This window comes from Rubellimicrobium aerolatum (assembly GCF_017872975.1).
In the GTDB taxonomy this organism is placed as follows: Bacteria; Pseudomonadota; Alphaproteobacteria; order Rhodobacterales; family Rhodobacteraceae; genus Rubellimicrobium; species Rubellimicrobium aerolatum.
The window spans coordinates 164,113-274,227 of record NZ_JAGGJP010000004.1 but is presented as its reverse complement, the minus strand read 5'-3'; the positions used below and the strand labels follow the sequence as shown (position 1 = coordinate 274,227).

Sequence of the window (110,115 nt, the reverse complement as noted above, 5' to 3'; positions counted from 1 at the left end):
AGGAAGTTCGACGCCAGGATGATCTGCCACGTCCCCAGCGTCACGATGAAGGGCGGCAGCTTCATCACCGCCACCAGCCAGCCGTTCAGCGTCCCCAGCGCCGTCCCCAGCGCCAGCCCGCACAGGATCGCGATGGGCACCGGAATGCCGTAGCGGAACGCGAACTGCCCCATGATGACCGAGCAGAGCACCGTGATCGCGCCCACCGACAGGTCGATGCCCGCCGTCATGATGACCAGCGTCTGCGCCGCCGCGACGATCCCCACGAGCTGCACCTGCTGGAGAATCAGCGTGAGCGTCCCCGCCGAGAAGAAGCGGTTCCCGATCAGCAGCCCGAACAGCACGATCGACGCGATCAGCACGATCATCGGCACCAGCGCCGGCGTCGTGTGCAGCGCGTGCTGGAACCGCTTGATGAGGGTCTTGTCCTCGTGGAACTCGGCCACCGCCTCGGTGCGGCGTTCCTGGACCACGGCTTCGAAGTTGTCGGTGCCGCTCATGCGGGGCTCTCCTCCCGTGGGGTCGAGGGGTTCACTCCCCTCAGGATGGGGCGGACCGAAGCCCGCCCCGTTTGGTCCCAGTCTGGGCCCCTCAGGCCCCGTCGATCAAGTCCGAAGCGGGACTCAGCCCCAGCAGAGGGCCTTGCCCTCTTCCGAGGTGATCGACTCGACGCCTTCGACCGGCGCATCGGTGATGAGCGTCACGCCGGTGTCGAAGAAGTCCTTGCCCTCGGTCGGCTGGGGCAGGGTGCCGTCGGCGGCGTATTGGGCGATCGCCTCGATCCCCAGGGCGGCCATCTGCAGCGGGTATTGCTGCGAGGTGGCGCCGATCACGCCGTCCGCCACGTTCTGCACGCCGGGGCAGCCGCCATCGACCGACACGATCAGCACGTCCGCCTCGCGGCCCACGGCCTTCAGCGCCTCGTAGGCACCGGCGGCGGCGGGCTCGTTGATCGTGTAGACGACGTTGATGTCCGGGTTCACCGCGAGAAGGTTCTCCATCGCGCGGCGGCCGCCTTCCTCGTTGCCCGAGGTGATGTCGTTGCCGACGATGCGCGGGTCCTCCTCGTCGCCGATGACGTTCACGTCCCCGGTGTCGATGCCGAAGCCGGTCAGGAAGCCCTGGTCGCGCAGCACGTCCACCGACGGCTGGGCCACCGACAGGTCGAGCATGGCGATCCTGGCGTCGGCGGCGGCGTCGCCGAGCGTGGCGGCGGCCCATTGGCCGATCAGCAGCCCGGCCTGGAAGTTGTCGGTCGCGAAGGTCGCGTCGGCGGCGTCGATCGGGTCGAGCGGCGTGTCGAGCGCGATCACCAGCAGCCCCGCGTCACGCGCGGCCTGCACCGAATCGACGATGGCGGCGGTGTCCGAGGCGGCGATCAGGATGCCCGAGGCGCCCGAGGCGATGCAGGTCTCGATGGCCTGAACCTGCGATTCGTGGTCGCCGTCCACCTTGCCGGCATAGGAGCTGAGCGTGATGCCCAGTTCGGCCGCCTTGGCTTCGGCGCCTTCCTTCATCTTCACGAAGAAGGGGTTGGTGTCGGTCTTGGTGATGAGGCACGCCGCGGTGCCCTCCTGCGCGACGGCCGCGCCGGACATGGTGATGAGGGCCAGCGCGGAGCCGGCGAGAAGCGTCTTCATGTGTCCTGTCCTCCCAGACATTCGGGGCAGGCGCCCGGCCCGCCACCGTCCCCGAGCCTCCCTGGCAGGGGGAACGGCCCCAAGAGATACCCAACCCGGGCCGCAGGTCAATATGTATGTAAGCTTGATTTATTAATCCCGATCGGTTTCTCCTCGTATCCGGGAGGACGCCCGATGGAGACCGGCGCGGTCCGTGGCCTGAGCGCTGGGGTCAACCAGCAGGGGCTGCGGGACCACAACGAACGACTGATTCTCTCGACGCTCCAGCGGCACGGGCCGTTGCCGGGCAGCGACCTCGCCCGCGTGGCGGGTCTCTCGGCGCAGACCGTTTCGGTGATCCTGCGCGAGCTGGAAGGGGAGGGGCTGATCCGCCGGGGCGCGCCGCAGCGGGGCCGCGTCGGCAAGCCCCGCATCCCCATGGGCCTCTCGCCCGAGGGGGCGTTCTCCGTCGGGCTCAAGATCGGGCGGCGCAGCGCCGACCTCCTCCTGTCCGACCTCGCGGGCGGCGTCCGGGGCCAGCTCCAGGCCACCTACCGCTGGCCGGTCCCCGAGGAGGTCTTCGCCTTCCTGCGCCGGGGTCTCGAGTCCTTCACCGCCGCGATGCGCCCCGAGGAGGCCGCGCGCATCGCCGGCATCGGCATCGCCAAGCCCTACGAGATCTGGGACTGGCACGCCGCCCTCGGCGCCCCCGACGGCGCGCTCGACGCCTGGCGGACGGTGGACTACGCCGCCGCCGCCGCCGCCTTCTCGCCCCTCCCGGTGTTCCTGGAGAACGACGGCACCGCCGCCTGCCGGGCCGAGCAGGTCCATGGCCGGGGGCGGGAGTTCCGGGACTTCGCCTATTTCTTCGTGGGCAGCTTCATCGGCGGCGGCGTGGTGCTGAACCACGGCGTATTGGAAGGGGCCTTCGGCAACGCCGGAGCCTTCGGCTCGCTCCCCGTCCGCGACGACGGCGGGCGGGACCGGCAACTCATCGACGTGGCCTCGCTGTTCCTTCTCGAGGAGGCGCTGATCCGCGAGGGGGTGCCGACCGCCCGGCTCTGGACCCAGCCGCAGGACTGGTCCGCCTTCCGCGCGCCTCTCGACGCATGGATCGCCGGGACGGCGCGGCAGTTGGCCCGCGCTGCGGTGACGGTCTGCGCGGTGATCGACTTCGAGGCGGTGCTCATCGACGGGGCCTTCCCTCCCGACGTGCGCGCCCGGCTGGTCGAGGCCGCGCGGGCCGAGCTCGCCCATCTCGACCGCCGGGGCCTCTCGCCCATCCGCATCGAGGAGGGGCAGGTCGGCGGCAACGCCCGCGCGCTGGGGGCTGCCAGCGCGCCCCTCTTCGCGCGCTACCTGCTCAACACCCACGGCGCGGGCACGGCGGCCTAGTCGTCCGGGAGCAGCCGCGCCGCCTCCTTGCGGGCGAAGCCCCTGAGCCCCGCCCCATGCGCCCCGAGCCAGGCCCGCACCCGCTCCGGGTCGCGCTTGGACAGGTCGCGCAGCCACCAGGCCACCGCCTTCTGGAGGAACCAGTCGCGGTCCGGGGCCAGCCGCTCGCACCAGCCCAGCACCCGCTCCCGCACCGCCAGATCCTCGGGCTTCGGAAAGCGGTCCTTGGTCCAGGGCAGCGTCATCACCAGCGCCGCCCGCCGGCTCCACATATGCTCGGAGCCCACCCAGCCTTCGACCTCGTCGAGCCGCCGGGGGTCGGCCACCAGCCGCCGCTCGCCCGCCTTGGAGGCGTGGTCCGCCACGGCCCAGGCGTCGAACGTCGGCACCCAGGACGCGACCAGCCGCCACGCCGGCTCGTCGTCGGGCCGGATGCGCGCCTGCGTCAGCAGCTTCGCCGCCGCGATCCGCGCCTCGTGCACGTCGCTGTCCCAGAGCGCCGCCGCCAGCGCCACCCGCTCCTCGACCGTCGCGCCCGCGCGCCACCCGTCCGCCAGCTCCCCGATCCGTGGCACCGGCACGCCCAGGTAGCGCCGGGGCGCCTTGTGATACGCCGCCTCCTGCGCCGCCCGCACCGGATCGCCCTCGGCCTCCAGCGCCGCGAGCGCCTCGGCCCCGGTCACTCGACCGTCACCGACTTGGCGAGGTTGCGCGGCTGGTCCACGTCCGTCCCCTTGGCGATGGCCGTGTGATAGGCCAGGAGCTGCGCGGGCACCGCGTAGAGGATCGGCGCCCAGACCGGCGCCACGTCGGGCAGCACCAGCGTCTCCCAGACCCCCTGGGCGGCGGATTGCGACCCCGCCCGGTCGGTGACCAGCAGGACGCGCCCGCCCCGTGCCATGACCTCCTGCATGTTCGACACCGTCTTGTCGAACAGCTCGTCGTGCGGGGCCATGACGATCACCGGCACGGTCTTGTCCACCAGCGCGATCGGCCCGTGCTTCAGCTCGCCCGACGCATAGGCCTCGGCGTGGATGTAGCTGATCTCCTTGAGCTTCAGCGCCCCTTCCAGCGCCAGCGGAAACATCCGGCCCCGCCCCAGGAACAGGATGTCGCGCGCCTCGGCCAGCTTGGCCGCGATCCGCCCGGCGTCCTCCGTCAGCGACAGCGCGTGGTTCACGAGGCCCGGCACCGCCCGCAGGTCGTCGATCCGCGCCCGCACCGTCGCCTCATCCAGCCGCCCCCTCTGCCGCCCCGCCTCCAGCGCCAGCAGCCCCAGCACCAGGAGCTGGCACGAGAAGGCCTTGGTCGAGGCCACGCCGATCTCCGGCCCGGCGAGGATCGGCAGCGCGAGGTCCGATTCCCGCGCGATGGAGCTTTCGGCGACGTTGACCACCGACAGGATGCGCTCGGCCTTGTCGCGGCAGTAGCGCAGCGCCGCCAGCGTGTCCGCCGTCTCGCCCGACTGGCTGACGAACAGCGCCAGGGTGCGCGCCGGGATGGGGGGCTCGCGGTAGCGGAACTCCGACGCCACGTCGAGGTCCACGGGCAGGCCGGCGATCTGCTCGAACCAGTATTTCGCGACGTGGCAGGCGTAGGAGGCCGTGCCGCAGGCCACCATGCTGATCCGGTCCACGCCGGCAAAGTCGATCCCCGGCGCGGGCAGGCGGATGCTCCCGTCCTCGGACAGGTAGTGCTCCAGCGCCGCCGTCAGCCGCGACGGCTGCTCGGCGATCTCCTTGGCCATGAAGTGCCGGTGCCCGGCCTTGTCCACCTGCGCGGCGTCGATCTGGATGGTCCGCGCCGCCCGGTTGGCCAGCCGGCCCGCGCCGTCGCGGATCGTCGCCCCCGCCCGCGTCACCACCGCCCAGTCGCCTTCCTCCAGGTAGGTGACGCGCGAGGTCAGCGACGCGAGCGCGATGGCGTCGCTGCCCACGTACATCTCGCCGTCGCCATGCCCGATGGCCAGGGGCGAGCCCTTCCGGGCCGCGATCATCAGGTCCTCCTCGCCCTCGAACAGGAACAGGAGCGCGTAGGCCCCCTGAAGCCGGGCCAGCGTCATCTCCGCCGCCTCGACCGGAGTCGCCCCGTCGGACAGGTAGTGGTCGGCCAGCAGGGCGACGGTCTCGGTGTCGGTGTCGGATTCGTGCGCCAGCCCCCGCTCGGACAGCCAGGCCCGCAGCTCGCGGAAGTTCTCGATGATGCCGTTGTGCACGACCGCGACCCGCCCCGCCCGGTGCGGGTGGGCGTTGCGGACCGAGGGCGCGCCATGCGTGGCCCAGCGCGTGTGGCCGATCCCGGCCTTGCCCGCCAGGGGCTCGTGCACCAGCAGGTCGGACAGGTTGACGAGCTTGCCGACCGCCCGCCGCCGGTCCAGCCGCCCCCCATCGACCGTGGCGATCCCCGCGCTGTCGTAGCCGCGATATTCGAGCCGCTTCAGCGACTCGACCAGCAGGGGGGCGACCTCGTGGCTCCCCAGGATTCCGACGATGCCGCACATGGGTTCAGGCTCCGGTCTTGGCGGCCTTGAGGGCGCGCAGCTTCTCGAACAATCGCGTGGCGAAGCCCGGCTTCTCCACCTGCGGCGCGCGGGACAGCGCCAGCGCCCCCGGCGCCACGTCCCTGGTGATGACCGAGCCCGAGCCGGTCATGGCCCCGTCCCCGATCCGAACGGGGGCCACCAGCATCGTGTCCGACCCGATGAAGGCGTTCCGCCCGATCACCGTCCGGTGCTTGAAGACGCCATCGTAGTTGCAGGTGATCGTCCCCGCGCCGATGTTCGCCCCTTCGCCCACCTCGGCGTCGCCGATGTAGCTCAGGTGGTTGATCTTGGCCCCCTCGCCGACCTGGGCGGCCTTGATCTCCACGAAGTTGCCGACATGGACATCCTCGGCCAGCTCCGCGCCGGGCCGCAGCCGGGCGAAGGGTCCCACCGTCGCCCCACGCGACACATGGCACCCCTCCAGGTGCGAGAAGGCGCGGATGCGCGCCTCGGATTCGACCGTCACGCCGGGGCCGAAGACGACATGGGGCTCGATCACCGTGTCGCGGCCCACGAAGGTGTCGTAGGCGAAGACCACCGTCTCGGGCGCCGGCATCGACACCCCGTCCTCGGCCGCCTGCGCCCGCGCCCGCGCCTGGAACGCCCGCTCGGCCGCCATGAGCTCGGCGCGCGAGTTGATGCCCAGCGTCTCGGCCTCGTCGCAGCGCACCACCGTCGCGCTCAGGCCCCGCGCGCGGGCCAGCCCCACGATGTCGGTGAGGTAGTATTCCCCGGCGGCGTTCCGGTTGCCCACCTCGCGCAGCAGGTCGAACAGGAAGGTCCCCTCGGCGCAGACCACGCCCGAGTTGCACAGCCGGATCGCCCGCGTCGCGGCGTCGGCGTCCTTCCACTCGACGATGCGCGCCAGCCCGTCGCCCTCGACGACAAGGCGTCCATACCGCGCCTCCGAGTCGGCGGTCTCGAAGCCCAGCACCACCACGTCGGCGCGGGCGCGGGCCTCCAGCATCCGGTCCAGAGTCTCGGGCGCGACGAAGGGCGTGTCGCCATAGAGCACGATCACGTCGCCGTCGTGGTCCCCCAGCACCTCCCGCGCCTGGAGCACGGCATGGGCGGTTCCCAGCCGCTCCTCCTGTCGCACGGTCGCCACCTCGGGGTCGAAGGCGCGGGCCGCCTTCTCCACCTCCGGGGCGCCCACGCCGGTCACGACGACCATCCGCTCGGGCCCCAGCGCGGCGGCGGACCGCATCGCGTGGTGCAAAAGCGGCGCGCCGCCCAGCTCGTGCAGCACCTTGGGCCGCTCGGAGTTCATCCGCGTGCCCGCGCCCGCCGCCAGGATGACGACGCCCACGCCTCCGGTCCCGCCCATGTCCGCCTCGTGTGCTTTGGTTCGTTGGGCGGCCTTCTAGGCAACAAGCCCGTCCTTTCCAAGCCTCGGGCCACCGGGGGGCTTCACATCGTCCTTCGCTCGGTTACAGCCGGCGGCGGAGGTGGCTTGCATGACCCAAAGCCCGCGCACGGTGATCTTCGACCTCGACGGCACCCTTGCCGACACCAGCGGCGACCTCCTGGCCGCCGCGAACGCCTGCTTCCGCGACCTCGGACTCGGCGAGATCCTGCACGCCGGCGACGCGGGCGTGGCGCTGCGGGGCGGGCGGGCGATGCTGACCCTCGGCTTCGAACGGGCGGGCGCCGGCCACGGCACCGAGGAGGTGGACCGCCAGTATCCTCGCCTCCTGACCCACTACGAGGCCGCCATCTGCGACCAAACCCTGCTCTATCCCGGCGCGGCCGAGGCCGTGCTGGCGTTGCGCGCCACCGGCTACCGCACCGGCATCTGCACCAACAAGCCCGAGCGGCTGGCCCGGCTCCTGCTTGCCAGGCTGGACGTGACGGACCTCTTCGACAGCCTGATCGGCGCGGACACGCTCCCCGTCCGCAAGCCCGACCCCCGCCCCTTGGCCGAGGCGGTCCACCGGGCCGGGGGCCACCCGGCGCGCGCCTGCCTCGTCGGCGACACCGACACCGACCACCTCACGGCCCGCGCCGCCGGGGTCCCCTCGATCCTCGTCACCTTCGGTCCTTTGGGCGAAGCCGCCGCCGCCGCCCTCGGACCGGAGGTGCTGCTGCACTCCTTCGCCGACCTGCCCGACGCCGTGGACGCCCTGTCGCTCTGACCGCCCCGGATCAGCCGGAGGCGCCCCAGTCGATCCCGGCTTCCCCGCGCGCCGCCAGCCATCCGTTCACCTTGCTGAACGGTCGCGAGCCGAAGAACCCCCGCGACGCCGACAGCGGCGAGGGATGCGCGCTCTCGTGGATCAGGTGGTCGCCGGGCCGGATGTGCCGCGCCTGCGCCTGCGCCGGCCGCCCCCAGAGCACGAAGGCCGTCGCCCTCTCGGACACGCGGGCGAGGACCTGCCCGGTCAGCGCCTCCCAGCCCAGCTTCGCGTGCCCCCCGATCACGCCGGCCGGCACCGACAGGTGCGTGTTGAGCAGCAGGACCCCCTGCCGCGCCCATCCCGACAGGTCGCCGTTGGGCAGAGAATCCCCCGTGTCCTCCTTCATCTCGCGAAAGACGTTGGCCAGCGACTTCGGCAGGGGCCGCACGTCCGGGTTGACCGAGAAGGCGAGGCCCATGGCATGGCCGGGCGTGGGGTAGGGATCCTGCCCCAGGATCACCACCCGCACCGCCTCGGGCGGGGTGAGCGCGAGGGCCTGGAACCGCCGCTCGTGCGGGGGCAGGATCGCGCGCGGGTCGCGGGCCAGCGCCTCGGCGATCCGGGGCCAGTCCTCGGCGAAGAAGGGCAGGTCGGCCCAGGCCTCGGGGATCGGCGTGGCCTCTGCGACCGGGGACACCGAAGGGGCGAAGAGGTCGGGCTGACTGGCCATGAGGGGGCTCCGCTGGGGGACGCAGGCCAACGCGCGCCGACGCCCTCCGGTGCCGATCAGACGAGGGGGCTCAGTGCCGCCAGCCGCTCCACCCGCCGCCGCGCCGCGCCGCTGTCCAGGCTCTCCCGCGCGATCTCCACCCCTTCGGGCAGCGACGCCGCCCGCCCCGCCACCAGCAGCGCCGCCGCCGAATTGAGCAGCACCGCGTCCCGGTAGGCCCCCGCCGCCCCGTCAAGCAACGCCCGAAGCGCCTGCGCGTTGTGCTCGGGCGTGCCGCCGAGGATCGCCTCGAAGGGATGCACCGGCAGGCCCGCCTCCTCCGGGTGGACCTCCCGCTCGCTCACCTGCCCGCCGTGCAGCTCGGCCACGCGGGACGGCCCGGCGATGGACAGCTCGTCGGTGCCGTCGCCGCCATGGACCAGCCAGGCCCGCTCGGACCCGAGCCGCCCCAGCGTCTCGGCCATGGGCCGCAGCAGGTGGGCCGCATAGGCCCCGGTCAACTGCCGCTTCACCCCGGCGGGGTTGGTCAGCGGCCCCAGCACGTTGAAGATCGTCCGGGTCCCCAGCTCCGTCCGCGCTGGCATGACGTGCTTCATGGCGGGGTGGTGCATCGGCGCCATCATGAAGCCGATCCCGGCCTCCTCCAGCGCCCGCTCCACCACGGCGGGACCGACCATGACGTTGATGCCGAGCTGCGTCAGCGCGTCCGCCGCGCCCGACTTGGACGACAGGTTGCGGTTCCCGTGCTTCGCCACCGGCACGCCCGCCCCCGCCACCACGAAGGCCGTCGCGGTCGAGATGTTGAGCGTCCCCTTGCCGTCGCCCCCGGTGCCCACGATGTCGATCGCCCCCTCGGGCGCCGTGACCCGGTGGCAGCGCGCCCGCATCTGGCCGGCGGCGGCGGCGAACTCCTCGACCGTCTCGCCGCGCACCCGCAGCGCCATCAGGAAGCCGCCGATCTGCGCCGGCGTCGCGTCGCCCTCGAACAGGATGCCGAAGGCGCGCTCGGCCTCCTCCGAGGTCAGCTGCCGCTCGACGGCGGCGGCGATCAGCGGCTTCAGCGCCTCGCTCATGCCGCCACCGGCAGCGTGTCCAGGAAGTTCCGCAGCAGCGCGTGGCCGTGCTCGCTTGCGATGCTCTCGGGGTGGAACTGCACGCCCTCGATGGGCAGGGCCTTGTGGCGCAGCCCCATGATGGTGCCGTCCTCCAGCCAAGCCGTCACCTCCAGGCAGTCCGGCAGGGTCTCCCGCTCCACGATCAGGGAATGATACCGCGTCGCCTGGAAGGGCGAGGGCAGGCCCCGGAACACGCCCGTCCCGCCGTGGTGGATCGTCCCCATCTTGCCGTGCACGATCTCGTGGCAGCGCACCACGCGCCCGCCCATGGCCTCGCCGATGGCCTGATGGCCCAGGCAGACGCCCAGCAGCGGCGTCCGAGTCTCGGCGGCGGCGTGGATCAGCGGAAGGCAGATGCCCGCCTGCGCCGGGTCGCAGGGGCCGGGCGACAGCACGATCCCGTCGGGGCGCAGCCCCATCGCCTCCTGCACGTCCAGCGCGTCGTTCCGGCGCACCACCACCTCGGCCCCGAGCTCGCCCAGGTAGTGCACGAGGTTGTAGGTGAAGCTGTCGTAGTTGTCGATCAGCAGGAGCATCGGCACGCCTCCATCCAAGGCCCTGGGGGGAGAAGGGGGGTTACAGCCCTCGCGTAGCCTGCGCTAAGGACGGGCGCAAGCCTGCGGCCCGGTCGGTCCGGGCGACCGAAGGGGGGAGGGCAGACGGTGCCGAGGTTCGTGTCCGGGTTCCTGTCGGGGGTGGCGCTGGGGCTCCTGGCGCTCGCCGCGCTCTCGCCCGCGCTGCCGCGCCCTGTGGCCGGGCTGGCGGCGGACCGGCCAGCGCCCGAGGAGCCGCCCACCGCCGCCCGGACGACCCCGCCCGGCCCATCCATGGCGCGGATCCCGCCCGGCGGCGCGCTCGGCGACTGACCCCGCTCAGGCCTCCACGCGGGCCGCGTGGCCGCCGCGCCGCCGGACCAGCCGCTTCGCCCGGCCGGGAAGCTCCAGCATCAGGCTCTCCCGCGCGTCGGGCGTCATCAGCGACCAGTCCGCGATCTCGTCGCGGGTCCGCAGGCAGCCGACGCAGAGCCCGGAGTCGGGGTGGATCACACAGACCTTCCGGCAGGGGCTCTGCGGCTCCTCGCGGCTCCAGACGTCATCCGTCATCGCGGCTCCCCAGATAACCCAGCCGGTCCAGCATCCCCTGAAGGATGAACCCGGCCGCCACGCTGTCGATGATCTCGGCGCGACGCTTTCGCGACGTATCCGCCTCCAGCAGCATCCGCTCGGCCGCGACCGTGCTCAGCCGCTCGTCCCAGAAGGCGATGGGCAGGTCGGTCAGCCGCTCCAGGTTGCGGGCGAAGGCGCGGGTGCTCTGGGCGCGCGGACCCTCGCTCCCGTCCATGTTGATGGGCAAGCCGAGAACGAGGCCCTTCAGGTCCCGCGCCTGGGCGAGGTCGAGGAGGTGCTGGGCGTCCAGCGTGAACTTCCGCCGCCGGACCGTCTCCAGCGGCGTCGCCACCTGGCGGCGGAGGTCCGACAGGGCGACGCCGATGGTCACGGTCCCGAGGTCGAGCCCGGCGACCGCGCCGCTGCGGGGCAGGGCGGCGGCAAAGCTGTCCGCGTCGGCGCAGATCATTCGGTCAGGCCCGCCTGCTGCGCGGTGCCGTCGAGGATCACCTGCGCCTGCGCGTCGCCGGCATGGGCGGCCTTGCCCTGCGCCAGCGCCTCCCGCGCGCCTGCCTCGTCGCCCAGGATCGACAGCGAGGTCACGAGCCGCGCCCAGTCCTGCGCCGGGCCGCCCTCGGCCGTCAGCCGCCCGCGCAGCCCGTCCACCATGCCCCGGATCATCTCCCGGCGCTCCTCCTCGGTCATCTCCTGCGCGGCGGCGACCTCGGCCTCCGATGGCCCCGGCGCGGCGGCCGGCGGCTCGTAGTCCACCCCCGCGAGCCAGGCCAGCCGCTCGATCTCCGAGGCGGCCATGCTGCGGTGCAGGTCGTCCGCCGGCGCGGCCTCCATCAGCCTCCGCCAGAAGGGGAAGGCGAGGTCCGGCCGTCCGGTCTGGGCCTGCATGAGCCCGAGATAATAGAGAAGGCCGAAGTTGCCGGGCTGCATCCGGTCGATGCGCGCCATCACGGCCTCGGCCTCGGGCGTCACCACCCCACCGGCGGCGGCGACCATCCGGTCCACGAGCGCCACATGGTCGTCGGCCGTGGCCCGGTCGCCCTTGATCGCGATCACCCGCTCCTGCGCCGCGCGCGCCTCGGCGTAGCGGCCAAGCTGCGCCTCGTGCTGCGCCAGCAGCTCCCAGCCCTGGAGGTCGTCGGGCCGGGTCGGCACAACCTCCCGCAGCCGCTCGACCATCTCGAGATACTCCTCCGGCACGTCCGGCTGCTGCGCGGGAAAGACCTGCGCGGCCTGCGTCTCGGCGTCGGCCTGCGACGGCCTTTCGTCGCGCAGGCGCTGCGCCTCGGCCAGCCGGGCGGCGCGCGGGTCGTCGGGGGCGCCGGGCCGGCCGATCGTCGCGTAAAGCACGAGGCTCCCCATCACCACGACCACGGCGGCCAGGGACGCCGCCACCAGCCCCGCCCGCCGGGGCGCCGCGCGCAGCACTGTCGCCCCGGCCCGGTCGGCGGCCAGCAGGCGGCGCGCGATCTCGGTCCGGGCGCGCTCGGCCTCCTCGGGGGCGAGGACGCCGCGCGCGAGGTCGCGCTCCACCTCGGCGAGCTGGTCGCGGTAGATCGCCTGGTCCGGCACCGCCTCGGCCCCCGCCGCCGAGGGCGCGAGAAGCGGCCGCGCGATCAGCACGGCCACGACGCTGGCCAGCAGACCCGCGACGATCCAGAACAGCATGGCATCGGTCCCCCGCGCCCCGTGGCGCCCCGCCTATCTAGAGGGGACGCCGCCGACACGGAAGGTCGCCCCGCGAGGCGTTGTGCCGCATCGGGGTCGGCCCCGCTGTGGCCCGGATGACACGCTTTTCCGCCTCGGCAAGTTGACAGCTGTCAACTCCGGGGGCCGACCCGACTGTGGCCCAGGCGACACGCCGTCCCGCTCCGGCGAGGCGACGCCCGTCACCTCCGGCCCGCGCCAGCCGCTTCCCACGACCGCGCCGGTCGGGTAGGACGCAGACCGGGCCGCCCCGGCCCCCAAGGGGGATCGAGTCACCTCATGCGCCGCTATTCCGTCTTCGCCCTCGCCCGCGAGGGGGTCCGCCACCACACCGGCTGGGACCGGGCCTGGGCCTCGCCCCTGCCGAAATCCCGCTACGACGTGGTCATCGTCGGCGCCGGCGGGCACGGGCTCGCGACGGCCTACTACCTCGGCAGGACCCACGGCATCCGCAACGTCGCGGTGATCGAGAAGGGCTGGCTCGGCGGCGGCAACACGGGGCGCAACACCACCATCATCCGCTCCAACTACCTCCAGGACCCCTCGGCCGCGATCTACGAGAAGGCGCGCAGCCTCTACGAGGACCTGAGCCAGGAGCTGAACTACAACGTCATGTTCAGCCCGCGCGGCGTGATGATGCTGGCGCAGACCCTCCACGAGGTGCGCGGCTACAAGCGCACCGCCGAGGCCAACGCGCTCCAGGGCGTCGAGACCGAGTTCATCCCGCCCGGCCGCGTCAAGGAGCTGTGCCCGATCATCCACATCGACGGGCCGCGCTATCCGGTGCTGGGCGCGCTCTGGCAGCCGCGGGGCGGCACGGCGCGGCACGACGCGGTGGCCTGGGGCTACGCCCGCGCCTGCGCCGACATGGGCATGGACATCATCGAGCAATGCGAGGTGAAGGGCGTCACTTCGGCGAACGGCGTCGTGACCGGCGTGGAGACCACCAAGGGCACGATCGCCTGCGGCAAGCTCGCCCTCGTCGTCGCCGGGCATTCCTCGGTGCTGGCCGAGATGGCGGGCTTCCGGCTCCCCATCGAATCGATGCCGCTCCAGGCGCTGGTCTCCGAACCGATCAAGCCCTGCATGGACGTGGTGGTGATGGCCAACACCGTCCACGGCTACATGAGCCAGTCTGACAAGGGCGAGATGGTGATCGGCGGCGGGACCGACGGCTACAACGCCTACACCCAGCGCGGCAGCTTCCACCACATCGAGGAGACGGTGCGCGCCCTGGTCGAGACCTTCCCGATGATCTCGCGGCTCAAGATGCTGCGGCAATGGGGTGGGATCGTGGACATGACGGGCGACCGCTCGCCCATCCTGTCGCGGACGCCGCTGGGGAACTGCTTCGTCAACTGCGGCTGGGGCACGGGCGGGTTCAAGGCGATCCCCGGCTCGGGCTGGGCCATGGCCGAGCTGGTCGCCACCGGCCAGCCGGGGCCGTTGGCCGCGCCCTTCGGGCTCGACCGCTTCCGCGAGGGGCGCTTCATCGACGAGAGCGTGGCGGCCGGGGTGGCGCATTGACGCCTATTCTTCACGCACTTGGGAACCGGGCCGGAGGAGGCCTCGTTGCCGTGTCGCACGACACAGCCACGGAGCACCCCTCATGTCCGACCCCAACTACACCCCGCCCCCGGCGCGGAGCTCGGGCAGCTCCATCGCCTTCATCATCGGGGCGATCGTCGTCGTCCTGCTGCTGCTGTGGTGGTTCATGTCGGCAGGCAACAACGACGTCGCCACGGCGACGGATGACGCCGCCACCGCGACCGAGGAAGCCGCCGACACCGCGGGCGACGCGGCGACCGGCGCCGCGACCGGCGCCGCCGGCACGGCGGCTGGCGCGGCCGATGCCGCCGCCGATACGGCGACCGACGCGGCTGACGCCGCCGCGGACACGGCCACTGGCGCCGCCGACGCGGCCACTGACACGGCGGCTGGCGCTGCGGATGCCGTCACCGACACGGCGACCGGGGCCGCAGGTGCGGCCACCGACGCCGCCGATGCCGTCGCGGACACCGCCGCCGATGCCGCCACGGGCTCGGACGAGACCTCCGACACCGGCGGCATCACCGAGACTCCGGCGACCGAAGCCTCCCCGACCGAGGGCGAGGCCGCTCCTCCCACGACCGGCACCGAGCCGGCCGACCAGTGACGTCGGACTGATCCCGATCCGGGGCGGCGCGCGGCGTCGCCCCGTTCCTGCGCCATCCCTTCGGGGATGGTTCGGCCGCCTCCCTTCCGGGACGCGGCCCTTCGTCGTTTCCGCCCAGCCCGAGGACCTGCCGTGCTGACCCTCACCTGCCCCCATTGCGGCGTTCAAGCCGACGAGACCGAGCTGTCGCCCGGCGGCGAGGCGCATCTGAAGCGCCACGGCCCCGGCTCCTCCGAGGAGGAGTTCGAGGGCTACCTGTTCCAGCGCCAGAACCCCAAGGGACCGCATTACGAGCGGTGGCGGCACAGCTATGGCTGCGGCAGGTGGTTCCTCGCCGCCCGCGACACCGCGACGAACCGGGTCTTCGGCACCTATCCCGCCTCGCTGGCCGCGCCGTCGGACGGGCTCCGCTCCCTGATCTCCACCGCCGGGGCCGGACGGGGCTTCGAGCCCGGCGCCCCCAGCCCCGCCCCGGAGGCCGCCCAATGAGCACCCGCCTGAGCCGGGGCGGCCGGCTGATCGACCGCTCGCGTCCCCTGCGCTTCACCTTCGACGGGCACCACTATCAAGGGTTCGCCGGCGACACGCTGGCCTCGGCGCTGCTTGCCAACGGGCAGGTGCTGGTGGGCCGCAGCTTCAAGTATCACCGCCCGCGCGGGCTGGTCGCCTCGGGGCACGAGGAGCCGAACGGACTCGTCAACCTCGGCACCGGCGCGCGGATGGAGCCCAACCAGCGCGCCACGGTCACGCCGCTGCGCGACGGGATGACGGCGCTGAGCCAGAACCGGTTCCCAAGCCTCGACTTCGACGTGGGCGCGGTGAACGACGCCTTCGGGCGGTTCCTGCCGGCGGGCTTCTACTACAAGACCTTCATGTGGCCGCGCGCCTTCTGGAAGCACGTCTACGAGCCGGTCATCCGCAGGTCGGCGGGCCTGGGCCGGGTGCCGGAGGGGCGCGACCCCGACAGCTACGAGCACTTCTTCGCCCATGTGGACGTGCTGGTTGCGGGCGGCGGCGTCGCGGGCCTGTCGGCGGCGCTGGAGGCCGGGCGGTCCGGCCAGCGCGTCCTCGTGCTGGAGCAGAACCCCTGGTGGGGCGGCCGGGCCGTGATCGACGAGCCCGAGATCGACGGCGTCCCCGCCGCCCAGTGGGTCGAGCGGACGATGCGCGAGCTGGGGGCCATGCCCAACGTCCGCCTGCACCTGAACACGCAGGTGAGCGGCATCCACGATCACGGCTATGTCCTAGCCTGCGAGCAACTGGGCGAGGAGGGCGGCGGGCCGCGCCAGCGGCTCTGGCGCATCCGGGCGGGGCGGATCGTCGCGGCGAACGGCGCGATCGAGCGGCCGCTGGCCTTCGCCGGAAACGACCTGCCGGGGGTGATGCTGGCCTCGGCGATGCGGGACTACCTCGTGAACTGGGGCGTCAGCGTCGGCGACCGCGTGGTGGTCGTCACCAACAACGACGACGCTTATCGCACCGCGCTGGCGCTGCATCGCGCCGGGCTGATCGTGCCGGTCATCGTGGACGCCCGCACCCGCCCCGAGGGCGAGCTGGTGCGGATGGCGCGGGACCTCGGGCTCCGGGTCGAGGCCGGGCGCGGCATCGCCAAGGTCATGGGCCGCCGCCGGGTGACGGGCGTGAAGCTCTGCGCGCTGGCCGGCGAGGGCGCCCCCATCGAGGAGATCGCCTGCGACGCCGTGGCGATGTCGGGCGGCTGGACGCCCTCGGTCCATCTCTGGTCCCATGTCGGCGGCGGCCTGTCGTGGGACGACGCGAGGGCGATGTTCCGGCCCGACCCCAACCGGCCGCCGCGCGGCCAGGACGGGCAGGCGATGGTTCTTCCGGCGGGCGCGGCCGAGGGGGAGTTGCGGACGGCGGCGGTGATCGCCTCCGGCGCGCGGGCCGGGGCCGCCGCGTCGGGCAGCGAGGCGCCGTCCCCCGTCGCCGCGCGGGACGCCGAGGAAGGGCCGATCCTGCCGGTCTGGGTCATGCCGCAAGGCGCGACCCCCGCGCTCCGGCGCAAGATGTGGCTGGACTACCAGAACGACGTGAAGGTGTCGGACGTGGAGCTGGCCGCCCGCGAGGGCTTCCAGTCGGTCGAGCACGCGAAGCGCTACACTACGCTGGGCATGGCGACGGATCAGGGGAAGCTGTCGAATCTCAACGGGCTCGCGGTGCTGTCCTCGGCGCTGCACGTGCCGATCCCGCAGGTCGGCACCACGACGTTCCGCCCGCCCTACACGCCGATCACGATGGGCACGCTGGCGGGCGTCGCCAAGGAGGCGCTGTTCCAGCCGGTCCGCACAACGCCGATCCACGACTGGCACCAGCGCCACGGCGCCACCTGGGAGCCGGTGGGCCTCTGGCGGCGGCCCTTCGCCTATCTCCGCCCCGGCGAGAACGTCCACGCCGCCGTCGCCCGCGAGGTGCTGGCGGTGCGGAACGGGGTCGGGCTTCTCGACGCCTCGACGCTGGGCAAGATCGTAGTTAAGGGGCCGGACGCGGGGCGGTTCCTCGACATGATGTACACCGGCGTGATGAGCACGCTGGCCGTGGGGAAATGCCGCTACGGGATCATGTGCAGCGAGAACGGCTTCCTCATCGACGACGGCGTGGTGATCCGGCTGTCCGAGGACGCCTGGCTTTGCCACACGACCACGGGCGGCGCGGACCGCATCCACGCCCACATGGAGGACTGGCTCCAGACCGAGTGGCATGATTGGCGCGTCTTCACCGCCAACCTGACGGAGCAATGGGCGCAGGTCGCCGTCGCGGGGCCGCGCGCGCGGGAGGTGCTGGCCAAGCTGGGCGGGATGGACCTGTCGCGGGAGGCGCTGCCGTTCATGACCTTCCGGGAGGGAAGGCTCGGCCCCTTCGACGCGCGGGTGCACCGGATCAGCTTCTCCGGGGAGCTGTCCTTCGAGGTCGCGGTGCCGGCGGACCAGGGCCTCGCGCTCTGGGAGGCGCTGGTGGAGGCGGGCGCGGAATGGGGCGTCACCCCCTACGGCACCGAGGCGATGCACGTCCTTCGCGCCGAGAAGGGCTACATCATGATCGGCGAGGAGACCGACGGGACGGTGATCCCGCAGGACCTCGGCCTCGGCTGGGCGATCAGCAGGAAGAAGCCCGACTACTTGGGCAAGCGCGCGCAGGAGCGGACGCACATGGCCTCGGGCCAGCGGTGGCGGCTGGTGGGGCTGGAAAGCCTCGACCGGTCGGTGCTGCCCGAGGGGGCCTATGTGCTGGGGCAGGGCACGAACGCCAACGGCCAGCGCAACACCCAAGGGCGCGTGACCTCCACCTACCATTCGCCCACCTTCGACCGGGGCATCGCCATGGCGATCGTCGAGCGGGGGCCCGAGCGGATGGGCGAGACGGTGCAGGTGTCGAACCGGGCCGGCGAGCCGGTCGCGGCGCGGATCGTCGATCCGGTGCTCTACGACAAGGCGGGGGAGAAGCTGAATGGCTGAGGTCGTGACCAGGATGGGGCCGCTCGGCATGGTGTCGCTGCGCGGCGACCTGGGCGAGGAACGGCTGCGCGTCACCGTCTCGGCGCTGACCGGCACCGCCATGCCCGGCCGGCTGCGGATCGAGGGCACCTCGGGGCGGGGCGCGGCCTGGATGTCGCCGGACGAGCTGCTGATCTTCCTGCCGCCCGAGGAGGCCCCCGCCGCCGTCCGCCGGCTGTCGGAGGAGCTGGAGGGCCTGCACCATCTGGTCGCCGACGTGTCCGCGATGCGGGTCGGCCTGCGGCTCGACGGCCCCGGCGCGCGGGAGGTGCTGGCGAAGCTGTCGCCCGCCGACCTCCACCCGGACGCCTTCGGGCCGGGCGTGGTCCGCCGCAGCCGCCTGGGGCAGGTGGCGGCGGCCTTCTGGCTGGAGGGCGACGGGGCGCGGGTGATCTGCTTCCGCTCGATGGGCGACTACGCCCTTGCGCTGCTGCGGCAGTCGGCCAAGGACGGGGCGGTGGGGTATTTCGGCGCCTAGCCTCGCAGCAGGCCCGACAACCGGTGGACGATCCGCTCGAGGCGCAGGACATGGGGGCTGGGTCGCCGGACCGCCTGCCCCGATCGGGCGGCGCGGGGGCCGGGCCGAAGGGACACGCCCTTGATCGTCTCGATCTGGCGGATCTGCCGCTCGATCAGCGAGGCCGGAAGCTCGGGCCATGAGGACCGGGCGGAGATCATCCCCGCCTCGCGGAGGCTGGCGCAAAGGGCGGGGAAATCGGCCTCGCCCCAGGTGCGCGGATTGCCGTCGCGCGACACGCTGACCTGCCACTGCCGGCGCAGGTGGTAGTGGTCCTGGGCCTCCGCGCCGAGGAAGGACCGGATCTGCGTCACGAAGTCGAGATCGCGGTGCCCTTCGCGGCGCGCGATGACGGCGACCTTCTGCCCCGCGTGGCCGACCAGCGCCAAGAGGTGCAGGGGCGATCCGTCCAGGGCGATGACATGGGTCGCGGCCTTGTAGGCAGCGATCTGGTCCTCGATCGGATGCTCCTGCGGATGGTAGATGTCGTAGCCCTCGGCCCGGAGCAGGCCTTCGAGGACCTCCTCGCCGAGGATGCTCTGGTAGTCGGGACCGAGCCGGCTTCGCGAGATGTAGATCCGGGGAGCACCCCTGGCCGCGATGGTCCGGCCAGCCTGGGCGCGGACGAAGCGCCGAAGCTCGGGCGAGCCGGCGATCATGGGGCCGAGCCCGAGGCCCTGGGGCGGGATCAGAAGGGTTTCGACTTGGGTGGGCTTGGCCAGGTTGAGGACGCGATGACGCACGCCCAAGAGGCGAAGGACGGGCTCGTAGCGCGCCAGCGCCTGCCCGGACCGGGTGTTGTGGCGCGGGATGAAGACGAGGCCGTCGATTTGCCGGTCCAGGAGATCGAGGGCGCCGAGGCGCGCGATGCTCTCGACGATGAAATGGCCGAAATGCGGGATGAGCGGCCCCATGAACATCCAGATCCCAGGGAGCCGCGCGAGGTCGCCGTCCGGCCGTGGCGGGCGGCGGTTCAAGGCCGTGCGGTGCTGCCATGTGACGCTTTCGTGGACGAAGCGCCCGTCGGGGCGCAGGATGCCCGCAGGCATGGTCGCGTGGCGCGGCGCGGCTGGCGGCGGCGGGACGACGAGAGCGGCCTCGACCACGGCGGCGGGTCCCGCGCCCTGGGACAGATCGGGCGTCCTCAGCCTTTTCCAGTTCATCGTCGCGACTTGCACCCAGACCCAGCCGTTCCGCTGTGACAGACGCGCCCCGCCCTTGGCAAGACGCTCCTGGAGCGTGCCATGGCCGGTGAGTCCGAGCCGCGTCCTCGCCCCGAGTAGGTCCGCATCGGCCATTTCCGGCCGAGTCGGCCGAGGCCGTCCTTGCGTGATTCGGGCAGGCCTGCTATATGTTTCCCATACGGAAAGCATCGAACCCGGCCGGTGGCGAACCGGCCCTTCAGGCCCGGCTTGGACCGGGCCGGCCCTCGCCGTCCGCTGGCAAGCGGCCGCGAGGGCCACCCCGTTTCCGCCCATCGGCGCACAGGAGCCCGCGCATCCCCCGCCCTTGACCTCACGGGCCCGTGCGCCTTGTTATGTCGCGCGCCGACCCGGCGCCCGAACAACAAGGAGCCGCGACATGGCCTTCAGCCTTCCCGATCTGCCCTATCCCCACGATGCGCTTGAATCGAAGGGCATGTCCCGCGAAACGCTCGAGTTCCACCATGACCTCCACCACAAGGCCTACGTGGACAACGGCAACAAGCTGATCGCCGGCACCGAGTGGGAGGCCAAGTCGCTGGAGGAGATCGTCACGGGCACCTACCAGCCCGGCGCGGTGGCGCAGAACGGCATCTTCAACAACATCAGCCAGCTCTGGAACCACAACCAGTTCTGGGAGATGATGACCCCCGGCGAGAGCCGCATCCCCGGCGAGGTGGAGCGCGCGCTGACCGAGTCCTTCGGGTCCGTGCAGGACTTCAAGACGCAGTTCAACGCGGCGGGCGTGGGCCAGTTCGGGTCGGGCTGGGTCTGGCTGGTCAAGGACGCGGATGGCGGGCTCAAGATCACCAAGACCGAGAACGGGGTGAACCCGCTCTGCTTCGGGCAGACGGCGCTGCTGGGCTGCGACGTGTGGGAGCATTCCTACTACATCGACTTCCGCAACAAGCGGCCGGCCTACCTGACCAACTTCCTCGACAACCTCGTGAACTGGGAGAACGTCGCCTCGCGGATGTGAGGTCGGCGGAGGCCCAGCGCGACGCCGGGCCTCGCCCGTCGCGGAACCGGTCGCTGGCCGGACCGGTTCTTCCTGCGCCATACGGAGGGAACGCGATGCAGCTTGAGAACGGCACCTGGGTCCTGGTCCTCGACGGGACGAAGGCCCTGATCTTCGAGAACATCACCGACGGGCAGGACCCCAACCTCCGCATCCTCCGCAAGGAGGAGAATGCCGAGACGCCCGACGAGGAAGTGGCGCGCGGCGTGAAGCGGACCGAGCCCGCCACGGGCTCCACCTCGGACACGCACCGGTCCGACGAGCACCGCTTCGTGGAGGATCTGGCGGAGCAGCTCTACACGTCGGCGCATCAGGGGAAGTTCGACCGGCTGGTGGTCGTCGCCGGGCCGAACCATCTCGGCACGCTGCGGGCCAAGCTCCACAAGGAGGTGGCGGACCGCATCGTGGGCGAGGTCCACAAGACGCTGACCGGGCATCCCGTGGACCAGATCGAGCGGATCGTGGCGCAGGAACTGGCGAGCGCCTAGGGGAGCGCCTCGCGCAGGGCGGATTCCAGCGCCGCCACGTCGGGGACGAAGCGGATGAAGCCGCGCAGAGAGTCGTCCGCGAAGCCGCTGCTCACCACGTGGTCGAGGAGGGCGCGGAGCGGCTGCCAGTAGCCGGCCACGTCCAGGAGGAGGATCGGCTTGGCGTGCAGGCCGATCTGCCGCCAGGTCAGGACCTCGAAGAACTCGTCGAGCGAGCCGGCCCCGCCCGGCAGGACCACGATCGCGTCGGCGTTCATGAACATGACCTTCTTGCGCTCGTGCATCGTTTCCGTGACCACGAGGCGGTCGAGGTCCTGCTTGGCCACCTCGCGCGGGAAGAGGTGGCCGGGGATGACGCCGAGCGCCCGCCCGCCCGCCGCCTGATGCGCCCGCGCGACCCGGCCCATGAGGCCTACGTCGCCCGCCCCGTAGACGAGGCCCCAGCCATTGGCGGCGAGCATGTGGCCGGTGGCCTCGGCCGCCTGTCCGTGGAGGGGGTCGCGGCCGTCCCGCGCGCCGCAGTAGATGCAGATGGAGGCGCTCACGCCCGTGCTCCCGATCATGGATTTTGACGGGATGTAAACGGAAGCTATGGTGGTCTCCAGACGGGTCCGAACCGGAATCAGGAGGAGGACCGTGCTGGACAGCCGCAACCTGCGCGCGTTGGCCCTGGCCCTGGCCGGAGCGGGCCTCCTGTCGGGCGTCGTCGTGCTGGGCCTGCCGCGCCTCCTTCCCGCCGAACGATCGGCCGCGCTCCTGGCGCCGGACGCCTCGGCGCCTGCCGCGACAGCCCCGGCGCTTCTTGAAGCGCCGGCCTTCGACGCGGTGCGCGTGGCCCCGGACGGCGGCGGGCTCGTGGCGGGCCGGGCCGCGCCCGGGGCCAGGGTCTCCGTCCTGTCCGGAGAGGACGTGGTGGCCCAGGCCACCGCCGACGAGGATGGCCGCTTCGTGGCGTTCCTCGACCTCCCGCCCAGCGACCGGCCGCGGGAGCTCGCGCTCCGCGACGGCGGGGGACGCGAGGGCGAGGGGTCCGTCCTCCTCGCCCCCGCCGCGCCGCCGGCGGAGGTCGCCCCGACGGCCGTCGGCCCCGAGGCCCCGAGGCCGGACCTGGGGCGAGACCCAAAGCGGGGCCCGGAGCCTGGGGCGGCCGCCATCGCATCGGGCGACCCATCGGGGCCGGATGGCGTCGGCGTCCCGGCGTCGGGGGCCGGCCCGCCCGGCGATCCCGGCCAGAGCCCGGTCCTCCTGTCGGACGCCGGGGGCGTCCGCGTGCTGGAGCCGGCGCTGCCACCGGGCGCCGAGCCCCTGTCCTCCATCGCTCTCGACGCCATCGCCTACGGCGCCGGAGGGGAGGTCACGCTGTCGGGCCGCGCCTCGGGCGAGGGAGTGGTGCGCCTCTACCTCGACAACCGCCCCGCCGGGGAGGTCCCCATCACCCCGGACGGAGGCTGGCGGGCCGACTTCGGCGGGACCGCGCCCGGCGTCTACACGCTCCGGGTGGACGAGATCGGCCCTGACGGCGCGGTCGCCAGCCGGATCGAGACCCCCTTCCAGCGCGAGGAGCGGGAGCAGGTCGCGGCGGCGCTCGCGCCCGGCGGAGGATCGACCGTCGCCGTCCGCACGGTCCAGCCCGGCAACACGCTCTGGGCCATCGCGCGGGAGCGGTATGGCGAGCCGCTGATGTATGTCCGGGTCTTCGAGCGGAACCGCGACCGAATCCGCGACCCCGACCTGATCTATCCGGGGCAGGTCTTCGTGCTGCCGGAGGAGGCGGGGCCCTGACGCCACGCCGCGCAGGCCACCCCCTCGCCAAGGCGGGGGCCGCGCGCTAGGCTCCGCCGCCGCACAGCCAGGACCCGAGCCATGCGTAGCCTGTCCCCGACCGATGCCGCCCCGCGCGCCGACCGTTCCGCCAGCTGGCGGACGGTCCGGCGCACCGCGCCCTATCTCTGGCCCCGGGACCAGCCCTGGGTGCGGCGGCGGGTGGCGGTCGCGGTGGGCCTCCTGGTCGTCGCCAAGATCATCACCGTCCTGACGCCCGTGCTCTTCGGCTGGGCGGCCGACACGCTGACCGACCCCGGGCGGGTGCCCGGCGGGGCGCTCGCGCTCGGGGCGCTGGGGCTGACCCTGGCCTACGGCCTGTCGCGCATCCTCACCATCGCCTTCCAGCAGCTCCGCGACGTGGTCTTCTCGCGCGTGGGGCAGCGGGCGCTGCGGATGATCGCCCTGGAGACGTTCCGGCACATCCACGCGCTGTCCCTGCGCTACCACATCACCCGCAAGACCGGCGGCCTCAGCCGCGTCATCGAGCGGGGGGTGAAGGGCGTGGACTACGTGCTCCGCATCCTGCTGTTCTCGCTCGGGCCGCTGGTGCTGGAGCTGCTGCTCACCGCCGGGATGCTGTGGTTCCTGTTCGACGCCTGGTATCTGGCGGTCGTCGCCGTCACGGTCGCCGCCTACGTGGTCTACACCTTCGTCGTCACCGAATGGCGCGTGCGGATCCGCAGGGAGATGAACGACCAGGACACCCGCGCCAACCAGAGGGCGGTCGATTCGCTCCTCAACTACGAGACGGTGAAATACTTCGGCGCCGAGGACCGCGAGGCCCGGCGCTACGACGAGGCTATGGCCGCCTACGCCGAGGCGGCGGTCCGCACCAACAACTCGCTGGCCGCCCTCAACTTCGGGCAGGGGCTCCTCATCAACCTCGGGCTGATCGCCGTCATGCTGATGGCGGCGCGGGGGGTGCAGGCCGGCGCGCTGACCGTGGGCGAGTTCGTGATGGTCAACACCTACATGATCCAGATCACGTCGCCGCTGAACTTCCTCGGCTCCATGTATCGGGACATCCGGCAGGCGCTGGTGGACATGGACGACATGTTCGACCTGCTGGAGCAGCCCGCCGAGGTGCGGGACCGTCCCGGCGCGGAGCCCCTGGAGGTGACGGGCGGCGAGATCGTCTTCGACCGCGTGGAGTTCGGCTACGACCCGGAGCGGCCCATCCTCAAGGGGCTGAGCTTCCGCGTCGCCCCGGGGCAGACCGTGGCCATCGTCGGCTCGACCGGCGCGGGCAAGAGCACCATCGGCCGGCTGATCTTCCGCTTCTACGACGTCACCGGGGGCGCGATCCGCATCGACGGGCAGGACCTCCGCGACGTGGCGCAGGAGTCGCTCCACGCCCGCATCGGCGTGGTGCCGCAGGACACGGTGCTGTTCAACGACACCATCGGCTACAACATCGGCTACGGGCGCGACGGGGCCACGCAGGCCGAGATCGAGGGCGCCGCCCGCGCCGCGCGCATTCACGACTTCATCGCCTCGCTGCCGCAGGGCTACGACACCCAGGTCGGCGAACGGGGGCTCAAGCTCTCGGGCGGGGAGAAGCAGCGCGTCGGCATCGCCCGCACGCTGCTCAAGGATCCGCCGATCCTGCTGCTCGACGAGGCGACATCGGCGCTCGACACCGCGACCGAGGCCTCGATCCAGGAGGAGCTGCGGGCGATGGGCCGGGGCCGCAGCGTCATCGTCATCGCCCACCGGCTGAGCACGGTCGCCGACGCCGACCGCATCGTCGTGCTGGAGGACGGGCGGCTGGTGGAGGAGGGGAGCCACGACGCGCTCCTCGCGCGCGGCGGGCGCTATGCCGAGCTGTGGTCGCGGCAGAGCCTCGACGAGGAGCTCGCGGCCTGACGCGGGCCGGCCATCGCTCGGCTGGAACCGGCCGGCAGGGGTGGAAGGCCGCTTGCCATTTCCGCCCCAGGCAATTAACCCAGCGTCAACAGTTCCCATAATGTTCTTATTCTTGCCAGAGGGGCTCCCATGCATTCCTCCCTGTTCCGCACGGCCCTCGTGCTGGGGCTGCTGTCGGCGATCGGCCCCTTCTCCATCGACATGTACCTGCCCGCGCTCCCGCAGATCGGCGCGGACCTCGGCGCCGCCGAAACGCAGGTGCAGATGACGATCACGCTCTATTTCCTGGCCTTCGGGGTCAGCCAGTTCCTTTGGGGGCCGATGGCCGACGCTTGGGGGCGCAAGCCGCCGCTGGTGCTGGGCATCTGCCTCTTCGCGCTGGGCTCGGTCGGCTGCGCCTTCGCGCCGTCGCTGGGCTGGCTGCTCGCCGCCCGCTTCGTGCAGGGGATCGGCGGGGCGGCGGTGGGCGTGGTGCCGCGCGCGGTGATCCGCGACCGCCACACCGGCGTCGAGGCCACGCGGCTGATGGCGCTGGTCATGCTGGTGATCGCCGTCTCGCCGATGCTGGCCCCTCTCGCCGGGTCGGCGGTGCTGGCCTTCGGCGGCTGGCGGCTGATCTTCGGCACGCTGGTCGCGGTGGCGGCCATGAGCCTCCTCGTCACGCTGTTCGCCCTGCCCGAGACGCTGGCGCGCGAGGACCGGGTGCCGGTCAACCTCCGCTCCATGGCGCGGGGCTGCCGGGTGCTGCTGGGCGATCCGGCCTTCCTGGGCCTGACCTTCGTGGGGGCCTTCGGCTTCGGCAGCTTCTTCGTGTTCATCGCCTCGGCGTCCTTCGTCTACACCGAGCATTTCGGCCTGTCGCCCACCGGCTTCTCGCTGGCCTTCGCCTTCAACGCCCTGGGCTTCTTCGCGGCGAGCCAGGCCGCCGCCCCGCTGGCGCAGCGGTTCGGGCTGGTGCGGGTCATGCGGCTCGCGCTCGGGGGCTTCGCGGGCGCGGCGCTGCTGCTCCTCGGCCTGGCCTGGGCCGGCTTCGGAACGCTGGCCGTGCTGATGGGCGTGCTGTTCGTCGCCAACGCCTTCCTCGGGCTGGTGATGCCGGCGACCTTCGTTCTGGCGCTGGAGGAGCACGGCGACATCGCCGGGCTCGCATCCTCGCTAGGCGGCACGCTCCAGATGGTGACGGGCGGGCTGCTGGTCACGCTGCTCGGGCCGTTCTTCGACGGCACGCCGCTGCCGATGGTGGCCGGCATCGCGCTCTGCGCCGTGCTGGCGCTGGGCATCGGCCTCCTGGTGCTGCGCCGGCCGCTGGCCTCGCTGGCGACGGGACATTGACCGCAGGGCGCGCGCGGGCCGGGGGTCTTGGCAGCCGCCGCGATTGCGGGCTATGACGGGCGCGACTTCAGGACCGCCCACGGCGCCTGACGCGCGGGGGCCAGAGGGAGGTCCGTCATGACCAACGCCAACGAGAGCTTCATCGACGAGGTGACCGAGGCCGTCCGCCGCGACCGGCTGAACCGCTGGTTCCGCCGCTGGGGCTGGCTGGTGGCCGTGCTGGTGCTCGCCATCGTGGGCGGCGCCGCCACTTACGAATGGAGCCGCTCGCGCGGCGAGGCGGCGGCGGAGCTGCGGGGCGACGCCATCCTGGACGCCCTGGAGACCGAGGACGCCGGGGCTCGCCTCGCCGCCCTGTCCGGGCTGCCCCGGGGCGGCGACGAGGGCGCGGTGGTCGCGCTCCTCCTGGCGGCCGAGCAGCAGGCGGCGGGCCAGGCCGAGGAGGCCGTCGCCACCCTGCGGGCCATGGCCGCCGACGGCGCGGTGCCGCCGCTCTACCGCGACCTTGCCTCGCTCAAGGCGCTGATGGCCGAGGGGGCGGGAGCCGACCGCGCCGCCCTGGAGGCCTTGGCGGCGCCCGGCGGGACCTTCCGTCTCCTGGCGCTGGAGCAGGTCGCCCTTCTCGACCTGTCGGCCGGACGGCGGGAGGACGCGGTCGCGACGCTGCGGACCATCCGCGAGGACGCCGGCGTGACGGCGGCGCAGCGGGGCCGGGTCGAGGCGCTGCTCGCCGCGCTGGGCGTGCCGCCCGAGGCGGCGCCCGAGCTGAATCAGGCTCCGGCCCAAGGCACGGAATAGGCGATGACGACGAGACTTCTGGCCCTCCCCCTCCTCGCGGCGGCGCTCCTGGCCGGATGCGGACGCGCGCCGGAGGAGATCCTTCCCGGCGAGCGGCTGCCGTTGCGGGCGGGGACCTTCGCCAACGAGGTGCCGGTCGCGGCCCCGCGCGGGATCGCCTTGCCGCCCGCCACCGCGAACGCCGACTGGACCCACCGCAACGGCGGGCCGGACCACGCGCCCGGCCATCCGGCGCTGGGCCGCGCCCTCGCGCCGCTCTTCTCGGTCGCCATCGGCGAGGGCGACAGCCGCCGCGCCCGCATCACCGCCGAGCCAGTGGTGGCGGGGGGCCGCGTGTTCACGCTCGATGCCCGCGCGACGGTCAGCGCCTTCTCGACCGGCGGGCAGCTCCTCTGGAGCCGCGCCGTGCCGTCCTCGCAGGCGGACCGTGGCGACGCCTCGGGCGGCGGCCTCGCGACCGACGGGGCGACGGTCTTTGTCAGCACCGGGCACGGGGAGCTGGTCGCGCTCGACGCCGCGACGGGAGCCCCGCGCTGGCGTCAGGAGCTGGGCGCGCCCGGCGCCTCGGCGCCGACCGTGCTGGGCGACCTCGTGGTGGTCGTCGCGCGGGACAGCCGGGCTTGGGCGCTCGACTCCGCGACGGGGCGGCTGCGCTGGCAGGACACGGGGCTGCCCTCCACCGCCACCTGGGCGGGGGGCGCGGGGGCGGCGGCGCGCGGCGGCATCCTCGTGCTGCCGCATCCCTCGGGCGAGGTGCGGGGCGTCTTCCCCGAGACCGGGCTCGTGCGCTGGACGGGGATCGTCGCCGGGGTGCGGCAGGGCTCGGCCGCCGCCTTCGCCGCGACCGACATCGGCGGCGACCCGGTGATCGTCGGATCGACCGCCTATGTCGGCAGCTACTCGGGCCGGCTCGCGGCGCTGGACGTGGCGAGCGGCCTCACGCTCTGGGCCATCCCGGAAGGGGCGGCCTCGCCGGTCGCGCCGGGGGGCGATTCGCTGTTCCTCGTCAACGACCGGGGCGAGCTGCTGCGGATCGAGGCCGCGACGGGCGGCGTGATCTGGCGCGTGGCCCTGCCCCGGGGCGAGCATCGGCGCGGCGTCACCGCGCAGTTCGGCCCCGTCCTCGCGGGCGGGCGCCTCATCGTCGCGGATTCGGACGGCGCGCTGCGCCAGTTCGATCCCGCCACCGGCTCCGCCCTGGGCGATGTCGCGTTGCCCTCCGGCGCGGCCTCGGCCCCTGTCGTGGCGGGCTCGACGCTCTACATCGTGACCGAGGACGGCCGGCTCAACGCTTTCCGCTAAGGACCCCGCATGAGCTTCACCCTTGCCATCGTCGGGCGGCCCAACGTGGGCAAGTCCACCCTGTTCAACCGTCTGGTGGGCCGCAAGCTCGCGCTGGTCGATGACCAGCCGGGCGTTACGCGCGACCTGCGCGAGGGGCAGGCGCGGCTGGGGCCGCTGAAGTTCACCGTCATCGACAGCGCCGGGCTGGAGGAGGCCACCGACGATTCGCTGCAAGGGCGGATGCGGCGGCTGACCGAGCGGGCGGTGGAGCAGGCGGACGTCTGCCTGTTCGTCATCGACGCGCGGCAGGGGGTGACGGCGACCGACGAGGTCTTCGCCGACATCCTGCGCAAGAAGAACGCCCATGTCATCGTCGCCGCCAACAAGGCCGAGGGCCGGGCGGGCGAGGGGGGGTATCTGGAGGCCTTCTCGCTGGGGCTCGGGGAGCCGATCCGGCTGTCGGCCGAGCATGGCGAGGGGATGGAGGACCTGCTGTCCGCCCTCCTGCCCATCGTGGACGAGTTCGAGGCGCGCGCCGCCCTGGCCGCCGAGGAGGCCCCGGCGACGGACGTGGACCTCGGCTGGTCCGGCGAGGAGACCGAGGAGGACGCCGAAGCCCCGGAGGACTGGCGGCCGAGCGAGGCGCGGCCGTTGCAGATCGCCGTGGTCGGACGGCCCAACGCCGGCAAGAGCACCCTCATCAACGCCATCCTCGGCGAGGAGCGGCTGCTGACGGGGCCGGAGGCCGGGATCACGCGCGACGCCATCTCGGTGCCGACGACCTGGGGCGGCACGCCCGTCCGCGTCTTCGACACGGCGGGGATGCGCAAGCGCGCCAAGATCAGCGACAAGCTGGAGAAGCTGTCGGTCTCGGACGGGTTGCGCGCCGTGCGCTTCGCCGAGGTGGTGGTGATATTGCTCGACGTGGAGATCCCGTTCGAGCAGCAGGACCTGCGGATCGCCGACCTCGCGGAGCGCGAGGGGCGGGCGGTGGTGATCGCCGTCAACAAATGGGACCTCGCCACCGAGCGGGAGGCGCGGTTGCAGGCTCTCAAGGAGCAGTTCGAGCGGCTCTTGCCGCAGTTGCGGGGCGCTCCGCTGATCACGGTCAGCGCGCGGACGGGGCGGGGGCTCGACCGGCTGCACGACGCCATCGTGAAGGCGCACGAGGTCTGGAACCGGCGCGTGCCGACGGCGCAGCTCAACCGCTGGCTGCTGGGGATGACCGAGGCGCATCCGCCGCCGGCGCCGGGCGGGCGACGCATCCGGATGCGCTACATGACGCAGGTGAAGGCGCGGCCCCCGGCCTTCGTCGTGATGACCACGCACCCGCAGGACGTGCCCGCCAGCTACGAGCGGTATCTGGTCAACGGGCTGCGCGGGGCCTTCGACCTGGAGGGCACGCCGATCCGGCTGATCCTTCGCGATGCGGGGGCGAAGAACCCCTACAAGGGGAAGAAGGGCCTGGGCGGGCCCTCGGCGCTGCGGAAGCATCTGGGTTAGGCTGCGAATCATCGGCGGGCTCCGGGCATGGGGAATCATCATGCCCGCGAGTGTCGCAGAGGCCGGTTAACGGGGTCCGACAGCAACGAACGGTGGGCTTAAGGACGGATTAACGAACCGTCGGGCCGCGGGCGCTCGGTGGGGTGGAGCCCCAGCCTGTGGTCATTGCCGGTTCCCGTGGGGCCGTGGCAGGGTGAGCCCGGCCCTATGTGCCAGGAAAGGCGTGAGATTCCCCCGACCGGCGGGGTGGGGGCGACGGGCCGGAGCCCGTCCCAAGGACGCGCGCGGGGTCAGGCGAAGGTGCCTTCGGGGGTGATCCGCGTCGCGCCGCGCAGGTAGGGACGCAACACCTCCGGCAGCGTCACCGAGCCGTCCTCCTCCTGGCCGTTCTCCAGCACGGCGATCAGCGTCCGGCCCACGGCGAGGCCGGAGCCGTTCAGCGTGTGGACGAAGCGGGGCTTGCCGCCGTCGGCGGGCTTGTAGCGGGCGTTCATGCGCCGGGCCTGGAAGTCGCCGCAGGTGGAGACGCTGCTGATCTCGCGATAGGTGCCCTGGCCGGGGAGCCAGACCTCCAGATCGTGCGTCCGGCGCGCGCCCGCGCCCATGTCGCCGGCGCAGAGGACGACCGTGCGGTAGGGGAGGCCCAGGCGTTCGAGCACCGTCTCGGCGTGGCGGGTCATGGCGCGGTGCTCCTCGTCCGAGTCCTCGGGGCGGGTGATCGACACCATCTCCACCTTCTCGAACTGGTGCTGGCGGAGCATCCCGGAGGTGTCGCGGCCCGCGCTTCCCGCCTCGGAGCGGAAGCATTGGGTGTGGGCGACGTGGCGGCGGGGCAGGGTGGCGTCGTCCAGCACGTCGCCGTTGACGAAGTTGGTGAGCGTCACCTCGGCGGTCGGCACCAGCCACCAGCCGTTGGTGGTCTGGTAGGAATCCTCGCCGAACTTGGGGAGCTGGCCGGTGCCCATCATCATCTCGGGCTTGACGAGGACGGGGGTCCAGGCCTCGGAAAGCCCGTGCTCCTCCACGTGCAGGTCGAGCATGAACTGGGCGAGCGCGCGCTGGAGGCGGGCCATCGCGCCGGTGAGCACGACGAAGCGGGTGCCGGACAGCTTGCCCGCCGTGGCGAAGTCCATGCCGACGCGGGCGGCGGGGATGTCGTAGTGCTCCAGCGGCTGGAAGCCGAACTCGCGCGGGGTGCCCCAGCGGCGGATCTCGACGTTGGCGGATTCGTCCTGGCCGTCGGGCACGTCGTCGGCGGGAAGGTTGGGGAGGCCGATCAGCACGTCGAACAGCTCGGCGTCGCGGAGCTTGGCCTCCTCGGTCAGGCGGGCGACCTCGGCCTTCTTGTCGGCGACCAGGGCGCGGAGACGCTCGAACTCCGCGTCGTCGCCGCGCGCCTTGGCGGCCCCGACCTCCCTGGAGGCGCGGTTCTGGTCGGCCTGCGCCGTCTCGGCGGCGAGGATGCAGGCGCGGCGAGATTCGTCGAGGGCGAGGATCGCGGGGGCGACCGGGGACAGGCCGCGCCGGGACAGCGCGGCGTCGAAGGCGGCCGGGTTCTCTCGGATGGCGCGGATGTCGTGCATGGGCGTGCCCCTGGGGTTGAGATCGGGTGGACGAGGTGCCTATGCCGGAAGGTGGAGCGGGGGGGAAGGTGGTGCGCGGACGGCGCACCCGACGACGTGTCCCATGTGTTCCGTAGGGTGCGCTTCGGCGCACCGGCCCCGCACCGGCCCCGCGCCACCGGTGCCACGGATGGGCCGCGCGGAAGGGCCGCAGCCGCTCCCGGGGGCCTCACGCCGTGGTGCGGTGGACAAGCGGGGGGGCCGCCCCTATGTTGCCGCGACTTTTCGGGGGGCCTCCCTCCCGTCCGCAATCCAAAGGACCGCCATGGAAGGCATCACCTCCCTCGTCCCGCTGCTGCTCGTCTTCCTCATCATGTACTTCCTGCTGATCCGGCCCCAGCAGAAGAAGCTCAAGGACCATCAGGCCCTGGTCTCGGCGCTGCGCCGGGGCGACCAGGTGGTGACCTCGGGCGGCATCGTCGGCCGCGTCACCAAGGTCAAGGACGGCGAGAACGAGGTCGAGGTCGAGATCGCCCCCGGCGTCAACGTCCGCGTCGTCCGTTCCACCATCCAGAGCGTCGTCTCCAAGACCGAGCCGGCCAAGGCCTGACATGATCCTCGTTCCCCTCTGGCAGAGGCTGTTCGTCGCGGCGGCCACCGTCGCGGCGATCCTGCTGGCGCTGCCGAACCTGTTCTATTCCCAAGTCGAGCAGGCCAACGACGCCCGCGCCTCGATCGAGGCGGGCCTGGCCTCGGACGAGCTGGAGGCGCAGGCGGCGCAATGGCCGGCCTGGCTGCCCTCGGGGCTCATCAACCTCGGGCTCGACCTGCGGGGCGGCGCGCATCTGCTGGCCGAGGTGCAGGTCGCCGACGTCTACGCGAGCCGCATGGATTCGCTCTGGCCCACGATCCGCGACGTGCTGGCGGCCGAGCGGGACACGGTGGGATTCGTGACGCGCGAGGAGGGGGGCGACCCGTCCGAGCTCCGCATCCGCATCTCGGAGCCATCGGGCGCGGCGCGGGCGCTGGAGATCGTGCGCGGGCTGGCGCAGCCGGTGGCGACGCTGGCGGGCGGCGCGGCCTCGGACATCGAGGCCAGCGCGCAGAACGACATCCTGACCGTGCGGCTGTCCGAGGCCGAGCGGGCGGCGACGGACGACCGCACCGTGCAGCAGGCCCTGGAGATCGTCCGCCGCCGCATCGACGAGGTCGGCACGCGCGAGCCGACGATTCTGCGGCAGGGCGCCGACCGTATCCTCGTGCAGGTGCCGGGCGTGGGGTCCGCGCAGGAGGTCAAGGACATCATCGGCACGACGGCGCAGCTCACCTTCCAGCCGGTGGTGCAGGTGACCTCGGACGCCGAGGCGAACCCGGGCGCGGGCAACGTGCTGGTGCCGTCGGTGGACGAGCCCGGCGTGCTCTACGTGCTCGACCGCGCGGCGGTGGTGACGGGCGAGGACCTGACCGACGCGCAGCCGACCTTCGACCAGAACGGCCGGCCCGCCGTCAGCTTCCGCTTCGACGCGCAGGGGGCGCGTGCCTTCGGCGAATACACCGCCGCCCATATCGGCGAGCCCTTCGCCATCGTGCTCGACGACCAGGTGATCTCGGCCCCCGTCATCCAGAGCGCGATTCCCGGCGGGCAAGGCATCATCACCGGGCAGTTCACCCCCGAGGAATCGACCGAGCTGGCGGTGCTGCTGCGCGCCGGGGCGCTGCCGGCCGAGCTGACCTTCCTGGAGGAGCGGACCATCGGGCCCGAGCTGGGCGCCGATTCGATCCGGGCGGGCCAGACGGCCGCCTACGCGGCGGCGGTGCTGGTGGTGCTGTTCATGGTGGCGTCCTACGGCTTCTTCGGGGCCATCGCCTGCGTGGCGCTGGCCATCAACATCGTGATGATCCTCGCCGCGCTGTCGCTGCTGGGCGCGACGCTGACGCTGCCGGGGATCGCCGGGATCGTGCTGACCATGGGGCAGGCGGTGGACGCCAACGTGCTGATCTACGAGCGGATGCGCGAGGAGATCCGGCGCGGCGCCTCGCCCATCCGGGCGGTGGAGGAGGGGTTCGGCAAGGCCTTCTCGGCCATCCTCGACGCCAACGTGACGACCTTCATCATCGCCGCCATCATGTTCTTCGTCGGCACCGGCACGGTGCGCGGCTTCGCCGTCACGCTCGCCCTGGGCGTGCTGACCACCCTGGTCACGGGCGTCTACGTGTCGCGCGTGCTGATCGCGCTGTGGTTCGCCCGGACCCGGCCCAAGACCATCGTCGTGTGAGGTAGGCCCAATGGCATGGCGACTGCGGCTCGCGCCGGAAAAGACCAACATCGACTTCTTCCGCCTCCAGTGGATCACGCTGGGGTTCTCGGCGCTGCTGGTGCTGGGGTCGCTGCTGAGCATGGCGACGCTGGGCTTCAACTTCGGCATCGACTTCAAGGGCGGAACCACCATCCGCACCGAATCGACGCAGGCGGTGGACGTGGCGGCCTACCGCGACGCCCTGAGCGGGCTGGGCCTGGGCGACGTGACCATCACCGAGGTCTTCGACCCGACCTTCCGCGCCGACCAGCACGTGGCGCAGGTCCGCATCGCCGCGCAGGAGGGGCAGGAGGCCGTCTCGCCCGAGACGATCGCCGTGGTCGAGGAGGCGCTGCGGGCCATCGACCCGGCCATCGCCTTCCCGTCCGTCGAATCGGTCGGCCCCAAGGTCTCGGGCGAGCTGGTGCGGACGGCGTTCCTGTCCATCCTGGGCGCCTGCCTGGGCATCGGGCTCTATATCTGGATGCGGTTCGAGTGGCAGTATTCGCTGGGGACCATCGTCGCGCTGCTGCACGACGTGATCGTGACGGCGGGGGTCTTCTCGCTGTTCCAGCTTCGATTCGACCTGACCATCGTGGCGGCGCTGCTGACGATCCTGGGCTATTCGGTCAACGACACGGTGGTGGTCTTCGACCGGCTGCGGGAGAACCTGCTGAAGTACAAGACGATGCCGCTCCGGGACGTGATGAACCTGTCGGTGAACGAGACGCTGTCGCGCACCCTGGTGACCGCCGGGACGACGCTGCTGGCGCTGATCCCGCTGCTGATCTTCGGCGGCGACGTGATCCGGGGGTTCATCTTCGCGATGACCATGGGCGTGTTCATCGGCACCTATTCGTCGGTCTACGTGGCCAAGAACATCGTGCTCTGGATCGGCCTGCCGCGCGGCGACAAGGCCAAGAAGGCCTCGGCGAACCAGTTCGCCGACATCGACGCCTGATCCGATGCCGATCGAGGAGATGCGCTTCCCCGACGCCCTGCCGGTGGACAGCTACGGGCCGGGCTTCTTCCGCGTCGGCGGGCGGGTGATCGCCGGGCCGCTCCTGATCCTGCCCGATTCGGGCGTGCGCGCCTGGGGCGGCTGGGAGGACACGGGCCTGATCCTGGCCGAGGGCGCGCGGCTCGACGTGCTCTTCGTGGGCACCGGGGCGGACATGGCCTACCTGCCCACGGGCTTCCGCGCCGTGACCGACGACGCCGGGATCGGCGTCGAGGCGATGCCGACGCCTGCCGCCTGCCGCACCTACAACGTGCTCCTGTCCGAGGGGCGGCGCGTCGGCATCGCGCTGTGGCCGGTGTGACCGGGAGGACGGGCCTGCGGGTCGAGGGGCTGGCGGTCGCGCGCGGCGGGGTGCCGGTGCTGACGGGCCTGAGCTTCGCGGTCGCGCCCGGCGAGGCGCTGATCCTGCGCGGGCCGAACGGGGCGGGCAAGACCACGCTCCTGCGAGTGCTCGCGGGCCTCGCGCCGCCGTTCGCCGGCCGGGTGGAGGCGCCGCCCGAGAGCGTGGCCTTCGCCAGCCACGCCGACGGCATCAAGGCCGCGCTGACGGTCACGGAGAACCTGCGCTTCTGGGCCGACCTCTACGGGCGGGGCTTCGACGCGGCGATCCTGGACGACTTCGACCTGCGGAGCCTGCGCGACCGCCCGGCCGGCACGCTGTCGGCGGGGCAGTCGCGGCGGCTGGGCCTCGCCCGGCTCGGGGTGATCGGACGGACGATCCTTCTCCTCGACGAGCCGACGGTCTCGCTCGACGTCGCGTCCGTGGCACGATTCGCGGACTGGCTGCGCGACCGGCACCTCGCGGCGGGCGGGATCGCGGTGATCGCGACGCACGTGCCGCTGGGTCTCGACTCCCCGGTTCTCGACCTCGGCCCCTTCCGCGCCGACCCGCGCGCCGCCGCCCACCAGGGCACCGACGCGGCCTTCCTGTGATGCGGCCTTCTTTGGCCTCAAGTATCCCGGGGGGGGCGAAGCGGGGGGCAGCGCCCCCCTCGACCCCGGCCGGCGGGCGCGACGCATGAAGGCCCTGCTCCTCCGCGACCTCCGCCTCGCCGTGCGCGCCGGGGGCGGCTTCGGCCTGTCGCTCGCCTTCTTCCTGATCGTCATCGTGCTGATCCCCTTCGGCGTCGGCCCCGAATCGGCGATCCTGGCGCGGATCGGCCCCGGCATCCTCTGGGTGGCGGCGCTGCTTGCCACGCTGCTGTCGCTGGACCGCCAGTTCGCGCTCGACCACGAGGACGGGGCCTTGCCGCTGATCGCCACCTCGCCGCTGCCGCTGGAGGGCGTGGCGCTGGCCAAGGCGCTGGCGCATTGGCTGACGACGGGGCTGCCGCTGACGCTCGCCGCCGCGCCCCTGGGGGTGCTCCTGAACCTGCAAGGGCCCGCCTATGGCTGGCTGGTGCTGACGCTGGCCTTGGGAACGCCGGCGCTGTCGGTGATCGGCACCTTCGGCGCGGCGCTGACGGTGGGGCTGCGGCGCGGCGGGCTGCTGCTGTCGCTCCTCGTGCTGCCGCTTTACGTGCCGACGCTGATCTTCGGGGCCGAGGCCGCGCGGCGGGGGGCCGAGGGGCTGGCCGCCACCACGCCCCTCCTCATGCTTTCGGGCATCACGGCGGGGAGCCTCGCCCTGCTGCCCTTCGCCGCAGGGGCGGTGCTTCGCATCAACCTGCGCTGAATGGGGCATTGAGGCGGACGGGCGCAGGGCTTATTCAGCGCCCATGTCGATCTGGGAATACGCCAACCCCAAGAAGTTCATCGCCACGACGACCCCGGTGATCCCCTGGGCCTTCGGCGGCGCGGGCGTCTGCATCCTGGGCGGCCTCGCCTGGGGCTTCTTCCTCACGCCCGAGGCCGACAAGTTCGGCTCCTCGGTCAAGATCATCTTCGTCCACGTCCCCTCGGCGATGATGGCGATCAACGCCTGGGCGATGATGCTGGTCGCCTCGCTGGTCTGGCTGATCCGCCGCCACCACGTGAGCGCGCTCGCCGCCAAGGCCGCCGCGCCCGTGGGACTGACGATGACGCTGATCGCGCTCTTCACCGGGGCGGTCTGGGGGCAGCCGATGTGGGGAACCTGGTGGGCCTGGGACCCGCGCCTCACGTCCTTCCTGATCCTGGGCCTGTTCTACCTGGGCTACATCGCGCTGTGGGAGGCGATCGCCGACCCGGATCAGGCGGCGGACCTGACATCCGTGCTCTGCCTCGTGGGGTCGGTCTTCGCGATCCTGTCGCGCTACGCGGTCAACTTCTGGAACCAGGGGCTGCACCAGGGCGCCACCCTGTCGATGGACGCCGAGGAGAACATCGCGGATGTCTACTGGCTGCCGCTCCTCGTCTGCATCGCGGGTTTCATCCTGCTGTTCCTGGCACTTGTGCTGATGCGGACGGGGACCGAGATCCGCGTCCGTCGCCTCCGCGCGCTGGAGCGGCAGGCGCAGAGGGCGGTGGCGTGATGCCGGACCTCGGGACCTACGCCGTCGAGGTGCTGGCCTCCTACGCGGTGACGCTGGCGCTGCTGGGGGGCCTTGCAGGCCTCAGTTGGCGGCGCTGGCGGCGGCTCCGGGCCGAGATGGAGCGGGTGGAGCGCGGGCGCGATGGCTAAGGTGTCGCCCCTGGTCCTCATCCCGCCCCTCGCCTTCGCGGCGCTGGCAGGGCTCTTCGCCGGTGGGATGCTGACGGGGGCCGGGCAGCAGGAGCTGCCCTCGGCCCTGGTGGGGCAGGTGGCGCCGGGGCTCCCGAGCGACGCGATCCCCGGCTATCCGACGCTCGACCCCGCCGTGCTCACCGACGAGCGGCCCAAGCTCGTCAACTTCTTCGCCTCCTGGTGCGCGCCCTGCCGGCTGGAGCACCCCGTCCTTGTGGACCTCGCGGCCGAGGGCATCCCCATCTACGGCATCGCCGCCCGCGACGAGCCCGCGCGCTCGGCCGCCTTCCTCGACGAACTGGGCAATCCCTACGCCGCTGTCGGCGCGGACCTCCAGAACCGGCTGGGTGTGGATTGGGGCACCTACGGCGTGCCCGAGACCTTCGTGCTGGCGGGCGACGGCACCATCATCGACCGGCTCCCGTTTCCGCTCACCCCCGAGCTCGTGGACAGCCGACTGCGCCCGGCGCTGGCCAGGGCGGAAAGGACCGAATGACCCGCCTCTCCTGCTTCAAGAGCTACGACGTCCGGGGCCGCCTGGGCGAGGAGCTGGACGAGGCGCTGATGCATCGCATCGGCCGCGCCTTCGCGCAGGTGACGCGGGCCGAGCGGGTGGTGACGGGCCGCGACGTGCGCCCCACCAGCCCGGCGTTGCAGGCCGCGCTGGTCGAGGGGCTGCGGGACGAGGGGACGGACGTGCTCGACCTCGGGCTCTGCGGCACCGAGGAGGTGTATTTCGCCACCGCCCACACCGGCGCGGGCGGCGGGCTGATGGTGACGGCCTCGCACAACCCCATCGACTATAACGGCCTGAAGATCGTGCGCGAGGGCGCGCGGCCCATCGCCTGGGATACCGGGCTGAAGGACATCCACGACCTCGTGGTGGCCGACCGCTTCGGGACGTCCTCGGGGCGAGGCACTTGGGCGGGCCTGGACCTGCGGCCGGCCTATGCGGCGCACGTCGCCTCCTACCTCGATCCCGCCGGGCTGCGACCCCTGCGCGTGCTGGTCAACGCCGGGCACGGCGCGGCGGGGCCGACCTTCGACGCCATTGCCGCCGAACTGGCCCGGCGTGGCGTGCCCTTCGACTTCGTGCGCCTCGACCACGAGCCCGACCCGACCTTCCCGCAGGGCATCCCTAACCCGCTGCTGCCCGAGAACCGGGCACGCTCCGAACGGGCGGTGCGCGAGGCGGGGGCCGACATGGGCGTGGTCTGGGACGGCGACTTCGACCGCTGCTTCCTGTTCGACGAGAGGGGGGGCTTCATCGACGGCGAATACGTGGTGGCGCTGCTGGCCCGCGCCTTCCTCGCCAAGGAGCCCGGAGCCCCCATCGTCCACGAGCCGCGCGTGATCTGGGCCACGCAGGCGATGATCGAGGAGGCGGGCGGTCGGTCGGTGATCTGCCGCACCGGTCACGCCCACCTCAAGGCCGCCCTGCGCGAGCAGGACGCCCCTTACGGCGGCGAGATGTCGGCGCACCACTACTTCCGCGACTTCGCCTATTGCGATTCGGGGATGATCCCCTGGCTGCTGGTCGCCGGGTTGCTGGCGCGGCAGGAGCAACCTCTCTCGGCGCTGGTGGACGACCTGCGGACGCGCTTCCCGTCCTCGGGCGAGATCAACTTCGCGCTGGCCGACCCCGCCGGGGCCATCGCCCGGTTCGAGGCCGCCTATGGCGCGGCGGCGAGGTCGGCGGACCGGCTCGACGGGCTGTCGCTCGACATGGGCGACTGGCGGGCCAACGTGCGGATGTCGAACACCGAGTCGCTCCTGCGGCTCAACATCGAGGCGCGGGGCGACCGGCGGCTGCTGGAGGCGAAGGTCGCCGAGGTGAGCGCGCTGCTGGCGGGGTAGCCGGCCCTTGAGGACAATCCGCAAGGCGGCGCCCCCTGGGGCGCCGTTCGCGTTTCCGGGACCCGCATCGGCGGCATGGAAAAGGCGGGACCTTGGGGATCCCGCCGCAAAAGCATTCACAAAGGTTTTGCAAATCCCCTCTCAAGGGATTTGCTTCGCTCTCACGCCGCCTTGGCGAGGTTCCGCAGCACGTAGTGCAGCACGCCGCCGTTCTCGACGTATTCGATCTCCACCGCCGTATCGATCCGGCAGCGCAGCGTCAGGTCCTTGCGCGTTCCGTCGGCGTATTCGACGATCGCCGGGACCAGCATCCGCGGCGTCACCGTGTCGAGCCCGCCGATGGACACCTTCTCGTCGCCCTTGAGGTTCAGGTCGCGCCGCGTCACGCCGTCGGTGAACTCGAAGGGGATCACCCCCATGCCGACGAGGTTGGAGCGGTGGATGCGCTCGAACGATTCGGCGATCACGGCCTTGACGCCGAGCAGCGCCGTTCCCTTCGCCGCCCAGTCGCGCGAGGAGCCCGCGCCGTATTCCTGGCCCGCGACGATCACCAGCGGCGTGCCCGTCTCCTGATAGGCCATGGCCGCATCGTAGATCGCCGTCTGCTGGCCGTCCGGCCCGAGGGTGTAGCCGCCCTCCACGCCGTCGAGCAGTTCGTTGCGGATGCGGATGTTGGCGAAGGTGCCCCGCATCATCACCTCGTGGTTGCCCCGGCGCGAGCCGTAGGAGTTGAACTCCCGCACGGGCACCTGCCGCTCGGTCAGGTATTTCCCGGCCGGGGTCGTCTCCTTGAACGAGCCGGCGGGCGAGATGTGGTCGGTCGTCACCATGTCGCCCAGCACCGCCAGGACGCGGGCCTGGAGGAGGTTGCCGATGGTCCCCTTCTCCCGGCCCATGCCGGTGAAGTAGGGCGGGTTCTGGATGTAGGTCGAGGTCGGCGGCCAGTCGTAGGTCTCGCCGCCCGACACCTCCACCGCCTGCCAGCGGTGGTCGCCTTTGAACACGTCGGCGTATTTGGACTGGAACGCCTCGCGCGTCACGGTCCGCTCCACCAACTCGGCGATCTCCGCCTGGCTCGGCCAGAGGTCGGCGAGGAACACGTCGCGGCCGTCCGGCGTCTGGGCGATCGGGTCCTTGGTGATGTCGCAGTCCATGTCGCCCGCGAGCGCGTAGATCACCACGAGCGGCGGCGAGGCGAGGTAGTTCGCCCGCACGTCCGGCGAGATGCGCCCCTCGAAGTTGCGGTTGCCCGACAGCACCGACACCGCCACGAGGTCGTTCGACTGGATCGCCTCGGAGATCTCGGGCTGCAAGGGCCCAGAGTTGCCGATGCAGGTCGTGCAGCCATAGCCCACGAGGTTGAAGCCGATGGCGTCCAGATCCTCCTGAAGCCCCGCCGCTTCCAGATAGGCGCTCACCACCTGCGAACCGGGCGCGAGCGAGGTCTTGACCCAGGGCTTGCGGGTGAGGCCGAGCGCGCGCGCCTTGCGCGCCACCAGACCCGCGCCGATCATCACGTAGGGGTTCGAGGTGTTGGTGCAGGACGTGATCGACGCGATCACCACCGAGCCGTCGCCGATGGTGTAATCCTCGCCCGCGACGGTGACCTGCTGCTTGGCCTCCGCGCCCTTTCGGTAGTCGGCCACCACCTTGAAGAAGCTCTCGGACGCCTCGTCCAGCGGGGTGTGGTCCTGCGGGCGCTTGGGCCCGGAGATCGCGGGCACCACTTCGCCCATGTCGAGGTGCAGGGTCGAGCTGTAGATGGGCTCGTAGTCCGGGCCGCGCCAGAAGCCGTTCTCCTTGGCGTAGGCCTCGACCAGCGCGATCCGCGATTCGTCGCGGCCGGTCATGTGCAGGTAGCGCAGCGTTTCCTGGTCGATGGGGAAGAAGCCGCAGGTCGCCCCATACTCGGGGGCCATGTTGCCGATGGTCGCCCGATCCGCGAGCGGCAGGTGGTCGAGCCCCTCGCCGTAGAACTCCACGAACTTGCCGACGACGCCGTGCTTGCGGAGCATCTGCACGACCTTGAGCACGAGGTCGGTGGCCGTGGTGCCTTCCTTCATCCGGCCCGTCAGCTTGAAGCCCACGACCTCGGGGATCAGCATGGACACCGGCTGGCCCAGCATCGCCGCCTCGGCCTCGATGCCGCCGACGCCCCAGCCCAGCACGGCGGCGCCGTTCACCATCGTCGTGTGCGAATCGGTGCCGACCAGCGTGTCGGGATAGGCCACCGTCTCGCCGTGCTGGTCGGTGTCGGTCCAGACCACCTGCGCGAGGTATTCGAGGTTGACCTGGTGACAGATGCCGGTGCCCGGCGGCACCACGCGGAAGTTGTTGAAGGCGGTCTGGCCCCACTTCAGGAACTGATACCGCTCCAGGTTCCGCTCGTATTCGCGGTCCACGTTCATCTGGAAGGCGCGGGGGTTGCCGAACTCGTCGATCATGACCGAATGGTCGATCACGAGGTCCACGGGGTTCAGCGGATTGATCTTCTGCGCGTCGCCGCCCAGGCCCTTGATGCCGTCGCGCATTGCCGCGAGGTCCACCACCGCCGGAACGCCGGTGAAGTCCTGCATCAGCACGCGGGCGGGGGTGTAGTTGATCTCGCGGTTGGTCCGGCCGCCGTTCGCCACCCAGTCGCCAAAGGCCTTGATGTCGTCCAAGGAGACCGAGAATCCCCCGTCCTCGAACCGCAGCAGGTTCTCCAGCACGACCTTGAGCGAGGCGGGCAGGCGGGCGAACTGGCCCAGGCCCGCGGCCTCGGCCGCCGGGATGGAGTAGTAGGCAAAGCTCTCTCCGCCGACGGTCAGGGTGCGGCGGACGCCGGCGCTGTCGTGGCCTGCGGTGATCGGCATGGGGCGAATCCTTCTGGGCTGGCGGATGTCATATAGGCATCGCTGACGCGGGTTTGTATACCATTGCACACCGGCGGGGGAAAGCCCCCGGCCGTGGCGCGGGGGCCGCACCCCGGAGCGCAAGGTGCACCGGGCCGCGCCCTCTCGCAATTCCTTGATTGGCGCGGGGGCGGGGGGTCCCGTAAGCCCGAGGAACAATCCCACGGGCAGGCGGACCCCCGATGCGACTTCTCCCGGCGACGTGCCTCGCCCTCCTCTCGACCTTGGCACCGAGCCTTTCCGCCGCTGAATCCCGCCTTCCGGTGGTGGTGGAGCTGTTCACCTCGCAGGGTTGCTCCTCCTGCCCGCCGGCGGACGCGATGCTCGCGGACATCGCGCGGATGGACGGGGTGATCGCCCTGTCGCTCCATGTCGATTACTGGGACTACATCGGCTGGCCGGACAGCTTCGCCTCGCCGGACCATTCCGCCCGGCAGGAGGCCTATGCCCGCGCCGCCGGGGAGCGGATGGTCTACACGCCGCAGATCGTCGTGGGCGGGCAGGACCGGGTGGTGGGCGGCGACGCCATGGCGGTGATGGAGAAGCTCCACGCCCATGCCGGGGCCGTGACGCCGGTGGACCTGCGGGCGAGGTGCCACGGGGGCGAGCTGCGGATCGAGGCCCCGCCCGCGCCGCTGCCCGGCCCGCTCGACGTGCAGGTGGTCCGCTACCGGCCCGAGGACCGGGTGGACATCACCGGCGGCGAGAACGCGGGCCTGTCGGTGGCCTACCACAACATCGTCACCTCCTGGCGCAAGGCCGGCACCTGGACGGGCGAGGAGCCGCTGGCGATGACCGTTCCCTGCGAGGGGTCCGACCGCGCCGTGATCCTTCTGCAGGAGCCGGGGCCGGGTCGCATCCGCGCGGCGGCCAAGGCCGGACGCTAGGCGCCCCGCACCCGCTTCCAGCGGCGATGCACCCAGAACCACTGGCCGGGATGCGCGGCGATCCGCGCCTCCAGCCGCCGCGTCGCCTCCTCCATCATGGCGCGGGGCGTGGCATGGGGGATCGGCTCCTCCAGCATCACGTCGAAGCCCAGGCCGTCCGCGCGCCGCAGGCCCCAGTAGGGCAGCAGCAGCGCGTCGTAGCGGAGCGCCAGGTCGGCCGCCGTGGTCGCCGTCATGGCCGGGCGACCGAGGAAGGGGATCGGCACCCCGTCGTAGGCGTGGAGGTCGAACAGGATCGTCGCCATCCCGCCCCCCGCGAGGTGGCGCACGAAGCCCAGCGTTCCCCGCCGCCCCTTGGGGAACACCGGACCCGAGACCTCGGCCATGGTGGCGGCGTAGTGGGCGTTCACCAGAGGGTTGTCCATCTCGCGGTAGAGACCGCCGATCGAGTAGCCCAGCCGCGTCAGCACGTGGCGCGGCGCCTCGTGGTTGCCCAGGTGCCCGGTCACGAAGATCACCGGCCGCCCCGCCGCCCGCGCCTCCTCCAGGTGCGGCAGGCCGCCGCCCGCCACCGGCTCCACCGCCAGTTGCGCCCCCAACTCGCGCCAGGAGTAGTTCTCGATCAGCGTGCGGCCCCAGTTGTCCAGCACCTCGGCCGCCACGGCGCGGCGGCGGGGCAGGGGCCAGTCGGGATGGATCAGCGCGAGGTTCGCCAGCGCCCGGCCCCGGTAGCCCGCGAGCGGCCCCACGACCCCGCGGGTGAGCGCCCCCATGAAGGCCACCCGGCGCGCGTAGGGCATCGCCATGGCCGTGCCGATCACGACGCGGAGGGCGCGGTCCAGGGTCCGCTCGGAGGCGGTGCCCGGCGGGGGCGGCTCGTCGGCGGGAAGGGGCATCGTCGCGGGAACCCTCGGCTGCGCGCGTCCCATAGGCCGCCGCCCGACCCCTGCCAAGGCCCGCCGCCCGCCAGTCGCCCGGGCGGGTCGGCCCGGCCCGGCCCCCGCAGCGCCGTGCGGGGACGGTTCCCGGCACGATCGGCCCGACCCCTGGACGCACCTCGGGGCGCCGGGGCGGGGAGCCCCCGGCCGACCGCGCGGCACCCTCGCCGGGGGCCGCCGACGGGACGCCGGTCATCCTTCCCCGGCCTCGTCGGGCTCGATCAGCTCGATCTCGCCCATGGCGGCGCGCTCCTTGACGGTGGTGACCACGGCGCCCTGCGCCGCGTCGGCGTCGGCGGGCTTGATGCGCGTGATCCCCTCCATCTCCTCGCGGATCGAATCGGCGAGGCGCTGCGGCAGGTTGCCCAGGATGAAATCGACCGTGGCCGCGTCCTCCGCCTTGCCCTTCCGCCCGGCGGCGAGCGCCAGCGCCACGACCTTGGGCTCCAGCTCGCGCAGGATGCGCGGCACGTCGGGGCCGCGCAGGCGGAACGGGATCTGGGCGAAGGTGAAGATCGACTTGCGGACCTCGGCGGCGAAGCCGCTATCCCGCACCTCCAGCCCGTCGAGCACGTCCTCGCGCGTGACGGGGGGCGAGGAGTTGAGGATGGCGCCCACGCGCTCCCCCGCAGGCTGCGGGAAGGCCGAGGGCGGAGCCATGCAGTACTCCTCGGCCAGGGCGCGGCCGATCCGCAGCACGGCGTCCGGAGCGATGCCGCTGGTGCGCGAGACGGCGTAGGTGATGCGCCGCGCCTGCTCTCCGGGCAGCTTGCCCAGGACCTCGGCGGCGCGGGCGACCGGCAGCTTGGACAGGGCGACCGCCGCGACCTCGATGCTCTCGCGCGACAGGAGGGCCGCCAGCTCGGGCGTGCCGAGCGCCGCCACGGCGGACCAGGGGTCGTTGCCGGTCTGCACGGCCTTGGCCTTGAGCCGGGCGACGGCGGTCGGGCTGATATGGCCCGACAGGGCCTTGATCGCCTCCTCCTCCCCGCCCTTGACGGCGAAGCCCACCCCTTCCAGCTCGTCGGCGAACTCGGAGATCACGGCGTCGAGGGTGCCCCGATCGACCACGTTGAGCCGGGCCATCGCGCGCGTCAGCTCCACCTGCGAATCCTCGGTGAGCTGGGACAGCGGCGGCTTGAGCCCGTCCGTCAGGAGGAAGCGGACGACGATGGCGGCCTTGCGCCGTCGGTCGAGCCGCGCGGCGTCGTGGGCGAGGGTCATGTGAGGCATCCTGGCGCGTTCATGCCGCCAGGATGACCCGGATCCGTTAGGATTCGGTTGACGGCGCGGGACCGATCAGGCCCGCGTCGTCAGCCGGTGACGGGGACGCAGGTGGCGCTTTCCCGGTCCCAGGTGGTGCCCTGGGCGCAGGTCATGGCCTGCTGGTCCGAATGGCCCGAGCAGGCCGCGCGGGCCGAGAGGGGAAGGACGAGAAGGGCTGCGGCGAGGAGAAGGCGAGTCATGGGAGGCTCCCTTGATGGACCGTGGCCCGAAGCTAGCACGTCCTGCCCCTGCGGCAACGCGCTCCGTCGCGCAAAGGCGCGAAGCGGCGCGGATCGAGAGGCCGTTTCCGGCAAGTGCATAAACTTATACGGATTTGGTCGTTGCCGCGCCCATCCCCGCGCGCCTATGGTCCCGCCGATCAGCGGGGCACGACGGATGTATGCGGGACGGGATGGGGTTCGGGGATTCGCCGAGGACGGGCCCCCGATGGCCGTCCCGGCGGTCGATTCGCTGACGCTCGATCTCGGCCTCCTGGCCCCGGCCGGACACTACCTCGCGCTCCGCGTCGGCTTCGCCTTCCCGCTGGAGGAGGAGAACCGCTTCCCCCGCCCCTGGGTGGAGGACTACGCCCGCCACGGCCACCTGCCCTGGGACCCGCTGATCCGCTGGATCTACGGCGCGGAGGGCAGCATCCGCTGGAGCGAGGTGGCGCTGCCCGACCCGCGCGGCGTCCTGGACCTCGCGCGCCGCCACGGCCTGGCCTTCGGCGCGGCGGTCTCGGTCCTCGACGGGGAGGAGGGGGGGCCGCGCAGCTACGGCCTCTTCGCCCGCCCCGACCGGGAGTTCCTGGCCGAGGAGATCGCCCTCCTCGCCGCCCATGTGGAGGCTCGGCACCGGGCGCTCTCGCCGCCCCGCAACCTTACCCTGGCCGAGTTGGAGGCCCTGCGGCTGGTCAAGGACGGCCAGCGGCTCAAGCAGATCGCGCACCGGCTCGGCGTGACCGAGGGGGCGATCAAGCAGCGCCTCAAGAACGCCCGCCACAAGCTCCGGGCCAAGACCGGGGCCGAGGCGATCTCGCGCGCGGTGGGGTTCGGGCTGATCTGAGGGGGGCTCAGGCCCCCCCGAACACCCGCGCGAAGATCGTGTCCACGTGCTTGAGGTGATAGCCCAGGTCGAACTTCTCCTCGATCTCGGCGGGAGACAGCGCCGCCGTCACCTCCGGGTCGGCCAGCAGCTCCTCGCGGAAGTCGGCCCCCTGCTCCCAGACCTTCATGGCGTTGCGCTGCACGAGGCGGTAGGCGTCCTCGCGGCTCACCCCCGCCTGCGTCAGCGCCAGCAGCACGCGCTGGCTCATCACCAGGCCCCGGAACTTGTTCATGTTCCGCAGCATCGCCTCGGGGTAGACGACCAGCCTCTCGACCACGCCCGCCAGCCGGTGCAGCGCGAAGTCGAGCGTCACCGTGGCGTCCGGCGCGATGGCGCGCTCGACGCTCGAATGGCTGATGTCCCGCTCGTGCCAGAGCGCGACGTTCTCCAGCGCCGGCGTCACCGCCGACCGCACGAGCCGCGCGAGGCCGGTCAGGTTCTCGGTCAGAACCGGGTTCCTCTTGTGGGGCATCGCGGACGATCCCTTCTGGCCGGGCGAGAAGTATTCCTCCGCCTCCAGCACCTCGGTCCGCTGCATGTGCCGGATCTCGGTGGCGACGTTCTCGATGCCGGAGGCGATCACGCCCAGGGTGGCGAAGAACATCGCGTGGCGGTCGCGGGGGATCACCTGCGTGGAGATCGGCTCGGGCCGCAGGCCCATCATTCGGCAGACGTGCTCCTCCACGAAGGGGTCGATGTTGGCGAAGGTGCCGACCGCGCCCGAGATGGCCCCGGTCGCCACCTCGTCGCGCGCGCGGGCGAGGCGCTCGCGGTTGCGGTCCATCTCGGCGTAGAAGCGGGCGAAGGTGAGGCCCATGGTCGTCGGCTCGGCGTGGATGCCGTGGCTGCGGCCGATGCGGGGGGTGTCCTTGTGCTCGAAGGCGCGGGCCTTGAGCGCGGCGCAGACGCGATCCAGCCCCTGCGACAGCAGGTCGGCGGCGCGGCAGAGCTGCACGTTCAGGCAGGTGTCGAGCACGTCCGAGGAGGTCATGCCCTGGTGGACGAAGCGCGCCTCGTCCGGGCCGACGATCTCGCCCAGATGGGTCAGGAAGGCGATGACGTCGTGCTTGGTCACGGCCTCGATCTCGTCGATCCGGGCCACGTCGAAGCTCGCGTCCTTCGCGCGCCAGACGGCTTGCGCGTTCGCCCTGGGGATCACGCCCAGCTCGGCCTGGGCGTCGCAGGCGTGCGCCTCGATCTCGAACCAGATGCGGAAGCGGGTCTCGGGCGACCAGATGGCGACCATCTCGGGGCGGGAGTAGCGGGGGATCATGGCGGGCCTCGGCGGACTGGGATAAGGGGCTCCGTAGGGCGGGCGTCAGCCCGCCACAAGGGCGGAACGGAGGGATGGCGGGCAGACGGCCCGCCCTGTGATGCTGCATCTTCGCGACTTCCTCGGCCAATGGCGCATCGCGCGCATCATCGACGACCGGCTCGGCCCGCCTGGCCGCTTCGACGGCGCCGCCCGGTTCACGCCCGACGGCGAAGGGCTGCGCTACCGCGAGGAGGGGACGCTCCGCCTCGGGGGCCTGACGCTCGCCGCGCATCGCGACTACCTCTGGCGCGCGGACGAGGGCGGCATCGCCGTCCTGTTCCCCGACGGCCGTCCCTTCCACCGATTCCGCCCCGAGGGCCGCGCGGCGGGCACCGACCACCCCTGCGGGCGCGACCTCTACCGAGTCGCCTACGACCTCACGTCCTGGCCCGACTGGGCGGCGGAATGGACCGTCACCGGCCCGGCCAAGGACTACACCATGGTCTCACGCTACCGCCCCGATTGAGACAACTTGCGCGGATCGGGGCCTTGCGCCACAAGTTCCCCGACAGAACCAAGGAGGAGGCCCCCGCATGGCCCAAGGGATGACGCAAACGGCCTGGCCCGTCCTCGCGGAGCTCGGCACCCGCGAGGACGGCCCGGCCCGCCTCGCGCGGCAGGCGATGCTCGTGGCGCTGGGGATCGCGGGGCTGACGCTCGCGGCGCAGGCGCAGGTGCCGGTGCCGCCCTCGCCGGTGCCCGTCAACCTCGGCACCTTCGCGGTGCTGGGCCTGGGCGCGGCCTACGGGCCCCGGCTCGGCCTCGCCACCATCCTGGGCTACATGGGCCTGGGGGCGCTCGGCGCCGACATCTTCGCCAGCTCCTCGGCCGGGAACAACGGCCTCGGCTACATGATGGGCGCCTCGGGCGGCTACCTGCTGGGCTACGTGCTGGCGACCGTGCTGCTGGGCGCGCTCGCCCGGCGCGGCTGGGACCGCTCGGTGGGCCGGATGGCCTTCGCCATGCTGCTGGGCAACGTCGCGATCTACGTCCCCGGCCTTCTCTGGCTCCAGCACGTCGTCGGCTCGGGCGCCTTCGACCCGGCGACCTACGCCTCCGTCTGGGACCAGACGCTCGCCTGGGGCCTCACCCCCTACCTGATCGGCGACGCGCTCAAGCTCGGCCTCGCCGCGCTGCTGCTGCCCGTCGCCTGGAAGCTCGTGGGCTCCGCCCGCGCCTGAGCCCGCCCGCCGGGATCACGAAGGGCCGGAGCCTCCCGGGGCTCCGGCCCTTCCGTTTCGCGGCCCGGCCTCAGAACGCCGAGGTCAGCAGGAACTGGAGCCCGCCCAGCCCCACGAAGTGGTCGGCCATCCCCAGCGTCACGCCCGAAACCGCCATGACCCGCCCGCTGGTGTTGATGTTGGCGCCGCGCGTCAGGCTGTAGGTCAGCATCGCCGCGCCCACCGGCAGCGCCACCAGCATCAGCGTGACGTCCATGAGATACGCCAAGAACCGCAGCCGCAACGGCGACCGGCCCCGCCGCGCCTCCTCGGCGCAGGCCCGCGCCGCCGCCGGGCCGTCCGGCACGGGCTGCCCCGCGCGCCGCGCCGCCAGCGTCATCTCCAGCCGGGCCATGAGGCGGGGCAGGTCGGCCGGCTCCAGGAAAGGCCGGGGGGCGGGGTCGCGGGCGGGCCGCGCCCTCTGCTCGGCCTTCACGGCCCGCGCCGCGCCCAGCCGCGCGGCGAGCCCGGCGGTGTAGGCGTCGATCAGCGCCGGCGACACCACCTCCTCGCAGGTGGTCCAGATCGTCTCCTGCGGGGTCCATCGGCCCAGCAGCCGCTCGGCGATCAGCCGCGCCAGGAGGCCCCGCCGCTCCGCGAGCCGCATGTCGCGCCCCTCGACGGGCCGGTGGCTCACCGCGACGGTGATGACGGCCGTGCCCGCCCGGTCCACGTCGCGCGCCAGCGCCAGCGCGACCCGCGCCGGGCCCATGTCGATCAGCGCCGTCTCCTCGCCGGCCCAGGACAGCCGCCGCTCCTCGGCCCCATGCGCCGAGAGCGCGGCGTCCAGATCCTCCATCAGCCCCCCGAATTCCAGGTCGGGCGTCCGGCCATAGACGAGCTGGCCGATGGTCGTCCGGGCGGGGGGCGGGGTCATCGCGGATCGCTCCTGCGGGTCGGGGACGGGGCCCGTTCGGTATGGCCACCGGCCGCGCCGGCGGCCGACGAGCAAGGCTTGCCGCGTGCGCGGCACGAACGCAACCGCCCAATTGCAACTGCGACGAGAAGTCCGTTGCCTGTGCGGCGAGGGCTCCCCGGGTCGCGCGCGCGCCATGCGAAGAAGGGGCACCCCTCGCGGGACGCCCCTTCCTGATCCTCGCGGACTCGCCCAGGGGGCGAATCAGCAGGAGTAGTACATCTTGTATTCGACCGGGTGCGGCGTGTGCTCGAAGGCGTAGACCTCCTCCCACTTCAGCGCCATGTAGCCCTCGAGCTGGTCGCGGGTGAACACGTCGCCCTGGAGCAGGAACTCGTGGTCCTTCTCCAGCTCTTGGAGCGCCTCCCGCAGGGAGCCGCAGACGGTCGGGATCGCCGCCAGCTCCTCGGGGGGCAGGTCGTAGAGATCCTTGTCCGAGGACGGGCCGGGATCGATGCGGTTCTTGATGCCGTCGATGCCGGCCATCAGCAGCGCCGCGAAGGCGAGGTAGGGGTTCGCCGACGGGTCGGGGAAGCGGGCCTCGACGCGCTTGGCCTTGGGCGATTCCGCCCACGGGATGCGGATGCAGCCCGACCGGTTGCGGGCCGAGTAGGCGCGCAGCACCGGGGCCTCGAAGCCGGGGATCAGCCGCTTGTAGCTGTTCGTGCCGGGGTTGGTGATCGCGTTCAGCGCCTTGGCGTGCTTGAGGATGCCGCCGATGAAGTAGAGCGCCTCCTGCGACAGGTCCGCATACTTGTCGCCGGCGAACAGGGGCTTCCCGTCCTTCCAGATCGACATGTTGACGTGCATCCCCGACCCGTTGTCGCCCGCGATGGGCTTGGGCATGAAGGTCGCCGTCTTGCCGTAGGCCTGCGCCACGTTGTGGATGACGTACTTGTACTTGAGGATCTCGTCGGCCTGCTTGGTCAGCGTGCCGAAGATGATGCCCAGCTCGTGCTGCGTGGAGGCCACCTCGTGGTGGTGCTTGTCCACCTTCATGCCCATCCGCTTCATGGTGGACAGCATCTCGGAGCGCAGGTCCTGCGCGTCGTCGATCGGGGGCACGGGGAAGTAGCCGCCCTTGATGCCCGGACGGTGGCCCATGTTCCCGGCCTCGAACTCGGCGTCCGAGTTCCAGGCGGCGTCCACGCCGTCCACCTCGAACGACACCTTGTGCATGGCGACCGAGAAGCGGACGTTGTCGAAGATGAAGAACTCGGCTTCCGGGCCCATGAAGGCCGTGTCGCCGATGCCCGTCGCCTTCAGGTAGGCCTCGGCCTTGACGGCGGTGCCGCGCGGGTCGCGCGAATAGGGCTCGCCGGTGTCGGGCTCCACCACGTTGCAGTGCACGCAGATGGTCTTCTCCGCGAAGAACGGATCGACATAGGCGCTGTCCGCATCGGGCATCAGCTTCATGTCCGATTGGTCGATGGACTTCCAGCCGGCGATGGAGGAGCCGTCGAACATGAAGCCTTCCTCAAGGAAGTCGGCATCCACGAGGTCGGCGACCACGGTGACGTGCTGGAGCTTGCCGCGCGGGTCGGTGAAGCGGATATCGACGTATTCCGCCTCCTCCTGCGCGATGAGGTCGAGAAGCTTGTTGGCCATGTCCCCTGTGCTTTCTCTTGGGTTGTCCTTGTAGGCGTCACCGCCCGCGATGGTCAGAGCGCGTCGTCCCCGGATTCCCCGGTGCGGATGCGGATCGCCTGCTCGATCGAGGAGACGAAGATCTTGCCGTCGCCGATCTTGTCGGTGCGGGCGGCCCCGATGATCGCCTGGACGGCGGCCTCGGCCTGCTCGTCCGGCAGGACGACCTCGATCTTCACCTTGGGAAGGAAGTCCACGACGTATTCCGCGCCGCGATACAGCTCGGTGTGGCCCTTCTGGCGGCCGAAGCCCTTGACCTCCACGACCGACAGGCCCTGCACGCCGACGTCCTGGAGCGCCTCCTTGACCTCGTCGAGCTTGAACGGCTTGATGATCGCCTCGATCTTTTTCATGGCGGCGCCACGCTCCCCTTGTCCCGAGGGGCGGTATGGCCGGGGCGGCGGAGGGCTTCAATCCGGCCCGGCGGCCGGGCGGAGGCGACGTCGGCGGAAGCGCGCAGGTTGCGCGCTGGTTGTGCGGGATGGCGCGAAATAAGGCAGTTTGGAAACTGCCGGAGGAGGAAGCGATGGCGGCGATCCTGACGGCGGCGGAGATGCGGGCGCTGGAGCAGGCGGCCATCGCCAGGGGCGAGGTCACGGGCCTGGAGCTGATGGAGCGGGCGGGCCGGGGCGTGGTCGAGGCGATCCTGGCCGAGTGGCCCGAGATCGAGCAGGGCGCCCGCCGCGCCGTGGTGCTCTGCGGTCCGGGCAACAACGGCGGCGACGGATTCGTGGTGGCGCGGCTGCTGAAGGAACGGGGTTGGGACGTGGAGGCGTTCCTCTATGGGGACCCGGAGAAGCTGCCGCCGGATGCGAGCACGGCGTTCAGACGCTGGACGGCATCCGCACCGGCGCGACCGCTCGACACCTTGGTCGTGCCGGATGTGGAGCGCGACGGCGACGACGCGCTTCCGGACCTTTGGATCGACGCGCTGTTCGGGACAGGACTCGTGCGCCCTGTCCCGATCGACCTCGGGGCGCTGATCGACCACATCGAACTCGCGCGCGCCGAGGCGGGCGACAACCACCGGAGCAGGATCGTCGCCATCGACGTGCCAAGCGGCCTTGACAGCGACAGCGGCATGGAACGCTTCGAGCCGGCGCCGCCACCCTCGCAGGAGGTGGTGGATGACCTTGCGAGGCGCGGACTGGGACGGCTGGTCGCGCCGATCTACAGCCCGCTGTATTGCGACCTCACCGTGACCTTTCACAGCCTGAAGCCAGGACACTTGCTGGCGCACGGCCCGGATTGCTGCGGCAAGGTGGTCGTCGCCGACATCGGCCTCGGTCCGCAGTGGCAACCCCACAGGATCAAGCAAGTCGCCTGTCCCGCCGGGGATGGCTTGTCCAAGCGCACCGGCCACAAATACGCCCACGGCCACGCCCTCCTCCTTTCCGGCGGCTGCGGCCGGGGCGGCGCGGCCCGCCTCGCCGCCCGTGGCGCGCTCCGCATCGGCGCGGGCCTCGTCACCCTCGCCGTGCCCCCCGCCGCCCTCCAGGAGAACGCCGCCCGCCTCGACGCGATCATGCTGCGTTCCGTCCGCGACGCCGAGGTCCTGACCGACCTGCTCCAAGACTCCCGCCTCAACGCTCTCGCTGCCGGCCCCGGCCTCGGCACCTCCGACCGCGAGGCCGCGCTCCTGTCCGCCCTCCTCGACGCCTCCCGACCCGACGCCGGCAATCACCCCGCGCGGAAGGGCAGGGCGCTCGTCCTCGACGCCGACGCCCTCACGCTCCTCGCCCATCACCCCGCGCTGCGCGCCAAGCTCCATGCCCGCTGCGTCCTCACCCCCCACGACGGCGAGTTCGCCCGCCTGTTCCCCGCCATCGCCGAGAGGTGGCGCGCCCCAGCCACCACCGGCCCCGCCTACTCCAAGCTCGACGCCGCCCGCGACGCCGCCCGCGAATGCGGCGCGGTCGTCCTCCTCAAGGGCCCCGACACCGTGATCGCCGAGCCGAACGGGACGGCCGCCATCCACGCCGCCGTCCACGACCGCGCCGCCCCCTGGCTCGCCACGGCGGGCTCCGGCGACGTGCTGGCGGGCTTCATCACGGGCCTCCTCGCCCGCGGCCTCGCCCCCTTCGAGGCCGCCTGCGCCGCCGCCTGGCTCCACGTCGAGGCCGCGCGCTCCTTCGGCCCCGGCCTCATCGCCGAGGACCTCCCCGAGGAGCTGCCGAAGGTCTTCCGCGCCCTCGGCCTGTAGGGCGCCCCAGGGCCGGACCCGCTCCCCCGTCCTTCTTTGGCTCCAAATATCCCGGGGGGAGCGAAGCGGGGGGCGGCGCCCCCCTCCGGCCCCGCCGCAAGCCCGCGATTTTCCCCCTCGCGCGCCCCGTCCCCCTCTGCTAGGAGCCGCGCCAGCCAGAGGGGGGAGGGCTCGCCCGCCCTCCGTGGGACGTTGCGGGTGTGGCGGAACTGGCAGACGCACCGGATTTAGGTTCCGGCGCCGCAAGGCGTGGGGGTTCGAGTCCCTTCACCCGCACCACAAACGACGCGGCGCCGCGCGCCAGACGAGAGGATGAGGTTTATGCAAGTCACCGAGACGCTGAACGAGGGCCTGAAGCGCGGCTACACCGTCACCGTCACCGCCGCCGAACTGGACCAGCAGGTGCAGGCCAAGCTGGCCGAGATCCAGCCGCAGGTCGCCATGAAGGGCTTCCGCCAGGGCAAGGTGCCGATGGCGCTCCTTCGCAAGCAGCACGGCCCCCGCCTGCTGGGCGAGGCCATGCAGGAGGCCATCGACGGCGCGGTGTCCTCGCACCTCGAATCGACCGGCGACCGCCCGGCCACCCAGCCCGCCATCAAGATGACCAACGAGGGCTGGAAGGAAGGCGACGACGTGACCGTCGATGTCTCCTACGAGAAGCTCCCCGAGGTTCCCGCGCTCGACCTGTCCGACCTCGCGCTCACCCGCCTGACCGTCAAGGCCGACGACGCCGCCGTCGATGAGGCGCTGTCGAACCTCGCCGACACCGCCAAGTCCTACGAGGATAAGGACGGCCCCGCCGAATCCGGCGACCAGGTCACCATCGACTTCCTCGGCAAGGTGGACGACGAGCCCTTCGAGGGCGGCGCGGCCCAGGACTACCCGCTCGTGCTCGGCTCCAACTCCTTCATCCCCGGCTTCGAGGACGGCCTCGTCGGCGTCTCGACCGGCGACGTGAAGGACGTGGACGTGGCCTTCCCCGCCGACTACGGCGCCAAGCACCTTGCCGGCAAGGCGGCGGTCTTCACCTGCACCGTCAAGGCGGTGAAGGCCCCCAAGGCCGCCGCGCTGGACGACGACCTCGCCAAGCGCTTCGGCGCCGACGACCTCGACGCCCTGAAGGCCCAGGTCCGCGAGCGTCTGGAATCCGAATACCAGGGCGCCGCCCGCGCCGTCGCCAAGCGCGCGCTGCTCGACGAGCTCGACCGCCGCGTGGACTTCGAGCTGCCGCAGTCCCTGGTGGAAGCCGAGGCCGGCCAGATCGCCCACCAGCTCTGGCACGAGGACAACCCCGACCACCACGGCCACGACCACGACACCGTGGAGCCGACCGAGGACCACCAGCGCCTTGCCCGCCGCCGGGTGAAGCTGGGCCTCCTGCTGGCCGAGCTGGGCCAGAAGGCCGAGGTCAAGGTCACGGACGCCGAGCTGACCCAGGCCGTGCTCCAGCAGGCCCGCCAGTATCGCGGCCAGGAGCGGCAGTTCTTCGAGTTCATCCAGAACAACCCCGCCGCCCGCCAGCAGATCCAGGCCCCGATCTTCGAGGACAAGGTGATCGACCACATCTTCGCCCAGGCCAAGGTGGAGGAGCGCGAGGTCTCCAAGGACGAGCTGCAACAGGCCGTCGAGGCGCTCGACGAGGAATGAGGCGCGTCGGAAACGGTCCGGGGGGCCGTTTCCAGCGCCGAACGGCGGCCCCCGGGGGCCGCCGGCCACCACGCCCGAAGGACGATCAGGCCAAAGGCGCCCCCGGTGGGTGCCTTTTCCCATTCATGGCCTGCCGATCCCGCAGGGTGCGCGGTTCCCGGTCCTACAGCCCCGGAACCGCGCACCCTGTGACTTACGCCCCCAGATCCGACCACCTCAGCCCGTGCCCCTTCATTCGTGGCTTTCCAGCCTGATCGAGCAGACGGCGCGCCCTTGGGGCCCAATCTCCCAAGCGGAACTTTCGCGCGCTTGGGTGGTAGAACTTGCCAAAGATCGCGCGCCCGTCATCATGGACGTCCGTTTGGTATGCCGGTCCGGAATATCCCTCCAGATTTGGCGCGAAATAATCCCACAGACGGATTCCGCACGCGATCACGACCTCTGGTTCCAATTCGTCCAGCAGGCTCTGGACCGTCTCGGTCCCGGCCTTGAACATCCACTGATCGGGAACACGGTTCTCGCCCACGATCACGGGAACGAAATTGCAGAATGCCACCGACTGCCAGAACTCGGCAGTTCGGTCCCGCGTGATCCGGCCATCCGCATCGGCCGCCACCAGCCGCGCGATCTTGTCGAAGAATGGATACGGCCTTTCCGCCAACGCCAGTTTTTCCACGACCGTTCGCGTGAAACCCGGGGGCGTGGTGCCGACCATGCCTCTTTCGTTTTCGTCAACGTAATGCGACTCTCCCAGCACCAGCAACCGACGTCCCGCCGTGATCCCGGTCGGTGTGCGGTAATGCTCTCCCATCCAAGGACGAAAGGTCGGCAAGCCTCTGGCTCGCCAATCCTGTTCCAGCGTCGAGGGAGCGTCGCCCAGCGTATGCATTGTCATGAAGACCCGGTCCTGATTGATCGTTTTCAGCGGATTCCGTCTACCGCCGTCCGATCATCGGCGAACGAGCCGAGGTCAATCCGGTCCGCTCCATCCGATCTCAATCGGTGGCCCGAGTAAGAAACGGCCCGTTCGCGGAAACAACGGGATCGTCATCCGCCTCCCCAACGGAAAAGGGCCGCCCCGGTCTCCCGGAACGGCCCCCCAAGACGCCGGCGCGAAGGATCACTCCTCCTGCGCCGCGCCCCCGATGTCGTCGAACAGCTCGGCGATCTCGAACTCGGCGGCGGCCTCGGCCTCGGCCGCGAGCTCCTGGATCGACTTGCCCGAGGCCTGCAACTCGGCTTCCTCGGGCGAGCGGGCGACGTTCACGCGGATCGCCGTGTCCACCTCGGGGTGCAGCCGCACGGTGACCGTGTGGATGCCCAGGTCCTTGATCGGCGCGTTCAGGATCACCTGCCGCTTGTCCACCGAGAAGCCGCCGGCGGTCGCGGCATCAGCCACGTCGCGCGTCGTCACCGACCCATAGAGCGCGCCGCCGTCCGAGGCGGAGCGGATGACCACGAAGGTCTGCCCGTCGAGGGTCGCGGCGACGGCCTCGGCCTCCTTGCGGGTCTCCAGGTTCTGCGCCTCGAGCTGGACCTTGGTCTGCTCGAACTTGGCGACGTTGGTCTCGCTCGCGCGCATGGCCTTGCCCTGCGGCAGCAGGAAGTTGCGGGCGAAGCCGGGCTTGACGTTCACGACGTCGCCCATCTGGCCCAGCTTGGCCACGCGTTCCAGAAGGATCACTTGCATGGGGCGGTCCTCACTTCACGGCGTAGGGGAGGAGCGCCAGGAACCGCGCGCGCTTGATCGCCGTGGCGAGCTTGCGCTGGTTCTTGGCGCCGACGGCGGTGATCCGCGAGGGGACGATCTTGCCCCGCTCGGAGATGTAGCGTTGCAGCAGGCGCGTGTCCTTGTAGTCGATCGCGGGCGCGTCCTTGCCCTCGAACGGATCGGACTTGCGGCGGCGGAAGAAGGGTTTCGTTGCCATCTGTCAGGCCTCCAAGATCAACGACGGTCGCGGGAGAACCCGCCACGATCACCACGGTCCTCGCGGGGGCCGCGATCTTCGCGCGGGGGGCGGTCGCCCCGGTCGCCGCGATCGCCCCGGCCGTCGCGGTCGCGCTCGTCGCGCTTCTGCATCTGGACCGAGGGGCCGTCCTCGTGCTTGTCCACCTTGATGGTCAGCACGCGCATCACGTCGTCATGGAGCCGCATCAGCCGCTCCATCTCCTGCACGGCCGCGGCGGACGCGTCCGAGCGCAGGAGGGCGTAGTGGCCCTTGCGGTTCTTGTTGATCTTGTAGGACATCGTCTTGACGCCCCAGTATTCGTTCGTGACCACCTGGCCGCCGTTGTCGGCGAGGACGGTCCCGAAATGCTCGATCAGCGCCTCGGCCTGCGCGTTCGACAGGTCCTGACGGGCGATGAAGACATGCTCGTAGAGAGGCATGGTCGCTCCTGGCTGCGCATTTCAAAGGGAGGGGGTTTCCTTGCCGCGCCCCGTCCCACGAGAGGATGCGCCGGTTTCATGGGCTCCGCGGAAGGATGGGGCCTTATACAGATGCGCCCGCCCGGCGCAAGGCCTGGCGCAAGGCCCGGACGGCCCGCGCAAGCCCCGCGCTTGCCCCATCCCCGGCCGCCCCCTATGACGGCGCCGGATTTCGTGAGGGAGGATCATCCATGCGCGCCTTCGTGTTCCCCGGCCAGGGGGCCCAGACGATCGGCATGGGCCGCGCCCTCGCCGAGGCCTACCCCGCCGCCCGCGCCGTCTTCGACGAGGTGGACGCGGCCCTGGGCGAATCCCTGTCGTCCCTGATCTGGGAGGGCGACGCCGAGACCCTCCAGCTCACCCGCAACGCCCAGCCCGCGCTGATGGCGACCTCGCTCGCCGCCCTCCGCGCGCTCGAATCCGAGGGCGTCGCCCTCACCGCCGCCGCCTACGTCGCCGGCCATTCTCTGGGCGAATACTCCGCCCTCTGCGCCGCCGGATCGCTGACGCTCGCCGACACCGCCCGCCTCCTGCGCCTGCGCGGCGAGGCGATGCAGGCCGCCGTGCCGGTGGGGCAGGGGGCCATGGCCGCCCTCCTCGGCCTCGACTTCGAGCAGGCGGCGGAGGTCGCCCGCGAGGCGCGCGCCGAGGGTGGCGTCTGCCAGGCCGCCAACGACAACGACCCCGCGCAGGTCGTCGTCTCCGGCACCCGCGAGGCGGTGGAGCGCGCGGTGGAGATCGCCAAGGCCAAGGGGGCCAAGCGCGCCCTCCTCCTTCCCGTCTCCGCCCCCTTCCATTCCGCCCTGATGCAGCCCGCCGCCGAGGCCATGGCCGAGGCACTGGCGGGCGTCACGCTCCGCGACCCCGCCGTGCCGCTGGTGGCGAACGTCACCGCCGCCCCCGTCACCGACGGCGCGGCGATCCGCGACCTCCTCGTGCGGCAGGTGACCGGCTCCGTCCGCTGGCGCGAATCCGTCCAATGGCTGGCCGCCAACGGCGTCACCGAGGCGTGGGAGATCGGCGCGGGCAAGGCGCTTTCCGGCATGATCCGCCGCACCGCGCCGGGCGTGGCCACCCGCGCGGTCGGCACCCCCGAGGAGGCGCGCGCCGCCAGCGCCGCCCTAACCAACCAAGGAGCCGCCTGATGTTCGACCTCCACGGCAAGACCGCCCTCGTCACCGGCGCCTCGGGCGGCATCGGCGCCGCCATCGCCCGCGCGCTCCACGGCGCGGGGGCCACCGTCGGCCTCCACGGCACCCGGCTCCCGCCCCTGGAGGCGCTGAAGGCCGAACTCGGCGACCGCGCCCATGTCCTCCCCGCCGACCTGTCCGACCCGCAGGCGCTCGCCGCCCTGCCCAAGCAGGCGGAGGAGGCGATGGGCCGCCTCGACATCCTGGTGAACAACGCCGGCATCACCCGCGACAACCTGTTCATCCGGATGTCCGACGACGACTGGGACGACGTGCTCGCCGTCAACCTCACGGCGGTCGCGCGGCTGACCAAGGGCGCGATCCGGGGCATGATGAAGGCCCGCTGGGGCCGCGTCGTCAACGTGGGCTCGGTGGTGGGCGCGACCGGCAACGCCGGCCAGGCCAATTACGCCGCCGCCAAGGCCGGCCTCGTCGGCCTGTCCAAGGCGCTCGCGGCGGAACTCGCCGGCCGGGGGATCACCGTCAACGTGGTGGCTCCCGGCTTCATCGCCACCGCCATGACCGACAAGCTGAACGACGACCAGAAGGCCGCGATCCTGACCCAGATTCCCGCCGCCCGCATGGGCGACCCTTCGGAGATCGCGGCCGCCGTCCTCTACCTCGCCTCCCCCGAGGCCGCCTACGTCACCGGCGCGACGCTGCACGTCAACGGCGGCATGGCGATGCTCTAGGGGCGGCGCGGGGGCGGGGGCGAAAGCGTTTGCCACCGTTCAAATCTCTGCTATGACCCGCGCCGACACGGGACGGCGCGGCCTGCGACGAACCCCGTGGCCTTGCGTGGAACAAGGGGCCCCGCCCCGCGCTTCCCAGGGCTCAGGACTTTGACAGACGGGCCGCGGCCCAGGACAAGAGGACTTTCCATGAGCGACGTCGCCGATCGCGTGCGCAAGATCGTTGTCGAACACCTTGGCGTCGAGGAGGAGAAGGTGACCGAGAGCGCCTCCTTCATCGACGACCTGGGCGCGGACTCGCTCGACACCGTCGAGCTGGTCATGGCCTTCGAGGAGGAGTTCGGGATCGAGATCCCCGACGACGCCGCCGAGACCATCCAGACCTTCGGCGACGCGGTCAAGTTCATCTCCGAAGCCCAGTAAGCGGCCCCTTCGGGCGGACATTCAAGGGCGGCGCCCCCCGGGGGCGCCGCCCTTTTTCGTTGCGGCCGCCCTTGCCGCCCAAAGCATGCCATGGTTCCGCCCTATGCCCGATTAACGAATTGTTAAACATTTCCTTGCCCGCCGGGCCGGCGGGCGCAGGGTGGGCCGGACGCCCGACCCGTCGCAGTCGAAGACAAAGGCTAAGGACGATTCCCCGTGACGCGCATGGACCCGAGCCTTGCTTCCGCTCCCTTCTGGACCTTCCCCCTCGGTCGCGACGACCGGCCGGCGCTGATCGACCCCGCCGGGCGCGCCGTCACCTACGGCGAGCTCGCCGCCCAGGCCGACGTCTGGTCCGAGCGCCTGAGCGTCGCCGCGCCCGGCCCCTCGGCCCTGGTCGCGCTGGAGTTCGAGACCTCCGTCCCCGCCATCGCCGCCTATCTCGGCGCGCTCCGCGCCGGCCTGCCCGTCCTGGTGCTGGAGCCCGGCCAGCTCGGCCCGGAGAGCGCCATCGCCCGCGCCTGGCGGCCCGACCTCGCCATCGCGCCCCGGGACGGCGGGCTCGACCTCCGCGCCGCCGCGCCCGGCCCGGCCGACGGGCCCGCGCCCCACCCCGACCTGCGGCTCCTCCTGTCGACCTCCGGCAGCACCGGCGACCCCAAGCTCGTGCGGCTCTCGGGCCGCAACATCGACTCCAACGCCCGCGCCATCGCCGAATACCTCGGCCTCGGGACGGACGACCGCGCCGCCACCACCCTGCCGCTGTTCTACTCCTACGGGCTCTCGGTCCTCCATTCCTACCTCGCCGCCGGCGCGTCGCTGGCGCTCATCCCCGATTCCGTCACCGCGCCCGCGTTCTGGGACCGGGCCCGCGCCGCCCGCGTCACCAGCCTCGCCCTCGTCCCCCACCAGTTCGAGGTGCTGGACGCCGCCGGCTTCGCCGCGCTCGACCTGCCGTCGCTGCGCTACGTGACCCAGGCCGGCGGCCGCCTCTCGCCCGAGATCGTGCGCCGCGCCCACGCCAAGGGCCAGGCCCAGGGCTGGGACCTCGTGCTGATGTATGGCCAGACCGAGGCCGCCCCGCGCATCTCCTATGTCCCGCCCGAGACGCTGCCCGAGGCCTGCGACACCATCGGCCGCGCCATCCCCGGCGGCCGCCTCCGCCTGCTGGCCGAGGACGGCGGCGAGATCGCGACCCCCGGCCGCGAGGGGGAGCTGGTCTACGACGGCCCCAACGTGATGATGGGCTACGCCACGGCCCGCGCCGATCTCGCGCGCGGGCCCGAGGTCGTCGAGCTCCGCACCGGCGACATCGCCGAGATCACGCCCGAGGGCCTCTTCCGCATCACCGGCCGCTCCAAGCGCTTCGTCAAGCTCTACGGCCTCCGGCTCGGCCTCGACCGCATCGAATCCATGCTGGCCGGGCAGGGCCTCGCCGCCCGCGCCATGGCGGCGGGCGACCGCCTCGTGCTCCTCCACGACGACCCCGCGCGGGGCGAGGCCGTGCGCGAGGCGGTGGCCCGCGCCTACGACCTGCCCGGGGCGCGCATCCACGCCGCGCCGCTGGGCGGGGTGCCGCTCCTGCCCTCGGGCAAGGTGGACCAGCGCGCGCTCGCCGCCCGCGCCGCCGCCGTGGTGGCCCGCGACGAGGAGGCCAGCGCCCGGCGCGGCCGCCTCGACCTGCGCGAGGCGCTGCGTCAGGCCACCCGCGCCCCCGAGGTGGGGCCCGGCGACAGCTTCGTGTCGCTGGGCGGCGACTCGCTCAGCTACCTCCAGATGCAGATGACCCTGGAGGAGCATCTCGGGACCACCCCCGAAGGCTGGGAGCGCATGACGCTGGCCGAGCTCGAATCCCTCGCCACGCGCCGGCCCGCCGCCCGCCCGGTCGCGTCCCGGCTCGGCATCGACGTGCCGCTGCGGCTCCTGGCGATCACCCTGGTCATCGGGCAGCACGCCACCACCTTTCCGCTCTACGGCGGCACCTGGGCGCTGATCCTGCTCATGGGCTTCGGACTCGGCCGCTTCCAGACCGACCTGCTGGCGACGGGGCAGGCGGGCCGCTTCGCCCTGCGGATGCTGTTCCCGATCGTGCCGCTCTACGCCGGGCTGACCGTGCTCTACGGCCTGCTCAAGGGCGGCGGCGTGCCGGGCAGCTACGCGCTCCTCCTCGGCAACTACCACATCTGGACCGAGTCCTCGGCGCTCGAGCCCTACTGGTTCGTCAGCCTCTACGTCCAGCTCGTCCTCGTCGTGGCGCTCGCCGCCCAGGTTCCCGCCGCGCGGCGTGGCCTCGCCGCGCGGCCCTGGGCGGTCGCCTCGGGCGGCCTCGCGGCCTCGCTGGCGCTGCTCGGCGGCACGCTCCTGGCCTTCGGCCCCGACGCGCTCGCGCGGCTGCCGGTGCCGCACCACCCGCCCCGCGACATCCTCGAATGCCTGCCGGTCCTGATGCTCGGCTGGATGCTCCAGGCCGCCGCGACCCGCCGGGAACGAACCGCGACCCTCCTCGCCGGGGCCGTCGCCTGGGCCGCCATCGCCGCGCTCAACCCGGCGCTCGGCCCGCGCCTCGTCCTCGGCGCCGCGATCGTGCTCCTGCTCTGGAACCCGCGCCTGTCGGTGCCGCGCACCCTGGGCCTGATCCTCCAGCGCCTCGCCGGGGCCACGCTCTTCGTCTACCTCCTGCACGGCCTTCGGCCCCGACGCGCTCGCGCGGCTGCCGGTGCCGCACCATCCGCCCCGCGACATCCTCGAATGCCTGCCGGTCCTGATGCTCGGCTGGATGCTCCAGGCCGCCGCGACCCGCCGGGAACGAACCGCGACCCTCCTCGCCGGGGCCGTCGCCTGGGCCGCCATCGCCGCGCTCAACCCGGCGCTCGGCCCGCGCCTCGTCCTCGGCGCCGCGATCGTGCTCCTGCTCTGGAACCCGCGCCTGTCGGTGCCGCGCACCCTGGGCCTGATCCTCCAGCGCCTCGCCGGGGCCACGCTCTTCGTCTACCTCCTGCACGTCATCGTCATCGTCGGCGTCGCCCGCCTGCCGCTGCCCGAGGCCGCGCGCCTCGCCGTCGCGCTGGCCCTGTCCTTCCCGCTGGCCCTCGCCGTCAAGGCCGCCTTCGACCGGCTCGACCGCACCGGCCTGCCGCCGATGGGCCGCCGCCCCGCCCGCCGCCCCGCCTGACGCCCGGCCCGACGCCCCGCCTGACGCCCTCGCGCCCCGCGGGCCGCCTCCCCGGCGGGGGGCGGCCCCGGTTGCGGAGCCCGCCCCCCCTCTGTATGACCGGCCCCGCGCAACCCCCAACGGGAGGATTTCGGATGCGTCGTGTCGTCGTGACGGGCCTCGGCCTCGTGACCCCCCTCGCCGACGGGGTGGAGGAGACCTGGACCCGGCTTCTCGCCGGCCAGTCCGGCGCGCGCACCATCCAGGCCTTCGACGCCTCCGCCCTCGCGACCGACTACGCCTGCGAGGTCCGGCGCGGCGACGGCACCGACGGCACCTTCGACGCCGACCGCTACCTGGAGCCCAAGGACCAGCGCAAGATCGACGACTTCATCCTCTACGGCATCGCCGCCGCCCAGCAGGCGGTCGAGGATTCGGGCTGGGTGCCCGCCACGGAGGAGGAGCGCGCCCGCACCGGCGTCCTGATCGGCTCCGGCATCGGCGGCCTGAAGTCCATCGAGGCCACGACCCTCCTCCTCAGGGAGAAGGGCCCGCGCCGCGTCTCGCCCTTCTTCATCCCCGGCTCGCTCATCAACCTCGTCTCGGGCCAGGTCTCCATCAAGTATGGCTTCAAGGGCCCCAACCACGCCGTCGTCACCGCCTGCTCCACCGGCGCGCACGCGCTGGGCGACGCCGCCCGCCTCATCAAGTATGGCAACGCCGACGTCATGGTGGCGGGCGGGGCCGAGGCCGCCATCTGCGAGATCGGCATGGCCGGCTTCAACGCCTGCAAGGCGCTCTCCACCCGGCACGGGGCCGACCCGACCAAGGCCAGCCGCCCCTACGACGCCGACCGCGACGGCTTCGTGATGGGCGAGGGGGCCGGCATGGTGGTGCTGGAGGAGCTGGAGCACGCCCGCGCCCGCGGCGCCAGGATCTACGCCGAGATCCTGGGCTACGGCCTGTCCGGCGACGCCTACCACATCACCGCCCCCAACGAGGACGGCGAGGGCGCGGAGCGCGCCATGCGCATGGCGCTGGCCGACGCCGGCCTCCAGCCCGCCGCCATCGACTACATCAACGCCCACGGCACCAGCACCATGGCCGACGTGATCGAGCTGGCGGCGGTCGAGCGTCTCATGGGCGACGCCGCCGCGTCGGTCACCATGTCCTCCACCAAGTCGATGACCGGCCACCTCCTCGGCGCGGCCGGAGCGATCGAGTCGATCTTCTGCATCCTCGCCCTGCGGGACCAGATCTGCCCGCCGACGATCAACCTCGACACCCCGGCGGTCGAGACGCCCGTGGACCTCGCCCCCAACCAGGCCCGCCGCCGCGAGGTCAGGATCGCGGTGAACAACAGCTTCGGCTTCGGCGGCACCAACGCCTGCCTCGTCCTCGGGGCCGCGCCGTGACGGGCGCCGCGTCGGCCCGCCGCCCGCCGCGCCCCTTCGCCCGGACTCCCGCCTGATGTGGCGCCACGTCGCCGCCAACGCGCTGACCTTCCTGACGGTGGCGCTGTTCCTGCTCGCCGGCCTCGTCACCTGGGGCGTCTCGCAGTATTCCGCCCCCGGCCCGCTCGCGCAGGCGATCTGCCTCCGCGTCGCCCCCGGCGCCAACTTCCGCGAGGTGTCCGAGGATCTCGGCCAGAAGGGCGCCGTCGCCCACCCGACCATCCTCCGCCTCGGCGCCGACTACGCCGACCGCACCGCCGACCTCAAGCAGGGCAGCTTCCTGATCCCCGAGGCGGCGTCGATGCAGGAGATCACCGACATCGTCACCGGCGACGGCGCCTCCACCTGCGGCACCGAGATCGTCTACCGCATCGGCGTCGCCCGCACGCTGGCCCAGGTCCGCGAGCTCGACCCCGCCACGGGGGACTACGACGAACGCGCCGAGTTCGAGCCCCTTTCCGACGCCCCCGTCCCCGCCGCCTACGAGCAGGTCAAGGCCCAGCCCGACACCACCTTCCGCGTCGTCGTGGCCGAGGGCGTCACGAGCTGGCAGGTCGCCCAGTCCCTCGACGCCATCGACGTGCTCGACGGCGACGGCACCCCCATCCCGCCCGAGGGCCGCCTCGCCCCCGACAGCTACGCGATCCGCCCCGGCGACTCCGTGGCCGACCTCCTCGCCCGGATGCAGGCCGCCCAGGACGCCGCGCTCGCCGAAGCCTGGGAGGCCCGCGCCCAAGACCTCCCCTTCGACACGCCCGAGCAGGCCCTGGCGCTGGCCTCCATCGTCGAGAAGGAGACCGCGATCCCCGAGGAGCGCGCGGTCGTCGCCTCCGTCCTCGTCAACCGCCTCCGCCAGGGGATGCGGCTCCAGTTCGACCCGACGATCATCTACGGCATCACGCGGGGGCAGGGGCTCCTCGACCGCCCGATCCGCCAGTCCGACATCGACGGCGTCACGGAGCGGCGGCTCCACGGCGAGGTGGCCTACAACACCTATGTCCTGGACGGCCTCCCCGCCGGCCCCATCGCCAACCCCGGCCGCGCGGCGATCCAGGCGGCCGTGAACCCGGCGGCGACCGACTACCGATACTTCGTCGCTGACGGCACCGGCGGCCACGCCTTCGCCGCCACCCTCGAGGAGCACCAGCGCAACGTCGCCCGCTGGCGCGAGATCGAGGCCCGGCAGGCCGAGGAGGCGGAGGCGGCGGACCCCGAGCCGGCGGACGGCTCGAACTAGCGCCCGCGCGCCAGGCGACCCGACCCCGAACCCTGCAAGGCGCCCGTCCCTCCCCCGCGCCCCGCAGGGCGGGTTCCTCCCGATCAGACCCCCGATCAGACCCCCGACCAGACCCCCGACCAGACCCCCGACCAGACCCCCGACCAGACCCCCGACCAGACCCCCGACGGGCCCGCGCCCGTGAGGCCGCCATCGCGCGCCGCGCGATCCCCCCCGGGACATCTGCGGTCAGAAGAAAGGGCCGCGAGACGGCGCGCGCCATCCCGCCGAGCCGCCGCCCGCTCCCCACCTCCCGCCGCACATCGCCCCGGCCATTCCGGCAGGGACCGTCGCCGCCCCGCGAATCATCCCGCGCCGGAGCCCCGCCGCAACCCGGCGAATCCCCGCCCCGTCCCGCTTCATCCCGCCTCCCGGCCGAAAACATCGCCCGCGCCCGCCCGGCCCCCGGCCCGGAGGCGTTGCGCGCCGCCGTCCCGCGCGCCCGCGCCGGCCCCCCCGCCGCCGCCCGCGCCCGCCCCCGCACGGCGACCAACCTCTTGACGCATCGTCACTTTCCCCATCCGCGCCCCCGGCCCCGCCGCCCGCCGGCCCGTTAACCCGGCGTTAAACCCACCGCCCGGTGCTCCAACGCTTCGTCAGTCCTTTTCCGCGATCCTCCTCGTGCCGGCCCCCCAAACGCCCGGCGCAACAACAAGAGCAGGAAAGGCCACAGCATCATGACCCGCAGACCCATCGCCCTCACCGGCCCCGAGATCGAGCAGACCTTCCGCGACGCGCTGCAACTCCTCCGCTCCGTGCGGCGCACGCTCGCGGAGCTGCTCGACCGCGTGGAGGCCGAGCAGGACCCCCGCCTCCTCAAGGACATCGGCCTCAAGCAGTCCGAGCTGGAATCCGCCCTCAAGCGCGCCTTCGAGGCCGAGGACCGCTACAACGCCTGGCACGAGAGGAACTCCGGCCTTCGCAACGCCTGCGAGATCGACTTCGCGGCGCTCCGCGAGGAGATGGCCTGCCGCCTCCAGCGGCTCCACGACTGCGGCGACGAGAGCGCCGCCGCCGCTCGCCCCTCCACGTGCGGCGGGGAGGGCTGACCCATGCAACGCCTGTCCCCCGCGACCTGCTTCCGCGACCGCGCCGACGAGGCTTGGCTCGCCTCCCGCCGACCCGACGCCGCCAAGGGGCAGGGGGCCGCCATGGCCCCTGACGCCCCGCGTCCCGGCTTCGCCGCCCCGGTCGAGCGATTCGCCCCCGCCGAAACCCGGCAGGAGGGGAGGATCGACGGGCCGCCCGCGAGCGCCCCGACGACTCCCGAGGCGACCGGGTCCAGCCCCGCCACCGAAGCGACGGAGGAGACCCGGCAGGCCGAGACGACGCGCGGCGGACCTGCAAGCGCCCCGCCGCAATGTCCCGAGGCGACCGGGCCGGAGCGGGCGCCCGCTCCGGCCCCCACCGAAGCCCCCACCGAACCCCCGCGTCAGCCCCTCACCGCCCGCTGGCTCGCCCGGCAGGGCCGCGAGACCGTGCGCGCCACCCTCGCCGCCCTGACCGACCACGAGGTGCAGGGCCTCCCCTACCTCTTCGAGTTCTGGGCGCATCCCCACCAGCTCCCGCCCCAGGGCGACTGGCGCACCTGGGTCATCCTCGGCGGGCGCGGCGCCGGCAAGACGCGGGCCGGGGCCGAATGGGTCCGCGCCCAGGTCGAAGGCCCGCGCCCGCGCGACCCCGGCCGCGCCCGCCGCGTGGCGCTGCTGGCCGAGACGCTGGACCAGGCGCGCGAGGTGATGATCTTCGGCGCTTCGGGCCTCATGGCCTGCTCCCCGCCCGACCGGCGGCCCACCTGGCACGCCACCCGGCGGCTGCTCGAATGGCCGAACGGCGCTGTCGCGCAGATCTTCTCGGCCCACGAGCCCGAATCGCTGCGCGGGCCGCAGTTCGACGCCGCCTGGGCCGACGAGCTGGCCAAGTGGAAGAAGGCGGAGGCCGCCTGGGACCAGCTCCAGTTCGCGCTGCGCCTCGGCGACGACCCCCGCTGCGTCGTCACCACCACGCCGCGCGACGCCCCCGCCCTGACCGCCCTCCTGGGCCGCGAGGGGACGGCCCAAACCCACGCGCCCACCACGGCGAACCGCGCCTTCCTCGCGCGCGGCTTCATGGAGGAGATGCAGGCCCGCTTCGCCAACACCCGCCTCGGCCGGCAGGAGCTGGAGGGGCTGCTGCTCGACGCCGCCGACGGCGCGCTCTGGACGGCCCGGACGCTCGACCATGCGCGGGCGCGCTGGCTGCCCCGGCTCGACCGGATCGTGGTGGCGGTCGATCCCGCCGTCTCGACGGGCAAGGCGTCGGACGCCACCGGCATCGTCGTCGTCGGCGCGACCACCCAGGGCCCGCGCGGCGACTGGATGGCCTACGTCATCGAGGACGCCACCGTGCAGGGCGCGAGCCCCGATTCGTGGGGCCGCGCCGTGATCGAGGCCGCGCGCCGCCACGGCGCCTCGCGAATCATCGCCGAGGTCAACCAGGGCGGCGCGATGGTCGGGACGATCCTCCGCAGCATCGACCCGAACCTCGCCGTGACCTGCGTCCACGCCCGCGAGGGCAAGGTGATTCGCGCCGAGCCGGTGGCCGCGCTCTACGAACAGGGGCGGGTGCGCCACCTGCACGGCGCGGACCTGAGAAAGCTGGAGGATCAGATGCTTAGGATGTCCGTGACCGGCTATCGGGGCCGGGGCTCGCCCGACCGGCTCGATGCGCTGGTCTGGGCCGTCCACGACCTGATCCTGGCCCCTCCGGCCCCCCCGGCCGAGCCGCGATTCCGGCTCGTCTGACCCGTTGCGCGAATCGCGCCTGACCGTTCGTTGCTGTCGGACGCCGTTAACGAATCGCTGGCAAATTCCATCGCACGGACCGCGAACCAGGCCCAAGGAGATAGAAAGACGATGTTCGACTTCCTGAGACGAAAGGAGACGGGCGCCCCCGACCGGACCCTCCCGGTCCACGCCCACGCCACCGGATCGGCCCCCGTGCCGGCCGCCGTCACGACCGCCCCGACCGAGGCCAAGGCCTCGGCGGCGGGCAACCTCATCGCCTGGCCCGGTTCCTCGGGCCGGGCCGCCCTGCAACCGCGCGACGCGGCCCAGCTCACCCAGGCCGGGTTCGCCCGCAACCCGGTGGGCTTCCGCGCCGTGCGCCTGATCGCCGAGGCCGCCGCCGCGCTGCCGCTCGTCCTCCAGGACGCGCAGAGCCGTTACGAGGCCCACCCGGTCCTCGACCTCATCGCCCGGCCCAACCCCTCGCAGGGCCGGGCCGAGCTGCTCGAGTCGCTCTACGGCCAGCTCCTCCTCACCGGCAACGGCTTCGTCGAGGCCGTGGCGGCCGAGGAGGGGCTCCCGCACGAACTCCACGTCCTGCGCTCCGACCGCATGGCGGTGGTGCCGGGCGACGACGGCTGGCCCGTCGCCTACGACTACACCGTGGGCGCGCGCCGCCACCGCTTCCCGGCCCGCGCCGTCTGCCACGTCAAAAGCTTCCACCCTCAGGACGACCATTACGGCCTGTCGGCGCTCCAGGCCGCCGCCCAGGCCATCGAGGTCCACAACGGCGCGTCGCGCTGGAGCCTCGCGCTCCTCCAGAACGCCGCCCGTCCCTCGGGCGCGATCGTCTACGCCGGCCCCAACGGCGGGACCATGTCGCAGGACCAGTTCGACCGGCTGGTCTCCGAGATGGAATCCCAGCACCAAGGCGCCCGCAACGCCGGGCGGCCGATGCTGCTCGAAGGCGGCCTCGACTGGAAGCCCATGGGCTTCAGCCCCTCGGACATGGAGTTCCAGCAGACCAAGGAGCAGGCCGCGCGCGAGATCGCCATCGCCTTCGGGGTGCCGCCGATGATCCTCGGCCTGCCCGGCGACGCGACCTACGCCAACTACCAGGAGGCCAACCGCGCCTTCTACCGGCTGACCGTCCTGCCGCTCGCCACCCGCGTCGCCTCCGCGATCAGCGACTGGCTGTCGGACTTCACCGGCGAGCGCATCACGCTCGCGCCGGACCTCGACCAGATCCCGGCCCTGGCCACCGAGCGCGAGGCCCAGTGGCGTCGCGTCGCCCAGGCCTCCTTCCTGTCCCAGGCCGAGAAGCGCCGCCTCCTGGGCCTGCCTCCGATGGAGGCCGCCGATGGCACATGAGCCGCGCCCGTTCCTCTGCGCCCCCGGCCTCAAGATCGAGAGCCAGGAGCGGATGAGCGAGCTGAAGTTCGCCCAACTCCACCAGTCGCTCGCCAAGATCGAATCCATGATGGAGCGCCTCGAAAAACGTCTCTGGCTCACCGTCTACGGGGTGGTGGCCGTCATCCTCGCCCAGTTCGTCCAGTCGATGCTGGACCATCTTCCCTGAAGGAGCAGTTCAACATGGAGACCAAGTTCACCCGACCCCTCGCCGACGTGGCCGTCACCCCCGACGGCACCGCGATCGAAGGCTATGCCTCGCTGTTCGGCCTCCCCGACCAGGGTGGCGACATCGTGGAGCGCGGGGCCTATGCGGCGTCCCTGAAGCGCCTCGCGAGCGCCGGGGAATCCGTGAAGCTCCTCTGGCAGCACGACCCCGCCCAGCCCATCGGCGTCTGGGACGAGCTGCGCGAGGACGCGCGCGGCCTCTACGTCAAGGGCCGCCTCCTCCCCGATGTGGCCCGCGCCCGCGAGGCCGCCGTGCTGATCCGCGCCGGGGCCATCGACGGCCTTTCCATCGGCTACCGCACGGTGCGCGCCACCAAGGACGACCAGGGCCGGCGCCGGCTGGCCGAGATCGAACTCTGGGAGGTGTCGCTCGTGACCTTCCCGATGCTGCGCGAGGCCCGCCTCGGCGCCAAGGGCGCGGACCTCGCGCTCCTCCACCAGATGACGGCGGCCGTGGCTGCGGCCCGCACCCGCCTCATGGGCCAGTAAGGCCCTCCCGCAACCCCCAACCGAAAGGACCAACCATGACCGCTCCCGAGACGCTGTCTCGGGCCGGGGAAGCTCTGTCCCCGCCGCCCGAAACGTCGCCCGAGATCAAGGCCGCCACCGACGGCTTCATCCACGAACTCAACGCCTTCGCCACCGACATCGCCACCAAACTTCAGGATCAGGAGACCCGCATCATGACCAAGCTCGCCACCAGGATGACCACCGCCGCCCAACGCCCGATGCTCTCGGCGGACTTCCACGAGGCCCCGCACCAGAAGGCCTTCGACGCCTACCTCCGCTCCGGCGACGACGCCGGCCTCCGCGGCTTGGCCCTCGAAGGCAAGTCCTACTCCGCCGGCGTCGCCCCCGATGGGGGCGTCCTCGTCTCGCCCCAGACCGCCGAGCAGATCCGCGCGATCCTCGTCTCCACCGCCTCGATCCGCTCCATCGCGAGCGTCGTCGCCGTGGAGAACGCGAGCCTCGACGTGCTGATCGACCGGGGCGAGCTCGGCGCGGGCTGGGCGACCGAGACCGGCGCGACGGCGGAAACCGCGACCGGCGCGCTGGAGAAGATCTCCATCCCGCTGCACGAACTGGCCGCCCAGCCCAAGGCCTCGCAGCGCCTCCTCGACGACGCCGCCTTCGACGTGGAATCCTGGCTCGCCGGCCGCATCGCCGAACGCTTCGCCCGCGCCGAATCCGCCGCCTTCGTGACGGGCAACGGCGTGGACAAGCCCAAGGGCGTGCTGGCCTACCCGACCGTCGCCAACGCCTCCTGGGCCTGGAACAGCCTCGGCTACGTCGCTTCCGGAGCCGCCGGGGCGCTGTCCTCCATCGACCCGCTGGTGGACCTCGTCTACGCGCTCCCCGCGCCCTACCGCGCCCGCGCCGTGTTCGTGATGAACTCGCGCACCACGGGCGTCCTGCGGAAGCTCAAGGACGCCGACGGCCGGTTCCTCTGGTCCGACGGCATGGTGGCCGGAGAGCCCGCGCGGCTCATGGGCTACAAGGTCCTGATCTGCGAGGACATGCCCGACATCGCGGCCAACAGCCTGTCCATCGCCTTCGGCGACTTCCAGGCGGGCTACACGGTGGCGGAACGCCCCGACCTCCGCGTGCTCCGCGACCCCTACAGCGCCAAGCCGCACGTCCTCTTCTACGCGACCAAGCGCGTGGGCGGCGGCGTGACCGACTTCGCGGCCATCAAGCTCCTCAAGTTCGCCGCGAGCTGAGCCTCCTCGGGGCCGTCCCCATGGGCGGCCCCACCCCCCGCAACCCCGACCGAAGGAGGTTTTCCCGATGAATCTGGTCGAATTGACGGAGGCGCCCGACTCCGCGCTCCCCGTCGCCCGCCTCAAGGAGCACCTGCGCCTCGGGACGGGCTTTTCCGACGACGACCTGCAGGAGCCGCTGCTCGCGGCCTTCCTGCGCGCCGCCATCGCCGCCATCGAGGGGCGCACGGGGAAGGCCCTGCTGCGCCGCCGCTTCGAACTGACGCTCTCGGCCTGGACCCGCCCCGGCCGCCAGCCCCTTCCGCTCGCGCCCGTCGCGTCGCTCGTCTCGGTCGCGCTGGTCCCCGCCAGCGGCCCCGAGATCGCTCTCCCGCCCGACGCCCTCCGCCTCGACGCCGACGCCCAGCGCCCGGCGCTCGTGGGCCCCCTGCCGTCCATCCCCCATGGCGGCACCGCCCGCGTGATCTTCGAGGCCGGCTACGGCCCCGCCTGGTCCGACCTCCCCGCCGACCTCGCGCAGGCGGTCCTGATGCTCGCCGCCCACTACCACGAATACCGCCACGACACCGCGCTCGGCCCCGGCTGCACCCCCTTCGGCGTCTCGGCGCTGATCGACCGCTACCGCCCGATCCGCCTGGGGAGGGACGCCGAATGACCGCCCGCCGCATTCCCGCCACCGCTCGCCCGGCGACCCCCCACCTCCGCCGCCGCCTGCTGCTGGAGGAGCCCCTCCGCCAGCCCGACGGCCTGGGCGGCTACACCCGCGCCTGGACCGAGCTCGGCGCGCTCTGGGCCGAGATCGCCCCCGGCGCGGCCCGCGTGACCGCCGAGCCCGCCGGGACCCACGTCACCACGCCGCTCCGCATCACCGTGCGCGGCGCGGCCCCCGGCGCATCCTCGCGCCCCCGCCCTGGCCAGCGCTTCCGCGACGGCCAGCGCCTTTACCCGATCCGCCTCGTCACCGAGGCCGACCCCCAGGGCCGCTACCTGCTCGTCCTCGCCAGCGAGGAGGCCGCGCTATGACCTACGCCCTCTCGCGCGCGGTCCAGGCCGCGCTCTACCAGCGGCTCGCCACCGACGCCCCCCTCCGGGCGCTGGTCGGCGACGCCGTGCACGACCAGCTCCCGCCCGGCCTGCCGCCCTCGCTCTACGTCGCGCTCGGCCCCGAGACGGTCCGCGACCGCTCGGACCAGACCGGCCGGGGCAGCGAGCACGACGTGACGCTTTCGGTCGTCAGCGACGGCGCGGGCTTCGCGGACGCCAAGGCCGCTGCCAGCGCCGTCTGCGACGCCCTCCTCGGGGCCGACCTGACGCTGACCCGTGGCCGCGTCGTGTTCCTGCGCTTCCTGCGCGCCCAAGCCAGCCGCCGCGACAACGGCGACACCCGCCGCATCGACCTCATCTTCCGCCTCCGCGTCGAGGACGACGCGGCATCCCTCACCTGACCCGAACCCCCTGAAAGGAGACCCCATCATGGCCGCCCAACCCGGCAAGGACCTTCTCATCAAGATCGACATGGACGGCACCGGACGGTTCGAGACCGTCGCGGGCCTGCGCGCCACGCGTCTCTCGCTCAACGCCGAGACGGTGGACGTGACCACCCTCGACAGCCCCGGCGGCTGGCGCGAGCTGCTCGGCGGCGCGGGCCTCCGCTCCGCCGCGCTCTCCGGCAACGGCGTGTTCAAGGACGCCGCCACCGACGCCCGCCTCCGTGCCCTGTTCTTCGCCGGAGAGATCCCGACCGCCCAGGTCATCGTCCCCTCCTTCGGCACCCTGCAAGGCCCGTTCCAGATCACCGCCATCGACTACGCCGGCACCCACGACGGCGAGGCGACGTATGAACTCACCCTCGCCTCCGCCGGGGCCATCGCCTTCACGGCGGCGTCGTGATGGCGAACCCCCATGCCGGAGAGGTGGAGATCGTCGTCGATGGCGTCCCCCGCACAGCCAAGCTGACCCTCGGCGCGCTGGCGGAGCTGGAATCCAAGCTCGGCGACGACACCCTGATCGCCCTCGTCGCCCGGTTCGAATCCGGCGACGTGTCCTCGCGCGACGTGCTGGCGCTCCTCGTCGCCGGCCTGCGCGGCGGCGGCTGGCGCGTGACGCCCGACGACCTGCTCGCCTCCGAGATCGCCGGTGGCCCCCTCGCCGCCGTCCGCCTCGCGGCCGAGCTTCTCGCCCGCGCCTTCGCGGAGGCCGCGTGATGCCCCCTCCAACAGCCCGCTTCGACTGGCCCGCGCTCCTGCGCGCGGGCCTCCAGACCCTCGGCCTCAAGCCCGCCGAGTTCTGGTCCCTCACCCCCGCCGAGCTGGCCCTGCTCCTCGGCCTCGACCGCCGCGCGCCCGTCATGGACCGCGCCCGCTTCCTCGCGCTGGCCGCCCAGCACCCCGACGACCCGAAAGGAGACCAAGCATGACCTTCCTCGACCTCGACGACGACACCGGCGACGCCCCCCTGCAAGACACCACCCGCGCCGCCTCCGCCTTCGCCTCCGAACTCGCCCGCGTCCGCGACGCGCTGGGCGCGACCGCCCGCGACGCCGGCGCGGTCGAGCGGGGCCTGTCCACCGGCCTGCGCCGCGCCATCGACGGGCTGGTGGTGGACGGCGACCGCCTTTCGACCGCGCTCCAGGGCGTCGGCCGGTCGCTGGTCGACTCGGTCTACAAGGCCGCCGTCAAGCCGCTGAACGCCTCGCTCTCGGCGACTCTGGGGCAGGGGCTCGGCGGTGCGGTGGCCAGCCTCCTGCCCTTCGCCAAGGGCGGCACCTTCGCCCAAGGCCGGGTGATGCCCTTCGCCAAGGGCGGCGTCGTCAGCCAGGCCACCCCCTTCGCCATGCGCGGGGCCACGGGCCTCATGGGCGAGGCCGGACCGGAGGCGATCATGCCGCTCACGCGCGGCCCCGACGGCCGCCTCGGCGTCCAGTCCCAGGGCGGCGCGGCCCCGAACGTGACCATCCACGTCACCACCCCCGACGCCCAGGGCTTCCGCCGCTCCCAGGGCCAGATCGCCGCCGAGATGTCGCGCCTCCTCGGCCGCGGTGCCCGCAACCGCTGAGAGGAGAGATCCCATGTCCTTCCACGAGACCCGCTTCCCCACGGCCCTCAGCTTCGGCGCCCAGGGCGGCCCCGAGCGCCGGACCGAGATCGTCACGCTCTCCAACGGCTGGGAGGAGCGCAACTCCCCCTGGTCGCAGTCCCGCCGCCGCTACGACGCGGGGCTGGGCCTGCGCTCGCTCGACGACCTCCACGCGCTCCTGGCCTTCTGGGAGGCGCGCATGGGCCAGCTCCACGGCTTCCGCTGGAAGGACTGGGCCGACCACAAGTCCTGCGCCCCCTCCGTCCTCCCCGGCCCGCTGGACCAGGAGATCGGCACCGGCGACGGCACCACCCGCGCGTTCCAGCTCCGCAAGGCCTACGCCTCGGGCGGCGTCACCCACTGGCGCACGATCCGGAAACCCGTCGCGGGCACCGTCCGCGTCGCCGTCGCGGGCCAGGAGTCCACCGGCTGGACGCTCGACCCCGCCACCGGCCTCGTGACCTTCGCGACCGCCCCCGCCGCCGGGGCCGCCATCACGGCGGGCTTCGAGTTCGACGTGCCGGTGCGCTTCGACGCCGACGCGATCCGCGTGCAGGTTTCCACCTTCCAGGCGGGCGAGGTCCCTTCCGTCCCGGTAATCGAGGTGCGCGCATGACCCTCCGCGACCACCTCGCCACCGGCGTCACCACCATCGCCCGCTGCTGGTCCGTGACCCGCCGCGACGGCGTCACCCTGGGCTTCACCGACCACGACCGCCCGCTGTCCTTCGACGGCCTGACCTTCCGCCCCGACTCCGGCCTTTCCGCCAGCGCCGTCGTCCAGGCGACCGGCCTTTCGGTGGACAACAGCGAAGCGACCGGCGCCCTCACCTCCGACGCCATCACCGACGCCGACATCGAGGCCGGGCGCTTTGATGCCGCCCAGGTCCATCTCTGGCACGTCAACTGGACCGACCCCGCCGACCGCGTCCTCCGCTTCACCGGCACCCTGGGCGAGATCCGTCGCGGCGACGGCGCGTTCCACGCCGAGCTGCGCGGCCTCTCCGAAGCCCTGAACCGCCCCCTGGGCCGCCTCTACCAGACCACCTGCGGCGCGAGCCTCGGCGACGCCGCCTGCCGCTTCGACACCACCGCCCCCGGCGTCTCCGCCGAGGTTCCCGCCGCCACGACCGACGGCACCCTGTTCCGCCTGTCCGGCCTAACCACCTTCCCGTCCCGCTGGTTCGAGCGCGGCCGCCTCACCGTCCTGACCGGGCAGGCGCAGGGCCTCACCGCCACGGTCAAGCGCGACCAGACGGACGGCCCCGACCGCCTCCTCGAACTCTGGTCCCCCCTCCGCGCGCCCCTCGCGCCCACGGACCTGATCCGCCTCCAACCCGGCTGCGACAAGCGCGCCACCACCTGCCGCGCCCGCTTCGACAACATCGCGAACTTCCGCGGCTTCCCCTTCATCCCCGGCGAGGACTGGCTCCTTTCCGTCCCCGTCCCCTCGGGCCCCAACGACGGAGGCTCCCTCCAATGACCCGCGTCATCGAGACCGCCCGCCGCTGGATCGGCACCCCCTACCAGCACCAGGCCAGCCTGCGCGGAGCCGGCTGCGACTGCCTGGGCCTCGTTCGGGGCCTCTGGCGCGACCTCCACGGCCACGAGCCCGCATCGATCCCGCCCTACAGCCCCGACTGGTCCGAACCCCAGGGCGAGGAGCGCCTCTGGCACGCCCTAGCGCGCCTCCTGCCGCCCGGAAGGGGCACCCCCGGCGACCTCCTCCTGTTCCGCATGAGGCCCAACGCCATAGCCAAGCACCTCGGGCTCCTCGCGACCCCGACCACCTTCATCCATGCCCTGAGCGGCCACGGCGTCGTGGAATCCCCGCTCTCCACCCCCTGGGCCGCCCGCATCGTGGCCCGCTTCGACCTGGAAGGAGCGTCCTGATGGCCACCCTCGTCCTGTCCGCCGCCGGCGCGGGCCTCGGCTCCGCGCTGGGCGGCTCCGTCCTCGGCCTCTCCGGCACCGTCCTCGGCCGCGCCGCCGGCGGCCTCGCCGGTCGCCTCCTCGACGCCCGCCTCCTCGGCTCGGGCAGCGCCCCCGTGGAGACCGGCCGCATCGACCGCTTCCGCCTCACCGGCGCGTCCGAGGGCGCGTCCGTCTCGCGCGCCCACGGGGCCGTGCGCCTGTCGGGCCAGGTCATCTGGGCCACCCGCTTCCAGGAGACCGCGAGCACCACCGGCACCAGCGCCGCCAAGGGCGTCCCCTCGACCGAGAGCACCAGCTACAGCTACACCGTGTCCCTCGCCATCGCCCTCTGCGAAGGCGAGATCACCGGCCTCGGCCGCATCTGGGCCGACGGCGCCGAGATCGCCGCCACCGACCTCCAGCTCTCGCTCTACAAGGGCGCCGACGACCAGCTCCCCGACCCCCGCATGGAAGCGGTGGAAGGGCAGGGCCGCGTCCCCGCCTATCGCGGCATCGCCTACGTGGTGATCGAGGACCTCGCCCTCGCCCGCTTCGGCAACCGCGTGCCCCAGTTCTCCTTCGAGGTCTTCCGCCCCGCCGCAGAGCGTCCCGACGCGGAGGCCGAGGACCTGTCGCGCCTCCTGCGCGGCGTGGCGCTGATCCCCGGCACCGGCGAATACGCCCTCGCCACGACGCCCGTCTATCTCAGCCACGGCTTCGGCGAACGCAGTGCCGCCAACGTCAGCACCGCGCAGGGCCGCCCCGACCTCCTCGTGTCGCTCGACGACCTCGCCACCCAGCTCCCCCGCCTGCGATCGGTCAGCCTCGTCGCCTGCTGGTTCGGCAACGACCTCCGCGCCGGGTCCTGCCAGGTCGAACCCAAGGTGGAGCAGGCCAGCGCCGACGGCGAGGGGATGCCCTGGACCGTCTCGGGCCTCCCCCGAGCCGCCGCGCCGCTGGTCCCCCGCACGAACGACCGCCCGATCTACGGCGGCACCCCCGCCGACGCCTCGGTGATCCAGGCGATCCGCGAGATCCGCTCGCGCGGCAAGGAGGTGATGTTCTACCCCTTCGTCCTCATGGACCAGCGTCCGGGCAACGGCCTCCCCGATCCCTACGGGGCCGCCGAGCAACCCGCGCTCCCCTGGCGCGGCCGCATCACCGCTTCCATCGCCCCCGGCCGCCCCGGCTCGCCGGACGGCACCGCGCAGGCCGATCAGGAGGTCGCCGCCTTCTTCGGCCAAGCCCAGCCCCACCACTTCGCCCGCACCGCCACCGGCGTCGTCTACGCCGGGCCGGAGGAATGGTCCTTCCGCCGCATGATCCTGCACTACGCGCACCTTTGCGCGCAGGCGGGGGGCGTGGACGCCTTCTGCATCGGCACCGAGATGCGCGGCCTCACCACCCTGCGCGGCGCGACCGGCTATCCGGCGGTCGAGGCGCTGCGCCGCCTCGCGCGCGAGGTGAAGGCGATCCTGCCCACGGCAAAGATCACCTACGCCGCCGACTGGTCCGAATACCACGGCCACCAGCCCGAGGGGACCGCCGACAAGGTGTTCCACCTCGATCCGCTCTGGGCCGACCCGGCCATCGACGCCATCGGCATCGACAACTACCTGCCGCTCTCGGACTGGCGCGACGGCGACGACCACGCCGACGCCGCCTGGGGCGACGTGCACAACGTCGATTACCTCGCCGCCAACGTCGCCGGCGGCGAATATCACGACTGGCATTACGCCACCGACGCCGACCGCGCCGCCCAACTCCGCACGCCCATCGCCGACGGCCAGGGCGAGCCCTGGATCTGGCGCCTCAAGGACCTTCGCTCCTGGTGGGAGACCCCCCACCACGACCGCGTGAACGGCATCCGCTCCGCGACCCCGACCGCCTGGACCCCCCGCTCCAAGCCCATCTGGTTCACCGAGATCGGCTGCGCCGCGCTCGACAAGGCGACCAACGAGCCCAACAAGTTCCTCGACCCGCACTCCTCCGAAGGGGTCCTCCCGCACTTCTCGGACGGCCGCCGCGACGACCTGATCCAGCAGAGCTACTACCGTGCCCTGTTCCGCCATTGGGCGGGGGCCGCGAACAACCCCGTCTCGCCGCTCTACGGCGGGCGCATGGTGGACATGGACCGCGCCCACGCCTGGGCCTGGGACGCGCGGCCCTTCCCGGCCTTCCCGGCCCGCGACGACCTATGGGGCGACGGCCCGAACTACCATCGCGGCCACTGGCTGAACGGCCGCGCCTCGGCGCGCTCGCTCGCCTCGGTGGTCGAGGAGATCTGCCGCGACGCGGGCCTCCCCGACCCCGACACCTCCCGCCTGCACGGCCTCGTGCGCGGCCTGCTGCTGGAGGAGGCCGGAACGGCGCGCGAGGCGCTGCAACCCCTCATGCTCGCCCACGGCTTCGACGCCGCCGAGCGTGACGGCCGCCTCGTCTTCCGCAACCGCTCCGGCCGCGTGGACGCGGTGCTCGACGCCGGCCGCCTCGTCCATGACCCCGAGGCCGAGGCTGTGGCGACCCGCACCCGCGCCCCCGAGGCCGAGCTGGCGGGCCGCGTCCATCTGTCCTTCGTGGAGCACGGCGGCGACTACGCCCCGGCCTCCGCCGAGGGCGTCCTCCCCGACGACCCCACGCCGTCGCTGTCCCAAAGCGCCTTGCCGCTCGTCCTCCTGCGCGAGGAGGGCACGGCCATCGCCGAGCGCTGGCTGCATGAATCCCGCGTGGCCCGCGACGGGCTGCGCGCCGCGCTGCCGCCGTCGCTCGCCCATCTTGGCCCCGGCGACGTGGTGTCGCTCGACGGCGCCTCCTGGCGCATCGACCGGGTAGAGGACACCGGCCCCCGCACCATCGAGGCCGTCCGCGTCGAGCCCGGCCTCTGGCGCGCGCCCGACATGGACATCGAGCCGCCGCCCTCTCGTCCCGTCGCCGCGCCCGTCCCGGTCGAGGCGCTGTTCCTCGACCTGCCACTCCTGACCGGCGAGGAGGCCCCGCACGCCCCCCATGTCGCCTTCACCGCCCGGCCCTGGCCCGGCCCGGTGACGCTGCGCGAGGCCGACTCGGACTCCGGCTACCGCACCGCGCTGGTCCAGCCGCTCCCCGCCACCGCCGGGGAGACTCTGACCGCCCTCCCGGCGGCCCCGCCCGGCACCTGGGACCACGGCCCCGCCCTGCGGGTGCGGCTCGCGCAAGGCTCCCTGCAATCGGTCGGCCCCGACCGGGTGCTCGCCGGAGCCTCCGCCGCCGCCATCGGCGACGGCAGCCCCGAGGGCTGGGAGGTGTTCCAGTTCGCCGAGGCCGAGCTGGTCGCGCCCCGGACCTGGGACCTCCGCCTGCGCCTGCGCGGCCAGGCCGGCACCGACGCGACCATGCCTCCGGTCTGGCCCGCCGGCTCGCGCTTCGTGCTGCTCGACGGCGCGGTGACGCAATGGGGCTACCATGCCAGCCTCCGCGACCGCCTGCGCCACTACCGCTGGGGGCCCTCGGCCCGCCCGTCCTCCGACGCCACCTGGCGGCACGAGGCGCTGGCGTTCCGGGGCCTCGGCCTGCGCCCCTACGCCGTCTGCCACCTCCGCGCCCGCCCGACCGGCGCGGGGACCGAGATCGCCTGGACCCGCCGCACCCGCATCGACGGCGATAGCTGGAGCGGCCTCGACGTGCCGCTGGGCGAGGACCGCGAGGCCTACCTCGTCCGCGTCACGCGCGACGACGTGATCCTGCGCGAGGTGCAGGTGGCGACCCCGGCCTGGACCTACGACGCCGCGCTGCGCGCCGCCGACGGACCGGAGCCGGTCCGCGTCGAGGTCGCGCAGCTCTCCGACCGCTTCGGGCCGGGGCCGTTCCGGGTCGTCGAAGGGGTGCACTGACATGGGCGGCAGCCTGATCCTTCCGCGCCATCCCCGGCCCGGAGAACGCCCCTTTCACCGTGGCCCCCGTCACCTATCTGCGCTAGGTTCCCGCCGAACGCAGGAGGCCCCAGGCATGGCGACACCCCGGCTCCATCTGGCCGAACTCGACCCCGTGTGGTCGCGCATCCGCCTGGAGGCGGAGGCCGCCATCGCCACCGAGCCGCTGCTCGGCGGCCTCGTGCATTCGAGCGTCCTGCACCACGCGAGCTTCGAGCGCGCGTTGGCTTACCGCATCGCGATGAAGCTGACCTCGCCCGAGATGTCGGGCCAGATCCTGCGCGAGATCGTGGACGCCGCGCTGTCCGGGGAGCCCGAGATCGCCCAGGCCGCCCGCGCCGACATCGTCGCCATCTGCGACCGCGACCCGGCCTGCCACACGTTCCTCCAGCCGATGCTCTACTTCAAGGGCTTCCAGGCGGTGCAGGCCTATCGCGTCGCGCACCACCTCTGGACGGCGGGCCGCCGCGACATGGCCTACTTCTTCCAGGCCCGAGTCTCCGAGGCCTTCGGCGTGGACATCCACCCGGCGGCGCGGATCGGCAAGGGAATCATGATCGACCACGCCCATTCCATCGTCATCGGCGAGACGGCGGTGGTGGGCGACAACGTGTCGATGCTCCACTCCGTCACGCTGGGCGGGACCGGCAAGACCGACGGCGACCGCCACCCCAAGATCGGCGACGGCGTCCTGATCGGGGCCGGCGCGCACGTCCTGGGCAACATCCGCATCGGCCCCTGCTCGCGCATCGCGGCCGGCAGCGTGGTTCTCCACGACGTGCCGCCCTGCAAGACGGTGGCGGGGGTGCCGGCGCGGATCGTCGGCGAGGCCGGCTGCGCCCAGCCCGCCATGGCCATGGACCATCGCGTGCCCGGCGAGTGACCTAGCCCCGCCCGCCGTTCGACCGGCAGGCGACCGGCTCGGCCCCTTGTGGTTCACGGCTCAGGCTCGCCGTGTCGGTGCCGAAGGCCACCCACTCGTAACCGCCGCCGATGTAGCGGGTGCCGTTGGCCGAGACGCTCTGGGCCAATCGCACGCTCTGCCTGTCGATGGACAGCAGGACCGAGCGGCTGGCGTTACTCATGATGCCGAACTTCCCTCGATTGTCGGAGTAGTTGGCCTGGACCACGGTCCCATCGGAGCAGAGATAGGTGATGAAGCCTTGGCGCGGCGGGATGGCAGCCCCGGCCACGTCGCGGGGGCTCGGCGGAGGCGGCGCGGTCGGGGCCGGGCCGGTCGTCATGTCCTCGCAGGCCGCCAGGAGCCCGAGGACCGCGAGCGGGATCAGGAGCCGTCGCATGGGTGTCATCCTTTCACGTCGAAGGGGCGCTGGCTTCACAGCTAGCGCCCCCCTGGCGGCGGTCATCCGGTGAGGACGCCCGGTCACGCCAGCATGGCGACCGGGTTCTCCAGGTTGTCCTTGATGGCTTGCAGGAGCTCGGCCCCCAGCGCGCCGTCGATGACTCGGTGGTCCACCGAGAGCGTCACGGACATGACCGTCGCCACCTCGATCTGGTCGTTCGCGCCGATCACCGGCTTCTTGACGCCCGCGCCGACGGCGAGGATCGCGCCGTGCGGCGGGTTGATGACAGCGTCGAAGTTGTCCACGCCGAACATCCCGAGGTTCGAGATCGCGAAGCTGCCGCCCTGGTATTCGTGAGGGGCGAGCTTCTTGGTCCGGGCGCGCGCGGCGAGGTCCTTCATCTCAAAGGAGAGCGCCGAGAGCGACTTGAGGTGCGCGTCTTTGAGGACCGGGGTGAAGAGGCCGCCCTCGATGGCGACGGCGACGGCCACGTCAGAGGGCTTGAGCTTCACGATCCGGTCGCCCGCCCAGATGGCGTTGGCGTCGGGCACCTGCTGGAGCGCGAGCGCGCAGGCCTTGATGATGAAGTCGTTGACCGACAGCTTGACCTTGCGGGCCTCCAGCGCGCCGTTGAGCTGGGTGCGGAAGGCGAGCAGCGCGTCGAGCCGGATGTCGCGGCGCAGATAGAAGTGCGGGATCGTCTGCTTGGCCTCAGTAAGGCGCGCGGCGATGGTCCTGCGCATCCCGTCGAGCTTGACCTCCTCGAACTCGCGGCCCTCGTACATCCGCAGGATGGCGTCGGCGGAAGGCGCGGACGCGGGCTTCGGCGCCTCGGCCTTCGGAGCAGGCTGGGTGGCGGCCGGTTGCGGAGCGGGAGCCGCCGCCTTCGGCGCGGGCTGCGCGGACACCACGTCAGCCTTCACGATCCGGCCGTTGGGGCCACTGCCCTTGAGGGCGGTGAGGTCGAGGCCCTTCTGCCCGGCGATGCGGCGGGCGAGGGGGGAGGCGAAGACGCGGCCGCCTTGCGGAGCCGAGGCGGTCGAGGGTGTCTCGGGCTTGGCGGCGGCGGCGTCGAGGACGCCGGCGGGGGCCTCGCCGGTCCGCTCGGGCACGGGGCCGAGGGAGTAGTCGGAGATCGCGCCGGAGGGGGCGGGCGAGTCCTTGGGCGGGGTTGCGCCGGCGTCGGCCTGGGTCGCCGGAGCGGATGCAGCGGCGTCCTCGCCCTCGGCGAGGAGGACGGCGATGGGCTGGTTGACCTTCACGCCCTCGGTGCCCTCGGGCACCAGGATCTTGCCGATCACGCCTTCATCGACGGCCTCGAACTCCATCGTGGCCTTGTCGGTCTCGATCTCGGCCATGACGTCGCCGGACTTCACCGCCTGGCCTTCCTTGACCAGCCAGCGCGCGAGCGTGCCTTCCTCCATGGTGGGGGACAGGGCGGGCATGAGGATCTGCGTGGGCATCTTGGGGCGTCCTCAGCGATAGGTGACGTGGCGAACGGCCTCGATCACCTCGGGCACGGTGACGAGCGCGAGCTTCTCGAGGTTGGCGGCGTAGGGCATCGGCACGTCCTTGCCCGTCAGCGAGATCACCGGCGCGTCGAGATGGTCGAAGGCCTGCTGCATGATCTGGCTGCCGATGTAGTTGCCCACCGAGCCCTGCGGCCAGCCCTCCTCGATGGTGACGCAGCGGTTGGTCTTCTTGACCGACTCGATGACGGTGGGAAGGTCCATCGGACGCAGCGAGCGGAGGTTGATGACCTCGGCGTCGATGCCGTCCTTCGCCAGCTCCTCGGCGGCCTGGAGCGCGTAGGTCATGCCGATGCCGAAGCTGACGAGGGTGACGTCGCTCCCCGCCCTCTCGATCTTGGCCTTGCCGAAGGGGATGGTGAACTCGTCCATCTCGGGCACCTCGAAGGAGCGGCCGTAGAGGATCTCGTTCTCCAGGAAGATCACCGGGTTCGGGTCGCGGATGGCGGTCTTCATCAGGCCCTTCGCGTCGGCGGCGGAGTAGGGCATCACGACCTTGAGGCCGGGGACCTGCATATACCAGGCGGCGTAGTCCTGGCTGTGCTGCGCGCCGACGCGGGCGGCCGCGCCGTTGGGGCCGCGGAAGACGATGGGGCAGCCCATCTGGCCGCCGGACATGTAGAGCGTCTTGGCGGCCGAGTTGATGAGGTGGTCGATCGCCTGCATGGCGAAGTTGAAGGTCATGAACTCGACGATGGGGCGCAGGCCTCCGAAGGCGGCACCCACGGCGATGCCGGCGAAGCCGTGCTCGGTGATGGGCGTGTCGATGACGCGCTTGGCCCCGAACTCGTCCAGCATCCCCTGGCTGATCTTGTAGGCGCCCTGATACTCGCCGACCTCCTCGCCCATGAGGAACACCGTCTCGTCGCGGCGCATCTCCTCGGACATGGCCTCGCGCAGCGCCTCGCGGACGGTCATGGTCCTGGTGGCCGTGCCCTCGGGGTAGTCGGGCGTCACCGGAGCCTTGGGCTCGGCGGGGATGGGGGCGGGCGTCGGGGTGGCGTCGCCGGCGGTGGCCTCGGTCTTGCCCTCGGGGCCGGCCAGGACGGCGGGCATCGGGGTGGTGTCGGCCTGGGCCGGGGCGGGCGCGGCGGAGGCGTCCTCGCCCTCGGCCAGCAGGACGGCGATGGGGGCGTTGACCTTCACGCCCTCGGTCCCTTCGGGCACGAGGATGCGGCCGAGCGTGCCTTCGTCCACGGCCTCGAACTCCATCGTGGCCTTGTCGGTCTCGATCTCGGCGAGGATGTCGCCGGATTTCACCGCGTCACCCTCCTTCTTGAGCCAGCGCGCGAGCGTGCCTTCCTCCATGGTCGGAGACAGGGCGGGCATCAGGATGTTCGTGGCCATGCGGTCTCCTTCGGTCGTTCATCTTGCCGCCGCGCCGGGCGTCCCCGCGAATCGGGTGCGCTCCTCGCGGCTCGTGTGGGTCTGTTCTACGCGGATGGGGTGAACAGGTGGTGTCAGCAACGGGCGTTGCGCGAACGGTTCCTTAACGAACCGTCCCGCGCGAAAGGCGAATCGGTCCCGGACAGGGGGCATCAGGCCACCACGTCGGTCCAGAGCTCGGCCACGTCGGGCTCCGGGCTCTCCTTGGCGAACTCGGCGGAGTCGTTGACGATCTCCTTGATCTCGCGGTCGATGGCCTTGAGCTCGTCCTCGGTGGCGTGGTTGCCGGTGAGGAGGAGGGCGCGGACATGCTCGATCGGGTCGCGCTCCTCCTTCATCTTCTGGACCTCCTCGCGGGTCCGATACTTGGCGGGGTCGGACATGGAGTGGCCCCGGTAACGGTAGGTCTTCACTTCGAGGATGTAGGGGCCCGCGCCGGAGCGGCAGTGGGCGACCGCCCGTTCGCCGGCGGCCTTGACGGCGAGGACGTCCATGCCGTCCACCTCCTCGCCGGAGATGCCGTAGGCCGCGCCGCGTTCCCAGTAGGTGCGGGACATGGTGGACCGCTTGACGGAGGTCCCCATGGCATACTGGTTGTTCTCGATCACGAAGACGACCGGCAGCGACCAGAGCTGGGCCATGTTGTAGCTCTCGTAGACCTGGCCCTGGTTGGCCGCGCCGTCGCCGAAGTAGGCGAAGGTCACGCGGCCGTTCCCGAGGTAGCGGTCGGCGAAGGCGAGGCCCGCCCCGATGGGCACCTGCGCCGCGACGATGCCGTGGCCGCCGTAGAAGTGCCGCTCCTTGCTGAACATGTGCATGGAGCCGCCCTTGCCGCGCGAGTAGCCCCCGGAGCGGCCCGTCAGCTCGGCCATGACGCCCCGTGCCTCCATGCCGCAGGCGAGCATGTGGCCGTGGTCGCGATAGGAGGTCACGCGCTTGTCGCCTTCCTCGGCGGCGGCCTCCAAGCCGACCACCACGGCCTCCTGACCGATGTAGAGGTGGCAGAAGCCGCCGATCAGGCCCATGCCGTAGAGCTGGCCCGCCTTCTCCTCGAAGCGGCGGATGAGCAGCATCTCGCGGTAGAACTTGAGGAGCTCGTCCTTGGAAACGTTGGGGATGGCGCCCGATTCGGGGGAGGGCGTCTCGGCCTGGGCGGCGGTGGCGGTGGCCATGGGGTCTCTCCTACCTCGACCTTGGTCGGTGTCAGGAGGACTTAGCGGAGCCTTCGGGGCTTGGCGAGGGCCGACCCACGCCGCAGCGCAGCGATGTTGGCGCTAACGGATTGGACTGCGGAATGGGGAGCCCCTGCCTTCGCCCCGCAGGGGGGAGGCAGGGGGGTCCGGGTCGTGCAAGGATCAGGTGAATGAAGGTGTTGGAACCAATGATCGTTCGGAAATGTCGTTCAAAATGCGCGGTCAGGATGGATCGTGTCCCTTGAACCGATTCAAGTAATATCCCTGTGGTTGTCCTTGCGTCAAGCGAAAAGTTGAATCGATCCAAGTTTCGGCATAGCACGGGGAGAACGAGGGAGGCGGAATCGCGCGGGATCAGGCTGAGGGACGTGGCGGCGGCGGCGGGGGTGTCGCAGGGGACGGCCTCGAACGTCTTCAACCGGCCGGAGGTGGTGCGCGAGGAGGTGCGGGAGCGGGTGCGCGAGGCGGCGCGCGTGCTGGGCTATGCGGGGCCGAGCCCGAAGGGGCGGCTGCTGCGGGCGGGCAAGGCCCATGCGATCGGCGTCGCGGCGGCGGAGCCCCTGGACTACTTCTTCGCCGACCCTTGGGCGCGGCGGCTGATGGCCGAGGTGGCGCGGGTCTGCGACGCGCGGGGGGCGGGGCTGGCGCTGGTGTCGGTGGCGGGGGGGCGGCAGGTTGCCTGGAGCATCGAGAGCGCGCTGGTGGATGGGTTCCTGCTGCGCTGCGGCGGGCGGGAGCTGCTGGTGGAGATCGCGCAGCGGCGCGGGCTGCCGTTCGTGGCGCTGTCGCTGGACACCGCCGAGCCGGACGTGCCGGCGGTGGACATCGACGACTTCGGCGGCGCGCGGGAGGCGGCGCGGCACGTGGCGGCGCTGGGGCACCGGCGGGTGGCGATCCTGGGGATCGGGCTGGGGGACATGGCCGGCCGGGTGACGCCGGAGGCGGTGCGGGCCACGCGATTCGTCAACGTGCGCGAGCGGGCGCGCGGCTTCCGGGCGGGGCTGGCGGAGGCGGGGCTGGCGGAGGACGCGGTGCCGGTCGTCGCCGTGGCCAACGACGGCGGCAACGTGGGCGAGGCGCTGGGGCCGCTGTTCGACGGGCTCGCGCCGCCGACCGCGCTGCTGGCCATGTCGGACCTCGTGGCGCTGGAGGCGCTGGGCTGGCTGCGGGCGCGGGGGCTGCGGGTGCCCGGCGACGTGTCGGTGGCGGGCTTCGACGGGGTGCCGGAGGGCGCGGAGTCGCGGCCGCCGTTGACCACGGTGGAGCAGCCCTTTGCCCGCATCGCCGAGCGGGCGGTCGCGGCGATCCTGGACGGTCCGTTGCCGGTGGGGCGGGAGGTGCTGCCGCTGACGCTGGTGGTCCGGGGGAGCACGGGGCCCGCGCCGGATGCCGGCGCCTAGGGCCCGCTCCTAACGGATGACGATCTCGTCGGGGCGGACGAGGCCCAGCACGTCGCGGGCCTGCTGGTCGAGGAGGTCGAGGTCGAGGTAGTCGTCGGAGAGGCGGCGCGTCAGGTTCTCCATCCGGGCGACCTCGTCGGAGAGGGTGGCGAGGCGGACCTTCAGCTCCAGCGCCTCGGCGTCCACCTCGGCGCGGCGGAAGACGCCGTAGTCGCCCTGGACGGCGGCGAAGACGAAGTAGAGCGCCGCGAGGATCAGGAGCCCGACCAGCGTCAGGTAGCCCAGCGGCGCGCGCGTGCTGCGGATCATGGATGTGCCCTCGTGCCCCTTGGCGCCTCTGGCGGGCGCCTGGGCGGGAGGGTGACACACGGTGACGCGGTGTCAAGCGCCGACCGTGGCGGATGGGATCGGCGTGGTCCCGGGGCCGCGCGGCGGCGGCCCCGGGGTGGCCGGTCAGGCCTTGTAGATGCCGACGAGCTGGTCGAGGAGCGCCACCGCCTCGGCGCGGGGGCGCTGGAAGACGTTGCGGCCGATGATCGAGCCGTTGCCGCCGCCGGCCTGGATGTCGCGGGCGTCCTGGATCACCGAGTCCCCGCCCTTGGCCGCGCCGCCCGAGAAGACCACGATCCGCCGCCCGCCCAGGCAGGCCTGCACGACGTGGCGCACGCGGGCGGCCTGGGTGGAGACATCGATCTTCTCGGAGTCGTAGACCTTCTTGGCCTCGGGCTGGCTCACGTGGTCGGTGGGGAGCTTGACCTTGATGATGTGCGCCCCGAGGAGGGCGGCGATGTGGGCCGCGTAGGCGGTCACGTCCACCGCCGTCTCGGCGTTCTTGTCGAGATCCTCGCCGCGCGGGTAGGACCAGATCACGGTCGCGACGCCCTTCTGGGCGGCTTCCTTGCGCATCTCGGCGATGTCCTCGAACATCTCCAGCGACAGGCTGCTGCCGGGATAGATGGTGAAGCCGATGGCCGAGCAGCCGAGGCGGAGCGCGTCGTCCACGGTGGCGGTGATGGCCTGGGTCTTGGCCGAGTCGGACGGCATCAGCGAGTTCGACGAGTTCACCTTGAGGATCAGGGGCACCTGCCCGGCGAAGGTGTCGGCCCCGGCCTCCAGCGGCCCCAGCGGCGCGGCGTAGGCCGAGAGGCCGGCGTCGAGCGCGAGCTGGTAGTGGTAGTGCGGGTCGTAGGCGTCGGGGTTGACGGCGAAGCTCCGCGCCGGGCCGTGCTCGAAGCCCTGGTCCACCGGCAGGATGACCATGCGGCCGGTCCCCGCGAGCCGGCCCTGCATCAGCATCCGGTAAAGGTTGGCCTTCACGCCGGGCGCCTCGCCTTCGTAGTTCCGCAGGATCGACTGGACGATGGGGGTGATGGTCATGGCGGGCCTCGTCTTTCTTGGCTCGGGAATGGGTGGGGAAGGGTTATGCCGCGACCGCGAGGGGGGCAAGCACTTGGCAGCGCTAACGGGGAGGGCGCGTCCTCGCCAGAGCGAAACGAACCCGCTAGGGTGCCGGCGCCTCCCGGATCACTCCGCATCCCTCGCCGGCCGACCTTTGCCCGCGAGCTGGCACCTATGACGCGTCGCGAAAGAAGGCCATGAAGTCATCCATCGTCGTTCCCACCTACAACAACCAGGATACACTGGAGGAAACCCTGCGTTCGGTCCTGCGGCAGGATCGTGACGATTGGGAGGTCATCGTCGTCAACGACGGCGGCCAGCCCCCGGCCGAGTTCCTGACCCTGTCCGACCCCCGGCTCCGGCTGGTCGAGGCCGGCGCGAACGCCGGCGTGTCGCACGCCCGGAACCTGGGCCTGTCCCTCGCCACGGGCGATCTGGTGCTGTTCCTCGACTCGGACGACATCCTGGGGCCGCACGTCCTGTCCTACGCGGTCGGCGTCCTCGCCGATCCGTCCATCGACATGCTGGGGGTCGAGTTCGCGAGCGTGCCCGACTCGGCCCTGCGGGAGGGCCGCGCGCCGGATCTGACCGCCACGCCCGGGCCGCCGAGGGAGGTCACCGCGACGGACTACTACGACTTCATCTCCTGCGCCTCGCGGTCCCTGTTCCTGCCCTCCTCGACCTTCTTCCGGCGCGCGGCCCTGTTGAGGGAGTTCGGCCCGAATCCCTGGGAGAACTACAAGGTGGCCGAGGACACGCTGCTGTTCATGCGCGCCTTCACGCGATTCAAGGTCATGCTGTCGGCGGCCCCGCCGCAGGTCATCTACCGGGTCCGGGCGGGGAGCCTGTCGCGCGACCTGATGCGGCTGGAGTGCATACGGATCGAGGTCATGGACGACCTGTCGGCCCGGCCGGCCACGACCCCCGCCGAGCGCGCCATGGTCCGCTGCGCGCGGGCGATGCGGCAGGGCTCGGCCCGCCGTTACGCCCGGCACCTGCTTCGGGAGCACCGGAAGGCCGAGGCGCGTCGCGTGCTTCGGGGCGACCTGACGCGCTCGTTCAACGGACGGTCGCTGGCGGCGCTGGCCATGCTGGAGCTGGGGCTCAAGAACGCCTACATCCGCGCGCAGGGGCTCCTGGGCCGGCGCCGCGCCCGGCGGCGGGGCTAGCCGAGCGCCGCGACGCCGGGCAGGTCCTTGCCTTCCATCCATTCGAGGAAGGCCCCGCCGGCGGAGGAGACGTAGGTGAAGCGGTCCGCCACGCCCGCGCCGTTCAGCGCGGCCACGGTGTCGCCGCCGCCCGCCACCGACACGAGGCCGCCCGCGTCCGTCAGGTCCGCCGCCTTGAGCGCGAGGGCGTGGGTGCCGGCGTCGAAGGGCTGGGTCTCGAAGGCGCCGACCGGGCCGTTCCAGATCAGCGTCCGGGCCTGCCGGAGCACGGTGTCCACGTAGCTCACGGTCTGGGGGCCCACGTCGAGGATCATCAGGTCGTCGGGGCAGTCGTGGGAGGAGACGAAGCTCTCGGCCGCGCCGGGGGCGAGTTCCCTGGCGACCACGAGGTCGCGGGGGAGGACGATCTCGCAGCCGGTCTCCTCGGCGCGGGCGAGGATGGCGCGGGCGGTGTCGGCGAGGTCGGGCTCGTGCAGGGAATGGCCGACGGGGTAGCCCTGGGCGTGGAGGAAGGTGTTGGCCATCGCGCCGCCGATGACGAGGTGATCGACCTTGGCGACGAGGTTGTTCAGGAGTTCGAGCTTGGTCGAGACCTTGGAGCCGCCGACGATGGCGACCACGGGACGCTCGGGGTTGCCGAGGGCGCGGTCGAGGGCCTGGAGCTCCTCGGCCATCAGGAGGCCGGCGCAGGAGGGCAGGAGGCGGGCGAGGCCTTCGGTCGAGGCGTGGGCGCGGTGCGCGGCCGAGAAGGCGTCGTTGCAGTAGACGTCGCCGAGCCGGGCCAGGGCGGCGGCGAAGGCGGGGTCGTTCTTCTCCTCCTCGGCGTGGAAGCGGGTGTTCTCCAGCAGCAGCACGTCGCCGTCCTTCATGGCGGCGACGGCGGATTCGGCCTCGGGGCCGGCGCAGTCGCTCGCGAAGGAGACCGGGCGGCCGAGCGCCTGCTCCAGCGCCGGGACGATCTGCCGGAGCGACATGGACGGCACGACCTTGCCCTTGGGCCGGTCGAAATGGGCGAGGAGGATAGGCTTGCCGCCCCTGGCCAGGATCGCCTGGACGGTCGGCACGATGCGGTCGATCCGCGTGGTGTCGGTGACCTGCCCGCCCTCCATCGGCACGTTGAGGTCCACGCGGGTCAGCACGCGCTTGCCCCGCAGGTCCATCCGTTCGAGCGATTGCCAAGCCATGCGCGCCTCCCTGCTGCTGCCGCGGCTAGAGGTGGCCTTTGGCGGCGGCGAGGTCAACGGCGGGATTGGCTTTGGCCGGGGGGGCCTCTAGATCACGCGCCAGACCCAGGGACAGGAGCGAGGGACCCATGGCCGAGATCAAGGACCCGGAGAACACCATCATCATCGACCTGAAGGACGGGCCGGTGGTGATCGAGCTTTTGGCGGACGTGGCGCCCAAGCACGCGGCCCGCATGAAGGAGCTGGCGCGCGCCGGCGCCTACGACAACGTGGCCTTCCACCGCGTCATCGACGGCTTCATGGCGCAGACCGGCGATGTCGAGCACGCCAACATGGAGAAGGACTACAATCCCCGCCGCGCCGGCACCGGCGGGTCGGACCTTCCGGATCTGCCGGCCGAGTTCTCGAAGCTCCCGCATGACCGGGGCACGCTGGGCGCGGCGCGGTCGTCGAACCCGAACAGCGCCAACAGCCAGTTCTTCATCAACTTCAAGGACAACAGCTTCCTGAACGGGCAGTACACGGTCTATGGCCGGGTCGTGTCGGGCATGGAGCACGTGGACCGGATCGCCAAGGGCGAGCCGCCGGCGAACCCCGACCGCATGATCCGGGTTCGCGTCGCCGCCGACGTGCAGGAATGAGGAGGGACGCCATGAGGACGTTGGCCATTCTTTGCGCGCTTGCCGGGACACCCGCCCTGGCGACGGGGCTGGAGATCGACGTGGCGGGCGAGGCGAACGGGACCATCCGCATCGACCTCTTCGAGGACGTGGCGCCGCAGCACGTGGCGCGGATCGTCGAGCTCGCCAACGGGGGGGCCTATGACGGCGTGGCCTTCCACCGGGTGATCGAGGGCTTCATGGCCCAGACCGGGGACGTGGAGTTCGGCAAGGAAGGGCAGGACGCCGCGCTGGCGGGCACCGGCGGGTCGGACCTGCCGGACCTGCCGGCCGAGTTCTCGGACCGGCCCTTCGCGCGGGGGGTGGTGGGAATGGCCCGCAGCTCGGACCCCGACAGCGCGAATTCGCAGTTCTTCATCATGTTCGCGGACGCCCCGCACCTGAACGGGCAATACACCGCCGTGGGCGAGGTGACGGAGGGCCTGGAGGTGCTGGACGCGATCAAGCGCGGCGACGGCGGCAACGGCGAGGTGAGCGGCGAGCCGGACCGCATGGTGGACGTGCGCGTGACGGAGTGACGGGGAGGGGGGCGCTGCCCCCCTCGGCGCGTCGCGCCTCACCCCCCGGGATATTTGGAGCCAAAGAAGGGCCGTGGGCGGTTTCAGGTGCCGCAGAACGTCCGCAGGACCTTTTCCTCCTCCTGCGGAGGCGCGCGCAGATGGTCGAAGCGCGGGTCGGGGTCGAAGGGATCGGCGAGGGCGGCCCGCAGCTCCTCCAGCGGCGCGAGGTCGCCCGCGACGGCGGCCTCGATCATCGCCTCGACGCGGTGGTTGCGCGGGATGACGGCGGGGTTCGCGCGGCGCATCGCGGTGGCGTCGGGGGACCTCGCCTCCCAATCCTTGCGCCAGGCCTGGAACTCGGGTTGCGCGGCGAGATCGGCGGGGACCTCCGTCCCTTCCGTGAGCGCGCGGAAGGTGATCGTGAAGTCGGCCCATGTCGCCGCCATCTGGTCGAGAAGGCGGGTGGCGAGCGGCTGGACTTCGGGGTCGTCGGGTGGCAGGCCCAGCTTGGCGGCGAAGCGGCGGATCCATTCGGCGGCATAGGTCGGGGCGAGGCCTTGCACGACCTCGGTCGCCTCGGGGATCGCGGCTTCGTTGCCCATCAGCGGCAGCAGCGCGGTGGCGAGCTGCGCGAGGTTCCAGGCCGCCACCTGCGGCTGCTGGCGGTAGGCGTAGCGGCCGTGCGAGTCGATGGACGAGAACACCGTGTCGGGATGGTAGGAGTCGAGGAAGGCGCAGGGGCCGTAGTCGATGGTCTCGCCGGACACCGCCATGTTGTCGGTGTTCATCACGCCGTGGATGAAGCCGAGCGCCATCCAGTGCGCGATCAGCCGCGCCTGTCGGTCCACCACGGCGCGCAGGAGACCCATCGCCCCGTCGGCGCCGGGGTAATGGCGCTGGAGGACGTGATCGGTCAGGGCGGCCAGCGCCTCCATGTCGTCGCGGGCGTAGAAATATTGGAAGGTGCCGACGCGGATGTGGGAGGCCGCGACGCGGGCGAGGACGGCGCCGGGATGGGCGCGCTCGCGCCGGATGGTCTCGCCGGTCGCGACGGCCGAGAGGGCGCGGGTGGTGGGGACGCCCATCGCGTGCATGGCCTCGGAGACCACGAACTCGCGCAGGACGGGGCCGACCCAGGCGCGCCCGTCGCCCATGCGGGAGAAGGGCGTGCGGCCCGCGCCCTTGAGCTGGATGTCGCGGCGCTGGCCGTGGCGGTCCACCACCTCGCCCAGCAGGATCGCGCGGCCGTCGCCGAGACGGGGGTTCCAGCCGCCGAACTGGTGGCCGGCATAGGCCTGGGCCAGGGGCTCGGCCCCCTCGGGCACGGCGTTGCCGGCGAGGGTGGCGACGCCCTCGGGGGTCGCCAGCGCGGTGGGGTCGAGGCCCAGCTCCTCGGCCAAGGGTGCGTTGAGCGCGAGGAGGCGGGGCTCGCGCACGGGGACCGGGGCCTGCCGGACGAAGAAGCGATCGGGCAGGCGGGCGTAGCTGTTGTCGAAGGGGATGTGCAGGGTCATGCGAGGGATGTAGGGGCGACCCCCGCCCGGGCCAAGCGCGCTAGAGCCGCGCCAGCCGCTCCGCCAGCAGGCGGAAGTAGCCCTCGGCGTCGATGTCGCGGATCCAGGTGGCGTTCGGGGGGCGGCGGCTGACGCCCCACCAGTCGGCGACCGTCATCCCGCGCGTGAGGTCGGACGCCGTCTCGATCTCCAGGTTGACGAGGCGGCCGCCGAAGAGTTCGGGGCGCAGGAGGTAGGCGATCACGCAGGGGTCGTGGAGCGGGCCGCCCTCGGAGCCGTATTTCTGCACGTCGAAGCGCTCGAAGAAGTCGAGCCAGCCGGCGACCACCTCGCCCAGGCGGGTGCCGAGCGCCCGGAAGCGTTCCACGCGGGCGCGGGTCGTGAGCGCCTTGTGGGTGCAGTCGAGCGGGATGTAGGTCACGGGACGGCCGGACTTGAGGACGATCTCGGCGGCCTCTGGGTCCACATGGATGTTGAACTCGGCGGCGGGGGTGATGTTGCCGCCCTCGAAGAAGCCACCGCCCATGAGGACGATCTCCTGCACGCGGGGCAGGATGTCGGGCGCGCGGAGGAAGGCGGTGGCGACGTTGGTCTGGGGCCCCAGGATGCAGAGCGTGACGGTGCCCGGGGCCTCGATCCGAAGGGTGTCGATCAGGAAGTCCACGGCGGGGCGCGGGTCCAGCGGCAGGGTGGGCTCGGGCAGCTCGGCGCCGTCAAGGCCGGTCTTGCCGTGGACGTGCTCGGCGGTCTCGAGCGCGCGGCGGAGGGGGCGGTCGCAGCCGGCCATGACCGGGACGGGGCGGCCCGACAGCTCCACGGCCTTGCGGGCGTTGAGCTGGGTGAGGGCGAGCGGCACGTTGCCGGCGACCGCCGTGACGCCCAGCACCTCCAGCTCGGGCGAGGCCAACGCGAGGAGGATCGCGATGGCGTCGTCCTGGCCCGGATCGGTGTCGATGATGATCTTGCGCGGCATTCCCGTCCCCCGGCTTGTTCTTGGCCGTTCGATCAAAGTTTCGCGGGGGAGGGAAGGGCGGGCGGGCGCGTCAGGCGCTCCGCGGGCCCCGGGACAGGGCGGCGACGCCGGTGCGGGCGATCTCCTGCAATCCGAGCGGGCGCATCAGGTCGGCGAAGGCGTCCACCTTCTCGGGCGTGCCGGTGATCTCGAAGACGAAGCTTTCCAACGTCGAATCGACCGCCTTGGCGCGGAAGATGTCGGCGAGGCGCAGCGCCTCGACCCGGTGATCGCCGGTGGCGACCACCTTGAGGAGCGCCAGCTCCCGCTCCACCGCCGGACCCTCGGCGGTGAGGTCGTGGACGGCGCGGACGGCGACGATGCGGCCGAGCTGCGCCTCGATCTGGTCGATGATCTGCGGGGTGCCGGCGGTGACGATGGTGATGCGCGACAGGTGCCCGGCGTGGTCGGTCTCGGCCACGGTGAGCGATTCGATGTTGTAGCCGCGCCCCGAGAAGAGGCCGATGACGCGGGCGAGCACGCCGGGCTCGTTGTCCACGATGACGGCGAGGGTGTGCCGCTCCACGGCGTCGCCGTAGGTGGAGCGGAGGTCGTAGGCCGAATGGCTCGTGGAGCCGGTCGCGATGTTGAGCGCCATGGTCCTGTTCCTTTTCCCGGCGCTCAGACGAGCACCGCGCCCCCGGCCTGGATCGCGCCCTCGGTCGAGGCCTCGCCGAGGAGCATCTCGTTGTGGGGCTTTCCGCTCGGGATCATCGGGAAGCAGTTCTCGTGCTTCTCCACGAGGCAGTCGAAGATGACCGGGCCGGGGTGGTTCAGCATCTCCATGATCGCGTCGTCGAGGTCGGCGGGGTCCTTGCAGAGGATGCCCTTGGCCCCGAACGCCTCGGCCAGCTTGACGAAGTCGGGCAGGGCCTCGCTCCAGGATTGCGAGTAGCGCTCGCCGTGGAGGAGCTGCTGCCACTGGCGGACCATGCCGAGGCGTTCGTTGTTCAGGATGAACTGCTTGACGGGGAGGCGGTATTGGACGGCCGTGCCCATCTCCTGCATGTTCATCAGCCAGGACGCCTCGCCGGCGACGTTGATGACGAGGGCGTCGGGGTGGGCGAGCTGGACGCCGATGGAGGCGGGGAAGCCGTAGCCCATGGTGCCCAGGCCCCCGGAGGTCATCCAGCGGTTCGGGTCCTCGAAGCCCAGGAACTGCGCGGCCCACATCTGGTGCTGGCCGACCTCGGTGCAGATGTAGCGGTCGTGGCCCTTGGTCAGCGCCTCCAGGCGTTCGAGGGCGTATTGCGGCTTGATGGTCGCCTTGGACGGCGTGTAGCCCAGGCACTTGCGCGCGCGCCACCCGGCGACCTGGCCCTGCCAGGCGGCCAGCCCGGCGGCGTTCACCTTGCGGCCGCGGGCCGTCCAAAGGTCGAGGATGGCGCGCAGCGCCTCGGCCACGTCGGCGACGACCGGGAAATCGACGCGGACGACCTTGTTGATCGAGGACGGGTCGATGTCGATGTGGACCTTGCGCGAGCCGGGCGAGAAGGCGTCGAGCCGGCCGGTGATGCGGTCGTCGAAGCGGGCGCCGACGTTCAGCATCAGGTCGCAGCCGTGCATCGCCATGTTGGCCTCGTAGAGGCCGTGCATCCCCAGCATCCCGAGCCATTGCGGGCCCGACGCCGGATAGGCGCCGAGGCCCATCAGCGTCGAGGTGATGGGGAAGCCGGTGGCGGCCACCAGCTCGCGCAGGAGGCGCGTGGCCTCGGGGCCGGAGTTGATGACGCCGCCGCCGGTGTAGAGGACCGGGCGCTCGGCGGTTTCCATGGCGGCGACGATGGCCTCGATCATGGCGGGGTCGGGCTGGCGCTTGGGCTGGTAGCGCGAGCGGTGCTCCTGGCGCGCGGCGTAGATGCCGGTGGCGAACTGCACGTCCTTGGGGATGTCGATGAGGACGGGGCCGGGGCGGCCCGAGCGGGCGACGTGGAAGGCCTCGTGCAGCGTGGCGGCGAGGCGGTCGGTGTCCTTCACCAGCCAGTTGGCCTTGGTGCAGGGGCGGGTGATGCCGATGGTGTCGGCCTCCTGGAAGGCGTCGGAGCCGATCATGAAGGTCGGGACCTGCCCCGTCAGGACGACGATGGGGATGGAGTCCATGAGCGCGTCGGTCAGGCCGGTGACGGCGTTGGTCGCGCCGGGGCCGGAGGTGACGAGGGCGACGCCGACGCGGCCGGTGGAGCGGGCGTAGCCTTCCGCCGCATGGACGGCGGCCTGCTCGTGGCGCACCAGGATGTGGCGGATGTCGTTCTGCTGGAAGATCTCGTCGTAGATGGGGAGCACGGCGCCGCCGGGATAGCCGAAGACGGTATCCACGCCCTGATCCTTGAGCGCCTGGATCACCATCCGGGCGCCGGTCATCTCTCGGGACATCTGGGTCGTGCCGTCCATCGTCATCGCTCCTTTCAACATGAAAACGCCCCCGGGAGAGGTTCCTCGGGGGCGCATGGGGACCGGAATGGGTCTGCCGTCACCGGCCCATGCGCCTCGTCCCCAAAGATACCGCGAGAGGGTTTATCATGCGTTCCACCACCGAACGCTCGGGCTTATGATCGCGCAACACCCCCACGTCAACCCGAATCGGGTGAGAAAGTGTCGCAGGGGAGGGGTGTCGCGCAACTTTGTTGCTGAAGTGGCGGCGGGAAGCTGTCCGGGACGGCGGAATGGCCCGGGATGCGTCGCATTGTCCGGAAATAATCCTCGCGCCGGACGATTCGCTGCGATGGCCTACCGCGCGCCCGGCGTCAGGGCCTTGGCGGCGCGGACGGGCGGAGCGGCGTCGCCGGCCTCCTTGTCCTGGCGCTCGATCTCGTCGTCCAGCTCCGCCCCCATCAGGACGATGTAGGCGGTGAGCCACAACCAGGTGAGCAGGACGATGACGCCGCCCAGCGTGCCGAAGGTCTCGTTGTAGGCGCCGAAGTTCTGGACGTAGACGGCGAACAGCAGCGAGCCCAGGAGCCAGAGCCCGCAGGCGATCCCCGCGCCGAGCGTGATCCAGTGCCAGGGGACGGGGCCGCGGTCGGGGCCGTAGCGGTAAAGGACCGCGAGGCCCAGCGCGAGGACGCCCAGCACCAGGGGCCAGCGCAGGATCGCCACCAGCGTCTGCGTGAAGCCGCCGAACTGGAGGAAGGCCAGCGCGACCGGCAGGAGCGCGAGGAGCGCGACGATGAGGAGGAAGCCGACGATCAGCCCGACCGTCAGCGCCAGCGCGGTCAGGTAGTAGCGGACGAGGCCGCGCGTTTCCTCGACCTCGAAGGCGACGTTGAGGCCCTCCATCAGCGAAGTGACGCCCTTGGAGGCGGAGTAGAGCGCCACCGCGATCCCGAACAGGGCGGCGAGGCCGAGGCCACCCTGTTCGGACCCCGCGACCGAGACGGCCTGGTCGATGACGATCTGCGCGGCGTCCTGGGGCAGGAAGCGCGACAGGCCTTCGAGCTGGGTGACGACGGTGCTGGGGTCCATGACCAGGCCGGCGATGGCCATTCCGGCGACGATGCCGGGAAAGATGGCGAGGAGGCCGTAGAAGGCCACGCCCGCCGCGATCAGGCCCACGTGGTCCTCGGTCATCTCCTTGTAGAGGTTGACGAGGAGCCGCCACCAGCCGCGCCCGCCCTTGGGGGCCGATCCCGTTCCGGGCGCGTCGGCGGCGGGGGCATCGGACATGGTGGCTCTCCTCGGGCGGTCGGACAGGTGTTCGCGGGTGCAACGAACGGGCGGCCCGGCTGTTCCGCCCGGCGCGGCGGACCCCGGCGCGGGCCGGCGTTTCCCGAGGTCTGACCTTGCGTTACGCCCGAAGGCGGCGCTTGCCGGAGGGAAGCGAGCCGTTAAGCTGCGGACGCATAATCGCCCGCGAGGCACGCGGGTCCCACAGGGAGGTCTGGACTTGGATCGTCGTTCGTTCTTGACGAAGGCGGGGGTGGGGGCGGCGGCCGCCGCCGGACTCGCCGCGCCGGCCGTGGCGCAGAGCACGCCGCAGGTGCGCTGGCGGCTCACCTCGTCGTTCCCCAACTCGCTCGATACCATCTATGGCGGGGCGCCGACGCTGGCCCGCTACCTGTCCGAGGCCACCGACGGCAACTTCGAGCTTCAGGTCTTCGCGGCCGGGGAGCTGGTGCCGGGCCTTCAGGCCGCCGACGCGGTGATGGAGGGGACCGTCGAGGCCTGCCACACGGTCAGCTACTACTACTGGGGCAAGGACCCGGCCTGGGCGGTCCCGGCGGCGATCCCGTTCTCGCTCAACGCGCGGGGGATCAACGCCTGGCACTACCATGGCGGCGGCATCGACCTCGCCAACCAGTTCTTCGCCAAGCAGGGCCTTTATGCGCTGCCGGGCGGCAACACCGGCGTCCAGATGGCCGGCTGGTTCCGCAACGAGATCACCACGGCGGCCGACCTCCAGGGCCTCAAGATGCGGGTCGGGGGCTTCGCGGGCTCGATCATGGAGCGGCTCGGCGTCGTGCCGCAGCAGATCGCCGGGGGGGAGATCTACTCGGCGCTGGAGACGGGGACCATCGACGCCGCCGAATGGGTCGGCCCCTACGACGACGAGAAGCTGGGCTTCGTGCAGGTCGCGCCCTACTACTACTATCCCGGCTGGCACGAGGGCGGGCCGACCGTCCACTTCATGTTCAACCTGGAGCAATACGAGGCGCTGCCCGCCAACTACAAGGCGCTGCTGCACACGGCGGCGCGGGCGGCGGACGCCGACATGCTCCAGAAATACGACTGGCTGAACACGACCTCGGTCCGCAACCTCGTGGCGGCGGGGGCGCAGCTTCGCCCGTTCTCGCCCGAGATCATGGAGGCGCTGTTCACCGCCTCGAACGAGGTCTACGCGGAGCTGGACGGGACCAACCCGGAGTTCAAGGCGCTCTGGGATTCGGTCAAGGCGTTCCGGGGCAACTGGTACACCTGGTTGCAGGTGGCCGAGTACAACTACGACACGTTCATGATGCAGAAGGCGAACGCCGGGCAGCTTTGATCGCTGACGCCACGACGACCCTGAACCCCGGAGCCGGTGCTCCGGGGTTTTTCGTTGTCTCGCGGGTCGCTCTCAGGGCGAGCCGAAGCTCGGCTGGCCGACGGCGGGCGGGGCGGCGGGCGCGGGGGGCTGGAGGCCCGGCGGGGTGCCGAGGCCGGGCGCGGGCGCGCCGGGCTGCGCCGGGGTGCCGAAGTTCGGCTGGCCCAGCGCGTTGCCGGTTCCGCCCTGGCCCGGAAGCTCGATCCGCACGGTCGAGGGGTCCACCTGCGGGCCGCGGTCCAGCATCCCCGTCACCAGCCCCGGCCAGAAGATCACGATGGCGACCAGCAGGAGCTGGAGCCCCAGCCAGGGGATCGCGCCGAGGTAGATCTGCTTGGTCGGCAGCGACCTGGGCGCGATGGAGCGCAGGTAGAACAGCGCGAAGCCGAAGGGCGGGTGCATGAAGCTGGTCTGCAGGTTGATGCAGATGAGCACCCCGAACCAGATCAGGTCGATGCCCAGGTCCTCGGCCACCGGGACGAGGAGGGGGATGACGATGAAGGCGATCTCGAAGAAGTCGAGGAAGAAGGCCAGGAAGAAGATGAAGATGTTGACGAAGATCAGGAAGCCGAGCTGGCCGCCGGGCAGGTGGGAGAGCAGGAACTTGATCCATTCGCCGCCGTCCATCCCCTGGAAGACCAGCGTGAAGATCGACGAGCCGATGAGGATGAAGACCACCATGGCGGTGAGGGTGGCGGTGGTGGTCATCGCCTCGCTGATCAGGGGCCAGGTGAGGCGGCGGTTGAGGGCGGCCAGCACCATCGCCCCGACGACGCCGAGCGCGCCGGATTCGGTCGGCGTGGCGAGGCCCATGAAGATCGTGCCCAGCACCAGGAAGATCAGCACCAGCGAGGGCACGATCCCCCATATGACCTTGAGGATCAGCCGGAGGCTCGCCTCGCCGCGCACCTCGGGCGGGAGCGGCGGCATGGAGCGGGGGCGCAGGAGCGACATCACGAGGATGAAGCCCATGAAGATCAGCACCTGCGCGATGGAGGGGCCGAAGGCGCCGAGATACATGTCGCCCACGGGCCGGCCGAGCTGGTCGGCGAGGACCACCAGCACGAGGCTGGGCGGGATGACTTGCGTGATGGTGCCCGAGGCGGCGATGACGCCGGTCGCGAGGCGCTCGTTGTAGCCGTAGCGCAGCATGATGGGGAGCGCGATGACGCCCATGGTGATGACCGAGGCGGCGACCGTCCCCGTCACCGCGCCGAGGATCGCGCCCACCAGGATCACCGCGTAGGCGAGGCCGCCGGGGATGCGGCCGAAGAGCTTGCCCATGCCCTCCAGCATGTCCTCGGCCAGCCCGCAGCGTTCGAGGATCGCGCCCATGAAGGTGAAGAACGGGATCGCGAGGAGGAGGTCGTTGGCCAGGATGTTCGCGCCGCCGATCCGGTGCGGCATGGCCTGGAGGAAGGCCGGGTCGAAGTGGCCGGTCACGATGCCGATGGCGCCGAACAGCAGCCCCACCGCGCCGAGCGAGAAGGCGACGGGGAAGCCGTAGAGCATGAAGGCGACCATGCTCGCGAACATCAGGGGGGGCAGCGGCCCGTATTCGAACATCGGTGCGGGCCCTTACTGCTCGGGTTTGGAGTAGGAGGTGTCGAGGGCCACGAGGCCGCGCAGCGCGGCCAGCCTCTTGACCAGCTCGGACAGGCCCTGGAGCGCCAGGAGGCCGAAGCCCAGGGGGAGCAGCATCTTGAAGGGCCAGCGGATCAGGCCGCCGGCCGAGGTCGAGCCCTCGCCGGTCACGAAGGAGCGCCAGGCCACCGGCCAGGACAGCCAGGCGAGGACCAGCGTGAAGGGGAGGAGGAACAGCAGGATGCCGAACACGTCCACCCAGAGCCGCCTGCGCTCGCTCAGGTTGGAATAGATCAGGTCCACGCGCACGTGCTCGTTGCGGCGCAGCGTCTCGGCGGCGCCGAGGAGGACGATGGCGCCGAAGAGATACCACTGGATCTCCAGCCAGGCGTTGGAACTGGTGTCGAAGGCGTAGCGGATGAAGGCGTTGCCCGCGCTGATGAGCGCGGCGGCCAGCACCAGGAATGCCGCGAGGCGTCCCAGGGCGGTGTTGAGCCGGTCGATGCCCCTCGACAGGCCGAGAAGTGCGCGCATGGACCCCCTCCGTCGGGCCACGGGCGTCATGGCCCGCTTGCCGGCCTTGGTCTTACGGAACGGCAGGGTCCGTCAACCACGCCGAAGGGCGGTGCCGCAAGGTTACGGGCGGCGCGGGCCTTTCAGCCCCGGGTGGGGCGGGCGTCGGGGAGGTGGATGCGGGCCACCTGCTCGGCGATGGGATCGACGGAAAGGGGGTGCGTGTCCACCGAGTAGCCTGCCGGGTCGCCGATGGGCGTCCACTGGCCGCGCTTGTAGACCTCGATCGCGCCGAAGCGGGCCTTGTAGCCCATCTTCTCGCTCCCCGGCACCCAGTAGCCCAGGTAGACATAGGGCAGGCCCAGCTCGCGCGCGATCTGCACGTGGTCGAGGATCAGGTAGGTGCCGAGGCTGTCCTTGGGCCGGTCGGGGTCGAAGAAGGAGTAGACCATGCTCAGGCCGTCATCGAGCAGGTCCGTCAGCGACACCGCGCGCAGGTCGCCATCCGGGGCGTGGTATTCGATGAGGCGGGAGCGGACGGGCGTTTCCTCCACCATGGCCGCGAACTCGAAGATGTCCATGTCGGCCATGCCGCCTTCGGCGTGGCGCCCGTCGAGGTAGCGGCGGAACAGGGCGAACTGCTCCTCGGTGGCCCAGGGAGAGGAGGCACGGCGGCGCAGGGGCGCGTTGCGGCGCAGGACGCGCGACTGGCTGCGCGAGGGCTCGAAGTCGGCGACGCGGATGCGGGCCGAGTAGCAGGCCTGGCAGTCGGCGCAGGAGGGACGGTAAAGCACGTTCTGCGAGCGTCGGAAGCCCTGGCGGGACAGGGCGTCGTTCAGCTTCTCGGCCTGGTCGCCCTGGAGGGCGGTGAACAGCTTCCGCTCCATCCGCCCGGGCAGGTAGGGGCAGGGCTGCGGGGCCGTGACGTAGAACTGCGGGGCAAGCGGAAGAGTATGGCGCATCGGTCCAGCGGTTGGGGGTCTGGCGAGGGCGTGGCGTAACCTAGGTTAGCGTGGCTCCCCCACCCCGCCAAGGGCCGCGACGCGGGATTTACGCGGGTCGGTTGATCGCCGCCGTGCCGAGGGCGAGGTCGGTGAGGCCCTGGCCGCGCCCGAGCCCGATCATCAGGGCGATGGAGAGGAGCTGGATCGGCAGCACCGCCACCGAGACGGTGTAGCCCAGCACGTGCAGGAAGGCGGTCAACGGGTCCAGCCGGGCGCCGTCGCGGTCGCGGATGGTGATCGACATCAGCCGCATCCCCCAGGTGGCCGAGCCGCCCGCCATCGTCGCCCAGCGGTAGAGGAAGCCGACCATCAGCCAGAGCACCGGCCACCAGAAGACCGCCGTGAAGGCGGTGAAGGGCAGCGCCAGCAGGCAGAGCGCCAGCGTCACGCCGGCGTCCACGACCCAGGCGAGGCCGCGCTTGACGGTGACGCCCGCATAGAAGTCGGGCTCGCGCGCCGGGTCGGGCAGGCCGTGGAGCACCGGGGCGGGGCGGAGGGCGTAGCGGGCGGTCATGGCGAGGGATCCCTGTGGCATGGGGAAGGGCGGGGAGGTCCCGCCCGTCGAAGGGGGATGTGGGGACCCAGTAGGGTCCCCGCAAGCGTCAGGCGGCGTCGGGCTGATCCGGGCCGGAGTCGCGGGCCTTGCGGGCGCGGTCGTCCATGAACTGGTCGAACTCGGCCTTGTCCTTGGCCTCGCGCAGGCGGGTCAGGAAGTCCTCGAAGGCGCGCTGCTCGTCCTCCAGGCGGCGGAGGGTCTCGGCCTTGTAGGCGTCGAAGGCGGCGTTGCCCGAGGGGCGCATCGCCATGCGGGCGGACTGGAAGGCGTCATGACGGTCGCGGCGCGAGGCGCAGCCCCAGGACTGGCGGTTGTGGCGGGAGAACATGCGTCCGGTTCCGATGCTGAAGAGGAGGAGGGCCACGCCCAGCGGCGGGGCGAGAACGAAGGCGGCGAGGGTGACGGCGATCCAGGCCTTGCGGCCGTGGCCATCGAGCCAGGACACCGCCTGGCCGAAGCCGGACCAGACCTGTCCGAGGACGGAGGGCCTGCCGGGGCGCCGGTAGTCGGCGGACGTGGAAAGGTCGGTCATGGATGGCTCCTTTGGGGCCGGGTTGATGTGAACATCTTTCACATCGAGAAGATGGGAAAGGCGGCCCTGGCAATCAAGGGCGAATGTGAACGAGTTTCACATTCGAGTCCGCCCGATGGGCGTCCTTGGCGGAAAGTTGCCGGCCGTGCTTGGTTGACCTTCGGCGGCGGGCCGGGAACAGTCCGCCGCATGACCGCCCTCCGCGACCGCCTGTCCCGCGTGCCCCGTCCCTTCGACCCCGAGCGCGGGGCACGCGCCGTCCCGCCCTGGGCCGCGGGGCCGGTGCGCGACCTCCTGCTCGGCGCGGCGGGAGGTAGCCCGTTCCTCGCCGACCTCCTGACGCGCGAGGGGGACTGGCTCGGCCCGGCGCTGGACGACCCCGAGGCGGCGTTGGCGGCGGCGCTGTCCGAGGTGCCCGAGGGGCCGCCCGAAGCGCTCGGCCCCGCGCTGCGGCGGGCCAAGCGGCGTGTGGCGCTGCTGGCGGGGCTGATGGACCTGGGGGGCGCGTGGGAGCTGGAGGCGGTGACGGGCGCGTTGACGCGGCTCGCCGACCTGGCGGTGGACCGGGCGATCCGGGCGCTGGTGGCCGAGGGGATCGCGCGGGGGCGGCTGCCGGGGCTGGGGCCGGGGGACGCCGGGACGGCGGGGGGGATGGTCGCGCTCGCCATGGGGAAGATGGGGGCGGGGGAGCTGAACTATTCCAGCGACATCGACCTCGTGTGCCTGTTCGACGAGACGCGGGTGTCGCGCGAGGATTATCCGGGGCTGCGGGCGGGGTTCGTCAAGGTCACGCGGGCGATGACGGCGATGCTCCAGGACCGCAGCGACGGCTACGTGTTCCGCGTGGACCTGCGGCTGCGTCCCGACGCCGCCGTGACCCCGGTCTGCATGGCGATGGCGGGCGCCGAGGCCTATTACGAGAGCCTCGGGCGGACCTGGGAGCGGGCGGCCTACATCAAGGCGCGGCCCTGCGGGGGCGACGTGGCGGCGGGCGGGCGCTTCCTCGACACGCTGCGGCCCTTCGTCTGGCGCAAGCATCTCGACTTCGCGGCGATCCAGGACGCCCATGACATGCGGCTGAGGATTCGCGACCACAAGGGGCTTGGCGGGCCGTTCTCCCTGGAGGGGCACAACCTCAAGCTCGGGCGCGGCGGCATCCGCGAGATCGAGTTCTTCACGCAGACGCGCCAGCTCATCGCCGGAGGGCGCGACCCGTCGCTGCGGGTGCGCGGCACCGTCGAGGGATTGGGGCGGCTGGCGGCGGCGGGCTGGGTGCCCCAAGACGTGACGGACCGGCTGGCCGCGCATTACCGCCGCCTGCGCGAAGTGGAGCACCGCGTGCAGATGGTGGCCGACCAGCAGACCCACGACTTGCCTGCGACGCCCGAGGGCTGGGACCGGCTGGCGGCGCTGATGGGCGAGGAGGAGGTCGCGCTGCGCCGCGACCTGACGGCGCGGCTGGAGGAGGTGCACGAGTTGACCGAGGGCTTCTTCGCCCCCGGCCAGCCGCCGCGCCCGCCCGAGGACGGCTTCGGCGCGGAGGTCACGGCCCGCTGGCCGACCTATCCAGCGCTGCGGTCGCCGCGCGCCGTCGAGATCTTCAACCGTCTCCGCCCCGAGATCCTGCGCCGCCTGCGCGAGGCCGCCCAGCCCGAGGAGGCGCTGGCGAGCTTCGACCAGTTCCTCGCCGGGCTGCCCGCCGGGGTGCAGCTCTTCTCCTTGTTCGAGGCGAATCCGGACCTCCTGCGCCTGCTGGTGGAGATCGCCGCGACCTCGCCGGCGCTGGCGCGCTACCTGTCGCGCAACGCGGGCGTGCTCGACGCGGTGATCGCGGGGAGCTTCTTCGAACCTTGGCCGGGGCGTGGAGGGTTGATGGCCTCGCTCGACCGCCCGCTTGCCGAAGCAGGGGATTACGAGGCGAAGCTCATCGCCGTGCGGCGCTGGATGAAGGACTGGTGGTTCCGCATCGGCGTCCACCATCTCCAGGGGCTGACCGGCCCGGACGAGGCCGGCGCGCATCATGCCGACCTCGCCGAGGCGGTGCTGGCCCGCGTCCTGCCGCTGGTGGCCGGCGAGTTCGCGCGCCGCCACGGCTCGGGCCCCGGCTGGGGGGCGGTGGTGCTGGGGATGGGGTCGCTGGGGGTGGGGCGGCTCTCGGCGTCCTCGGACCTGGACCTGATCGTGATCTACGACTCCGGGACCGCGGAGGCCTCGGACGGGCCGCGCCCGCTCGCCGCGCGGCCCTACTTCGCCCGGCTGACGCAGGCGCTGGTCACGGCGCTGTCGGCCCCCATGGCCGAGGGGCGGCTCTACGAGGTCGACATGCGCCTGCGCCCGTCGGGGCGGCAGGGGCCGGTGGCGACCTCCTGGGCGTCGTTCCAGGGCTACCAGCGCGAGGAGGCCTGGACTTGGGAGCATCTGGCGCTGACCCGCGCCCGCGTCGTCGCCGGGGCGGGCGAGGGGGCCGAACGGCTGGCGGCCGAGGTGGAGGCGTTCCGCCGGGAGCTGATCGCGGGCCGCCGGGGCGATCCGCGCGTCGCGCCGGACGTGGCCGAGATGCGGGCGCGTCTGGCGCAGGGCAAGGCGGGCGAGGGAATCTGGGACCCCAAGTCCGGCCCCGGCCGGCTCCGCGACATCGAGCTGTTCGCGCAGGGGCTCGCGCTGCGGGCAGGGTCGCCCGAGCGTTCGACGCCCGACCAGCTTGCCGCCGGGCAGGCGGCGGGGCTGATCGGCGAGGCCGAGGCCCGGCATCTCGAACGTGCGGCCGCCCTGTTCTGGACCGTGCAGGCGGCGACGCGGCTGCTGACCGAGGGCGCTCTCGACCCCGCGCGGCTGGGCGAGGGCGGGCGGCGGTTCCTGCTGCGCGAGACGGGGGAGCCCAGCCTCCCCGCGCTGGAGGCCCGCCTCGCCGCCGAGGCGAGGGACGCGGCCGGGACGATCGAGGCCGGACTGGAGGCGACAGCATGACCGACCGCGACCCGCACGACCCCAAGGGCCTCGTCCGCGAGGCCTACCGCATCGACGGCATCACCGAGGGGGAGTGCCGCTCGATCTTCCTCGACTGGGCCCTGTCGCTGCCCGAGGGCGCCGATCCACGCCCGGCGGTGACGGCGCTCCTCGATCGCCACGGGACGGACCACCCTATGACCGGGGTGCTGCGCGCCGCGCTCGCCCGTCCCGAGCCCCCCCGACGCCGGGGCGGCCGGGCCGGCCGCCTGTCGCCCTGAGATGGCCCATCAACGTGGCCCAAATACGCAAGCGACTCCTCCGCACGGGCGCCGCCGGACGTGAGGCTCCCTTGACCGTCCCGCCCCGAGAGGCGAGAGGGTCGCCATGATCCCCGAGGACCGCCTCCACGACATCGCCCGCCGCCACGCCTTCCTGGAGGCGCGGATGCAGGCGGGCCTGCCGCCCGCCGAGATCGCCGCCGTCTCGCGCGAGTGGTCCGAGCTGAAGCCGGTGGTCGAGGCCGCCGAGGCCTGGCGCGCGCTGGCCCGCGAGATGGCGGAAACGGAGGCGATGTTGGCCGACCCCGACCTCCGCGCGCTGGCCGAGGAAGAGCTGCCCGCCCTGCGCGGCCGGCTGGCCGAGCGGGAGCGGGCGCTCCAGGTCGCGCTCCTGCCCCGCGACGCCGCCGACGCCCGGCCCGCCATGCTGGAGATCCGGCCCGGGACGGGGGGCGAGGAGGCGGCGCTCTTCGCCGCCGACCTCGCGCGGATGTACCAGCGTTACGTTGAATCGCAGGGCTGGCGCTTCGAGGTGGTGGAGGAGCAGGCGACCGACCTTGGCGGGTTGCGGGAGCTGGTGGCGCGGATCGAGGGCGAGGGCGTCTTCGCCCGGCTGAAATACGAGAGCGGCGTCCACCGGGTCCAGCGCGTGCCCGCGACCGAGGCCTCCGGGCGCATCCACACCTCGGCCGCGACGGTGGCCGTGCTGCCCGAGGCCGAGGAGGTGGACGTGCGGATCGACCCCGCCGACCTGCGGATCGACACGATGCGGTCGTCGGGCGCGGGCGGGCAGCACGTCAACACCACCGATTCGGCGGTGCGGATCACCCACATCCCCAGCGGGATCGTCGTCACCTCCTCGCAGAAGTCGCAGCACCGCAACCGAGACCTCGCGATGCAGGTGCTCCGCGCGCGGCTCTTCGAGATGGAGCGCGAGCGGGTGCAGGGCGCACGCTCGGCCGATCGCAAGTCGCAGATCGGCTCGGGCGACCGGAGCGAGCGAATCCGCACCTACAACGTGCCGCAGGGACGGCTGACCGACCATCGCATCGGCCTTACGCTCTACCGGCTGGACCAGATCCTCGCCGGCGACATGGACGAGGTGATCGACGCGCTGACCGCCCACGCGCAGGCCGAGGCGCTCGCGGGGATGGGGTCGTGACCGCCACACCCGCGCGCCGGGGGCCGAGTGCGGAATGCGTATTTGGGCCAAGTTGATGGGACAGGCCCGATGACCGGGGCCGAGGCGCTGGCGCGGGGCATCCGCCGGCTGCGCGAGGCCGGGGTGCCGGAGCCGGCGGGGGACGCGCGGCGGCTCCTCGCGCGGGCGCTGGGGATAGCGCCGGGGCGGCTGACCTTGGTTCTATCGGAACCTATCCTGACCAGCCGATCAGAGGCTTACGACGCGCTCCTCCTGGAGCGCGCGAAGCGGCGGCCGGTGTCGCAGCTCCTGGGGACGCGGGCCTTCTGGGGGCGTGGCTTCCTCGTGACCGGCGACGTGCTCGATCCCCGGCCCGAGACCGAGGTCCTGGTCGCCGCCGCGCTGGAGGAGCCTTACGCCCGCGTGCTCGACCTCGGGACCGGGACGGGCTGCATCCTGCTGACCCTGCTGGCCGAGCGGCCCGAGGCGACGGGGCTGGGCCTGGACCTGTCCCCCGCCGCGCTGGCCGTGGCGGCGCGCAACGCCGATGCGCTGGGCCTGCGCGATCGCGCCGAGCTGCGGGAGTCGGACTGGTTCGCGGCGGCCGGGGGGCGGTTCGACCTCGTCGTCTCGAACCCGCCCTACATCGCCCGCGACGAGATGCCGGGCCTGGAGCCCGAGGTCCGTGACTGGGAGCCGCGCCTCGCGCTGACCGACGAGGGGGACGGGCTGGGCGCCTACCGCGCCATCCTGGCGGGCGCGGGCGCGCATCTCGCGCCCGGCGGGCGGCTGATCGTCGAGCACGGCCCGACTCAGGCGGGGGCCATCGCCGCCCTCGGCGCGGCGCATGGCTTCGCCGCGCCCGAGATGCGGCGCGACCTCGACGGGCGCGACCGTGTGTGTCTTTTCCGCGTGCCTTGATTGTCCCTTTGCTGCGCCCCATATGTCCGTGAACGGATTCACCCTTGCCCCCGCGTCCGCCGCGTGCTTAGTGGCGCGCAGCGGACGGGCTGCGGACAGCGGGCGATAGGGCGTCGCCTTCTTCCCCCGTGCGGAGCGTCGCCTTCACATCCCTTGGCCGGTCCTTCCCTCGTGGGCGCCTTTGGCGTGGACCGGGCCCGGAGCGTCAAGCACAATACCTGGAACAGACAGGCCCCATGAGATCCTCCAAGCAGCGGCAACGCAACAAGCAGAACCGCAACAACCGCCCCACGGGCGGCAACATCATCAACCGCGTGTTCGATAGCTCGGGGCCCGAGGGCAAGGTGCGCGGCACCCCCCAGCAGATCATCGAGAAATACACGCAGCTCCACCGCGACGCCCAACTCGCGGGGGACCGCGTGAACGCGGAGAACTTCGCCCAGCACGC

The 110,115-nt window shown here is 72.2% G+C and carries 108 protein-coding genes, 1 tRNA gene and 1 pseudogene (2 of these 110 cut by a window edge); 67 read left to right on the top strand and 43 right to left on the bottom strand.

Translation table 11 applies throughout. The features are described from left to right. Both J2Z33_RS07070 and J2Z33_RS07065 read right to left on the bottom strand, forming a co-directional pair. Positions 1-500, bottom strand: partial view of an ABC transporter permease gene (locus J2Z33_RS07070; RefSeq protein ID WP_209839301.1) — the beginning only. It extends 583 nt beyond the left edge of the window; only the first 500 of its 1,083 coding nucleotides appear in the window; the start codon lies at positions 498-500; the stop codon falls past the left edge of the window. Positions 501-623: 123 nt separating this feature from the next. Next, entirely contained in the window at positions 624-1,640 is a 1,017-nt protein-coding gene (locus J2Z33_RS07065) for a sugar ABC transporter substrate-binding protein (protein ID WP_209839299.1), read from the bottom strand. A gap of 174 nt (positions 1,641-1,814) precedes the next feature. Here J2Z33_RS07065 and J2Z33_RS07060 point away from each other — a divergent pair, with 174 nt between their 5' ends. Then, positions 1,815-3,014, top strand: a complete 1,200-nt coding sequence (locus J2Z33_RS07060) for an ROK family transcriptional regulator (protein ID WP_209839297.1) — start codon at positions 1,815-1,817, stop codon at positions 3,012-3,014. Here the strand turns inward: J2Z33_RS07060 and J2Z33_RS07055 are convergent. Genes J2Z33_RS07055 through glmU form a run of 3 tightly spaced genes read right to left on the bottom strand, consistent with a single transcriptional unit; the run spans position 3,011 to position 6,883 of the window. Beyond that, positions 3,011-3,697, bottom strand: coding sequence for a DNA alkylation repair protein (locus tag J2Z33_RS07055; protein ID WP_209839295.1), 687 nt, complete (start codon positions 3,695-3,697; stop codon positions 3,011-3,013). The genes J2Z33_RS07060 and J2Z33_RS07055 overlap by 4 nt on opposite strands. Continuing rightward, a complete protein-coding gene (gene glmS / locus J2Z33_RS07050; RefSeq protein ID WP_209839293.1) occupies positions 3,694-5,514 on the bottom strand; it encodes a glutamine--fructose-6-phosphate transaminase (isomerizing) in 1,821 nt (606 codons plus the stop codon). Before glmS ends, J2Z33_RS07055 begins: the two co-directional genes overlap by 4 nt. A gap of 4 nt (positions 5,515-5,518) precedes the next feature. Beyond that, the gene (glmU, locus tag J2Z33_RS07045; RefSeq protein WP_209839291.1) at positions 5,519-6,883 is read right to left on the bottom strand and encodes a bifunctional UDP-N-acetylglucosamine diphosphorylase/glucosamine-1-phosphate N-acetyltransferase GlmU; all 1,365 of its coding nucleotides are present in this window, start codon (positions 6,881-6,883) and stop codon (positions 5,519-5,521) included. A gap of 130 nt (positions 6,884-7,013) precedes the next feature. On the opposite strand from glmU, the gene J2Z33_RS07040 reads away from it, so the two are divergent. Next, the gene (locus J2Z33_RS07040; protein WP_209839289.1) at positions 7,014-7,691 is read left to right on the top strand and encodes an HAD-IA family hydrolase; all 678 of its coding nucleotides are present in this window, start codon (positions 7,014-7,016) and stop codon (positions 7,689-7,691) included. Between the two features lie 10 nt (positions 7,692-7,701). Here the strand turns inward: J2Z33_RS07040 and J2Z33_RS07035 are convergent, their stop codons facing one another. The 3 genes from J2Z33_RS07035 to J2Z33_RS07025 are packed head-to-tail and all read right to left on the bottom strand — an operon-like array spanning position 7,702 to position 10,054. Further along, on the bottom strand, positions 7,702-8,403 hold the full coding sequence (locus J2Z33_RS07035) for a uracil-DNA glycosylase (RefSeq protein WP_209839287.1): 702 nt from the start codon (positions 8,401-8,403) through the stop codon (positions 7,702-7,704). A 56-nt stretch (positions 8,404-8,459) separates the two neighbouring features. Continuing rightward, positions 8,460-9,476: an anthranilate phosphoribosyltransferase gene (gene trpD, locus J2Z33_RS07030; protein WP_209839285.1), complete on the bottom strand. Its 1,017-nt coding sequence runs from the start codon at positions 9,474-9,476 to the stop codon at positions 8,460-8,462. After that, positions 9,473-10,054: an anthranilate synthase component II gene (locus tag J2Z33_RS07025; RefSeq protein ID WP_209839283.1), complete on the bottom strand. Its 582-nt coding sequence runs from the start codon at positions 10,052-10,054 to the stop codon at positions 9,473-9,475. Before J2Z33_RS07025 ends, trpD begins: the two co-directional genes overlap by 4 nt. A gap of 126 nt (positions 10,055-10,180) precedes the next feature. Here J2Z33_RS07025 and J2Z33_RS07020 point away from each other — a divergent pair, with 126 nt between their 5' ends. Further along, on the top strand, positions 10,181-10,384 hold the full coding sequence (locus J2Z33_RS07020; protein ID WP_209839281.1) for a hypothetical protein: 204 nt from the start codon (positions 10,181-10,183) through the stop codon (positions 10,382-10,384). Positions 10,385-10,390: 6 nt separating this feature from the next. On the opposite strand, the gene J2Z33_RS07015 is transcribed toward J2Z33_RS07020, so the two are convergent. From J2Z33_RS07015 to ccmI, 3 genes are read right to left on the bottom strand one after another with little or no spacing between them, the layout of a single operon-like run. Further along, positions 10,391-10,621, bottom strand: coding sequence for a DUF1289 domain-containing protein (locus tag J2Z33_RS07015; protein ID WP_209839279.1), 231 nt, complete (start codon positions 10,619-10,621; stop codon positions 10,391-10,393). Next, complete coding sequence (ruvX, locus tag J2Z33_RS07010) at positions 10,611-11,093, bottom strand: Holliday junction resolvase RuvX (RefSeq protein WP_209839277.1); 483 nt, start codon at positions 11,091-11,093, stop codon at positions 10,611-10,613. The genes J2Z33_RS07015 and ruvX overlap by 11 nt, the downstream gene beginning before the upstream one ends. Then, the gene (ccmI, locus tag J2Z33_RS07005) at positions 11,090-12,307 is read right to left on the bottom strand and encodes a c-type cytochrome biogenesis protein CcmI (protein ID WP_209839275.1); all 1,218 of its coding nucleotides are present in this window, start codon (positions 12,305-12,307) and stop codon (positions 11,090-11,092) included. The genes ruvX and ccmI overlap by 4 nt, the downstream gene beginning before the upstream one ends. Before the next feature lie 318 nt (positions 12,308-12,625). Between ccmI and J2Z33_RS07000 the strand changes: the two genes are divergently transcribed. The 5 genes from J2Z33_RS07000 (at position 12,626) to J2Z33_RS06980 (ending at position 18,491) form a co-directional block, all read left to right on the top strand. Next, positions 12,626-13,873: a sarcosine oxidase subunit beta family protein gene (locus tag J2Z33_RS07000; protein WP_209839273.1), complete on the top strand. Its 1,248-nt coding sequence runs from the start codon at positions 12,626-12,628 to the stop codon at positions 13,871-13,873. 82 nt (positions 13,874-13,955) lie between these two features. Next, a complete protein-coding gene (locus tag J2Z33_RS06995) occupies positions 13,956-14,501 on the top strand; it encodes a hypothetical protein (RefSeq protein WP_209839271.1) in 546 nt (181 codons plus the stop codon). Positions 14,502-14,633: 132 nt separating this feature from the next. After that, positions 14,634-14,990, top strand: a complete 357-nt coding sequence (locus tag J2Z33_RS06990) for a sarcosine oxidase subunit delta (protein WP_209839269.1) — start codon at positions 14,634-14,636, stop codon at positions 14,988-14,990. Beyond that, positions 14,987-17,974, top strand: a complete 2,988-nt coding sequence (locus J2Z33_RS06985) for a sarcosine oxidase subunit alpha family protein (RefSeq protein ID WP_209839267.1) — start codon at positions 14,987-14,989, stop codon at positions 17,972-17,974. The genes J2Z33_RS06990 and J2Z33_RS06985 overlap by 4 nt, the downstream gene beginning before the upstream one ends. Continuing rightward, on the top strand, positions 17,967-18,491 hold the full coding sequence (locus tag J2Z33_RS06980) for a sarcosine oxidase subunit gamma (protein ID WP_209839265.1): 525 nt from the start codon (positions 17,967-17,969) through the stop codon (positions 18,489-18,491). Before J2Z33_RS06985 ends, J2Z33_RS06980 begins: the two co-directional genes overlap by 8 nt. Here the strand turns inward: J2Z33_RS06980 and J2Z33_RS06975 are convergent. Beyond that, positions 18,488-19,828 carry a glycosyltransferase family 61 protein gene (locus tag J2Z33_RS06975; protein ID WP_209839263.1) on the bottom strand — a complete coding sequence of 447 codons (1,341 nt, stop codon included), beginning with the start codon at positions 19,826-19,828 and terminating at the stop codon, positions 18,488-18,490. The two genes, J2Z33_RS06980 and J2Z33_RS06975, sit on opposite strands and share 4 nt — an antisense overlap. 283 nt (positions 19,829-20,111) lie before the next feature. On the opposite strand from J2Z33_RS06975, the gene J2Z33_RS06970 reads away from it, so the two are divergent. Both J2Z33_RS06970 and J2Z33_RS06965 read left to right on the top strand, forming a co-directional pair. Further along, a complete protein-coding gene (locus tag J2Z33_RS06970) occupies positions 20,112-20,711 on the top strand; it encodes a superoxide dismutase (RefSeq protein WP_209839261.1) in 600 nt (199 codons plus the stop codon). 95 nt (positions 20,712-20,806) lie between these two features. After that, complete coding sequence (locus J2Z33_RS06965) at positions 20,807-21,238, top strand: host attachment family protein (RefSeq protein WP_209839259.1); 432 nt, start codon at positions 20,807-20,809, stop codon at positions 21,236-21,238. On the opposite strand, the gene J2Z33_RS06960 is transcribed toward J2Z33_RS06965, so the two are convergent. Next, positions 21,235-21,783, bottom strand: a complete 549-nt coding sequence (locus J2Z33_RS06960; protein WP_342454143.1) for an LOG family protein — start codon at positions 21,781-21,783, stop codon at positions 21,235-21,237. The two genes, J2Z33_RS06965 and J2Z33_RS06960, sit on opposite strands and share 4 nt — an antisense overlap. A gap of 91 nt (positions 21,784-21,874) precedes the next feature. Between J2Z33_RS06960 and J2Z33_RS06955 the strand changes: the two genes are divergently transcribed. From J2Z33_RS06955 to der, 6 genes are all read left to right on the top strand, one after another. Then, positions 21,875-23,020 (top strand): LysM peptidoglycan-binding domain-containing protein, encoded by a 1,146-nt coding sequence (locus J2Z33_RS06955; RefSeq protein WP_209839255.1) that lies wholly within the window; start codon positions 21,875-21,877, stop codon positions 23,018-23,020. An 81-nt stretch (positions 23,021-23,101) separates the two neighbouring features. Continuing rightward, the gene (locus J2Z33_RS06950) at positions 23,102-24,928 is read left to right on the top strand and encodes an ABCB family ABC transporter ATP-binding protein/permease (RefSeq protein WP_209839253.1); all 1,827 of its coding nucleotides are present in this window, start codon (positions 23,102-23,104) and stop codon (positions 24,926-24,928) included. 129 nt (positions 24,929-25,057) lie between these two features. Continuing rightward, positions 25,058-26,260 (top strand): multidrug effflux MFS transporter, encoded by a 1,203-nt coding sequence (locus J2Z33_RS06945; protein WP_209839251.1) that lies wholly within the window; start codon positions 25,058-25,060, stop codon positions 26,258-26,260. A gap of 117 nt (positions 26,261-26,377) precedes the next feature. Next, entirely contained in the window at positions 26,378-27,058 is a 681-nt protein-coding gene (locus J2Z33_RS06940) for a hypothetical protein (protein WP_209839250.1), read from the top strand. Between the two features lie 3 nt (positions 27,059-27,061). Then, on the top strand, positions 27,062-28,360 hold the full coding sequence (locus J2Z33_RS06935) for an outer membrane protein assembly factor BamB family protein (RefSeq protein WP_209839248.1): 1,299 nt from the start codon (positions 27,062-27,064) through the stop codon (positions 28,358-28,360). 9 nt (positions 28,361-28,369) lie between these two features. After that, on the top strand, positions 28,370-29,845 hold the full coding sequence (der, locus tag J2Z33_RS06930; RefSeq protein ID WP_209839247.1) for a ribosome biogenesis GTPase Der: 1,476 nt from the start codon (positions 28,370-28,372) through the stop codon (positions 29,843-29,845). A 290-nt stretch (positions 29,846-30,135) separates the two neighbouring features. Here der and serS read toward each other — a convergent pair whose 3' ends face one another. Further along, positions 30,136-31,428, bottom strand: a complete 1,293-nt coding sequence (gene serS, locus J2Z33_RS06925) for a serine--tRNA ligase (protein ID WP_209839246.1) — start codon at positions 31,426-31,428, stop codon at positions 30,136-30,138. Positions 31,429-31,732: 304 nt separating this feature from the next. Between serS and yajC the strand changes: the two genes are divergently transcribed. The 10 genes from yajC to J2Z33_RS06875 all read left to right on the top strand — a co-directional run bounded on the left by yajC (position 31,733) and on the right by J2Z33_RS06875 (position 39,226). Beyond that, complete coding sequence (yajC, locus tag J2Z33_RS06920) at positions 31,733-32,017, top strand: preprotein translocase subunit YajC (protein ID WP_209839245.1); 285 nt, start codon at positions 31,733-31,735, stop codon at positions 32,015-32,017. 1 nt (position 32,018) lies between these two features. Next, positions 32,019-33,683: a protein translocase subunit SecD gene (gene secD / locus J2Z33_RS06915; protein WP_209839244.1), complete on the top strand. Its 1,665-nt coding sequence runs from the start codon at positions 32,019-32,021 to the stop codon at positions 33,681-33,683. A 10-nt stretch (positions 33,684-33,693) separates the two neighbouring features. Continuing rightward, positions 33,694-34,665, top strand: coding sequence for a protein translocase subunit SecF (gene secF / locus J2Z33_RS06910; RefSeq protein ID WP_209839243.1), 972 nt, complete (start codon positions 33,694-33,696; stop codon positions 34,663-34,665). Positions 34,666-34,669: 4 nt separating this feature from the next. After that, the gene (locus tag J2Z33_RS06905) at positions 34,670-35,026 is read left to right on the top strand and encodes an Mth938-like domain-containing protein (RefSeq protein ID WP_209839241.1); all 357 of its coding nucleotides are present in this window, start codon (positions 34,670-34,672) and stop codon (positions 35,024-35,026) included. After that, the gene (gene ccmA / locus J2Z33_RS06900) at positions 35,023-35,658 is read left to right on the top strand and encodes a heme ABC exporter ATP-binding protein CcmA (RefSeq protein WP_342454142.1); all 636 of its coding nucleotides are present in this window, start codon (positions 35,023-35,025) and stop codon (positions 35,656-35,658) included. The genes J2Z33_RS06905 and ccmA overlap by 4 nt, the downstream gene beginning before the upstream one ends. A gap of 85 nt (positions 35,659-35,743) precedes the next feature. Further along, the gene (gene ccmB, locus J2Z33_RS06895; RefSeq protein ID WP_209839240.1) at positions 35,744-36,400 is read left to right on the top strand and encodes a heme exporter protein CcmB; all 657 of its coding nucleotides are present in this window, start codon (positions 35,744-35,746) and stop codon (positions 36,398-36,400) included. A gap of 43 nt (positions 36,401-36,443) precedes the next feature. Then, on the top strand, positions 36,444-37,178 hold the full coding sequence (locus J2Z33_RS06890) for a heme ABC transporter permease (RefSeq protein ID WP_209839238.1): 735 nt from the start codon (positions 36,444-36,446) through the stop codon (positions 37,176-37,178). Then, positions 37,178-37,327, top strand: coding sequence for a heme exporter protein CcmD (gene ccmD, locus J2Z33_RS06885; RefSeq protein ID WP_209839236.1), 150 nt, complete (start codon positions 37,178-37,180; stop codon positions 37,325-37,327). Before J2Z33_RS06890 ends, ccmD begins: the two co-directional genes overlap by 1 nt. Then, complete coding sequence (locus J2Z33_RS06880) at positions 37,320-37,865, top strand: DsbE family thiol:disulfide interchange protein (RefSeq protein ID WP_209839235.1); 546 nt, start codon at positions 37,320-37,322, stop codon at positions 37,863-37,865. Before ccmD ends, J2Z33_RS06880 begins: the two co-directional genes overlap by 8 nt. Continuing rightward, positions 37,862-39,226 carry a phosphohexomutase domain-containing protein gene (locus J2Z33_RS06875; protein WP_209839233.1) on the top strand — a complete coding sequence of 455 codons (1,365 nt, stop codon included), beginning with the start codon at positions 37,862-37,864 and terminating at the stop codon, positions 39,224-39,226. The genes J2Z33_RS06880 and J2Z33_RS06875 overlap by 4 nt, the downstream gene beginning before the upstream one ends. Before the next feature lie 161 nt (positions 39,227-39,387). On the opposite strand, the gene acnA is transcribed toward J2Z33_RS06875, so the two are convergent. After that, positions 39,388-42,081, bottom strand: a complete 2,694-nt coding sequence (gene acnA, locus J2Z33_RS06870) for an aconitate hydratase AcnA (RefSeq protein ID WP_209839231.1) — start codon at positions 42,079-42,081, stop codon at positions 39,388-39,390. Positions 42,082-42,302: 221 nt separating this feature from the next. Between acnA and J2Z33_RS06865 the strand changes: the two genes are divergently transcribed. After that, positions 42,303-43,007 (top strand): DUF1223 domain-containing protein, encoded by a 705-nt coding sequence (locus J2Z33_RS06865; RefSeq protein WP_209839229.1) that lies wholly within the window; start codon positions 42,303-42,305, stop codon positions 43,005-43,007. Here J2Z33_RS06865 and J2Z33_RS06860 read toward each other — a convergent pair. From J2Z33_RS06860 to J2Z33_RS06850, 3 genes are all read right to left on the bottom strand, one after another. Continuing rightward, positions 43,004-43,903 carry a lysophospholipid acyltransferase family protein gene (locus J2Z33_RS06860; RefSeq protein WP_209839227.1) on the bottom strand — a complete coding sequence of 300 codons (900 nt, stop codon included), beginning with the start codon at positions 43,901-43,903 and terminating at the stop codon, positions 43,004-43,006. The genes J2Z33_RS06865 and J2Z33_RS06860 overlap by 4 nt on opposite strands. Before the next feature lie 234 nt (positions 43,904-44,137). Continuing rightward, complete coding sequence (locus tag J2Z33_RS06855; protein ID WP_245218625.1) at positions 44,138-45,169, bottom strand: flagellar motor switch protein FliG; 1,032 nt, start codon at positions 45,167-45,169, stop codon at positions 44,138-44,140. Positions 45,170-45,258: 89 nt separating this feature from the next. Next, positions 45,259-45,411 (bottom strand): hypothetical protein, encoded by a 153-nt coding sequence (locus tag J2Z33_RS06850; RefSeq protein WP_209839223.1) that lies wholly within the window; start codon positions 45,409-45,411, stop codon positions 45,259-45,261. A 247-nt stretch (positions 45,412-45,658) separates the two neighbouring features. Here J2Z33_RS06850 and J2Z33_RS06845 point away from each other — a divergent pair, with 247 nt between their 5' ends. Beyond that, on the top strand, positions 45,659-46,276 hold the full coding sequence (locus J2Z33_RS06845; protein WP_209839221.1) for a helix-turn-helix transcriptional regulator: 618 nt from the start codon (positions 45,659-45,661) through the stop codon (positions 46,274-46,276). Positions 46,277-46,283: 7 nt separating this feature from the next. Here the strand turns inward: J2Z33_RS06845 and purB are convergent, their stop codons facing one another. Next, on the bottom strand, positions 46,284-47,591 hold the full coding sequence (gene purB / locus J2Z33_RS06840; RefSeq protein ID WP_209839219.1) for an adenylosuccinate lyase: 1,308 nt from the start codon (positions 47,589-47,591) through the stop codon (positions 46,284-46,286). A 100-nt stretch (positions 47,592-47,691) separates the two neighbouring features. Between purB and J2Z33_RS06835 the strand changes: the two genes are divergently transcribed. Then, positions 47,692-48,099, top strand: a complete 408-nt coding sequence (locus J2Z33_RS06835; RefSeq protein WP_209839217.1) for a DUF6314 family protein — start codon at positions 47,692-47,694, stop codon at positions 48,097-48,099. Between the two features lie 67 nt (positions 48,100-48,166). Then, positions 48,167-48,814: a biotin transporter BioY gene (locus J2Z33_RS06830; protein ID WP_245218624.1), complete on the top strand. Its 648-nt coding sequence runs from the start codon at positions 48,167-48,169 to the stop codon at positions 48,812-48,814. 70 nt (positions 48,815-48,884) lie between these two features. On the opposite strand, the gene J2Z33_RS06825 is transcribed toward J2Z33_RS06830, so the two are convergent. The 3 genes from J2Z33_RS06825 to J2Z33_RS06815 all read right to left on the bottom strand — a co-directional run bounded on the left by J2Z33_RS06825 (position 48,885) and on the right by J2Z33_RS06815 (position 51,769). Beyond that, complete coding sequence (locus tag J2Z33_RS06825; protein ID WP_209839215.1) at positions 48,885-49,730, bottom strand: hypothetical protein; 846 nt, start codon at positions 49,728-49,730, stop codon at positions 48,885-48,887. 243 nt (positions 49,731-49,973) lie between these two features. Then, positions 49,974-51,377, bottom strand: coding sequence for a type I glutamate--ammonia ligase (gene glnA / locus J2Z33_RS06820; protein WP_209839213.1), 1,404 nt, complete (start codon positions 51,375-51,377; stop codon positions 49,974-49,976). A 53-nt stretch (positions 51,378-51,430) separates the two neighbouring features. After that, complete coding sequence (locus tag J2Z33_RS06815) at positions 51,431-51,769, bottom strand: P-II family nitrogen regulator (protein ID WP_209839211.1); 339 nt, start codon at positions 51,767-51,769, stop codon at positions 51,431-51,433. A 173-nt stretch (positions 51,770-51,942) separates the two neighbouring features. On the opposite strand from J2Z33_RS06815, the gene J2Z33_RS06810 reads away from it, so the two are divergent. The 3 genes from J2Z33_RS06810 (at position 51,943) to tig (ending at position 55,266) form a co-directional block, all read left to right on the top strand. Then, on the top strand, positions 51,943-53,619 hold the full coding sequence (locus J2Z33_RS06810; protein ID WP_209839209.1) for an NAD(P)H-hydrate dehydratase: 1,677 nt from the start codon (positions 51,943-51,945) through the stop codon (positions 53,617-53,619). Between the two features lie 194 nt (positions 53,620-53,813). Continuing rightward, positions 53,814-53,898: transfer RNA gene (locus tag J2Z33_RS06805), tRNA-Leu, on the top strand. 42 nt (positions 53,899-53,940) lie between these two features. Further along, positions 53,941-55,266 (top strand): trigger factor, encoded by a 1,326-nt coding sequence (tig, locus tag J2Z33_RS06800; RefSeq protein WP_209839207.1) that lies wholly within the window; start codon positions 53,941-53,943, stop codon positions 55,264-55,266. A 193-nt stretch (positions 55,267-55,459) separates the two neighbouring features. Here the strand turns inward: tig and J2Z33_RS06795 are convergent, their stop codons facing one another. From J2Z33_RS06795 to rpsF, 4 genes are all read right to left on the bottom strand, one after another. Beyond that, entirely contained in the window at positions 55,460-56,161 is a 702-nt protein-coding gene (locus J2Z33_RS06795) for a hypothetical protein (protein ID WP_209839205.1), read from the bottom strand. 225 nt (positions 56,162-56,386) lie between these two features. After that, positions 56,387-56,956 (bottom strand): 50S ribosomal protein L9, encoded by a 570-nt coding sequence (gene rplI / locus J2Z33_RS06790; protein WP_209839203.1) that lies wholly within the window; start codon positions 56,954-56,956, stop codon positions 56,387-56,389. A gap of 10 nt (positions 56,957-56,966) precedes the next feature. Beyond that, complete coding sequence (gene rpsR / locus J2Z33_RS06785) at positions 56,967-57,194, bottom strand: 30S ribosomal protein S18 (protein WP_209839201.1); 228 nt, start codon at positions 57,192-57,194, stop codon at positions 56,967-56,969. Between the two features lie 17 nt (positions 57,195-57,211). Beyond that, the gene (rpsF, locus tag J2Z33_RS06780) at positions 57,212-57,655 is read right to left on the bottom strand and encodes a 30S ribosomal protein S6 (RefSeq protein ID WP_209839200.1); all 444 of its coding nucleotides are present in this window, start codon (positions 57,653-57,655) and stop codon (positions 57,212-57,214) included. Between the two features lie 230 nt (positions 57,656-57,885). On the opposite strand from rpsF, the gene fabD reads away from it, so the two are divergent. From fabD to cysE, 24 genes and pseudogenes are all read left to right on the top strand, one after another. Beyond that, positions 57,886-58,839 (top strand): ACP S-malonyltransferase, encoded by a 954-nt coding sequence (fabD, locus tag J2Z33_RS06775; protein WP_209839198.1) that lies wholly within the window; start codon positions 57,886-57,888, stop codon positions 58,837-58,839. Continuing rightward, positions 58,839-59,576, top strand: coding sequence for a 3-oxoacyl-[acyl-carrier-protein] reductase (fabG, locus tag J2Z33_RS06770; RefSeq protein WP_209839196.1), 738 nt, complete (start codon positions 58,839-58,841; stop codon positions 59,574-59,576). The genes fabD and fabG overlap by 1 nt, the downstream gene beginning before the upstream one ends. 189 nt (positions 59,577-59,765) lie before the next feature. Further along, on the top strand, positions 59,766-59,999 hold the full coding sequence (locus J2Z33_RS06765) for an acyl carrier protein (protein ID WP_139080740.1): 234 nt from the start codon (positions 59,766-59,768) through the stop codon (positions 59,997-59,999). Positions 60,000-60,224: 225 nt separating this feature from the next. After that, positions 60,225-62,672 (top strand): annotated as a pseudogene (locus J2Z33_RS18820) (AMP-binding protein); the annotation flags it as partial. Positions 62,673-63,305: 633 nt separating this feature from the next. Then, complete coding sequence (gene fabF / locus J2Z33_RS18265) at positions 63,306-64,565, top strand: beta-ketoacyl-ACP synthase II (RefSeq protein WP_245218672.1); 1,260 nt, start codon at positions 63,306-63,308, stop codon at positions 64,563-64,565. Positions 64,566-64,620: 55 nt separating this feature from the next. Next, complete coding sequence (gene mltG, locus J2Z33_RS06755; protein ID WP_209839192.1) at positions 64,621-65,841, top strand: endolytic transglycosylase MltG; 1,221 nt, start codon at positions 64,621-64,623, stop codon at positions 65,839-65,841. 716 nt (positions 65,842-66,557) lie between these two features. After that, the gene (locus J2Z33_RS06750; RefSeq protein ID WP_209839190.1) at positions 66,558-66,929 is read left to right on the top strand and encodes a hypothetical protein; all 372 of its coding nucleotides are present in this window, start codon (positions 66,558-66,560) and stop codon (positions 66,927-66,929) included. A 429-nt stretch (positions 66,930-67,358) separates the two neighbouring features. Further along, positions 67,359-68,663 (top strand): DNA-packaging protein, encoded by a 1,305-nt coding sequence (locus J2Z33_RS06745; RefSeq protein WP_342454145.1) that lies wholly within the window; start codon positions 67,359-67,361, stop codon positions 68,661-68,663. 111 nt (positions 68,664-68,774) lie between these two features. Then, positions 68,775-70,016, top strand: coding sequence for a phage portal protein (locus J2Z33_RS06740; protein ID WP_209839188.1), 1,242 nt, complete (start codon positions 68,775-68,777; stop codon positions 70,014-70,016). Further along, positions 70,006-70,224, top strand: a complete 219-nt coding sequence (locus J2Z33_RS06735; protein ID WP_209839186.1) for a GTA head formation protein, RCAP_rcc01685 family — start codon at positions 70,006-70,008, stop codon at positions 70,222-70,224. The genes J2Z33_RS06740 and J2Z33_RS06735 overlap by 11 nt, the downstream gene beginning before the upstream one ends. Before the next feature lie 14 nt (positions 70,225-70,238). Next, positions 70,239-70,772: an HK97 family phage prohead protease gene (locus J2Z33_RS06730; protein WP_209839184.1), complete on the top strand. Its 534-nt coding sequence runs from the start codon at positions 70,239-70,241 to the stop codon at positions 70,770-70,772. Between the two features lie 35 nt (positions 70,773-70,807). After that, positions 70,808-72,004: a phage major capsid protein gene (locus tag J2Z33_RS06725; RefSeq protein ID WP_209839182.1), complete on the top strand. Its 1,197-nt coding sequence runs from the start codon at positions 70,808-70,810 to the stop codon at positions 72,002-72,004. Positions 72,005-72,071: 67 nt separating this feature from the next. Then, the gene (locus J2Z33_RS06720) at positions 72,072-72,659 is read left to right on the top strand and encodes a head-tail connector protein (RefSeq protein ID WP_209839180.1); all 588 of its coding nucleotides are present in this window, start codon (positions 72,072-72,074) and stop codon (positions 72,657-72,659) included. Continuing rightward, on the top strand, positions 72,656-73,027 hold the full coding sequence (locus J2Z33_RS06715) for a head-tail adaptor protein (RefSeq protein WP_209839178.1): 372 nt from the start codon (positions 72,656-72,658) through the stop codon (positions 73,025-73,027). Before J2Z33_RS06720 ends, J2Z33_RS06715 begins: the two co-directional genes overlap by 4 nt. Then, on the top strand, positions 73,024-73,449 hold the full coding sequence (locus tag J2Z33_RS06710) for a DUF3168 domain-containing protein (protein ID WP_209839176.1): 426 nt from the start codon (positions 73,024-73,026) through the stop codon (positions 73,447-73,449). Before J2Z33_RS06715 ends, J2Z33_RS06710 begins: the two co-directional genes overlap by 4 nt. A gap of 28 nt (positions 73,450-73,477) precedes the next feature. Further along, on the top strand, positions 73,478-73,894 hold the full coding sequence (locus J2Z33_RS06705) for a phage major tail protein, TP901-1 family (protein WP_209839174.1): 417 nt from the start codon (positions 73,478-73,480) through the stop codon (positions 73,892-73,894). Next, the gene (locus tag J2Z33_RS06700) at positions 73,894-74,208 is read left to right on the top strand and encodes a gene transfer agent family protein (RefSeq protein WP_209839172.1); all 315 of its coding nucleotides are present in this window, start codon (positions 73,894-73,896) and stop codon (positions 74,206-74,208) included. Before J2Z33_RS06705 ends, J2Z33_RS06700 begins: the two co-directional genes overlap by 1 nt. Next, positions 74,208-74,420, top strand: coding sequence for a phage tail assembly chaperone (locus J2Z33_RS06695; RefSeq protein ID WP_209839170.1), 213 nt, complete (start codon positions 74,208-74,210; stop codon positions 74,418-74,420). Before J2Z33_RS06700 ends, J2Z33_RS06695 begins: the two co-directional genes overlap by 1 nt. Beyond that, the gene (locus tag J2Z33_RS06690; RefSeq protein WP_245218620.1) at positions 74,417-75,058 is read left to right on the top strand and encodes a phage tail tape measure protein; all 642 of its coding nucleotides are present in this window, start codon (positions 74,417-74,419) and stop codon (positions 75,056-75,058) included. The genes J2Z33_RS06695 and J2Z33_RS06690 overlap by 4 nt, the downstream gene beginning before the upstream one ends. Before the next feature lie 13 nt (positions 75,059-75,071). Continuing rightward, entirely contained in the window at positions 75,072-75,695 is a 624-nt protein-coding gene (locus J2Z33_RS06685) for a DUF2460 domain-containing protein (RefSeq protein WP_209839168.1), read from the top strand. Next, positions 75,692-76,561 carry a DUF2163 domain-containing protein gene (locus tag J2Z33_RS06680; protein ID WP_209839166.1) on the top strand — a complete coding sequence of 290 codons (870 nt, stop codon included), beginning with the start codon at positions 75,692-75,694 and terminating at the stop codon, positions 76,559-76,561. Before J2Z33_RS06685 ends, J2Z33_RS06680 begins: the two co-directional genes overlap by 4 nt. Next, positions 76,558-76,971, top strand: coding sequence for an NlpC/P60 family protein (locus J2Z33_RS06675; protein ID WP_209839164.1), 414 nt, complete (start codon positions 76,558-76,560; stop codon positions 76,969-76,971). Before J2Z33_RS06680 ends, J2Z33_RS06675 begins: the two co-directional genes overlap by 4 nt. Then, positions 76,971-80,861 carry a baseplate multidomain protein megatron gene (locus J2Z33_RS06670; protein WP_209839162.1) on the top strand — a complete coding sequence of 1,297 codons (3,891 nt, stop codon included), beginning with the start codon at positions 76,971-76,973 and terminating at the stop codon, positions 80,859-80,861. Before J2Z33_RS06675 ends, J2Z33_RS06670 begins: the two co-directional genes overlap by 1 nt. Before the next feature lie 115 nt (positions 80,862-80,976). Beyond that, on the top strand, positions 80,977-81,783 hold the full coding sequence (gene cysE, locus J2Z33_RS06665; protein ID WP_209839160.1) for a serine O-acetyltransferase: 807 nt from the start codon (positions 80,977-80,979) through the stop codon (positions 81,781-81,783). Position 81,784: 1 nt separating this feature from the next. Here cysE and J2Z33_RS06660 read toward each other — a convergent pair whose 3' ends face one another. The 4 genes from J2Z33_RS06660 to pdhA form a co-directional block, all read right to left on the bottom strand. Further along, the gene (locus J2Z33_RS06660) at positions 81,785-82,201 is read right to left on the bottom strand and encodes an MliC family protein (protein WP_209839158.1); all 417 of its coding nucleotides are present in this window, start codon (positions 82,199-82,201) and stop codon (positions 81,785-81,787) included. A gap of 83 nt (positions 82,202-82,284) precedes the next feature. After that, positions 82,285-83,667, bottom strand: a complete 1,383-nt coding sequence (locus J2Z33_RS06655) for a pyruvate dehydrogenase complex dihydrolipoamide acetyltransferase (RefSeq protein WP_209839156.1) — start codon at positions 83,665-83,667, stop codon at positions 82,285-82,287. Positions 83,668-83,679: 12 nt separating this feature from the next. Beyond that, positions 83,680-85,080, bottom strand: a complete 1,401-nt coding sequence (locus J2Z33_RS06650; RefSeq protein WP_209839154.1) for a pyruvate dehydrogenase complex E1 component subunit beta — start codon at positions 85,078-85,080, stop codon at positions 83,680-83,682. A 191-nt stretch (positions 85,081-85,271) separates the two neighbouring features. Beyond that, positions 85,272-86,291 (bottom strand): pyruvate dehydrogenase (acetyl-transferring) E1 component subunit alpha, encoded by a 1,020-nt coding sequence (gene pdhA, locus J2Z33_RS06645; RefSeq protein WP_209839152.1) that lies wholly within the window; start codon positions 86,289-86,291, stop codon positions 85,272-85,274. Between the two features lie 389 nt (positions 86,292-86,680). Between pdhA and J2Z33_RS06640 the strand changes: the two genes are divergently transcribed. Further along, entirely contained in the window at positions 86,681-87,712 is a 1,032-nt protein-coding gene (locus J2Z33_RS06640; RefSeq protein WP_209839150.1) for a substrate-binding domain-containing protein, read from the top strand. A gap of 9 nt (positions 87,713-87,721) precedes the next feature. Here J2Z33_RS06640 and J2Z33_RS06635 read toward each other — a convergent pair whose 3' ends face one another. Continuing rightward, on the bottom strand, positions 87,722-88,021 hold the full coding sequence (locus J2Z33_RS06635; protein WP_209839148.1) for an FtsB family cell division protein: 300 nt from the start codon (positions 88,019-88,021) through the stop codon (positions 87,722-87,724). A 144-nt stretch (positions 88,022-88,165) separates the two neighbouring features. Beyond that, positions 88,166-89,089 (bottom strand): class I fructose-bisphosphate aldolase, encoded by a 924-nt coding sequence (locus tag J2Z33_RS06630; protein ID WP_209839145.1) that lies wholly within the window; start codon positions 89,087-89,089, stop codon positions 88,166-88,168. A 218-nt stretch (positions 89,090-89,307) separates the two neighbouring features. On the opposite strand from J2Z33_RS06630, the gene J2Z33_RS06625 reads away from it, so the two are divergent. After that, the gene (locus J2Z33_RS06625) at positions 89,308-90,279 is read left to right on the top strand and encodes a glycosyltransferase family 2 protein (protein ID WP_209839143.1); all 972 of its coding nucleotides are present in this window, start codon (positions 89,308-89,310) and stop codon (positions 90,277-90,279) included. Here J2Z33_RS06625 and J2Z33_RS06620 read toward each other — a convergent pair. Then, a complete protein-coding gene (locus tag J2Z33_RS06620) occupies positions 90,276-91,463 on the bottom strand; it encodes a phosphoglycerate kinase (RefSeq protein WP_209839141.1) in 1,188 nt (395 codons plus the stop codon). The two genes, J2Z33_RS06625 and J2Z33_RS06620, sit on opposite strands and share 4 nt — an antisense overlap. Positions 91,464-91,591: 128 nt before the next feature. On the opposite strand from J2Z33_RS06620, the gene J2Z33_RS06615 reads away from it, so the two are divergent. Together J2Z33_RS06615 and J2Z33_RS06610 are read left to right on the top strand one after the other, a co-directional pair. Then, positions 91,592-92,104 (top strand): peptidylprolyl isomerase, encoded by a 513-nt coding sequence (locus tag J2Z33_RS06615; RefSeq protein ID WP_209839139.1) that lies wholly within the window; start codon positions 91,592-91,594, stop codon positions 92,102-92,104. A gap of 11 nt (positions 92,105-92,115) precedes the next feature. Then, positions 92,116-92,661, top strand: coding sequence for a peptidylprolyl isomerase (locus J2Z33_RS06610; protein ID WP_209839137.1), 546 nt, complete (start codon positions 92,116-92,118; stop codon positions 92,659-92,661). A gap of 83 nt (positions 92,662-92,744) precedes the next feature. Here J2Z33_RS06610 and J2Z33_RS06605 read toward each other — a convergent pair whose 3' ends face one another. The 5 genes from J2Z33_RS06605 to J2Z33_RS06585 all read right to left on the bottom strand — a co-directional run bounded on the left by J2Z33_RS06605 (position 92,745) and on the right by J2Z33_RS06585 (position 98,832). Next, positions 92,745-94,157, bottom strand: a complete 1,413-nt coding sequence (locus J2Z33_RS06605) for a protein adenylyltransferase SelO (RefSeq protein ID WP_209839136.1) — start codon at positions 94,155-94,157, stop codon at positions 92,745-92,747. Between the two features lie 40 nt (positions 94,158-94,197). Further along, positions 94,198-95,130 carry a nucleoside hydrolase gene (locus tag J2Z33_RS06600; protein WP_209839134.1) on the bottom strand — a complete coding sequence of 311 codons (933 nt, stop codon included), beginning with the start codon at positions 95,128-95,130 and terminating at the stop codon, positions 94,198-94,200. A gap of 70 nt (positions 95,131-95,200) precedes the next feature. Further along, the gene (gene ilvN, locus J2Z33_RS06595; RefSeq protein WP_209839132.1) at positions 95,201-95,767 is read right to left on the bottom strand and encodes an acetolactate synthase small subunit; all 567 of its coding nucleotides are present in this window, start codon (positions 95,765-95,767) and stop codon (positions 95,201-95,203) included. A gap of 23 nt (positions 95,768-95,790) precedes the next feature. After that, positions 95,791-97,542, bottom strand: coding sequence for an acetolactate synthase 3 large subunit (locus tag J2Z33_RS06590; protein ID WP_209839347.1), 1,752 nt, complete (start codon positions 97,540-97,542; stop codon positions 95,791-95,793). A gap of 354 nt (positions 97,543-97,896) precedes the next feature. Next, positions 97,897-98,832, bottom strand: coding sequence for a YihY/virulence factor BrkB family protein (locus J2Z33_RS06585; protein WP_209839130.1), 936 nt, complete (start codon positions 98,830-98,832; stop codon positions 97,897-97,899). Positions 98,833-99,052: 220 nt separating this feature from the next. Between J2Z33_RS06585 and J2Z33_RS06580 the strand changes: the two genes are divergently transcribed. Beyond that, complete coding sequence (locus tag J2Z33_RS06580; protein WP_209839128.1) at positions 99,053-100,150, top strand: TRAP transporter substrate-binding protein; 1,098 nt, start codon at positions 99,053-99,055, stop codon at positions 100,148-100,150. Positions 100,151-100,222: 72 nt separating this feature from the next. Here J2Z33_RS06580 and J2Z33_RS06575 read toward each other — a convergent pair whose 3' ends face one another. The 5 genes from J2Z33_RS06575 to J2Z33_RS06555 all read right to left on the bottom strand — a co-directional run bounded on the left by J2Z33_RS06575 (position 100,223) and on the right by J2Z33_RS06555 (position 104,378). After that, positions 100,223-101,755, bottom strand: coding sequence for a TRAP transporter large permease (locus tag J2Z33_RS06575; RefSeq protein WP_209839126.1), 1,533 nt, complete (start codon positions 101,753-101,755; stop codon positions 100,223-100,225). A gap of 12 nt (positions 101,756-101,767) precedes the next feature. Next, positions 101,768-102,307, bottom strand: coding sequence for a TRAP transporter small permease subunit (locus tag J2Z33_RS06570; RefSeq protein WP_209839124.1), 540 nt, complete (start codon positions 102,305-102,307; stop codon positions 101,768-101,770). A 122-nt stretch (positions 102,308-102,429) separates the two neighbouring features. After that, positions 102,430-103,248, bottom strand: coding sequence for an arginyltransferase (locus J2Z33_RS06565; protein ID WP_209839122.1), 819 nt, complete (start codon positions 103,246-103,248; stop codon positions 102,430-102,432). An 88-nt stretch (positions 103,249-103,336) separates the two neighbouring features. Then, the gene (locus tag J2Z33_RS06560; protein ID WP_209839120.1) at positions 103,337-103,804 is read right to left on the bottom strand and encodes an RDD family protein; all 468 of its coding nucleotides are present in this window, start codon (positions 103,802-103,804) and stop codon (positions 103,337-103,339) included. A gap of 88 nt (positions 103,805-103,892) precedes the next feature. After that, complete coding sequence (locus J2Z33_RS06555; protein ID WP_209839118.1) at positions 103,893-104,378, bottom strand: DUF2852 domain-containing protein; 486 nt, start codon at positions 104,376-104,378, stop codon at positions 103,893-103,895. A 189-nt stretch (positions 104,379-104,567) separates the two neighbouring features. Between J2Z33_RS06555 and J2Z33_RS06550 the strand changes: the two genes are divergently transcribed. The 5 genes from J2Z33_RS06550 to J2Z33_RS06530 all read left to right on the top strand — a co-directional run. Continuing rightward, entirely contained in the window at positions 104,568-107,345 is a 2,778-nt protein-coding gene (locus tag J2Z33_RS06550; protein WP_209839116.1) for a bifunctional [glutamate--ammonia ligase]-adenylyl-L-tyrosine phosphorylase/[glutamate--ammonia-ligase] adenylyltransferase, read from the top strand. Then, positions 107,342-107,605 (top strand): hypothetical protein, encoded by a 264-nt coding sequence (locus tag J2Z33_RS06545; RefSeq protein WP_209839114.1) that lies wholly within the window; start codon positions 107,342-107,344, stop codon positions 107,603-107,605. The genes J2Z33_RS06550 and J2Z33_RS06545 overlap by 4 nt, the downstream gene beginning before the upstream one ends. A gap of 106 nt (positions 107,606-107,711) precedes the next feature. Then, positions 107,712-108,767: a peptide chain release factor 1 gene (gene prfA, locus J2Z33_RS06540; protein WP_209839112.1), complete on the top strand. Its 1,056-nt coding sequence runs from the start codon at positions 107,712-107,714 to the stop codon at positions 108,765-108,767. 69 nt (positions 108,768-108,836) lie between these two features. Next, the gene (gene prmC / locus J2Z33_RS06535; RefSeq protein ID WP_209839110.1) at positions 108,837-109,667 is read left to right on the top strand and encodes a peptide chain release factor N(5)-glutamine methyltransferase; all 831 of its coding nucleotides are present in this window, start codon (positions 108,837-108,839) and stop codon (positions 109,665-109,667) included. A gap of 236 nt (positions 109,668-109,903) precedes the next feature. Further along, positions 109,904-110,115: the 5' portion of a DUF4167 domain-containing protein gene (locus tag J2Z33_RS06530; protein WP_209839108.1), read on the top strand. The gene runs 559 nt beyond the window's last position; only the first 212 of its 771 coding nucleotides appear in the window; it begins with the start codon at positions 109,904-109,906; the stop codon falls past the right edge of the window.

Coding starts and splice junctions, on each gene's coding strand:
- J2Z33_RS06905 (WP_209839241.1), top strand. CDS start 34,670: ATGCCGATCGAGGAGATGCGCTTCCCCGACGCCCTGCCGGTGGACAGC.
- J2Z33_RS06830 (WP_245218624.1), top strand. CDS start 48,167: ATGGCCCAAGGGATGACGCAAACGGCCTGGCCCGTCCTCGCGGAGCTC.
- J2Z33_RS06560 (WP_209839120.1), bottom strand. CDS start 103,804: ATGACCGCCCGCTACGCCCTCCGCCCCGCCCCGGTGCTCCACGGCCTG.
- J2Z33_RS07035 (WP_209839287.1), bottom strand. CDS start 8,403: ATGGCCAGTCAGCCCGACCTCTTCGCCCCTTCGGTGTCCCCGGTCGCA.
- J2Z33_RS06690 (WP_245218620.1), top strand. CDS start 74,417: ATGACCTTCCTCGACCTCGACGACGACACCGGCGACGCCCCCCTGCAA.
- purB (WP_209839219.1), bottom strand. CDS start 47,591: ATGATCCCCCGCTACTCCCGCCCCGAGATGGTCGCCATCTGGTCGCCC.
- J2Z33_RS06635 (WP_209839148.1), bottom strand. CDS start 88,021: ATGATCCGCAGCACGCGCGCGCCGCTGGGCTACCTGACGCTGGTCGGG.
- J2Z33_RS06655 (WP_209839156.1), bottom strand. CDS start 83,667: ATGCCCACGCAGATCCTCATGCCCGCCCTGTCCCCCACCATGGAGGAA.
- mltG (WP_209839192.1), top strand. CDS start 64,621: ATGTGGCGCCACGTCGCCGCCAACGCGCTGACCTTCCTGACGGTGGCG.
- J2Z33_RS06725 (WP_209839182.1), top strand. CDS start 70,808: ATGACCGCTCCCGAGACGCTGTCTCGGGCCGGGGAAGCTCTGTCCCCG.
- J2Z33_RS06550 (WP_209839116.1), top strand. CDS start 104,568: ATGACCGCCCTCCGCGACCGCCTGTCCCGCGTGCCCCGTCCCTTCGAC.
- rpsF (WP_209839200.1), bottom strand. CDS start 57,655: ATGCCTCTCTACGAGCATGTCTTCATCGCCCGTCAGGACCTGTCGAAC.
- J2Z33_RS06565 (WP_209839122.1), bottom strand. CDS start 103,248: ATGCGCCATACTCTTCCGCTTGCCCCGCAGTTCTACGTCACGGCCCCG.
- J2Z33_RS06735 (WP_209839186.1), top strand. CDS start 70,006: ATGGCACATGAGCCGCGCCCGTTCCTCTGCGCCCCCGGCCTCAAGATC.
- glmU (WP_209839291.1), bottom strand. CDS start 6,883: ATGGGCGGGACCGGAGGCGTGGGCGTCGTCATCCTGGCGGCGGGCGCG.
- J2Z33_RS07015 (WP_209839279.1), bottom strand. CDS start 10,621: ATGACGGATGACGTCTGGAGCCGCGAGGAGCCGCAGAGCCCCTGCCGG.
- J2Z33_RS06710 (WP_209839176.1), top strand. CDS start 73,024: ATGACCTACGCCCTCTCGCGCGCGGTCCAGGCCGCGCTCTACCAGCGG.
- J2Z33_RS06965 (WP_209839259.1), top strand. CDS start 20,807: ATGCAGCTTGAGAACGGCACCTGGGTCCTGGTCCTCGACGGGACGAAG.
- J2Z33_RS06970 (WP_209839261.1), top strand. CDS start 20,112: ATGGCCTTCAGCCTTCCCGATCTGCCCTATCCCCACGATGCGCTTGAA.
- J2Z33_RS06935 (WP_209839248.1), top strand. CDS start 27,062: ATGACGACGAGACTTCTGGCCCTCCCCCTCCTCGCGGCGGCGCTCCTG.
- acnA (WP_209839231.1), bottom strand. CDS start 42,081: ATGCCGATCACCGCAGGCCACGACAGCGCCGGCGTCCGCCGCACCCTG.
- J2Z33_RS07040 (WP_209839289.1), top strand. CDS start 7,014: ATGACCCAAAGCCCGCGCACGGTGATCTTCGACCTCGACGGCACCCTT.
- yajC (WP_209839245.1), top strand. CDS start 31,733: ATGGAAGGCATCACCTCCCTCGTCCCGCTGCTGCTCGTCTTCCTCATC.
- J2Z33_RS06795 (WP_209839205.1), bottom strand. CDS start 56,161: ATGACAATGCATACGCTGGGCGACGCTCCCTCGACGCTGGAACAGGAT.
- prfA (WP_209839112.1), top strand. CDS start 107,712: ATGATCCCCGAGGACCGCCTCCACGACATCGCCCGCCGCCACGCCTTC.
- J2Z33_RS06675 (WP_209839164.1), top strand. CDS start 76,558: ATGACCCGCGTCATCGAGACCGCCCGCCGCTGGATCGGCACCCCCTAC.
- J2Z33_RS06600 (WP_209839134.1), bottom strand. CDS start 95,130: ATGCCGCGCAAGATCATCATCGACACCGATCCGGGCCAGGACGACGCC.
- ilvN (WP_209839132.1), bottom strand. CDS start 95,767: ATGGCGCTCAACATCGCGACCGGCTCCACGAGCCATTCGGCCTACGAC.
- J2Z33_RS06750 (WP_209839190.1), top strand. CDS start 66,558: ATGACCCGCAGACCCATCGCCCTCACCGGCCCCGAGATCGAGCAGACC.
- J2Z33_RS06720 (WP_209839180.1), top strand. CDS start 72,072: ATGAATCTGGTCGAATTGACGGAGGCGCCCGACTCCGCGCTCCCCGTC.
- fabF (WP_245218672.1), top strand. CDS start 63,306: ATGCGTCGTGTCGTCGTGACGGGCCTCGGCCTCGTGACCCCCCTCGCC.
- J2Z33_RS06740 (WP_209839188.1), top strand. CDS start 68,775: ATGTTCGACTTCCTGAGACGAAAGGAGACGGGCGCCCCCGACCGGACC.
- J2Z33_RS06940 (WP_209839250.1), top strand. CDS start 26,378: ATGACCAACGCCAACGAGAGCTTCATCGACGAGGTGACCGAGGCCGTC.
- J2Z33_RS06625 (WP_209839143.1), top strand. CDS start 89,308: ATGAAGTCATCCATCGTCGTTCCCACCTACAACAACCAGGATACACTG.
- J2Z33_RS06705 (WP_209839174.1), top strand. CDS start 73,478: ATGGCCGCCCAACCCGGCAAGGACCTTCTCATCAAGATCGACATGGAC.
- J2Z33_RS06865 (WP_209839229.1), top strand. CDS start 42,303: ATGCGACTTCTCCCGGCGACGTGCCTCGCCCTCCTCTCGACCTTGGCA.
- J2Z33_RS06630 (WP_209839145.1), bottom strand. CDS start 89,089: ATGACCATCACCCCCATCGTCCAGTCGATCCTGCGGAACTACGAAGGC.
- J2Z33_RS06670 (WP_209839162.1), top strand. CDS start 76,971: ATGGCCACCCTCGTCCTGTCCGCCGCCGGCGCGGGCCTCGGCTCCGCG.
- ruvX (WP_209839277.1), bottom strand. CDS start 11,093: ATGATCTGCGCCGACGCGGACAGCTTTGCCGCCGCCCTGCCCCGCAGC.
- J2Z33_RS06730 (WP_209839184.1), top strand. CDS start 70,239: ATGGAGACCAAGTTCACCCGACCCCTCGCCGACGTGGCCGTCACCCCC.
- J2Z33_RS06585 (WP_209839130.1), bottom strand. CDS start 98,832: ATGTCCGATGCCCCCGCCGCCGACGCGCCCGGAACGGGATCGGCCCCC.
- ccmD (WP_209839236.1), top strand. CDS start 37,178: ATGCCGGACCTCGGGACCTACGCCGTCGAGGTGCTGGCCTCCTACGCG.
- tig (WP_209839207.1), top strand. CDS start 53,941: ATGCAAGTCACCGAGACGCTGAACGAGGGCCTGAAGCGCGGCTACACC.
- J2Z33_RS06875 (WP_209839233.1), top strand. CDS start 37,862: ATGACCCGCCTCTCCTGCTTCAAGAGCTACGACGTCCGGGGCCGCCTG.
- J2Z33_RS07060 (WP_209839297.1), top strand. CDS start 1,815: ATGGAGACCGGCGCGGTCCGTGGCCTGAGCGCTGGGGTCAACCAGCAG.
- J2Z33_RS06695 (WP_209839170.1), top strand. CDS start 74,208: ATGCCCCCTCCAACAGCCCGCTTCGACTGGCCCGCGCTCCTGCGCGCG.
- J2Z33_RS06715 (WP_209839178.1), top strand. CDS start 72,656: ATGACCGCCCGCCGCATTCCCGCCACCGCTCGCCCGGCGACCCCCCAC.
- J2Z33_RS06570 (WP_209839124.1), bottom strand. CDS start 102,307: ATGCGCGCACTTCTCGGCCTGTCGAGGGGCATCGACCGGCTCAACACC.
- J2Z33_RS06835 (WP_209839217.1), top strand. CDS start 47,692: ATGCTGCATCTTCGCGACTTCCTCGGCCAATGGCGCATCGCGCGCATC.
- J2Z33_RS06555 (WP_209839118.1), bottom strand. CDS start 104,378: ATGACCGACCTTTCCACGTCCGCCGACTACCGGCGCCCCGGCAGGCCC.
- trpD (WP_209839285.1), bottom strand. CDS start 9,476: ATGAGCGAGGCGCTGAAGCCGCTGATCGCCGCCGCCGTCGAGCGGCAG.
- J2Z33_RS06610 (WP_209839137.1), top strand. CDS start 92,116: ATGAGGACGTTGGCCATTCTTTGCGCGCTTGCCGGGACACCCGCCCTG.
- J2Z33_RS06975 (WP_209839263.1), bottom strand. CDS start 19,828: ATGGCCGATGCGGACCTACTCGGGGCGAGGACGCGGCTCGGACTCACC.
- pdhA (WP_209839152.1), bottom strand. CDS start 86,291: ATGGCCACCGCCACCGCCGCCCAGGCCGAGACGCCCTCCCCCGAATCG.
- J2Z33_RS06685 (WP_209839168.1), top strand. CDS start 75,072: ATGTCCTTCCACGAGACCCGCTTCCCCACGGCCCTCAGCTTCGGCGCC.
- J2Z33_RS06845 (WP_209839221.1), top strand. CDS start 45,659: ATGGCCGTCCCGGCGGTCGATTCGCTGACGCTCGATCTCGGCCTCCTG.
- J2Z33_RS06855 (WP_245218625.1), bottom strand. CDS start 45,169: ATGACCCTCGCCCACGACGCCGCGCGGCTCGACCGACGGCGCAAGGCC.
- fabD (WP_209839198.1), top strand. CDS start 57,886: ATGCGCGCCTTCGTGTTCCCCGGCCAGGGGGCCCAGACGATCGGCATG.
- der (WP_209839247.1), top strand. CDS start 28,370: ATGAGCTTCACCCTTGCCATCGTCGGGCGGCCCAACGTGGGCAAGTCC.
- J2Z33_RS06620 (WP_209839141.1), bottom strand. CDS start 91,463: ATGGCTTGGCAATCGCTCGAACGGATGGACCTGCGGGGCAAGCGCGTG.
- J2Z33_RS06825 (WP_209839215.1), bottom strand. CDS start 49,730: ATGACCCCGCCCCCCGCCCGGACGACCATCGGCCAGCTCGTCTATGGC.
- J2Z33_RS06650 (WP_209839154.1), bottom strand. CDS start 85,080: ATGGCCACGAACATCCTGATGCCCGCCCTGTCTCCGACCATGGAGGAA.
- secD (WP_209839244.1), top strand. CDS start 32,019: ATGATCCTCGTTCCCCTCTGGCAGAGGCTGTTCGTCGCGGCGGCCACC.
- J2Z33_RS06605 (WP_209839136.1), bottom strand. CDS start 94,157: ATGACCCTGCACATCCCCTTCGACAACAGCTACGCCCGCCTGCCCGAT.
- ccmB (WP_209839240.1), top strand. CDS start 35,744: ATGAAGGCCCTGCTCCTCCGCGACCTCCGCCTCGCCGTGCGCGCCGGG.
- J2Z33_RS06680 (WP_209839166.1), top strand. CDS start 75,692: ATGACCCTCCGCGACCACCTCGCCACCGGCGTCACCACCATCGCCCGC.
- serS (WP_209839246.1), bottom strand. CDS start 31,428: ATGCACGACATCCGCGCCATCCGAGAGAACCCGGCCGCCTTCGACGCC.
- J2Z33_RS06810 (WP_209839209.1), top strand. CDS start 51,943: ATGGCGGCGATCCTGACGGCGGCGGAGATGCGGGCGCTGGAGCAGGCG.
- glnA (WP_209839213.1), bottom strand. CDS start 51,377: ATGGCCAACAAGCTTCTCGACCTCATCGCGCAGGAGGAGGCGGAATAC.
- J2Z33_RS06980 (WP_209839265.1), top strand. CDS start 17,967: ATGGCTGAGGTCGTGACCAGGATGGGGCCGCTCGGCATGGTGTCGCTG.
- rplI (WP_209839203.1), bottom strand. CDS start 56,956: ATGCAAGTGATCCTTCTGGAACGCGTGGCCAAGCTGGGCCAGATGGGC.
- ccmI (WP_209839275.1), bottom strand. CDS start 12,307: ATGCTGTTCTGGATCGTCGCGGGTCTGCTGGCCAGCGTCGTGGCCGTG.
- J2Z33_RS06850 (WP_209839223.1), bottom strand. CDS start 45,411: ATGACTCGCCTTCTCCTCGCCGCAGCCCTTCTCGTCCTTCCCCTCTCG.
- J2Z33_RS07025 (WP_209839283.1), bottom strand. CDS start 10,054: ATGCTCCTGCTGATCGACAACTACGACAGCTTCACCTACAACCTCGTG.
- J2Z33_RS07065 (WP_209839299.1), bottom strand. CDS start 1,640: ATGAAGACGCTTCTCGCCGGCTCCGCGCTGGCCCTCATCACCATGTCC.
- fabG (WP_209839196.1), top strand. CDS start 58,839: ATGTTCGACCTCCACGGCAAGACCGCCCTCGTCACCGGCGCCTCGGGC.
- J2Z33_RS06765 (WP_139080740.1), top strand. CDS start 59,766: ATGAGCGACGTCGCCGATCGCGTGCGCAAGATCGTTGTCGAACACCTT.
- prmC (WP_209839110.1), top strand. CDS start 108,837: ATGACCGGGGCCGAGGCGCTGGCGCGGGGCATCCGCCGGCTGCGCGAG.
- J2Z33_RS06660 (WP_209839158.1), bottom strand. CDS start 82,201: ATGCGACGGCTCCTGATCCCGCTCGCGGTCCTCGGGCTCCTGGCGGCC.
- J2Z33_RS06575 (WP_209839126.1), bottom strand. CDS start 101,755: ATGTTCGAATACGGGCCGCTGCCCCCCCTGATGTTCGCGAGCATGGTC.
- J2Z33_RS06880 (WP_209839235.1), top strand. CDS start 37,320: ATGGCTAAGGTGTCGCCCCTGGTCCTCATCCCGCCCCTCGCCTTCGCG.
- J2Z33_RS06890 (WP_209839238.1), top strand. CDS start 36,444: ATGTCGATCTGGGAATACGCCAACCCCAAGAAGTTCATCGCCACGACG.
- rpsR (WP_209839201.1), bottom strand. CDS start 57,194: ATGGCAACGAAACCCTTCTTCCGCCGCCGCAAGTCCGATCCGTTCGAG.
- J2Z33_RS06815 (WP_209839211.1), bottom strand. CDS start 51,769: ATGAAAAAGATCGAGGCGATCATCAAGCCGTTCAAGCTCGACGAGGTC.
- J2Z33_RS06995 (WP_209839271.1), top strand. CDS start 13,956: ATGTCCGACCCCAACTACACCCCGCCCCCGGCGCGGAGCTCGGGCAGC.
- J2Z33_RS06860 (WP_209839227.1), bottom strand. CDS start 43,903: ATGCCCCTTCCCGCCGACGAGCCGCCCCCGCCGGGCACCGCCTCCGAG.
- J2Z33_RS06985 (WP_209839267.1), top strand. CDS start 14,987: ATGAGCACCCGCCTGAGCCGGGGCGGCCGGCTGATCGACCGCTCGCGT.
- J2Z33_RS06945 (WP_209839251.1), top strand. CDS start 25,058: ATGCATTCCTCCCTGTTCCGCACGGCCCTCGTGCTGGGGCTGCTGTCG.
- J2Z33_RS06950 (WP_209839253.1), top strand. CDS start 23,102: ATGCGTAGCCTGTCCCCGACCGATGCCGCCCCGCGCGCCGACCGTTCC.
- glmS (WP_209839293.1), bottom strand. CDS start 5,514: ATGTGCGGCATCGTCGGAATCCTGGGGAGCCACGAGGTCGCCCCCCTG.
- cysE (WP_209839160.1), top strand. CDS start 80,977: ATGGCGACACCCCGGCTCCATCTGGCCGAACTCGACCCCGTGTGGTCG.
- J2Z33_RS06545 (WP_209839114.1), top strand. CDS start 107,342: ATGACCGACCGCGACCCGCACGACCCCAAGGGCCTCGTCCGCGAGGCC.
- J2Z33_RS07000 (WP_209839273.1), top strand. CDS start 12,626: ATGCGCCGCTATTCCGTCTTCGCCCTCGCCCGCGAGGGGGTCCGCCAC.
- J2Z33_RS06590 (WP_209839347.1), bottom strand. CDS start 97,542: ATGTCCCGAGAGATGACCGGCGCCCGGATGGTGATCCAGGCGCTCAAG.
- J2Z33_RS06700 (WP_209839172.1), top strand. CDS start 73,894: ATGGCGAACCCCCATGCCGGAGAGGTGGAGATCGTCGTCGATGGCGTC.
- secF (WP_209839243.1), top strand. CDS start 33,694: ATGGCATGGCGACTGCGGCTCGCGCCGGAAAAGACCAACATCGACTTC.
- J2Z33_RS06615 (WP_209839139.1), top strand. CDS start 91,592: ATGGCCGAGATCAAGGACCCGGAGAACACCATCATCATCGACCTGAAG.